This is a genomic window from Vreelandella sp. ssv (assembly GCF_059448525.1).
This window is the reverse complement of sequence record NZ_CM182545.1, coordinates 1,208,539-1,323,881: the sequence shown is the minus strand read 5'-3', so window position 1 is coordinate 1,323,881 and position 115,343 is coordinate 1,208,539. Positions and strand designations below refer to the sequence as shown.

The 115,343-nt window shown below is 52.4% G+C and carries 97 protein-coding genes (2 of these 97 only partly in view); 22 read left to right on the top strand and 75 right to left on the bottom strand.

All coding sequences use genetic code 11. The features are described from left to right. From AC5TBW_RS06100 to AC5TBW_RS05910, 39 genes are all read right to left on the bottom strand, one after another. Positions 1 to 1,263 carry the 5' portion of a hypothetical protein gene (locus tag AC5TBW_RS06100; RefSeq protein ID WP_495511205.1) on the bottom strand. It extends 633 nt beyond the left edge of the window, so the window shows 1,263 of its 1,896 coding nt (coding positions 1-1,263); it begins with the start codon at positions 1,261 to 1,263; its stop codon lies beyond the left edge, outside the window. A gap of 134 nt (positions 1,264 to 1,397) precedes the next feature. Further along, a complete protein-coding gene (gene glmM, locus AC5TBW_RS06095; RefSeq protein ID WP_495511204.1) occupies positions 1,398 to 2,735 on the bottom strand; it encodes a phosphoglucosamine mutase in 1,338 nt (445 codons plus the stop codon). A 235-nt stretch (positions 2,736 to 2,970) separates the two neighbouring features. After that, positions 2,971 to 4,824 (bottom strand): glutamine--fructose-6-phosphate transaminase (isomerizing), encoded by a 1,854-nt coding sequence (glmS, locus tag AC5TBW_RS06090; RefSeq protein WP_495511203.1) that lies wholly within the window; start codon positions 4,822 to 4,824, stop codon positions 2,971 to 2,973. A gap of 107 nt (positions 4,825 to 4,931) precedes the next feature. Further along, on the bottom strand, positions 4,932 to 7,169 hold the full coding sequence (locus AC5TBW_RS06085) for a heparinase II/III family protein (RefSeq protein ID WP_495511202.1): 2,238 nt from the start codon (positions 7,167 to 7,169) through the stop codon (positions 4,932 to 4,934). Positions 7,170 to 7,177: 8 nt separating this feature from the next. Further along, complete coding sequence (locus AC5TBW_RS06080; RefSeq protein ID WP_495511201.1) at positions 7,178 to 9,712, bottom strand: FkbM family methyltransferase; 2,535 nt, start codon at positions 9,710 to 9,712, stop codon at positions 7,178 to 7,180. 67 nt (positions 9,713 to 9,779) lie between these two features. Then, positions 9,780 to 10,442 carry an HAD family hydrolase gene (locus AC5TBW_RS06075; RefSeq protein ID WP_495511200.1) on the bottom strand — a complete coding sequence of 221 codons (663 nt, stop codon included), beginning with the start codon at positions 10,440 to 10,442 and terminating at the stop codon, positions 9,780 to 9,782. Continuing rightward, positions 10,439 to 11,185 carry a 3-deoxy-manno-octulosonate cytidylyltransferase gene (locus AC5TBW_RS06070; protein ID WP_495511199.1) on the bottom strand — a complete coding sequence of 249 codons (747 nt, stop codon included), beginning with the start codon at positions 11,183 to 11,185 and terminating at the stop codon, positions 10,439 to 10,441. The genes AC5TBW_RS06075 and AC5TBW_RS06070 overlap by 4 nt, the downstream gene beginning before the upstream one ends. Positions 11,186 to 11,216: 31 nt before the next feature. Further along, the gene (locus AC5TBW_RS06065; protein ID WP_495511198.1) at positions 11,217 to 12,818 is read right to left on the bottom strand and encodes an aldolase catalytic domain-containing protein; all 1,602 of its coding nucleotides are present in this window, start codon (positions 12,816 to 12,818) and stop codon (positions 11,217 to 11,219) included. 42 nt (positions 12,819 to 12,860) lie between these two features. Continuing rightward, on the bottom strand, positions 12,861 to 14,156 hold the full coding sequence (locus AC5TBW_RS06060; protein ID WP_495511197.1) for a hypothetical protein: 1,296 nt from the start codon (positions 14,154 to 14,156) through the stop codon (positions 12,861 to 12,863). Between the two features lie 142 nt (positions 14,157 to 14,298). Further along, a complete protein-coding gene (locus AC5TBW_RS06055; RefSeq protein WP_495511196.1) occupies positions 14,299 to 15,753 on the bottom strand; it encodes a DUF6270 domain-containing protein in 1,455 nt (484 codons plus the stop codon). A gap of 25 nt (positions 15,754 to 15,778) precedes the next feature. Beyond that, the gene (locus AC5TBW_RS06050) at positions 15,779 to 20,980 is read right to left on the bottom strand and encodes a glycosyltransferase (RefSeq protein ID WP_495511195.1); all 5,202 of its coding nucleotides are present in this window, start codon (positions 20,978 to 20,980) and stop codon (positions 15,779 to 15,781) included. Positions 20,981 to 21,041: 61 nt separating this feature from the next. Then, positions 21,042 to 22,322, bottom strand: coding sequence for a UDP-N-acetyl-D-mannosamine dehydrogenase (gene wecC, locus AC5TBW_RS06045; RefSeq protein ID WP_495511194.1), 1,281 nt, complete (start codon positions 22,320 to 22,322; stop codon positions 21,042 to 21,044). A gap of 65 nt (positions 22,323 to 22,387) precedes the next feature. Next, the gene (wecB, locus tag AC5TBW_RS06040) at positions 22,388 to 23,506 is read right to left on the bottom strand and encodes a non-hydrolyzing UDP-N-acetylglucosamine 2-epimerase (protein WP_495511193.1); all 1,119 of its coding nucleotides are present in this window, start codon (positions 23,504 to 23,506) and stop codon (positions 22,388 to 22,390) included. 21 nt (positions 23,507 to 23,527) lie between these two features. After that, entirely contained in the window at positions 23,528 to 23,953 is a 426-nt protein-coding gene (locus tag AC5TBW_RS06035; protein WP_495511192.1) for a hypothetical protein, read from the bottom strand. Between the two features lie 243 nt (positions 23,954 to 24,196). Further along, positions 24,197 to 25,105 (bottom strand): ABC transporter ATP-binding protein, encoded by a 909-nt coding sequence (locus tag AC5TBW_RS06030; RefSeq protein WP_495511191.1) that lies wholly within the window; start codon positions 25,103 to 25,105, stop codon positions 24,197 to 24,199. Positions 25,106 to 25,200: 95 nt separating this feature from the next. Further along, the gene (locus tag AC5TBW_RS06025; RefSeq protein WP_495511190.1) at positions 25,201 to 25,329 is read right to left on the bottom strand and encodes a hypothetical protein; all 129 of its coding nucleotides are present in this window, start codon (positions 25,327 to 25,329) and stop codon (positions 25,201 to 25,203) included. A gap of 160 nt (positions 25,330 to 25,489) precedes the next feature. Continuing rightward, positions 25,490 to 25,894: a hypothetical protein gene (locus AC5TBW_RS06020; RefSeq protein WP_495511189.1), complete on the bottom strand. Its 405-nt coding sequence runs from the start codon at positions 25,892 to 25,894 to the stop codon at positions 25,490 to 25,492. 72 nt (positions 25,895 to 25,966) lie between these two features. Beyond that, positions 25,967 to 27,064 carry a KpsE/RkpR family capsule polysaccharide export protein gene (locus tag AC5TBW_RS06015; RefSeq protein WP_495511188.1) on the bottom strand — a complete coding sequence of 366 codons (1,098 nt, stop codon included), beginning with the start codon at positions 27,062 to 27,064 and terminating at the stop codon, positions 25,967 to 25,969. Between the two features lie 3 nt (positions 27,065 to 27,067). Further along, positions 27,068 to 27,883 (bottom strand): ABC transporter permease, encoded by an 816-nt coding sequence (locus AC5TBW_RS06010; RefSeq protein ID WP_495511187.1) that lies wholly within the window; start codon positions 27,881 to 27,883, stop codon positions 27,068 to 27,070. A 93-nt stretch (positions 27,884 to 27,976) separates the two neighbouring features. Beyond that, positions 27,977 to 29,719: a polysaccharide biosynthesis/export family protein gene (locus AC5TBW_RS06005; protein ID WP_495511186.1), complete on the bottom strand. Its 1,743-nt coding sequence runs from the start codon at positions 29,717 to 29,719 to the stop codon at positions 27,977 to 27,979. Further along, on the bottom strand, positions 29,719 to 30,126 hold the full coding sequence (locus AC5TBW_RS06000) for an RT0821/Lpp0805 family surface protein (protein ID WP_495511185.1): 408 nt from the start codon (positions 30,124 to 30,126) through the stop codon (positions 29,719 to 29,721). Before AC5TBW_RS06000 ends, AC5TBW_RS06005 begins: the two co-directional genes overlap by 1 nt. Positions 30,127 to 30,485: 359 nt before the next feature. Beyond that, positions 30,486 to 31,034, bottom strand: coding sequence for a dTDP-4-dehydrorhamnose 3,5-epimerase (gene rfbC, locus AC5TBW_RS05995; protein ID WP_495511184.1), 549 nt, complete (start codon positions 31,032 to 31,034; stop codon positions 30,486 to 30,488). After that, the gene (gene rfbA / locus AC5TBW_RS05990; RefSeq protein ID WP_495511183.1) at positions 31,034 to 31,918 is read right to left on the bottom strand and encodes a glucose-1-phosphate thymidylyltransferase RfbA; all 885 of its coding nucleotides are present in this window, start codon (positions 31,916 to 31,918) and stop codon (positions 31,034 to 31,036) included. Before rfbA ends, rfbC begins: the two co-directional genes overlap by 1 nt. Before the next feature lie 30 nt (positions 31,919 to 31,948). Continuing rightward, a complete protein-coding gene (gene rfbD / locus AC5TBW_RS05985; RefSeq protein WP_495511182.1) occupies positions 31,949 to 32,848 on the bottom strand; it encodes a dTDP-4-dehydrorhamnose reductase in 900 nt (299 codons plus the stop codon). A gap of 110 nt (positions 32,849 to 32,958) precedes the next feature. Then, entirely contained in the window at positions 32,959 to 34,017 is a 1,059-nt protein-coding gene (gene rfbB / locus AC5TBW_RS05980) for a dTDP-glucose 4,6-dehydratase (RefSeq protein ID WP_495511181.1), read from the bottom strand. 247 nt (positions 34,018 to 34,264) lie between these two features. Then, a complete protein-coding gene (locus AC5TBW_RS05975) occupies positions 34,265 to 35,527 on the bottom strand; it encodes an O-antigen ligase family protein (RefSeq protein WP_495511180.1) in 1,263 nt (420 codons plus the stop codon). Between the two features lie 120 nt (positions 35,528 to 35,647). Continuing rightward, positions 35,648 to 37,033, bottom strand: coding sequence for an undecaprenyl-phosphate glucose phosphotransferase (locus AC5TBW_RS05970; protein ID WP_495511179.1), 1,386 nt, complete (start codon positions 37,031 to 37,033; stop codon positions 35,648 to 35,650). A gap of 44 nt (positions 37,034 to 37,077) precedes the next feature. After that, positions 37,078 to 38,166, bottom strand: a complete 1,089-nt coding sequence (locus AC5TBW_RS05965) for a glycosyltransferase family 4 protein (protein WP_495511178.1) — start codon at positions 38,164 to 38,166, stop codon at positions 37,078 to 37,080. A 2-nt stretch (positions 38,167 to 38,168) separates the two neighbouring features. After that, a complete protein-coding gene (locus AC5TBW_RS05960; protein WP_495511177.1) occupies positions 38,169 to 38,669 on the bottom strand; it encodes a glycosyltransferase in 501 nt (166 codons plus the stop codon). Further along, on the bottom strand, positions 38,666 to 39,127 hold the full coding sequence (locus AC5TBW_RS05955; protein WP_495511176.1) for an oligosaccharide biosynthesis protein Alg14: 462 nt from the start codon (positions 39,125 to 39,127) through the stop codon (positions 38,666 to 38,668). The genes AC5TBW_RS05960 and AC5TBW_RS05955 overlap by 4 nt, the downstream gene beginning before the upstream one ends. Further along, positions 39,124 to 40,359 (bottom strand): hypothetical protein, encoded by a 1,236-nt coding sequence (locus AC5TBW_RS05950; RefSeq protein ID WP_495511175.1) that lies wholly within the window; start codon positions 40,357 to 40,359, stop codon positions 39,124 to 39,126. Before AC5TBW_RS05950 ends, AC5TBW_RS05955 begins: the two co-directional genes overlap by 4 nt. A gap of 122 nt (positions 40,360 to 40,481) precedes the next feature. Continuing rightward, entirely contained in the window at positions 40,482 to 41,273 is a 792-nt protein-coding gene (locus tag AC5TBW_RS05945) for a lipopolysaccharide biosynthesis protein (RefSeq protein ID WP_495511174.1), read from the bottom strand. 1,079 nt (positions 41,274 to 42,352) lie between these two features. Next, positions 42,353 to 43,426: a porin gene (locus AC5TBW_RS05940; RefSeq protein WP_495511173.1), complete on the bottom strand. Its 1,074-nt coding sequence runs from the start codon at positions 43,424 to 43,426 to the stop codon at positions 42,353 to 42,355. A 263-nt stretch (positions 43,427 to 43,689) separates the two neighbouring features. After that, the gene (locus tag AC5TBW_RS05935) at positions 43,690 to 44,526 is read right to left on the bottom strand and encodes a ProQ/FINO family protein (RefSeq protein WP_495511172.1); all 837 of its coding nucleotides are present in this window, start codon (positions 44,524 to 44,526) and stop codon (positions 43,690 to 43,692) included. A 20-nt stretch (positions 44,527 to 44,546) separates the two neighbouring features. Then, the gene (locus AC5TBW_RS05930) at positions 44,547 to 45,086 is read right to left on the bottom strand and encodes a dihydrofolate reductase (RefSeq protein WP_495511171.1); all 540 of its coding nucleotides are present in this window, start codon (positions 45,084 to 45,086) and stop codon (positions 44,547 to 44,549) included. Beyond that, positions 45,083 to 45,901, bottom strand: coding sequence for a thymidylate synthase (locus AC5TBW_RS05925; protein ID WP_495511170.1), 819 nt, complete (start codon positions 45,899 to 45,901; stop codon positions 45,083 to 45,085). The genes AC5TBW_RS05930 and AC5TBW_RS05925 overlap by 4 nt, the downstream gene beginning before the upstream one ends. 202 nt (positions 45,902 to 46,103) lie before the next feature. Next, entirely contained in the window at positions 46,104 to 46,898 is a 795-nt protein-coding gene (gene lgt / locus AC5TBW_RS05920; protein WP_495511169.1) for a prolipoprotein diacylglyceryl transferase, read from the bottom strand. Positions 46,899 to 46,978: 80 nt separating this feature from the next. Then, a complete protein-coding gene (locus tag AC5TBW_RS05915; protein WP_495511168.1) occupies positions 46,979 to 47,776 on the bottom strand; it encodes a sulfite exporter TauE/SafE family protein in 798 nt (265 codons plus the stop codon). Further along, positions 47,773 to 49,041, bottom strand: coding sequence for a response regulator (locus AC5TBW_RS05910; protein ID WP_495511167.1), 1,269 nt, complete (start codon positions 49,039 to 49,041; stop codon positions 47,773 to 47,775). Before AC5TBW_RS05910 ends, AC5TBW_RS05915 begins: the two co-directional genes overlap by 4 nt. 210 nt (positions 49,042 to 49,251) lie before the next feature. On the opposite strand from AC5TBW_RS05910, the gene AC5TBW_RS05905 reads away from it, so the two are divergent. Further along, positions 49,252 to 50,034, top strand: a complete 783-nt coding sequence (locus AC5TBW_RS05905) for an NRDE family protein (RefSeq protein ID WP_495511166.1) — start codon at positions 49,252 to 49,254, stop codon at positions 50,032 to 50,034. A 13-nt stretch (positions 50,035 to 50,047) separates the two neighbouring features. Here the strand turns inward: AC5TBW_RS05905 and ptsP are convergent, their stop codons facing one another. Next, positions 50,048 to 52,309 carry a phosphoenolpyruvate--protein phosphotransferase gene (gene ptsP / locus AC5TBW_RS05900; RefSeq protein ID WP_495511919.1) on the bottom strand — a complete coding sequence of 754 codons (2,262 nt, stop codon included), beginning with the start codon at positions 52,307 to 52,309 and terminating at the stop codon, positions 50,048 to 50,050. Positions 52,310 to 52,397: 88 nt separating this feature from the next. Next, on the bottom strand, positions 52,398 to 52,889 hold the full coding sequence (gene rppH, locus AC5TBW_RS05895) for an RNA pyrophosphohydrolase (protein ID WP_230805948.1): 492 nt from the start codon (positions 52,887 to 52,889) through the stop codon (positions 52,398 to 52,400). A 225-nt stretch (positions 52,890 to 53,114) separates the two neighbouring features. Here rppH and AC5TBW_RS05890 point away from each other — a divergent pair, with 225 nt between their 5' ends. Beyond that, entirely contained in the window at positions 53,115 to 53,771 is a 657-nt protein-coding gene (locus tag AC5TBW_RS05890; RefSeq protein WP_495511165.1) for a histidinol-phosphatase, read from the top strand. Positions 53,772 to 53,864: 93 nt separating this feature from the next. Here the strand turns inward: AC5TBW_RS05890 and AC5TBW_RS05885 are convergent, their stop codons facing one another. After that, positions 53,865 to 54,839 (bottom strand): malate dehydrogenase, encoded by a 975-nt coding sequence (locus AC5TBW_RS05885; protein ID WP_022519687.1) that lies wholly within the window; start codon positions 54,837 to 54,839, stop codon positions 53,865 to 53,867. A gap of 242 nt (positions 54,840 to 55,081) precedes the next feature. On the opposite strand from AC5TBW_RS05885, the gene AC5TBW_RS05880 reads away from it, so the two are divergent. Together AC5TBW_RS05880 and AC5TBW_RS05875 are read left to right on the top strand one after the other, a co-directional pair. Then, the gene (locus AC5TBW_RS05880; RefSeq protein ID WP_495511164.1) at positions 55,082 to 56,209 is read left to right on the top strand and encodes an efflux RND transporter periplasmic adaptor subunit; all 1,128 of its coding nucleotides are present in this window, start codon (positions 55,082 to 55,084) and stop codon (positions 56,207 to 56,209) included. Beyond that, on the top strand, positions 56,193 to 59,264 hold the full coding sequence (locus AC5TBW_RS05875) for an efflux RND transporter permease subunit (RefSeq protein WP_495511163.1): 3,072 nt from the start codon (positions 56,193 to 56,195) through the stop codon (positions 59,262 to 59,264). The genes AC5TBW_RS05880 and AC5TBW_RS05875 overlap by 17 nt, the downstream gene beginning before the upstream one ends. A gap of 97 nt (positions 59,265 to 59,361) precedes the next feature. Here AC5TBW_RS05875 and rsd read toward each other — a convergent pair whose 3' ends face one another. After that, positions 59,362 to 59,850, bottom strand: coding sequence for a sigma D regulator (gene rsd, locus AC5TBW_RS05870; protein WP_495511162.1), 489 nt, complete (start codon positions 59,848 to 59,850; stop codon positions 59,362 to 59,364). Positions 59,851 to 60,214: 364 nt separating this feature from the next. Here rsd and AC5TBW_RS05865 point away from each other — a divergent pair, with 364 nt between their 5' ends. From AC5TBW_RS05865 to AC5TBW_RS05805, 13 genes are all read left to right on the top strand, one after another. Continuing rightward, positions 60,215 to 62,500 (top strand): bifunctional salicylyl-CoA 5-hydroxylase/oxidoreductase, encoded by a 2,286-nt coding sequence (locus tag AC5TBW_RS05865; protein ID WP_495511161.1) that lies wholly within the window; start codon positions 60,215 to 60,217, stop codon positions 62,498 to 62,500. Next, positions 62,497 to 63,252, top strand: a complete 756-nt coding sequence (locus AC5TBW_RS05860; protein ID WP_495511160.1) for an SDR family NAD(P)-dependent oxidoreductase — start codon at positions 62,497 to 62,499, stop codon at positions 63,250 to 63,252. The genes AC5TBW_RS05865 and AC5TBW_RS05860 overlap by 4 nt, the downstream gene beginning before the upstream one ends. Continuing rightward, positions 63,249 to 63,716, top strand: a complete 468-nt coding sequence (locus tag AC5TBW_RS05855; RefSeq protein WP_495511159.1) for a MarR family winged helix-turn-helix transcriptional regulator — start codon at positions 63,249 to 63,251, stop codon at positions 63,714 to 63,716. The genes AC5TBW_RS05860 and AC5TBW_RS05855 overlap by 4 nt, the downstream gene beginning before the upstream one ends. Positions 63,717 to 63,766: 50 nt before the next feature. Beyond that, the gene (locus tag AC5TBW_RS05850) at positions 63,767 to 64,579 is read left to right on the top strand and encodes an enoyl-CoA hydratase family protein (RefSeq protein ID WP_495511158.1); all 813 of its coding nucleotides are present in this window, start codon (positions 63,767 to 63,769) and stop codon (positions 64,577 to 64,579) included. After that, entirely contained in the window at positions 64,579 to 65,712 is a 1,134-nt protein-coding gene (locus AC5TBW_RS05845; protein ID WP_495511157.1) for an acyl-CoA dehydrogenase family protein, read from the top strand. Before AC5TBW_RS05850 ends, AC5TBW_RS05845 begins: the two co-directional genes overlap by 1 nt. 307 nt (positions 65,713 to 66,019) lie before the next feature. Continuing rightward, positions 66,020 to 67,723 carry an AMP-binding protein gene (locus tag AC5TBW_RS05840; RefSeq protein WP_495511156.1) on the top strand — a complete coding sequence of 568 codons (1,704 nt, stop codon included), beginning with the start codon at positions 66,020 to 66,022 and terminating at the stop codon, positions 67,721 to 67,723. A 40-nt stretch (positions 67,724 to 67,763) separates the two neighbouring features. After that, entirely contained in the window at positions 67,764 to 68,906 is a 1,143-nt protein-coding gene (locus AC5TBW_RS05835) for an ABC transporter substrate-binding protein (RefSeq protein ID WP_495511155.1), read from the top strand. A 63-nt stretch (positions 68,907 to 68,969) separates the two neighbouring features. Beyond that, a complete protein-coding gene (locus AC5TBW_RS05830; RefSeq protein ID WP_495511154.1) occupies positions 68,970 to 69,890 on the top strand; it encodes a branched-chain amino acid ABC transporter permease in 921 nt (306 codons plus the stop codon). Then, entirely contained in the window at positions 69,883 to 70,923 is a 1,041-nt protein-coding gene (locus AC5TBW_RS05825) for a branched-chain amino acid ABC transporter permease (protein WP_495511153.1), read from the top strand. The genes AC5TBW_RS05830 and AC5TBW_RS05825 overlap by 8 nt, the downstream gene beginning before the upstream one ends. Continuing rightward, on the top strand, positions 70,916 to 71,668 hold the full coding sequence (locus AC5TBW_RS05820) for an ABC transporter ATP-binding protein (protein WP_495511152.1): 753 nt from the start codon (positions 70,916 to 70,918) through the stop codon (positions 71,666 to 71,668). The genes AC5TBW_RS05825 and AC5TBW_RS05820 overlap by 8 nt, the downstream gene beginning before the upstream one ends. Then, positions 71,661 to 72,341, top strand: coding sequence for an ABC transporter ATP-binding protein (locus tag AC5TBW_RS05815; protein ID WP_495511151.1), 681 nt, complete (start codon positions 71,661 to 71,663; stop codon positions 72,339 to 72,341). The genes AC5TBW_RS05820 and AC5TBW_RS05815 overlap by 8 nt, the downstream gene beginning before the upstream one ends. A 26-nt stretch (positions 72,342 to 72,367) precedes the next feature. After that, entirely contained in the window at positions 72,368 to 72,775 is a 408-nt protein-coding gene (locus AC5TBW_RS05810; RefSeq protein WP_495511150.1) for an acyl-CoA thioesterase, read from the top strand. Positions 72,776 to 72,786: 11 nt separating this feature from the next. Beyond that, positions 72,787 to 73,200, top strand: coding sequence for a RidA family protein (locus AC5TBW_RS05805; RefSeq protein WP_495511149.1), 414 nt, complete (start codon positions 72,787 to 72,789; stop codon positions 73,198 to 73,200). Positions 73,201 to 73,351: 151 nt separating this feature from the next. On the opposite strand, the gene AC5TBW_RS05800 is transcribed toward AC5TBW_RS05805, so the two are convergent. The 5 genes from AC5TBW_RS05800 to AC5TBW_RS05780 all read right to left on the bottom strand — a co-directional run bounded on the left by AC5TBW_RS05800 (position 73,352) and on the right by AC5TBW_RS05780 (position 79,185). Beyond that, complete coding sequence (locus AC5TBW_RS05800) at positions 73,352 to 74,203, bottom strand: alpha/beta hydrolase (protein ID WP_495511148.1); 852 nt, start codon at positions 74,201 to 74,203, stop codon at positions 73,352 to 73,354. A gap of 27 nt (positions 74,204 to 74,230) precedes the next feature. Continuing rightward, a complete protein-coding gene (locus AC5TBW_RS05795) occupies positions 74,231 to 74,731 on the bottom strand; it encodes a disulfide bond formation protein B (RefSeq protein WP_495511147.1) in 501 nt (166 codons plus the stop codon). After that, positions 74,728 to 76,368, bottom strand: a complete 1,641-nt coding sequence (gene gshA, locus AC5TBW_RS05790; RefSeq protein WP_495511146.1) for a glutamate--cysteine ligase — start codon at positions 76,366 to 76,368, stop codon at positions 74,728 to 74,730. The genes AC5TBW_RS05795 and gshA overlap by 4 nt, the downstream gene beginning before the upstream one ends. A 148-nt stretch (positions 76,369 to 76,516) precedes the next feature. After that, entirely contained in the window at positions 76,517 to 78,874 is a 2,358-nt protein-coding gene (locus AC5TBW_RS05785; RefSeq protein ID WP_495511145.1) for a Tex family protein, read from the bottom strand. Positions 78,875 to 78,954: 80 nt separating this feature from the next. Further along, positions 78,955 to 79,185, bottom strand: a complete 231-nt coding sequence (locus tag AC5TBW_RS05780; protein ID WP_495511144.1) for a DUF1127 domain-containing protein — start codon at positions 79,183 to 79,185, stop codon at positions 78,955 to 78,957. A gap of 121 nt (positions 79,186 to 79,306) precedes the next feature. Between AC5TBW_RS05780 and AC5TBW_RS05775 the strand changes: the two genes are divergently transcribed. Then, entirely contained in the window at positions 79,307 to 80,167 is an 861-nt protein-coding gene (locus AC5TBW_RS05775; protein WP_495511143.1) for a LysR substrate-binding domain-containing protein, read from the top strand. Here AC5TBW_RS05775 and AC5TBW_RS05770 read toward each other — a convergent pair. The 6 genes from AC5TBW_RS05770 to yrfG form a co-directional block, all read right to left on the bottom strand. Beyond that, positions 80,157 to 81,371, bottom strand: a complete 1,215-nt coding sequence (locus AC5TBW_RS05770; RefSeq protein ID WP_495511142.1) for an alpha-hydroxy acid oxidase — start codon at positions 81,369 to 81,371, stop codon at positions 80,157 to 80,159. The genes AC5TBW_RS05775 and AC5TBW_RS05770 overlap by 11 nt on opposite strands. Positions 81,372 to 81,424: 53 nt before the next feature. Next, complete coding sequence (gene msrB, locus AC5TBW_RS05765; RefSeq protein ID WP_495511141.1) at positions 81,425 to 81,922, bottom strand: peptide-methionine (R)-S-oxide reductase MsrB; 498 nt, start codon at positions 81,920 to 81,922, stop codon at positions 81,425 to 81,427. Between the two features lie 197 nt (positions 81,923 to 82,119). Further along, entirely contained in the window at positions 82,120 to 83,673 is a 1,554-nt protein-coding gene (locus tag AC5TBW_RS05760) for a phosphoenolpyruvate carboxykinase (protein ID WP_495511140.1), read from the bottom strand. A 360-nt stretch (positions 83,674 to 84,033) separates the two neighbouring features. Further along, complete coding sequence (gene hslO / locus AC5TBW_RS05755; protein ID WP_495511139.1) at positions 84,034 to 84,909, bottom strand: Hsp33 family molecular chaperone HslO; 876 nt, start codon at positions 84,907 to 84,909, stop codon at positions 84,034 to 84,036. Between the two features lie 59 nt (positions 84,910 to 84,968). Continuing rightward, the gene (locus AC5TBW_RS05750) at positions 84,969 to 85,358 is read right to left on the bottom strand and encodes an RNA-binding S4 domain-containing protein (RefSeq protein ID WP_495511138.1); all 390 of its coding nucleotides are present in this window, start codon (positions 85,356 to 85,358) and stop codon (positions 84,969 to 84,971) included. After that, positions 85,355 to 86,047 (bottom strand): GMP/IMP nucleotidase, encoded by a 693-nt coding sequence (yrfG, locus tag AC5TBW_RS05745; RefSeq protein ID WP_495511137.1) that lies wholly within the window; start codon positions 86,045 to 86,047, stop codon positions 85,355 to 85,357. The genes AC5TBW_RS05750 and yrfG overlap by 4 nt, the downstream gene beginning before the upstream one ends. 77 nt (positions 86,048 to 86,124) lie before the next feature. Between yrfG and nudE the strand changes: the two genes are divergently transcribed. Continuing rightward, positions 86,125 to 86,766 (top strand): ADP compounds hydrolase NudE, encoded by a 642-nt coding sequence (nudE, locus tag AC5TBW_RS05740; protein ID WP_495511136.1) that lies wholly within the window; start codon positions 86,125 to 86,127, stop codon positions 86,764 to 86,766. Positions 86,767 to 86,809: 43 nt separating this feature from the next. Here the strand turns inward: nudE and AC5TBW_RS05735 are convergent, their stop codons facing one another. From AC5TBW_RS05735 to nrdR, 13 genes are all read right to left on the bottom strand, one after another. Next, positions 86,810 to 87,865 carry an oxidoreductase gene (locus AC5TBW_RS05735; RefSeq protein ID WP_495511135.1) on the bottom strand — a complete coding sequence of 352 codons (1,056 nt, stop codon included), beginning with the start codon at positions 87,863 to 87,865 and terminating at the stop codon, positions 86,810 to 86,812. Positions 87,866 to 87,921: 56 nt separating this feature from the next. Then, on the bottom strand, positions 87,922 to 89,766 hold the full coding sequence (ilvD, locus tag AC5TBW_RS05730) for a dihydroxy-acid dehydratase (protein WP_495511134.1): 1,845 nt from the start codon (positions 89,764 to 89,766) through the stop codon (positions 87,922 to 87,924). Positions 89,767 to 90,075: 309 nt separating this feature from the next. Beyond that, entirely contained in the window at positions 90,076 to 92,286 is a 2,211-nt protein-coding gene (locus tag AC5TBW_RS05725) for a methyl-accepting chemotaxis protein (RefSeq protein ID WP_495511133.1), read from the bottom strand. A 130-nt stretch (positions 92,287 to 92,416) separates the two neighbouring features. Beyond that, positions 92,417 to 94,582 (bottom strand): methyl-accepting chemotaxis protein, encoded by a 2,166-nt coding sequence (locus AC5TBW_RS05720; RefSeq protein ID WP_495511132.1) that lies wholly within the window; start codon positions 94,580 to 94,582, stop codon positions 92,417 to 92,419. 178 nt (positions 94,583 to 94,760) lie between these two features. Beyond that, a complete protein-coding gene (lon, locus tag AC5TBW_RS05715; protein WP_495511131.1) occupies positions 94,761 to 97,244 on the bottom strand; it encodes an endopeptidase La in 2,484 nt (827 codons plus the stop codon). A 114-nt stretch (positions 97,245 to 97,358) separates the two neighbouring features. Further along, on the bottom strand, positions 97,359 to 98,615 hold the full coding sequence (locus tag AC5TBW_RS05710; RefSeq protein WP_495511130.1) for a DUF945 family protein: 1,257 nt from the start codon (positions 98,613 to 98,615) through the stop codon (positions 97,359 to 97,361). 174 nt (positions 98,616 to 98,789) lie between these two features. After that, positions 98,790 to 99,263 (bottom strand): phosphatidylglycerophosphatase A family protein, encoded by a 474-nt coding sequence (locus tag AC5TBW_RS05705; protein ID WP_441668684.1) that lies wholly within the window; start codon positions 99,261 to 99,263, stop codon positions 98,790 to 98,792. Beyond that, entirely contained in the window at positions 99,260 to 100,249 is a 990-nt protein-coding gene (thiL, locus tag AC5TBW_RS05700; protein ID WP_495511129.1) for a thiamine-phosphate kinase, read from the bottom strand. Before thiL ends, AC5TBW_RS05705 begins: the two co-directional genes overlap by 4 nt. 36 nt (positions 100,250 to 100,285) lie before the next feature. Continuing rightward, positions 100,286 to 100,780, bottom strand: coding sequence for a transcription antitermination factor NusB (gene nusB, locus AC5TBW_RS05695; protein WP_447044826.1), 495 nt, complete (start codon positions 100,778 to 100,780; stop codon positions 100,286 to 100,288). Then, entirely contained in the window at positions 100,777 to 101,265 is a 489-nt protein-coding gene (gene ribH, locus AC5TBW_RS05690; RefSeq protein ID WP_495511128.1) for a 6,7-dimethyl-8-ribityllumazine synthase, read from the bottom strand. Before ribH ends, nusB begins: the two co-directional genes overlap by 4 nt. Before the next feature lie 45 nt (positions 101,266 to 101,310). Beyond that, positions 101,311 to 102,477: a bifunctional 3,4-dihydroxy-2-butanone-4-phosphate synthase/GTP cyclohydrolase II gene (gene ribBA / locus AC5TBW_RS05685; RefSeq protein WP_495511127.1), complete on the bottom strand. Its 1,167-nt coding sequence runs from the start codon at positions 102,475 to 102,477 to the stop codon at positions 101,311 to 101,313. 108 nt (positions 102,478 to 102,585) lie between these two features. Then, on the bottom strand, positions 102,586 to 103,752 hold the full coding sequence (gene ribD / locus AC5TBW_RS05680; RefSeq protein ID WP_495511126.1) for a bifunctional diaminohydroxyphosphoribosylaminopyrimidine deaminase/5-amino-6-(5-phosphoribosylamino)uracil reductase RibD: 1,167 nt from the start codon (positions 103,750 to 103,752) through the stop codon (positions 102,586 to 102,588). Then, positions 103,749 to 104,240 carry a transcriptional regulator NrdR gene (gene nrdR, locus AC5TBW_RS05675; RefSeq protein WP_495511125.1) on the bottom strand — a complete coding sequence of 164 codons (492 nt, stop codon included), beginning with the start codon at positions 104,238 to 104,240 and terminating at the stop codon, positions 103,749 to 103,751. Before nrdR ends, ribD begins: the two co-directional genes overlap by 4 nt. Before the next feature lie 212 nt (positions 104,241 to 104,452). On the opposite strand from nrdR, the gene AC5TBW_RS05670 reads away from it, so the two are divergent. Then, positions 104,453 to 106,243, top strand: coding sequence for a sugar phosphorylase (locus AC5TBW_RS05670; protein ID WP_495511124.1), 1,791 nt, complete (start codon positions 104,453 to 104,455; stop codon positions 106,241 to 106,243). A gap of 213 nt (positions 106,244 to 106,456) precedes the next feature. Next, positions 106,457 to 107,239, top strand: a complete 783-nt coding sequence (gene dsbG / locus AC5TBW_RS05665; protein WP_495511123.1) for a thiol:disulfide interchange protein DsbG — start codon at positions 106,457 to 106,459, stop codon at positions 107,237 to 107,239. A gap of 57 nt (positions 107,240 to 107,296) precedes the next feature. Here dsbG and AC5TBW_RS05660 read toward each other — a convergent pair whose 3' ends face one another. The 7 genes from AC5TBW_RS05660 to AC5TBW_RS05630 all read right to left on the bottom strand — a co-directional run bounded on the left by AC5TBW_RS05660 (position 107,297) and on the right by AC5TBW_RS05630 (position 112,978). Beyond that, on the bottom strand, positions 107,297 to 108,337 hold the full coding sequence (locus tag AC5TBW_RS05660; protein ID WP_495511122.1) for a c-type cytochrome: 1,041 nt from the start codon (positions 108,335 to 108,337) through the stop codon (positions 107,297 to 107,299). After that, positions 108,334 to 108,999, bottom strand: coding sequence for a c-type cytochrome (locus AC5TBW_RS05655; RefSeq protein ID WP_495511121.1), 666 nt, complete (start codon positions 108,997 to 108,999; stop codon positions 108,334 to 108,336). Before AC5TBW_RS05655 ends, AC5TBW_RS05660 begins: the two co-directional genes overlap by 4 nt. Before the next feature lie 27 nt (positions 109,000 to 109,026). Then, on the bottom strand, positions 109,027 to 110,346 hold the full coding sequence (locus tag AC5TBW_RS05650; protein ID WP_495511120.1) for an ATP-binding protein: 1,320 nt from the start codon (positions 110,344 to 110,346) through the stop codon (positions 109,027 to 109,029). Continuing rightward, positions 110,343 to 111,059 carry a response regulator gene (locus AC5TBW_RS05645; RefSeq protein WP_495511119.1) on the bottom strand — a complete coding sequence of 239 codons (717 nt, stop codon included), beginning with the start codon at positions 111,057 to 111,059 and terminating at the stop codon, positions 110,343 to 110,345. The genes AC5TBW_RS05650 and AC5TBW_RS05645 overlap by 4 nt, the downstream gene beginning before the upstream one ends. A gap of 124 nt (positions 111,060 to 111,183) precedes the next feature. After that, entirely contained in the window at positions 111,184 to 111,618 is a 435-nt protein-coding gene (locus AC5TBW_RS05640; RefSeq protein WP_495511118.1) for a DUF6691 family protein, read from the bottom strand. Continuing rightward, positions 111,615 to 112,082, bottom strand: coding sequence for a YeeE/YedE family protein (locus AC5TBW_RS05635; RefSeq protein WP_495511117.1), 468 nt, complete (start codon positions 112,080 to 112,082; stop codon positions 111,615 to 111,617). The genes AC5TBW_RS05640 and AC5TBW_RS05635 overlap by 4 nt, the downstream gene beginning before the upstream one ends. Positions 112,083 to 112,111: 29 nt before the next feature. After that, positions 112,112 to 112,978, bottom strand: coding sequence for an MBL fold metallo-hydrolase (locus tag AC5TBW_RS05630; RefSeq protein WP_495511116.1), 867 nt, complete (start codon positions 112,976 to 112,978; stop codon positions 112,112 to 112,114). Between the two features lie 226 nt (positions 112,979 to 113,204). Here AC5TBW_RS05630 and AC5TBW_RS05625 point away from each other — a divergent pair, with 226 nt between their 5' ends. After that, positions 113,205 to 114,821, top strand: a complete 1,617-nt coding sequence (locus AC5TBW_RS05625) for a methyl-accepting chemotaxis protein (RefSeq protein WP_495511115.1) — start codon at positions 113,205 to 113,207, stop codon at positions 114,819 to 114,821. Positions 114,822 to 114,888: 67 nt separating this feature from the next. Here AC5TBW_RS05625 and AC5TBW_RS05620 read toward each other — a convergent pair whose 3' ends face one another. Further along, on the bottom strand, positions 114,889 to 115,343 hold the final stretch of the coding sequence (locus AC5TBW_RS05620; RefSeq protein WP_495511114.1) for a glycosyltransferase family protein. 766 nt of this gene lie beyond the right edge of the window; 455 of the gene's 1,221 nt are visible here — the last part of the coding sequence; the start codon falls outside the window, past its right edge; the stop codon is at positions 114,889 to 114,891.

The following is a 115,343-nucleotide window of genomic DNA, read 5'->3' as shown; positions in this document are numbered from 1 at the left end:
TAAGCGCGCAGCCTCCTGGCGCTCAGTTGAAAGGGTCTGCTCGTTGGTTTCCAGCAGTGTGGTTAGCTTAGCTAGTTCTTCAAAGCGTGTAGCGGACTCTTGCTCCAACTCCTTATTCTTCTGCTCTTTCGCCTTTAACTGCTCTTCAATAGTTTTAATCTTCTGATTCATTTCAGCATTGTCAGCCAAGCTAGTCTGCAATGCCTGCTCGGCACTTTTTAAGGCAGTAGCCTGCTCGCGGCGCTCGGCTTCACGCTGCTCGCTTTGGTTACGCTGGTGCATTAACTCCTGTTTGAGTTCTTGATTGAACTCCTCCAGTGAGCTCACCCGTTCAGCCAGGCGACCGCGTTCATGGGCAAAGCGCTCTTCCTGGGTTTCCAGGCGCTTTTTAAGCTTAACGGCATCGTCTTTGCTGGCAGCCAACTGTTCATCAAGCGTGGCTCGCTGCTGCTCAGCATTTTGCAGCTGTTCAGCCTGCCCTTTAATGCGCTCTTCAAGCTGCTGCGCCAATGTGCGCTGCTCTTGGGCGGTGAGTTTGTCGCGGCAACTACGTCCCAACCGGGCAAAAATATCCTGCACCACCCGGCTTGAAGCCGTTGACTCTAGCGAAGCCAATAAATTATGCAGCAGCGTGGTTTGCTGCTGGCCAACCGCGATAACGCCTAGCCCGTTGCCATGGTGAAACGCAAAGTGCGGGTACTGGGCCTGCAAGGCTTCAAAAGCCCGAAACACATGGCAATCAGGCTCGCGACGCGCCACGCCGGGTAACAGCACCACCCCTTGAGCGGAAAGGCGCGAAAGCCAACGATCCAAGAGGTAATCCACACTATCGTCTTGTGGGGAAACATTGAGTATCAACAGGTCAATCGAACCTTCATCAAACTGCTGAATGGCGCGGGTGGGGTTGGTGTTCAACCACTGACTAATGGTGGGGTACTGTTCAGCGGCTAGCTCGTCTAGCAACTCCCCCTCCTGGGGGTTATCGGCACTTTCACCGACGAGATAGCAGTGGGAATCCAGCTTTAACCGCGAAACCGCCTGACACAAGGTAAGGTGCGACATGGCATCAATGCCCAGCCCCACGCACTGGCGTGGGCGCAGTGCCTCTACCAGCCAAAAAATAAACGGTGAATGCTCCAGCCAGGGAGAAGCACGACGAAAATCGGGCTGCCAAAACATTGACCCTTGAGCCAGGGTGTTGAGCGAAGGTTTGATAGCAAGGTCTTGCTGGGCGTTGCCCGCCACTTGGTTTTGTTGGCTCACAGTGTCTTCCTGGTAACTGGCAATAATTGAGGTAAGGATAACAACTTAACGCGGCAAGTTAAGTGCTGGCGAATCAAAAGGACGCTTTTAAGATGAAGATGGGTTACCCGCATGGGTCACCATCAATTCCTGCTTTACACCAAGGCGTCAGCAATTTGCTGAGCGGATGATTCTGCTTGCTCGGCATTGACTGCTTCCACCATCACCCGAATCAGCGGCTCGGTGCCTGATTTACGCAGTAGCACACGACCATCTTGGCCTAACTGCTGCTCTACTTGCGCAACGGCTTGCTGCACTGCCGGGGTTTCTAGCGGGTCGTGGCCTTCCTGGGCGGTATAACGCACGTTAATCAAGGTTTGCGGTAGTTTATGCATTCCCTGCTTGGCATCAAACAGCGATGCTTGTTGCTCTAACAAGCTAGTCAGTACACGTAATGAGGCAATGATGGCATCCCCAGTAGAGGCGTGATCCAAACTCAGCAGGTGGCCTGAACCTTCGCCCCCCAACCGCCAGCCCGTGGCGTTTAATTGTTCAAGCACGTAGCGATCACCCACTTTAGCGCGCTTAAAGGGAATATCTAGGCCGCTAAGGGCCTGCTCAAGGCCGAGGTTACTCATTTGAGTGCCTACCACGCCGCCTTTATAACCCGCGCGTTTGGCATCTTTCGCCAGTAGGAATAGAAGCTCATCGCCATCGACCACAGCACCGGTATGATCCACCATCATTAAGCGGTCAGCATCGCCATCCAAGGCAATTCCCATATCCGCCTTATGAGCAATGACTGCATCGCAAAGGCTTTGCAGATTGGTGGCACCGCAGGACTCATTAATATTGATCCCGTTAGGCGTATCGTGAATGCTGATTAGCTCAGCGCCTAGCTCACGATAAACCGCAGGCCCGACTCTATAACCCGCACCATTAGCGCTATCAACCACAATTTTTAAGCCGTTTAAGCTCATATGACTTGGCAGGTTAGCCTTGCAGTACTCGGTGTAACGGCCAGCGGCATCATCTATGCGACGCGCTTTACCCAGCTTATCAGAGCTAACGCAGGTCATACCGCCTTCAATAGCGACTTCTAACCAACGCTCAATTTCCTGCTCCTGAACATCCGTTAGCTTATGGCCGCCCTGGGCAAAAATCTTAATGCCGTTATCATCAAACGGGTTATGGGAGGCGCTGATAACAACGCCAGCGTCTGCCCGGAAGGTAGACGTTAAATAAGCAACACCAGGTGTGGGCAATGGCCCTACAAGGGCAACATTAACCCCCGCCGCCGAGAAGCCCGCTTCCAAAGCGGACTCCAGCATGTAGCCGCTTGCGCGGGTATCTTTACCAATTAATACTTCTTTAACGCCTTCAGCACCCAACACTTGACCGGCGGCCCAACCAAGTTTCATAGCAAAATCAGGGGTCATCGGGAATGATCCCACGCGACCGCGTACACCGTCCGTGCCGAAATATTTACGCATAACTAAAACAACCTAAAAAGTGAATCATGAATATATAAAAGAAGTGGCCATGTAGCGCATGGTGATGAGTTTCGATAGGTATGAGCAAATGAGGCACCCGCAATAGGTGCCACAATATTTAAACTACATGCACATACCCGTAGCGCGTGGTAACGAATCTCGCGAGGCACGAGCGAATGAGGCACCCGCAGGCGGCGGCGAACAGCCGCCCCGAACTAGCCACCACTAAGCAGCCTTACTCTACCGTCACACTCTTTGCCAAATTACGAGGCTTATCCACATCCGTGCCTTTCACCAGCGCCACGTGATACGAAAGCAACTGCAGCGCTACTACATGCAATACCGGTGACAGCAAACCGTAATGCTCCGGCATCATTAACACATTGACACCTTCGCTAGACTTGACCGCACTGTCACCATCGGCAAACACATACAGTTGGCCACCGCGGGCGCTCACTTCCTGCATATTGGCTTTGAGCTTCTCCAACATCTCATCATTGGGAGCGACCACCACCACCGGCATTTCCGCATCGACCAATGCCAAGGGGCCATGCTTCAACTCACCCGCCGGGTAGGCTTCCGCATGAATGTAAGAGATCTCTTTAAGCTTTAATGCCCCTTCCAACGCGATAGGGTAATGCCGCCCACGGCCCAAGAACAGCGCATGATGCTTATTAGCAAAGTGCTTCGCCCAGGCTTCTATGCTGGGTTCAAGCGCAAGCACTTTATCTACCGCGATGGGCAAGTGACGAAGCTCATCCAAATAGGCTTTTTCATCTGTTTCGCTTAGCCGCTGGTGAGCTTTAGCCAATAGCAAGGTAAGCAGGAACAGAGCGCTTAGCTGAGTGGTAAATGCTTTAGTAGACGCCACACCAATCTCAGGCCCAGCACGGGTGATAAAGCGCAAAGCGGTTTCACGCACAATGGCGGATTCCGGCACGTTACAGATCGCCAAGGTATGGGTATGACCCAGCGCTTTTGCATGGTGAAGGGCCGCCAGCGTATCGGCCGTTTCACCGGACTGGGAGATCACCACGACTAGCTGTTTAGGATTGGCTACGCTTTGGCGATAGCGGTACTCACTGGCAATTTCGACATTACAGGGAATGCCCGCCACTTGCTCAATCCAGTATTTAGCGGTCATACCGGCATAGCTTGACGTACCACATGCAAGAATCAGCACCGCTTCAACCTGATCAAAAATGGCAGCGGCTTGCGCACCAAAAATCCCTGGCTGTAGCTGCCCTGCCCCGCTAATCATTTCCAGCGTATTGCTGAGTGCCAGGGGTTGCTCGAAGATTTCCTTTTGCATGTAGTGACTGTAATCGCCCAGCTCGACGGCATTGGCACTTAGATTAGAAGTGATCACCTTTCGCTGAGCAGGTTGGCCGATGCGATCTACCAAAGTAATGGTTTCACGTGTCAAACGGGCTACGTCCCCATTTTCCAAATACATCATTTTCTTGGTAATAGAGATAAGCGCAGAAGCATCTGACGCGGCGTAGTGACCATCATCCGTAATGCCTAGCATTAAAGGCGAGCCCTCACGGGCAACCACTAAGCAATCCGGCTCTTCCTCACTTATCACTGCCAGAGCAAACGCCCCTTTCAGGTGAGCGACTGCGCACTGCACAGCAGAAAAAAGGTTTTCCGCTGGCTCACCAATTTGACCCTTGAAGCAGGCTTGAATCAGATGGGCAATGGTTTCGGTGTCGGTATCGGAAGTGAACTCATAGCCTAGGCCCTGCAACTGAGTACGCAGCGCTTCGTAATTTTCAATAATGCCGTTGTGCACCACCGCCAAACCACCGGAAATGTGTGGGTGGGCATTGCGCTCGGCGGGCACACCGTGGGTGGCCCAGCGCGTGTGGGCAATACCCACGTTACCGCTTAAACCTTGTTCTTTAACAAGAGTAGATAATTCAGCTACACGCCCTTTCGAGCGGGCACGCTTCAAACCACTGCCCTGCTCACCCGACAACAGCGCCAAACCCGCCGAATCGTAGCCGCGATACTCCAATGTAGATAAGCCTTCCAGAAGAAAAGCCGTGCTGTCCTTTGCGCTTACCGCGCCAACAATTCCGCACATAAATATTCCTATATGTGTTGGTTACCAATTCATGTAATGAACGATAAAAGATAAATAATGAAAAAAATGGTCAATGATATTGAGGTGTGTAACAAACAGATATGAGTTTACTCCATACCTGTGACATAGCTAAGCGAAAGCTTATACTGCTCAGACCAATACTCACAAAGCTCTTTCAAATGCTCAGGTAGGCGAGAACTAACCCATATATGACCAGAGCTTGTCATACGTTCAGCTATCAACGGCAACATATCTAACAATACTCCAGCTAAATGCTCCTCTATGAAACCACGTCCAGTGATTAAAAGCAGCGACACACCTTCTATACCCTGCAACAGCTGCTTATTGAAACTCATAGGTGAAGCATCTACTCCGTCTAGCGAATGGCTGTTTAACCAAGAGGCGAGATAATGTTTACTTATCAGCTTCTGAAGGGCTTTGCACTGCTGAGCATCATTCACGAACGAACTGATATGCCCCAAGCCTTCCGCTCGATGCCACTTAGCCAACTCTAAATTGGCGTTACCGCTACCGAGAACGACTGTATGCAAGCACTGCCCACTTTCTCTCCAACGATTCAACATACCGGCCAAGGGTTGTGAATCATCAATAGCAGGTTCAAGCGATGGAGCTATATTCTCGCTGGTTATCTCAAAGATAAAACGAGTTACAACCGTTAGTGCAGCACGATCTTTAAATACAACACGTAATAACTGGCTAGGTTCAACCTTATTAGCTTGGTAAGAGATACAGCTGAAAACGCGGTCTTCTTTCTGCCCTTTAGCTACAGAAAGGCTGTCAGGATCTTCACCGATAAAATCAATTTTCAGTTGGTTGCCAGTAGGGCTGGTAACCACTACTCGACTCTCATCGATAGCAATTTTTTTATCTTGAGGGAAGTGCCATTGCAGCGTTATGTCGCGAAGCTGCCCATCGTCAGCAGCCACGCTATCTTCAACTTCAACCACCTTGGCTTGGGTATCAAAATCAATTTGTCGTGTATGCACTACCGGTGGGAGTACTTCAAGTTTCATGCTCACGTGTGGGTTACCGGCAGCTTCCCAATAGCCTTCAACCTGCCACGAGCGCAGCCTATGCATGAAATCCTTTGCATAGCTTGCATGGGAGATCATGGGTACATTGTGACCTGCACGGCTACGCATGTATTTCCGTATTGGGTCTTTATTGATGTAGTTATAAAGGCCCGAATCAATCAACCAGTCTTCACCACCACCATAGAGACTGATATGACCTTCATCTTGCTGATTATGATACTGGCTAGAACACCCCACCTTAGCGATAATATGGAAAGCTTTTGAGTAGTGTTCTTGCGCAGGCCACTGGTCACGAAAGATGGCATACCCAGACGCTGGATAGACACGATTTAGCTCGGGCGGCAATACTCCCTGCTTTCCTTGGGAGAGTGCATAAAGAAAATACTGATACTCACGCGTATCGCCAAACATTTCCTGATAAGCATCAGTAGTAGGAAGCTGCTCAGTATCACCAATAGGCGGTAGCAAGCCGTCAGGACGTAAAATATGCGTGATAAAATTCAGCGCCTTGGCTGAAAATTGCTTAAACTCGTCAGCTAGGCCTCCCAGCACATCAGACGGATAATCTTTGATAATGCCTATAAAGACCTTAAACACAAATACATGATAGGCAGGGCTGTTTTCGACATGAACGCCTTCGCTAGTGAATGCAAATTCGAGCTCACTACTGATTCTCTGTAAGGCAGTATTCTGCCATTTACCCGCCTGTGACAGCTCCCCATCAAATAAAGTACCTATAAAAAGCAAAACGCGCGCTTGTTCTAAACCATGGTTGGTGTGCTCGGAATAGAAACTGTCTTTTGCTAACCACTCTCCATGCACAACAATAGCTTGTTCCAAATAATGGAGAAACTCAATGTGTTGTTCGGCCCATTCAGAAGCATATTCGCGGCAATAATAAGAAAACAGTACTAGCTGCTCGGCGCGTAATGCAGTGGCATGATCATGCCATGTAAACTCAAAGGGATAATGTGAATTAGTTTCAAGATAGCAATCTAACCAAGACTCAATTGCAGTGCGTGCAACATCAAGTACCTCTTGATTACATGAAACTCGATGAAAAGCGATAAGATTGGAAACGAAAGAAAGCCAATTAAGCCGCCATTGCCAGCTGCGATTATTGAGAGGATCCTGCTCCCAGTCACTCCTATTAGCATCTTCAAGACTCAACTCTACTGGATCAAAAGATCCCAACTGGAGAAAGCCTTCCTCAAAGTACAGTTGTCCTTTAGCTAAAGCGTCCTTATCCTCAAAAATCTTCGCCAGTTTCGCATTGGTCAACTTAGGCATAATCTACCTTATTTTTGGATTTTATTAAGCTGCTGTATCGTTTTCTTCAATTTTTTATGAAAATGTCGCATCTGATAAAACTCACGACCTTTAGCAAAAAAAAGATTTATCCAGGGTGAGCCTGAAACCTTATCCTGATGAATAAAAAAATGCGTAGGCGTACCATTAAAAGAACTGCAATATACATAGCCATTTCTTTTTATAAATTCTTGCAAAGTATCATAATGTGCAGTATCAACAGATTCGACCACTAGTAAAGGTCTGTCTTTCCGAATCAAAGACTCTGCCCCCTCTAAAACAGCAAGCTCCATTCCCTCTACATCGATCTTTATTGCAGAAACTGGTGATTCAAACACTTGGTCATCCAGACGAACAACATCGATACCAACACTTCCTTCGCTCAACAGCTCCAAAGATTGCGCGCCTAAATTGCTCTCATCAAGCCTTGTTAACCGTGCCTTCGAAGACACTCGCCCAACACCATATGGCGAGACCTGAACCAAGTCTGTTATGCCATTGTGTTTCACACTGCGGATCAATGGTTCATATAGACGAGAGTTTGGTTCATAGGCCCGCACTTGACATCCTAAAACACATGCTAGAAAAAGCGTATGGTTACCAATATTAGCACCTATATCCAATACTAAATCCTTTGGATTTAAACCAATGGACATAGCCTCAAGCATCTCAGCCTCATATGGCCTACCATGGTCGGCAATAAACTTCTGAATATAGTCAGCCTTATAATCCGGTAGTTCTATTTTATAACACGTATCATTTACTTTTACTTGATGAACCGAATGAGAGGGTGTCAAAACGGTCTTACTTTTTGAAACTAAAAATGTGAAGACGCTTTCAACATTCAATGCATATCGGCTTTTAAATACTGCGCGTATAACTTGAGAGTCTTTTAACGCATTTGCCTTGTATGAAATACAGCTATAGACCTTATCATTCTTCCGTCCATTCAATATATGCACTTCATCGGGCTTCTCATTTTGAAACATCAGAATACATTTTGAACCAGATTTGGAAGCAATAATTACTTCATCACCTTCAACAGATATCTTTTTATCGCTAGGCACGTGCCACTGCAACGTTATATCGTGTGACTTTTCGTCAGTAAATTCAAAGCTATCAGAAACACTTAGGCGCTTTTCTTCAGAAAAAAAACAAAATTTTCTCTTCTGCTCAACTGTCGTTAATACTTTTAGGCCCAAAGTAACAGAAGGAGTAACTTCTGAGTTACAGTGATCAATAACCTTCCAATTATCAAGACGATGTTCAAACTCTTTATGATAACTAGTGCCACTGATTAATGGCACATTATGACCAGCACGGCCACGCATGTATTTACGTACGGGGTCAGAATTAACATAGTTATACAGGCCGGAGTCAATAAGCCAGTCTTCACCCCACCCATAAACCGAGACATGCCCCTCATCCTGTTGATGATGGTAACGACTTAGGCACCCCAGTTTCATCACAATATGAAAGGCCTGATGATAGGAATTCGTATCCGGCCAACTGTCCCGAAATACTGCATAGCCTGATTTAGGATAAATCTGATTTAGCATAGCAGGCTTATGGCCTTTTTCCCCTAAAGTCAGCGCGTAAAGAAGCGGCTGATAAATTTCTTTATCAGAGAAGCTTTCAGCGTAAGAGTTGGAGGTTGGCAGTTGCTCGGTGTCACCAATGGGTGGCAAGGTACCATCTGGACGTAAGATATAGGTAATAAAGCTTAAAGCTTTAGCCGAAAACTGGTCAAACTGTTCAGCCAAGTTTCCTAAAGCACTGGCAGGATAATCTTTGATAATACCAAGAAATACTTTAAATACAAATATATGGTATGCAGGGCTATTTTCAACATGAACACCCTCACTTGTAAATGAAAACTCTAACTCGCTTCTTATTCTGCGAAGCGCAATTTCCTGCCATTCAATTGCTTGCTCACCCTCAAACACAGTACTTAAAAGTAGTAGGACTCGAGACTGCTCTAGGCCATGATTAGTGTGCTCTGAGTAAAAACTGTCTTTCGCAAGCCAATTGCCATGCACCACCAGAGCAATTTCCACATATTCAAGAAACTCAATGTGTTTCTGAGACCAACTTGGGGCATGCTCTTGGCAGTAAAAAGTAAATAGCACTAACTGCTCTGCGCGTAATGCAGTGGCGTGATCGTGCCAGATAAATTCGAAAGAATAACTACTATCTGTATCTAGATAGGTATCTAACCATGATTGAATAGCCTCACGGGCAAAACTCAGCACGGCATCATTTTTAGAAGTACGGTGATAGGCCATTAAATAAGAAAGAAAAGAAAGCCAGTTAAGGCGCCATTGCCAGCTACGGTTATTGAGTGGATCCCTCTCCCAGTCATCCCAGCCTTCTAAAGAAATTGTTGTAAAAGGAGCAAGTTCAAGTTGCTTTTTTAAAAACAGCGCTTCGCCGAGCATTTCATTCATTGAAGATAAAGTCACTTGTACAACTCGTTGTTCTACACAATTTTTAAGCTCACTAGCGCCACTCGCCTTTAATGTCATATCAAGAACACTTTTCTCTTTATAAAGCACATATAATTTATATTAATAAATATATTAATAACTAAATCTAAATCAAGCTAGATAGCGCTTCATAATGACTTAGATTATTCTGTCGAACCCAATCAGGCCAATCCGAAACCTCACTCCAGGCACTCATAAAAACGAAATCTAGACCAGCGGCATTAGCTGCTTGATAGTCATATTTACTGTCACCAATAAAGAGAGAAGGCTGCTGAATGTTATTGCTGGCCAACTCACGAATTAGTATTTCATCTTTGGTGTCCGGGCTACCATAGATACCACCGTCAAATAATCCTGTTAAGCCCCGAACTAAAAAAACATCGCGCAGCTCGGTTTGATCACCTCCTGAGACAATTAACCAGCGAGCATGAGGCGTTTTATTTCGTAGCATGCGCAGACTTGGAGCAGAATCACAGTCGAGTAAACCTTGTCGCACTTCCTTAGCATAAGAATGCAGCAGCTCGTCAAAATTCGGCCCATTAGTAAATGGCGCTACAGCAGGTACAATTTGTTGAATAAAATGAGTGAATTTTTTATAGCGTGATATACCCCCATTAGTAACGTGATAGTTAACCAATGCCTCCGCGGCTTCTTTACCATAGGGCAAAACAGCCTTGTAAAAGGCATTTGTTTTAACACGGTTAGAATCCAGCACTACGCCATCACAATCAAAAACTAATGTAGTATATTGAGAAATAGAAGACTTCACGTACTCACCTTTCTCGCTTGGCGTAGCGCATTCTCTACGACAGCTACATCCTCTGGTACATCCACAGCTAAACTACCAGGACGAGTTTCAACCATACGGATTTTTTTGCCCATCTCTAAGAACCGTAAAATCTCTATATCTTCACTATATTCTAGCTCACTTTTACGACCAAAACCGCGGAAAGCACTTAGTTCCTGAAGAGTAAAAGCGTAAATACAAACTTGTTTTTTATAACGTTTCGGCGCATGTTCTTCATTTTTAAAACCAGGCAATGCCATCCTAGACATATATACCAGCTCATCATGCTCGTTGGTAATCACCTTTGGAATATTAACACTATATGGATCTTCAGCATCGCTAATCCAGCTAAAACCATTAATCACATCATTCATATGATTTTTCTTAGCATTACATATCTTGAGAATATCTTCTGGATTAACTAACGACTCATCACCCTGCACATTTATATAAATATCAGCTTTGATCTTTTCTGCAGCTTGAGCTAAGCGGTCAGTCCCTGTTAATGCATCGTCGCTCGTCATTACAGCTTGAAAACCAGCTTTTTCTACCACTTCTGCAATTCTTTGATCTTCTGTAGCGACGAAGACATTTTCAGCACCCACAGCCTTAGCTGAAAGCTCAGCAACCCAAAGAATCATCGGTTTACCCAGGAGTGGAACTAATGGCTTCCCTGGATATCGACTTGAAGCATACCTTGCGGGTATAATTACTACGCTTCGCATTATTACACCTCTTCTTTTAGAGTTAGCAATATTACAGGCCATAAACAGATTCAGAATGTACTGCATACCGTGTTGGTGTAATAGCTGTTAACGGCAATGCATTCTTAGTTGACTGGTACTGCCCAAATAACTGATGCATCTCCTGACTTCGAGGATCATCAGAGCTATAGCCATCAAAGCCAGCCATAAGTACTTTTTTAGCACTGCCACTAGTAGCTACTGCCAACGCATAAGCCACAACGAGAGAGGTCGGCAACGTACAATGAACGGTTCCAAATACAAATTTTCCTGGCGAGATATTTAAACCGAAGTCGAGAATCTCTTTACCGGCTAATGCATTTCGTACGTCATCGGGCAGCATAGAGTATGGGGTAATCAATGGCTGGGGTAATCGAGTGTGCTCCTCACAATCCGCTAATAACCTTACAGGATGGCAAGCGACTCGAAAATTTATAAGGCGTGCATCCAACTCACTTTGCGTGTTCAGAGCTACTACTATTGGATTTGTCTGGTGTATATAAATTTCTAGAGCTTTACGATGGCGTTCTACACCCGGACCTGTGCCCAATAACAAAACATCACGACCATTAAAGATTTCTTGTGGAGACCAGCGACCTTGCGCTTCAGCGCGGTAAAAATGGCGTGCAGCATCTAATGTATCCACACTGAACTTCTTGCCACCTTCGATACGCAAGTGCTCAATCACCGCTAGTAAGTCTTCCTCATCATAACGGGAGTCACTGAGCATTTCCTGGATATATGTTGGGTGAATACCATACTTACCTGCTAAGTAGTAATATGGGTTCGTACCCCAGCCATAATGTTCTTGCATAGGCTTGAAGTGTTTACGCAGCAAAGCCATTAGCGGCACCATGCTTACCTGCTTGTCGCGGCGTGCAGCTAGTTCGATTGCCAGCTCTTCCGTGCGTGCATTGCCAGGGCCACGCCCCATGCCCGTCACAGTTGCATCTACCCAGGTAACACCTTCGTCAATTGCTCGGAGAGTATTGGAAAGCGCTAATCCAAGGTTATCGTGTGTATGAATACCCATGGGCCCATCCCACTCGGTACGCATCCACTGAATAATTTGTGCGGCCTGACCGGGATTCATGCTACCCATACTATCTGCGAAGTATAAAGAATCTAGTGGATAAGCTTTGGCTTCACGTGCAAGTGCTTTTACTTCTTCTTCGGAACGATCTGCCACCTGCATGAGATTAAATCCCACCATAAACCCGCGATCTTTAAGCCACGTTACTGCAGGAAGCGCTTGTGCGAATTCATGTACATGGCAAGCAATACGAACCAATTCGACAGGCGAGTTAGCCGCATCATTCGGAAATAGCCGCTCCAAGGCCTCTAAAATAGGAACTGTCCCGACTAACTCGCTCCCATTCACCATCACACCGACAGTCAGACCAGAAGGGATAGTTAAGCCTTGAATAAACTCGTCAGTGGTGAAGGCACAGGCGCCTTGAAAACCATTATTTTTCAGTGAACGTAAGCCTAACTCTACAATATCCACACCAGCAGCTTGCATTGCCTCTAAATATTCGTGGATTAGTCCCTCGGGAAAATCCCAGGAATTATAATAACCACCATCACGCAAGGTACAGTCTAGGAAATTAATCATACTTATCAGCCTTGGTAGTTTTAATTAACCATTAATTTAGAATTAACATTCATTCAACTCTGTAAAAACAATTTTCGAAAAAATATTGGGATTTATTGAAAAATCCATTTTCGACCAATTACTGTCTTTTTCACCAACATCTTCAATTAAGCTTTGATCAATTATTAGGCTTGATGGATGCCTATGCTGCCGTAGTATTTCAGAATAAGAGGCCGCTGAGCTATAACACACACCTCGCTTTTGACCAAAGCGTGAGCACCAGATGGAGTCAGTTAGTGCATTTGATATGAAAAAGTTAGTTCTAAAAGCCCAAATCAATTTCTCTTCTGAACCAGCTCCTACAAGTGACACAAATTTTATAGGTGCTTCGATAGAAGAGATAAAATCTTGTATAGACTCTATCTCTTCTTGTATGGTAGGTAAATTAATAAAATCGTCTATTTTTGTGTGAACAGGTCGCGTCAAACCATCAAACACAAATATGATATCGTTCACTTCATCCATTAGTCTTAGAATAATTTCTCTATAAGCCTTGTTTCTTTCAAGCCAAACACGTTTTTCAACACACATACCTAACCAAATCACAACAGTGTTGAGATTTAACATAGGTTCATTAGGCAGCATATTAAAATACTTCTCTTTTATTTTTTTATCAAAATCGTCGTTTACTTTAGTTTTATATTTGTAACCTAAGGGATAGCCAACATCGATATAAAATCCATCATTATTTTCATAAGCATCCTTTAAGTTATCGGCTACTATCTCATCATTAGATCCAAAAAAACTAGCTGGCAAAAATGCGCTATCACGTAAAGACAAAACTTTTAAAGTTTCTACATTGACACAATCAATGTTAATTAAATATGGAGCTTTATCATAAAAATAGTGGTAAGGCCTGCCGTATCCATTAATTACACCTAAAAAAACACCATCATTAAACTTATTACGTTTCACTTCTAGTAGTATTTTTTTAATCAAAGGGTCTTGCCTAGCTTTGTTCACTTCACTAGAGAATAAAACATTATCCTCGTGGTCGAATATACTGTATATCAGACAACTTAACTGTGTTATATAAAACGACTTGTCCGTTTCTAGATCTTTAAAGACCAATACATTCTGACCCGCAAAAAAGCCAACATTACAACAAGCTAGTCCATCTGAATATAGAGATGGGATGCTCATCTCATCGTTATAATAAGCCTGTTTTAAAAGATTATTAAAAACATCACTTTCCTTGAAAAACCGCAGTACTTTCATCACCCTAGCTTTTTTTATAGGAGAAAGCTTAGATGCTTTAACCTGTGAAAACTTAATTACCTTTGAATAAATATCATTCATTTAGCACCTTTACCTTAAAGTGGTAATCATAAAAATGACGCTGTATAAAAACCTGATCTCACGAAACGAGTCGCATCAGAAAGGAGCAGATAGAGGTAAATATAAACCATTACTTCATACTCTCTTCATAAACTCTTATACACTAAAAGTAGTTCAACATTTTATCAACCGAATCATTTATAGGCATCATTAAAGAATGCCCTTTCTTGGGAAAAACTTCATAGTGAATATTTACATCAAGCTCAAGACACTTTTTGAAAAAATACAAAGAATGTTCTTCTAAATAATTCTCATAGTCGTACCTGGATTGTCCGATAAAAAATAATGGAAAATCTTTCCTTTTTCCTTTTTCGGATTCAATTTCAAGTAAAGCAGCGAGGTCATTATAAATACTGTACTTATCACTCTCGAAAATTGGAGAGAAAAACTTCTTCATCCCCTTATCTGAATAAGTTGATTTTAGCAATTTAATTTGTGGTATATTAGCATATACCGCATCTGCTTTTAAGAGAATTGAATGTAGAATTGCACCAAACCCACCCATTGACGAGCCCCAAAAGTACAACTTTTTATTCGATTTTTTTTGCTTTTCTTTAATTAAATTATGAAGCATTTTTTTTACGAAAAAATCACCATTTTCACCAAGCCACCATGAGCCACAATTGTTAACACCAAAGTTATCGACAGGTGCCAAAATATTAAGCTTGTTATTTTCATATTTCGATGGCCTAACGCTATATGTATGTCCATGTAAAATAACAAGCAAAGGACTGTTAGCTTCATCTAGAGCGGGTGAATATCTAAAATACATTCTCCTACCTAATTCATCTTCAAAATAGCTCAACTGATCGTTCTGATGCTCCATATCTAAATAAAACTTAGCCAAAGAATTTAACTGTTTTAATTGTACATTTTTACTATAGTGAAATGGCTCCAGCCCCCACTTATGATTTTCGTCTATTTTAATTTCTTTTTCTGCATACTCTAAGAATCTCACGCTAGGGATTTTTTCTTTTATTTTATCATACATAAAATTTAAATTATCATTAACTTTCTTTATGTATTCGTCGCCATATTTTTCCTGAAGTGTGCTTATCAACCCCTCCCCCTGAAAGGTCCAAAAAACTTTATTTACAACTAACTTATTTTCACACCCATTTCTTTTAATAAAATCACAAAATAAATTCAAACCTTTTTCCCAATAGCTTAACTTCAACTCTTCCTGCGACTTTATTATCTTATAACCATTTGGCTTATATAATGCTTTTTTATATTCTGTTGAAAAAGTATGTATTGAACCCTCCTTTACTGCAAGATGAAACCTTTCATCAATTAAATCTATTAATAGCATATCGAAATCTTTTTCTTTCAACTTTGAGAAAACACTTTTTCTCATATCTGACAAAACCATCTGTCGCTGCCACTTAGACTCGATATTCTCCAATATTTTTTCATCTACAAAAGGTGGAGCACTAAGCGAAGCAATGCTAGTTCTAGCAACATAATCAACTATTTCAAAATCTCCATCCTGTGAAAGTTCAAATGGGTCCCTTGATACGCAACTACCTAATATAAAAACTTTTATCGGGGATTTCATGCAATACCTAATTTAAAATTATTGACTATAGAAGCTTATCGAAACTATTTGAAATCACTTTTATATCAAATTTCTCTCTTGCAAAACTCGTTATAAAAGTACGATTGAATGAAACTTTTTTCACTCCTCTTACAGAAGCTTCAACATCAAAATTAATCCATTCTGGTGGATAAATTTCATCAGCCCCTTCCCAAGCCATCACAATAGGGACACACCCAGCTGCTGCACCATCCGCTATAGTAAAATGAAAGCTTTCAGAATCGCTAGTGGATAATACATAATCAATACCTGCATACCATTCGGGCATATCATTTCCATGAGAGTCAAAGAAGACAGCCTCTTTTAATAAAGGGTCTTCCTTAAGGCGGCTATATTGCTCTTCGTACCACAACATTTCATCTGGTCGATTTGACATCCACGGGAATTCTTCTGGCCGCTTCCCTTTTACTCGGAGCGTGTAGCCAACATCGTCTTTACGAAGCTCTTTAAGAATATCTAGTGCACGATCCAACCTTTTACTTTGCGGTACGATGCCGACAATACCAAGTACTTTGCCGTTAGTAAGTTTGCGGGGCACCGCTTGTAGCGCTTCCACATCTACACCGTTATAAATTACCACACCGTTTTTTTCGAGTGTGGTGCAGCGCTCTATAGCTTGGCGGAGCATGTGTGGTCCCACAAAAATAACCGTTTCAAAGGCTTCAAACGGTACTTTATCAAATAGGGCACTGCGCAGTTCTTGGGCGTGCAACCGACCGACTAACTTCTGCCCTTCCCGCTTATGTTTGCCATACCAAATTGCATTACCTAGCATCCACTCACAAAATACCGTATCCGCTTGTCGTGCTAGGCGCTTGCTCGCGATTTCATTATGCTGGTTATGCCCACTCCAAAAATCCAGAAGAATGCGCATCCCTCCTTTCGTGAAATAGGGGTAAAAGGGTTTGATAAACTTGAGATCATGCCCAGCAATTACCACGGTTTTAACAGGCACTACATTAGGAGGCTGGGCATAACGTTGATGAGGTTTGCGAAGGGCTAAAGCCGCTTCATCCTTACCCCATTCAGCCAACCCACTTGCGACACCTTGGCTCTGTGTAAGAATTAACTGAAAGCCCCGATCTATTCGTTCGCTTTCAAATGCCACACCCGGCCATTCATGACTGAGAACTTGCTCATCTCTTATAAAACCGACCCTACTGTAGTTTGAGTATGCCGTTGTCCACGCAAGGTCTTCAATATCTTCGGGTTCAAGCTGTTCTAGCGACTTAAGCTTGGTGTAAAGCCAATATTCGCCAGGGCGGACGCTGACGTTACCTGTAACACACTCAATACCTATACCCTCAAGTAAAGATTGAGCTTCAGCATGCCAAGTTGCGGCTACCACTACAGTGGGGAGCAATGTTTGGCTAGATAGCTTCTCAGCTGCGCTGTTAGTGATAGTTTCACTGTAAAGCTTAATCTTGGGTAATGCAGGTGCTTCTACACTCATGCCCGCAGTTCGCAGCATCTGCGTTAACCGGGTTTGAGTCGTGTGGGCACGCATTACTGCTCGCGCGCCTTTTAATGCAACTCGCCAACGGTATGCATCATGATGCATTAAATTTTCAAGCGCTTGAGCGGCTTCTGATTCCGTTCGCACGATATGCCCAGCTGCTTCCAGATATCGGTTCATTCCTAAAGCGGGGCCAGAAATAATCGTGGCACCACACGCTGCGGCTTCTGTCACTCGCCGTGAGAACATGGTGGGCGAATCCAGAACCGAATTCACGTTGATTTGTACCGGGTGGGCTTTGTAGGCTTCGATCATCTCTTCATAGCTGAGACTACCGGCGACATAGCTGCCCAAGCCACCGGGGTACTTATAGGGAGATTCAGGGTCATTATGCTGACGGTCGTAGATGGTTAGGCCAAGCGGCGCCGCTGCGCTCATGATCTTATCCATGAACTCTGTGCGCTCGGGGTAGCGCTTACCGTAGTAAGTGCCGCCGTACGCTGCCGTCGGCTCCCATGCCCGTTTAGAAGGTAGCAGGTTGTGAATTTTGGGTGATGCGTAGAAAGGACAACTGCTCACACTTTGTGTCAATGAGCCAGGCGTCGAAAGATAAGGAATTATCCGGCGGCTGTCCGTGGTGAACACATGATCACAAAGCGATGCCGCTTTACGGAAACGGTCAAAGTGAACAGGGTCTTCTTTATTCCAAAAAAGTGAAGTAATGCCTTGCTGGCGACAGTGCGTTAGTAAGGCAGTCAGCGGTGCGAACTCTTCATCGCTGTAGTAACCCACTTTTCGATGCCATGCCCAATCATTCCCTTTCCAGGCTGATTCTACAAACAGCGCATCAATGGGCTGTTGTGCCAGTTCTTTTTGCCAATTTTCCGGTGAAAGCTTAACAACATTAACACCGCTTGCCAGGGTGTCGGTGGTGAATTGATCTGCAATTAAACCCAGGGTTATTTGGTCTAACGATTTTGTGGTTTCAGGCTTTGGCTCACTATTCTTATTACTGAGCAAGCGTTGTAGAGCTTTATGGTAGTTGTCGGTAACAAAATTCCAGGTGCGTTCTTGCTCAATCCACTCACGAGCTGCCTGACCAATGCGAATGCGCTCTTCTGGGTGATTTATCAGCTTCGTTAAGACATCCGTCAGGCTATCTGCGCTGTCTTTTGTGAACAGTAGAGCCCGCTGGTTTTCGCCCGCCATTGCTTTGTGAGGAGAAACATCCGAAAGCACGACGGCTTTGCCCATCGCCATCGCTTCAAGTGGCTTTAAAGCTGACACCATTTCAGTAACAGCGGATGAAAGGCGCGGCACCGGCATAATATCCATGCAGGATAGATAACGTGGTACTTCATCAAACGGTACTCGACCCGTGAAGCGACACTGATCCAAAATACCCAGCGCTTTGGCTTTCGCTTTGACGGTATCCATCACCTTTCCGTCACCCACCAGTACAAATATAAAATTCTGCTGGTTCTGCTTAAGCTTTGCCATAGCCTCAAGCAGCAGTTCTAGCCCTTCATACGCAACTGCGCTGCCTGCATAGCCGATCACTGGTACACCGGGCACTAATTTTAATGCTTGCGCAATTTCTGTATCGGCATTTCTGGGCGTAAAGGTTTCTGCATTGACGGCATTCGGTATAACGACAATATTATTTTTATTCACCCCCCAACTTACTAACTCTTCAGAGAGTTCATCTGTCAGCGTAATAACAAGATCGGCTTCCAAGGCAGCCTGCTGTTCTAACTCACGCATTAAATGGAAACGTTCTGAATCAGCCCATTGAGGTTGCGTAGAGGCTTGGGTAACCTCCCAAAGACCACGTACTTCATAAACAAAAGGTAAGCCCAAACGCCGTGCTGCCATCAACGCAGGAAGCGCATTAATGTGATTAGAGGCCGCAATAATGATTTCAGAACCACTTGTTTGTGCTTCCCTAACATAATGGTCAGCGGCTTCTGCTAAGTAGTAGTCTAGAGGTGTTTTATTGAGATTCCAGCCTGCTACAGCAGCGTAGGACACGCCATCTATTTCAGCTTCGTGATAGCCTTTATTTAACCCTTTAACGTCCGCATCCCAAGGGAAACCAGGTCGAGTCGTTGCACGCACTTTCCAGCCGGATTGTTGCAAACCAACGGCGATGCCATGAGAACGAGTCGAGTAGCCGTTGGTAGTATGGGGTATCGATTGGTGTAAGCAATAGAGCGCATGACGACGACGAGTCATTAACCCTGCATTGGGCTGGCGTGGTGGTATTGGCCACCCACCTTTTAAACGAACCAAGCCTTCTACAAAAGCTTTGAAATCCCGTTTTGGTTTGTCGAATTTGACGCCGCGTGCTTGCAGCTTTTCAAGTGATGCAAGTACATCGGTTAGATTCCCTTCTTTGTAAAACCACTGTGACGCAACTGAGAAATTCAGATCACTAACATCGCTTTTTTTAACAACGGGCGTTGTAACCGTTTTCTTAGCTTCAGGCTCATATTTTGGCTTGCCGAAGACTTTGAATGCATGCCGTGCTGTGCTGGAAAATAGTACCGGACTAGCATGCTGTACCAACGTTTGTGATAATGCGCTTTCTAATACTTTTTCAATTGAGTCAACGTTACAATCAAAATAGAACGCACTTGCATTTTTCAACTCTTCGCGAAGAGCTGGCAAATCAGATGCGAGAACAAATTTTCGATAGGCAACTGCTTCTGCCGCTTTAATAGGCGGAACTATATTACAAACGGCACTAGCTTTTCGAGGTATAACAATTGCATCAATAATACTGTAGTAATCACCTACTTTTTGATGCGCAACGCGACCCACTTGTACTAGCCATGGTTTTGATGCAAGTTGAGAGGCAGCATTACTAATATTTTCTACCGGCTGGTCATCACCCACTAGCAAAAGCTTAAACTTCAATCCATTGGCATAAAGCTTGTTGCAAGCTTCAATAAGTACATCAAGCCCTTCATACTCATTAAAACTCCCGACATAGCCAAACACTTTTTCTTCGCCGATATTTAATTCTTTTTTTAGTTCAACGCTAGCTTTTTTTAACTCTGGATGTTCTTCAAAAGCATTCGGCAGAATTGAAATTTTGCTTTCTGCCACCCCCCTTTCGCTTAGCTCACTCTTCATCAAGCTATTTAGTGTAAATATTGTTTCTGCTTTAGTAGCAACAAACGTATCTCTTTGTTTTTCTTTTTCAAACTCACTACTATTTTGGTAGCTCTGCTCTCTAGCCGCTTTGGAAAGCTCCCAGAACCCACGCACTTCATTATAAAAAGGGATGCCTAGACGTTTTGCCGCCACCCATGCAGGTAAACCGACAATCCAATTAGAAGCGGCCATAACCGCACTTGGCCGGTACACTTTGAAAAGCTCGACATATCGGTTGACGCTCAGCTCTAGCTGTACTTTTTCATCACTAGGCGTTTCGTCTTCTGGCCACCTACTATGGATATAGCGAACATCGTCAACTGTGACTACTGGCTTGATTTCATCTCGCTTAACCCCTAGCTCCCAAGGCCTACCTTGCCTAACCATACACAGTGGTTCGTAACCCATGCTTTGGAGTGATTTCGCCACCATTTGACTTCTAATGGCATAGCCGTTATTTGCATAGCTTTTACCATGACTAATAATGTATGCAATTCGTCCTACAATCGAAGTGTATAATGGCAGTGTAGGTTGAGCAGCTAACTTTTCAGCGTAATGAAGCAGTTCGTCCATGGGCATCCAATAAGGTAATGTACATACAAAAAAATGGTTAAACATCCAACTTTTAAAGCGTTTAGCCTAACAGTCCTACCGCATCAATGACGGATTCTTTTGAACGAACATTTTCGGCATTTTTAATAAACGATTTATGTTTAACCAGTACACACATTGCATCAGACTGTGCTAGCGCCTCTTCCAAAGATGCTAGTTCAACGTTGGGTAAATCTAATGATTTGGGTAGGGCTTTAATGTTCGGCTCTACAATTTGAACACGGCAACCTAACGACGCTATATGTTTTGCTATGCCTAGCGCCGGACTTTCACGCAAGTCATCAATATCCGGTTTAAAAGCTAGGCCCAGGCACGCGACGGTTAGTTCACTACGCTTTGCATCAGGGTGTTGTTGGTGGTAATACTCAAGCGCTTCTTTTACACGCTCTAATACCCAAAGTGGTTTGGCATCATTCACTTCACGTGCGGCACGAATGATCTTCGCCTGTTCCGGGCATGAATCAACAATAAACCAAGGGTCTACTGCTATACAGTGGCCGCCTACCCCTGCTCCTGGAGTCAGAATATTGACGCGTGGGTGGCGGTTTGCTAGTGAAATCAATTCCCACACATTGATATCTAGCTCATGGCAAATAGTTGAAAGCTCATTCGCAAACGCAATGTTGACATCACGAAAACTGTTTTCAGTCAGTTTGGCCATTTCCGCTGTTCGTGCGGTGGTCGGTACACATTCGCCTTCCACTACAATTTCATATAACGCGCATGCTGCTTCTGCGCACTTGCCTGTCATGCCGCCAATAACCCGATCATTCTCTACCAGTTCACGGATAACATGGCCCGGGAGTACACGCTCAGGGCAGTGAGCAATACGAATATCGGAAGCTTCACCGTGAGTCTGCGGGAAGGTTAAATCAGGGCGTGCTTCGGCTAACCACGCTGCCATTTTTTCAGTAGCGCCCACTGGGCTAGTCGATTCCAGCACGACTAAATTGCCAGGCTTAAGCACCTTGGCAATTGCTTTGCTAGCAGCTTCGATATAGCTAAGGTCAGCTTTATGGTTTTGTCCGTTTTCATCTGTATTGAAAGGCGTAGGCACTGCCACCATAAAGGCATCTGCAGGCTCTGGGGTGGTCGTAGCACGCAAATAACCTTGTTTGACAGCGGCGTGAACGATGATATCTAGCTCAGGCTCAACAATGTGGATCTCACCATTATTAATGGTATCGACGGCAAACTGGTTAACATCAACACCAATAACTTTTTGTTTACGTGAAGCAAATACAGCCGCCGTCGGGAGACCAATGTAGCCCAGGCCAATCATAGAGATCGTTTCAAATTTCATAATTTTAACCGTAAATAGTGAATAGTTAGGAGTGAGGTGTAACCCCACCTCATAAAGAGAAGCGCTTATTTTTTACTTAAAGCATCACGAATACGCTGGCAGGCTTTGCCGTCACCATAAGGGTTGTGCGCATAACTCATTGAGTTATAAGCCGCTTCATCGGTTAGTAATGTATTCAGCGCTTCCGTTATGGTGGCTACATCAGTACCCACTAGCTTAACCGTACCTGCGTCAACCGCTTCAGGGCGCTCAGTAGTGTCACGCATCACTAGCACCGGCTTGCCTAAAGAGGGCGCCTCCTCTTGAATACCACCCGAGTCAGTCAAAATTATGGCTGCTTGATTCATTAAATATACAAAGGGAAGGTAGTCTTGCGGCTCGATCAGGTAAACGTTTTGTACATCCGCCAATAAACGATTAACGGGTTCACGTACATTCGGGTTTAAGTGAACCGGATAAAGAATCTGCGTTTCGGGGTGTGCTTTAGCCGTATCCACTAATGCTTGACAAATACGTTCAAACCCGCCGCCAAAACTTTCACGGCGGTGGCCGGTTACTAATACAAGGCGTTTGCTGCTATCCAGCATCGGGAAGCGCGCAGCAAGCTCGGTTGTTAATGCGGGGTTATTCTTCAGTTTTTCAACTACTTCTAGTAGGGCATCAATAACGGTATTGCCCGTTACGTGAATCGATGAAGGGTCAATACCTTCATTCAATAAATTCTGCTTGGATGTATCAGTAGGGGCGAAATGAACGGCTGCCAATGCACCTGTCAGTTTACGGTTGCCCTCTTCAGGCCAGGGTGAATATAGATTCCCAGTCCGCAAGCCAGCTTCAACATGACCAACCGGTATTTGCTGGTAATAACAGGCTAGGGTTGTGGCAAACGTTGTGGCGGTATCACCATGCACCAGGACAATATCCGGTTTGAACTCCTCCAAAACGGGTTTTAACCCTTGAAGTATGCCACATGTAACATCGTTAAGGTCTTGCCCAGGCTTCATAATATTCAGATCATATTCTGGCTTAAGCTCAAAAAGATCCAATACTTGATCCAGCATTTCACGGTGCTGAGCCGTCACACATACCTTGGATTCAAAGCGCTCGTCCGTTGCTAACTGTAGTGCCAGCGGGGCCATTTTAATGGCTTCAGGGCGCGTACCAAATACTGTAAGAACCTTCATAACTCTACCTTTATAAAAAATTTAGCGGTCTAGCTTTTCGAACTCAAGCTCTTGGCAGCGCTGAAAATAATATTCAAGTGAAGACTGTGTTTTTTCTAGTTGAATCGAAACATTGTCAGCAACACCATTAACAATGTTATATGTACGGTTAATCGACTTTGAACTATCTACCTTGACTGATGAGGAGTACTTTTTACGCCCTTCTTTCTCACCGATTGTTAGATAGTGCAAAAGAGGATTAATTTTTCTCACATCTTTATTGCTTTCAATGTATCTTTCGCTTGAAAAATTTTGAGAAGGATCTCGCCTCATCAACCATCCATATTTATGGTAATGTAAAGCTGGTGGCATACCGGCCATTTCCACGTCCGGATAACACTCCTTGTACCATTTCTCGTCAAATAATTTTGATGAGGATAGAAGCTTCACTGCTTCAATTTCTTTCACTATTGCCTCCAATAATTAAGCGGTTATGAGCTAGCGTTGGCCGAATTTTTTATTAGGAGTAGTGCAGTTCAAATATTATTTTTACTTATAGCTAAAATACAAATACATAAGAATCACTAATTTCAAGTGACAAATGATACTTAACAAAAGTAAAAATGTCACTCATAAAGCCTTGCGAAAAGTAACAATTACTCACATAGCTAGCTGTAACGGGTCTTTCATTTTTATATAGGGCTATTTTCATCATGCTGATTTGCGCTTTTCCTCTCGCTGCAATTCTTGCAGCGCCTCAAGATGCTCCCGTGCCTCACGGGCAGCCTTGCCCGCTTTTTGAACTTCGTTTTTAGCGGCGGCTATATCCTGAGGTGGTGCATCCTGCTCTTGAAATTCCGTTAAGGCTTCCTGGGCCGCTTTTAGCGTTGCGTGGCAGTCTTGCAGATACCTACGGGCGCTCGGCACATCTGGCGGTAATGCGGTGCCATTTTTCTTGGCATCCGAATCCGCATGGTAAGCTTCAATTGCTTCATTAATATCGTCGTACCAATGGGCCTTACCTTGCTTTAGATAGAGTCCCGCTTGACAAAGATCTTTCAAGATACCTTCACCGTGAGAAACCATGATCAATGAAGCTTGGCCGATCTTTGAATTAAACAGATCTTTAGCTTTGGCCTTAAACGCCCTGTCGCCTACGGCGGTGGCTTCGTCTGAGATGTACACGTCGAAATCGAATGCCAGCGAAAGGCCAAAAGAGATACGCGATTTCATACCCGATGAGTAGGTACGAATCGGTTCATCGAATGAGCTGCCGATTTCGGCGAAGTCTTCTACAAACTTGATAACGCGCTTTACCTCTTCTGGCCCACTACCTTGTACTCGGGCCACGAATTTCACATTTTGCCGCCCGGTCATGTTGCCCTGCATACCGCCTGAGAGCCCTACTGGCCAGGAAACCCGGCTGTGGCGAATCACTTCACCACGCTCTGGCGTATCCATACCGGCGATTAGGCGCAGCAGCGTGGATTTACCCGCACCGTTGGCACCGATCAAGCCCACGCTCACCCCGGTGGGGATCGTTAGGTTGATGTCCTTGAGTACCCAATCGCTGCCGTGGTGATTGTGGTATCGCTTGTAGAGATTACGAATTTCGATCATTGGGGTTTGGAGGCCATTGGTGGTTCAAACTGGCACCTTTGGAAGCCGCTCCGCGTCTTCTTTCGCGGGTGCCTCGCTTCGCTCGTTACCACGCGCTACGGGGAAGTGATTACGTTCACATTCCTGCCCTTACGTGCGTATATCGTTTCTAGCTCATGTTTGAGCGCACTGCGGGCGGTTTGTTCCCCATGCACTAAACGAATGGTGTGGGGCCAGCGGCGCATACGCTTTACGAAGTTGATCAGCTCTTTTGATCAGCGTGTGTGGAGTAGCCGCTGATGGAGGTCACGCCTGCTTTTATATCGATTCGTGCGTCATCGATGCTTATCCAGACGCTCTGAGATGCCTACGCCTTGGTAGCCTACAAACAATACCTGATGGCGTTCATCGCTCAGCATGGCTATCCACCGTGCAGAGGTTGGCAAAGGTGAGCGGATGGCAGCCACTGCGCAGGCGGCTTTGGGCTTCTTTATCCCAGTAAGGTTTTAGCTCTCGGTACACCTTGGTAAAGCGTGCGGCTAGCGGTGAATCCACAATGATTTCCAGCGACTGCCACTGGAGAGAGCGCGCTTGATGAATAATGGTTTCTAGTTCATACAGCAGTTCTAGGGTACGACCAACACTAAACGCTGGCACCATCACCATGCCGTCGTTAGCGAGTGCTTGCTCCACGGCGGCTCGTCGCTGGCGGCAGTCTGGGTGATTTCGATTGCTATAGGTGCTTTCGAGTACCCGTTTGTGGCAGCTGTGGGGTTGAGTTGCACGCCGCTGGGCGTCGTCACACCGCATCCGCGGGTGCCTCGTTGCCCGCTCCTCGCTGACTCGTTACCACGCGCTACGAATCCCTTGACCATTCACACATCAATCCCTGTGATCCTTGATGATCATCATCAGCATGCTGAAGATGAAGGCTAGGAAGATGGTAATGATGGCGAATACGCTGCTGTTGTAGAGCCGGTCGGGTTTTGTGGGATATTCCGGCATTAGCGGGCTTTGCAGTACGCTTACTTGCTTGAGCTGGCGGGCTGCTTCTAAGCGGGTGTTTTCCAGTGCGGCGAGTGCGCTGGAGTAAGTTTCCTGGGCGAACTTCGCCTGTAGCTCTAGCGTTTCATACTCGGCAGAAACGCTGTTGAGCGAATCACCCGATGCCTGGGCGATACGGTCGCGCTGTTCGATGATCTGGTCACGCAGTGCTGCGATATTACGTTCTATATTACGCAACTCAGGAGACTGGGAGCTTTGGTAACTTGCCAAAGCATTTCGCTGTGCTTGATAACGAGCCAAGTCTGCTTCCAGCGTTGCCACCACCTGGTTGATGCTCGCCACGGTATCCGTTGGTGACACTAGCCCGTACTCGTTTTGATACTCCAGTAACGCCTGACGGGTTTCAGTAAAGCGTTCATCAAGGCGCACCATTTGCCGTTCTAGAAAGTGTACCTGCTCGTCTGCTAGGCGGTGGCCCATTTCATTCATGTGGTCTTCGCCCGCTTCCAGCAGCAGCGTGGTCATTTGATGGGCAAACTCAGGTGTGTAAGCCTCCACATGAATATTCAGCACGCCTGCATACTCATCAAGCTCTACCTCAACCCGACGCAGGTAGTATTCGTGCAAGTCTTCGATTGGGGCATCACGGTCTCCCAGCTTGGCGAAAATATCGCCGTGCTCGGTGTAGTGCTCGCGAATATTGAGCTCTTCATCCAGGCGGCGCAGCATATCTACTGAGAGCAAGTGCTCACGTAGCAGCAGCAGATCTTTGGTATTACCGCCACCACCGCCCATTAATGATGACAAACTGATTTCAGGAGCGGCCACTTGCGGGCTTTCCAACACCACCGTGGCCCGTGAAACATAACGATCCTGAGCCCAAACAAACCAATAAAAGGAGACCAAGACAATTGCGACTATCGCCACAGCCCAGTGTGGCGATTTTTTGACAAAACGGCGTAACGAACGTTGCATGGATTATTGTGCCTTTAACCGATCAATAAAGCGCAGGTGCATTAACAGCCCCAGAGCAATAAGCGAAAATGTAAATAGCCAGAAGTAAAGCATGCTAGCGCCGTTGACCACGTGGTAATTTTCAAAAAAACCAAGACGTAGGGTTTCCAGGCCATGGGGGATGGGATTCAACATTAAATATTCCAGCATCCAATGAGGTAGGCTGTTGAGCGGCAGAATTACCCCTGAGATGATCAGTAGCGGTAACGACAGCATCTTTATAATTTTGCCCACCTCCGGCACTAGAGCTGATGCGACTGATGTAACCAAACCAAGCCCAATACCGAGGCACCACAGCGACAACCAAGCGCCCATTGCCCTAATCGCATTGTCAGGGTACATGTCCAACCCAAGCATCAAGCCACCGACAATAAAGATCAGGAATACGAAACTTCTTAGCATGCCTTCCAGGAAGTTGCGCACCAATACAGGGTCTACCGGTTGCACTTGCCGGTAAGCAAACAGGGCTTTGTTACCCTCTACCGCCCCCATGCCACGCATCATGCCTTCACGTACCAGGAAGAAGCCCATCATTCCCGCAATCATCCAGGGAACAAAAGGTGCATTGGATATCAGTTGGTCGCCACTGACAAAACTACGGATGCCGACCATGATGCCTACTAGAGCAACGGGTTCAAACACCATCCAAAACCAGCCCATACGATCAGCCATAGTGCGCGAGATTGCTTCTCGCATGAACATGGCGTACCACACGCTGCGGGTTACCTGCCACGGCGTGCGGGCTCCCCGTGGCTGAGGCTGAGCGTTTAAGTTTTCCATAGTGTTACTTTTTGCTTATGTAAGGTGTCAATTGTGAGGCGTGAGGGGTTAGGGGCTTTTCTTTACCCCTCACGCCTCACGTTTCTCCCGGTATTACAGATCAACCGCTACTTTGGTTGCCACAGCTATCTGGTAAAGGATTTGCGTAAGCGTTGAGGCTAGCTGCAGGTTGTGGGTGGGCGCTGCAGGCATGACCAGAATTTCGTCGCCGGGGCGCAGGTTGACGTTGCGGGCGTTCTCGACCGCGCCGTTCTGGCGCACTATCAGAATGTGGTCGTCATCCGCACGCTCGGTAAAGCCACCCGCGCCTTCGATGTAATCGATCACGCTCATGCCGGGGCGGTAAACCGCTGCCTGGGGCACTAGCACTTCCCCACTGATCAGCATGGAGTCGCTGACTTCAGGAATGGTGACTACATCACCATCCTGCAGGCGAATATCGGAAATCCGACCATCGTAGGCCACAACCAGACGGCCACTGGGCTCCAGTTCGCTGGCGCGTGCGATGAAGTCTTGAATCAACTGGGCTTCCTGAACTCGAATGGCGGCTTCTTCATTGGTACTGGAAGGCGCGCCGAGATAGGTGGTTTCCAGGCGTCGCAAGCTGTCTTCAAGGGATTGCGCTTGCTGTTCTTTAACACTTTCCCGCTTGATTGAAATGCTTTCCACGGCCGTCATGTTTTCCGGCACGGCGATGGCATCCAGCAGTTCGCTCAGGTGGACATCCCTGGGTAGTGCGTAGCGCGAGGGGCCGTAGTAGCTACCCTCTATTTCTACCACGATGGTTTCGCTGCGCTGGTCGGAGCTGAACAGCACTTCATCGCCGCTGCGAATCGTTTGGCCGTAGAACATATCAATGGGGAAATACTGGGCAATGGGGCCACCCTCACGGTCACCACGCAGCAGTACATGGGAAACACCACTCTTCAGGCGTGCCAAGTTGACTAGCTCGGCACCACTTAGCTGGTTGCCGATTAGCTCATAGCGGTGTTCACGGTGCACATCGCCGCCGACGGCAATCGCCGGACCGCGTTCTTCCACCACGATGGTGTCGCCATCCTGGAATTGCGGGCGGGCAATACTGCCATTGAGCAGGAAGTCATAAAGATCGACCGTGGCGACGGTGGTGTCGTTACGCACCACCCGCACTTGGCGATAACTGCCCAGGTCTTGGTCGATGCCGCCAGCTTGATCTAGGAAGTAGAGCAGCGAGTCGTTGGGGGTGCCTGCATAGCGGCCGGGGTTTTCAACATAGCCGGTGACGTACACCGCTACCGGCTGAACGCCTTGCAGGTTGGTGTAGACCTCTACGTTATCCGGGTAGACGGAGGTAATCGCGCTGCGCACGCTGTTATCGACTTGCTGGCTGCTTTGACCTTCTACATTCAGCGGGCCGGAACCGGGAATGAAGATGTTGCCCTGGGCATCCACCGGCAGCACGCGGTCAAACTCGAACGCGCCCCAGGCACGTACGGTGACCTGGTCGCCGGGCTTGATGCGGTAATCCGGATTCAGACCATCGCCCATAGCGCCACGAAAGCCGCCGGTAAACAGGTTGGCACCAAACGGTGGCAGCGCATCTGGGTTCTGCTGGGGCAGTGAGACCGGGCCATAGGTGCCGCTGCGCCAGTCTGCACGGGGCGTGTCGTTAACCTCTTCCTGCTGGGCTTCGGCGCCAGCACCCTGCTGGCCGCTTTGCTGGGGCAAAATGCTGTCGGAAAGGCTGAGTGACTGCGCCCAGGCGGTGGTTACCGTGAAGCTACTGACGAGAGCCAGCGAGGCAACGGCCAGCGTTTGCTTTAGTGAAGCGGGGGTAAATTTGGCGATAACGTTCATTACATGCGCCCTTGTGTTGTTTGCGCCACAACGCGTTGATTAACCCAGCCGTTTGGCGTTTTGCACACCAGGGCCGCGCGGGCGGTGTTTCCTGCCGCTCCGATCACCTGCAGCTTGCGGCATTCGCGACCACTGGCGGCCAAGTAGGCGGCGTCGGTTACAATTTCGACGTTATCACCCCACGGGCTTTGCACCAGGTTGAGCACTGCGCCTGCCGGGGCCTTGCTCAGAAAGTCGTTGAGGGTGGGGTCTTGTAGCAACGTGGCGGGGTCATTGCTGAGTACATATTGTGCTTCTTGCTGGCCCGAGCCGGAGGGGTATGAGGCACAGCCGCTAACCATGACAAGACTGAGCGCCGCCAGCAGCATGCGAGCTGGCGACACCAATGAACGTTGTGATAATGGCATAGTAAATTCCAAATTAAAGGCACGCTACCGCCCAGGGATTGTAACGGGCGTATTCCCTTGCCCTACTCTTTCTGTGCGGGTGAATTAGGTGGGGCGTTGAACGAACTCTCCTTACACCAGGCCGCCATTGTAGGGGAATACCGTTGTCGCCTCTACATCGACAACTCTTGTACAACTCGCTAATTTAACTTACGAGTTGAAAAGGTTAGTTTTCATCAGCTTAACGGCGTGAGCGCAGAGGAATATAAAAAGTACAAACAAAAAGGTATGAATAAACAGGTATAAAAAACGCCACACTGGCAAGCCAGCGTGGCGTGGGCATAATGCGCCTTTCCGCTTGTTAGCGATAGCGATTACGACTAGCTGTATACATCCGCTGACGCGAAGGCACTGCCCGCTTGGTCTTTTTCAGAAAGCGCAAACGGCACCGGCAGTACGGGCCATTCGATACCTAGTTCCGGGTCGTCAAAGCGAATGCAGCGCTCAGATGCCGGGTGGTAGAAATCGGTTGTCTTATAGAGAAAGTCAGCCGTTTCAGACATCACTACAAAGGCGTGCCCAAAGCCTTCGGGTACCCACAGCTGGCGATTATTTTCAGCAGAGAGCTCGACCCCTACCCACTGGCCGAACTGCGCAGAATCGCGGCGTAAATCGACGGCAACATCCCATACGCTGCCGTGCACGACACGCACCAGTTTGCCCTGGGGCTGTTCCAACTGGTAGTGAATGCCGCGCAGCACGCCCTGGCGGGAGCGGGAGTGGTTGTCTTGCACGAAGTTGCGCTTACAGCCAGTGGCGTCTTCGAACGCCTGTTGGTTGAAGCTTTCCATGAAGAAGCCGCGCTCATCGCCGAATACCTTGGGGGTTAAGATCACCACCTCGGCCAGGGAGGTTTTTTCAACGAGCATTAGTGGCCTCCTTTCGCATCTAGACGGTGTAGCAGGTATTGGCCGTAGCCGGTTTTGGCCAGGGCGTTAGCGCTTTCGCGCAGCTCTTTATCAGTTAGCCAGCCTTGCTGCCAGGCGATCTCTTCCAGGCAGGCGACTTTCAGGCCTTGGCGGTGTTCGATGGTTTGCACGTACTGGCTGGCTTCCAGCAGGCTGTCGTGGGTGCCGGTATCCAGCCACGCAAAGCCGCGCCCTAACCGTTCAACGCGCAGGTCGCCGCGCTCTAGATAGGCGTTGTTGACGCTGGTGATTTCCAGCTCGCCGCGCTCGGAGGGTTTCACTTGGCGGGCGATTTCCACTACGTCGTTGTCGTAGAAGTAGAGGCCGGTCACCGCATACGGTGATTTGGGCTTGGCGGGTTTCTCTTCAATGGAGACGGCGGTGCCATCTTCATCAAACTCCACTACGCCAAAGCGTTCCGGGTCTTTGACCAGATAACCAAACACTGTGGCGCCGCTTGCCTGGGCATAAGCACGCTTGAGCTGGTCTGAGAAGTGCTGGCCGTGGAAGATGTTGTCTCCCAATACTAGGCAGACCGGTGCATCGCCAATGAACTCTTCGCCAATGAGGAACGCTTGGGCGAGCCCATCGGGGCTGGGCTGTATAGCGTACTCAAAGCGCACACCGAAGGAGTCACCATTGCCGAGCAGGTTTTCGTATTGGGGCAGGTCTTCCGGCGTGGAGATAATCAGGATTTCGCGAATACCTGCCAGCATCAATACCGAGATGGGATAATAGATCATCGGCTTGTCGTAAATTGGCAGTAGCTGTTTGGAAACGCCGCGCGTGATGGGGTGCAGGCGGGTGCCGCTGCCTCCCGCTAAAATTATGCCTTTACGTTGCATCGTTGTTGCTCCTTGCTCCTTGCTCGACCACTAACGCGAGCTTGCTATTTCTTCCACGGTAAGCGCCAACTGCTGTTGCCAACTGGGCATTTGAATTCCTAATGCTGTTTCTATCTTATCCACGGCTAGCCGAGAATTCAGTGGGCGGGCAGCCGGAGTTGGGTACTCTGCTGTGGGGATGGCCGCGACGCGTTCTGGGATAATCGCCATCGGCAATCCGGCCTGTTTGGCTAACTGGAATATCTCACAGGCAAACCCGTGCCAGCTGGTTTCGCCCGTTGGGGCGAGATGATACACACCACTTGCCAGGTCGTTGGCGGTTTTCGTGTTATTCATCGTTGCTAACGCCTGCTGGGTGACGAGTGCAATCAGGCGTGCAGGAGTGGGCGCACCAATTTGGTCACTCACAATGCTTAATGCTGAGCGCTCAGCCCCTAGCCGTAGCATGGTACCTAAAAAACTTTTGCCAAATGCGCTGTAAACCCAGCTAGTGCGAAAAACCAGGTATTTACAGCCGCTATTGGCCACCGCCTCATCACCGGCTAGCTTGGTCGCGCCGTAAGCATTGCATGGCCCGGTGGCATCGTTTTCCTGCCAGGGAGCGGCGCCTTCGCCGCTGTAGACATAATCCGAGGAGTAATGGATTAGCCAACCGCCCCGCTGCTGGCAGTATTCCGCCAACTGAGCTGGCAGCTCAGCGTTTAGACGCGTTGCCATTGCCTGGTCGGATTCGGCGTTATCGACGGCGGTGTAGGCTGCCGCGTTAACGATTAAGTCTGGCTGGTGTTGGTTTAGGTAAGCACTAACTGCACCGGTGTCAGCCAGATCTAACTTAGCGCGATTGGGCGCTAGAATTTCACCCAGCGTTGCCAATTGACGACGTAATTCAAAGCCCACCTGACCGTTGCCGCCGGTAATTAAGATGTTCATTGGAAATCCTTTTATAGAGCGCGTGGGAGACTCATGCATTTAGCACCGCTCCGCGCTGCACCCGCGGGTGCGCTCCGCTTACCACACGCTACGAATTTGTGCCTTACCTCTTACAAACTGCCTAGTCGTTGGCCCTGGTAGCTGCCGTCTTGAACGCGTTTCCACCAGGATTCATTAGAGAGGTACCACTGAACGGTTTTGCGAAGCCCGGTCTCGAAGGTTTCTTGTGGTTTCCAGCCTAGCTCGCGTTCGATCTTGCTGGCGTCGATGGCGTAGCGTAGGTCGTGGCCTGGGCGGTCTTGTACGAACGTAATTAAATCGCGGTAGTTACTTTCCGCTGGCACCAACTCCTGCAACAGGTCGCATAGCGTTTCGACCACTTCAAGGTTTGCCTTCTCGTTATGCCCACCGATGTTATAGGTTTCGCCGATAACGCCTTCCGTGACGACTTTGACCAGAGCGCGGGCGTGGTCTTCTACATATAGCCAGTCGCGTACCTGCTGGCCATTGCCGTACACCGGCAGTGGCTTGCCCGCCAGGGCGTTCAGGATCATCAGCGGGATGAGTTTTTCAGGGAAGTGGTAAGGGCCGTAGTTGTTAGAGCAGTTGGTGACCAGTATCGGCAGACCGTAAGTACGGTGCCATGCGCGAACCAGATGGTCTGAGCTTGCCTTACTGGCGGAATAAGGCGAGCTGGGGGCGTAGGGGGTTTCTTCGGTAAACAGGTCTTCCGGGCCTTCCAGATCGCCGTACACTTCATCGGTCGAGATATGGTGGAAGCGGAAAGCGCTGGCTTTTCCAGGGGCGCTTGCTTGCAGGCCTTTCCAGTAGTGACGAACCGCCTCCAGCAGCGTGTAGGTGCCGACAATATTGGTTTGAATAAACGCGGCAGGACCATCAATGGAGCGGTCTACGTGGGACTCTGCGGCCAAGTGCATCATGGCATCTGGCTGGTGGCGCTCGAAAATAGCCCCCATGCTGTCGGCATCGCAAATATCGGCCTTTTCAAAGGTGTAGCGTTCGCTGCTCTCCACCGATGTGAGCGACTCTAAATTACCGGCGTAGGTCAATGCATCGACATTCACCACCGCGTGTTCGGTCTCCTCAATCAGGTAGCGGATCACCGCTGAACCGATAAACCCTGCGCCACCTGTTACTAAGATATTCATTGAAACTACCTTGATAGGAAATTCTTAATGTAAATCAACTAATTTTTAAGCAGTCGCTTCGATAAATTGTTATATAGCCTCTGAGTAAAACGGCTACTCCACATCATGAAGAGCTACAGCCTCTCGATAGAGTTGAGCTTTTCTAATTAAACAGCCGACCATTTTTAATGGACGGCTGTTTATATACATTCGCGCAAGCGTAATAGTGCTTTGGAAAACATTCTAAGCATTATCAAGCTCTAGCATTCTAGGTTAACTGCCTGCGGTGCGCGGAGTGAATGCCCCATAAGATTGCCAGCAAAAAGGCATACATCATAACCCCGCTATTGTGGCCTAAAAAGACCTGAGTTAGCCCGAAATCAATAAAGGTGACGGGAAGCAAGGCACCAGCTGCCGCCACCGAGCGTACTTCCAAATTGGCATGCCTCAAATACTCACCAAACAATCTCAACGGCACCAGATAAAGTAGTGAAAGCACAGCAAGCCCAATGAGGCCGCGCTTGGCAAAGGTATCGATGAATTCATTATGTGCGTGGCTATATTCTAATACATTGCTATGGATGACATTATTTTCAGTCAGTTCTGCCATGCCTTGCTGATAACCGTTCTCTCCCCAGCCAAAAAGTGGTTTTTGCTGTATGAGATTTGCAGCCCCCCGCCACATTTCAAAACGCGCCCCTACCGAGGTGCTACTATCCTGTTCTGACACATACAGGCTTATTTCATTGATAGCCTGATGGACTCTGTACTGAACGCCAGATTGAGGTAGTGCGTACACGGTCAATGCACCTGCCACAATGACGCTAACAATGAGTATCTTTAACCACGTGGTGCAGCTGTTTCCATAAGCGCGAAAGAGCACCAATAAGACAATTGGAAATCCTACCCAACCACCTCGGCTGCCAGATAACACCGAGCCTAGAATACCTGCCAACGCGCCGAGTAACAGAATGATTACCCACATGTTCCGCCTATTCTGAACGGCGGCCCATCCAAGCCCGGCCAAGCAGAGCACACCTAGTAACATACTGAGATTGCCAAACTGGATCACTTGGGTGTAGCCGCCCGCCCGCCAGGCACCTTCAACAAATTTTTGCCAGCTGGCCCAGCCGGCTGTCGCTATTGCGCCGAACGCGAAACCACTCCATAGAAAAGCGAACCTAGGCGGGTACCGCATTACCCACAATAGTGCAGGTATGGCTAATATAAACCGGATGGGTTTATCAAGGCCGCGGCTCCCCTGGGCGTCCCACCACACCTCTGCTATTGAGACGGTCGCATAGGCTATAAGTGCCCCTATGACCCAACCATCTTCTTTTGAGAGTGAAGGTAAGCGCCCGCTAACGAGCAAAACTAACCCTGCCAACATGAGTATCGAGGCGCCAAAAGAGTAGCCACTTGGCACCACAAGTGCGATGGCGCCGAACAGGAAAACGGCCAAGCTCGTTAACCAGCTTTTTTTGGCCGTAGCGTCCACTTGGGTAGTCGGAGAAGGAGAGGGAAAAAACATCCAGACAGCATCCTGTTAGCCATTCAGTGCTGAGCAACCGTGCCTAGCGCATAAAGCGGGATATGCTACCACACTAACTTTGTCAGTTTAGGTATCAAAATGCCGTCTGAGATGACGAGCTCAATATGCGTTTTTATTGATAAATCCTTTAAAAATAGTCAAAAAGATAATTTTTAGATCCAACCAAAACGACCAGTTATCAATATACCAAAGATCATGTTCTACCCGGCGCTGCATTTTGTGGAGCGTGTCGGTTTCACCTCGTAACCCATTCACTTGCGCCCACCCCGTAATACCAGGTTTTACCTTGTGTCGGCGCATGTAAGATTCGACCAGTTTTTTGTATTGATCGTTGTGCGCTAACGCATGAGGACGTGGTCCAACAATAGACATACGACCTTGAAGAACGTTGTAGAACTGGGGTAATTCATCTAATGAGGTGCGCCTCAAAAAGGCACCTATTGGAGTGATACGGCTATCATTCTTTTTTGCCTGGGTAACCTGACCACTCTCTTCTCTGTGCACGTGCATAGAACGGAATTTATAGACCTTGAAACAGCGTCCATTTGATCCTTCACGATACTGCTTAAATAACACCGGTCCAGGCGAATTCACCTTTATTGCTATTGCAATAGCGAGACATACCGGCAAAATCAGCAACGATATGAGAGAGCCAATGACAATATCTTCAGAGCGCTTCAAAAATCGCGACATTCCGCTCATAGGGGTAACACTGAGATCAATCGCGTAGTGATCCGCTACTTCACTCATCCTGTGATTAAGGAGATGCATGTCCTGGAAATCCGGGATGAAGCGTACTTCAGCGGTATGATTACGCAGGGCATAAAATAGCAGGCGGACTGTTTCCCCCATTTCTAATGGTACACATATCCAAATCTCACGTGCTTGCGAATGAATAATGCGGCGCACAATTCGCTCAACACTTTCATCACTGGGCTGTCCTTTTAACCGCTCCACCCCTGCAATGGTATGCCCTTCCCACGCTGCTCTACGTATGCCTTTAGCAACATTTAGTACATTTTGCCCGGGGCCTACCAGGAAAACGGGGCGCCTTGCTCCTCCTCGCACCCTGATGTGCTGCAGGCCTAGTTGAACCAGCAACCGTGCACCACCCGCCATCAAAAAAGAGATGACCAGCGTCATTCCTATCCAGAGGCGAGAGTAGCGTCCTGCCGCATGAGCAAAAAAGATCAAAGAGGCCGCAGTGATACCCACCGCTGCCCACACCAACATTAATTTACCCAGCATGTGGTAGACCGGAACAATCCGCCAACGGCGGTAACTACCTGTCATGCTGTTAATTACCAGCACGAGAAGCGCAATGCAGATGATAGCCAGTACGTACCGCTCATGTAGCTCAACAACATCGAAACGGAGCGTGTAGGCCAGCCACCCACCCAGAAAAATAGCGAACACATCAAAAAAGGGAAACACCACCTGAGGTGGGTAACGCTCAGAGAACGTCATTGTCTTTGACTTACCCATTACCACTTACCTCTATTCAGCATCATGCTCATGAATACTCCTTGTTACCCTTCTCTACAGCTTAGGATTTTTTCCACGCCTTGGGTAAATACATGCTGATAATCAAATCGCTCCACCACTTTACGCGCATTGGCAGCGAGCTCGGATTTTTTGGCTTCAGGCAAGGCATAAAATGACTCAATAGCCAGGCAAAGCCCATCAACTCCCCCGCTATAAAAGTAACCGTTATGGTCAACCTCCAGGTACTCCGAGGCTGCTTCCAGGTTGGCATTGGCAATAACCGGGGCACCGCAGGCCAAGGCTTCCAATGCGACCAAACCAAAGCTCTCTGTTTCGTAGATTGAGGGGAAAATAAACACCGAAAAATGCGACATAATATTGGGTAAATCGTCACGTGGGACAGCACCTAAAAACGTTACCGAATCAGATACGTCTAGCTGTTCTGCCAGCGCTTCTAAATGATTACGCTGCGAGCCTCCGCCTGCTACCACGAGTCGAGCATTCGGAATATTTAATTTTGCAAACGCCTCAATGAGTTCATGGCAATTTTTCTTAGGCTCTAACCTTGAAACAAACCCTAATACAAAACTATCGTCGTGATTGGCAGGGTCGTTTAGCGATTTATCGCTGAATTTTTCACCTACACAATCAGGAAATACTTTGATCACCTTATCAATTGGAATGTTTAACTCTTGACTGACTCTTTTCCTATAAAAATCGGAAGGAACGACATATAGATCAACCTGATCCTGTATACGACGAAATAAACTCATAAACAGCTTGGAATTAGTCAGCTGCTTTAAATCATTACCGTGAAAACGCAACACTAAAAACAGCTCACGCTTAAACACTTTAGCCAATAATAATACTGGCAAAAAATAAACTGGATAATGGATTTCAAGAATTGATTTTTTAGGCATCTGAAAAAGTGACATAAAGCACTTGACCAGTAGCTCCGTGTAAAAAAAAACTTTTTTAAAGATACTGGTTGGCTTGTCACGGATAGTGACCAACTTAACGTTTTCAGTACCTAATGCATTTCTCCACGCCTGCTCCGTAGAGCGCACGAAGGTACCGTAATAAGGTGCCGAACGCGTTGGATACATGTTTGACCAAAGCAGTAATTGTGTCACCCTCATCTCCCATTCAAGCCAAAATAGGCCACAATATTCTGGCCAAGCTGATTTTTATGTTGGGGAGCCTCCGATGCTGTTGCAATACTTTCATGAGACATTAATTGATTCATTGCCTCGAAAAAATTATTTTTATCTGTACAGAAAGTGAGCGTTGGATATTTATCTTTAAACGCATTGGCGGTGTCTAGCTGATGATCGTTACGGTGCTCACCCAAAGCGTATTGGCGAGGCAAGAAGACACCTTTTTTAGCGTAGTCCAGGCAGGAAAGAATACTGCCCATGCCTGCGTGAGACACTATTCCGTCCGCTTCGGAAAATAATTGGTAGTATTGCTCGCTGGTTAACGTCTCAACCAGTTCAATTTGTGAATTTACAAACTGGCTTCCTTTTCCTACTTGAGCGACCATTTTTTCAGAATACCCCGTCTGATTTTGCCATTCAGCAAAATACTCTAACAGGCGATCGAAAGGTAACTGAGTGCCTACCGTAATAAAAATCATAGAACCTTTCCCCAATAAGTAACACGCTTATCGTTGTCAGCCAGGTGTTCCCATTGTGTAAGACAAACGTTACAAAAATACTTTGCTATACGTCCTGAGAAAGAGAGTTTTTGATAGTTAGCCATACTGTCTACCCAAATAACTTTTTTGCCTGCCAGCTTTGCTATAAAGCATACAATTAAACCGGGAAGTGCTCCCGTTGATATCACAGCATCCGGCTGTGTGATCTTCAAAAGCTTATAAGCTTTACCGATAACCGAGGCTATGTCCTTCACTCCGCTACCGCGATGAACATTGGGAAAATAGAGAGCTTCATCATTATCGACAGCTACTGCTTTTTCCGTGGTTGCAAATTTAAAGCATGTCTCTTCTTTTTTAGCTTCACTTACAATCTGGCTATGTAGGCGTCTAAGCTGTATAAAATGCCCTCCAAAAGAGGCCACCATTAGAATTTTCATACTTCTACTCCCTGCAATTTTTTCTGCTCTTCTTTGAGCAAATAAAGATAACTTATATAGAATGCTGTCGCGCTGGATGCGATACCTGAATTGACTACATGCCCACCGGTAACGCTGACCCCTACAAACATAAATGTTAAGAACAGAAAGCAGACTCCGCTCCTAGGGCACGCTTTGAGCAATTCGAACGACCAGACAAACCCTAGCAACCATGGAAAATAAAATATCAATGGCCCAGCAATTCCAAACGCCATGAACACGTCAATTATATCGATTTCAACCAATAGGTCTTTCGTTATTACCATGTGGTCTACGCCTACGCCCAGGAGCACGTCATAGAAGCCAAAACCAACTACCAATTCGTTGAATGCCTCTTGTAAAAAGGTTACTCGACCGCTTAGCAAGGCCCCCCACAAACCACCATGTAAGCTATATAAATAGACCACTCTGTCCAGCAAGCCCGTCGCTATCGCGAATTGGTAGCCTAAGATTGCTACAACAACACTACCTATTAAAGAAAGAGTATAGAGGGTAGGAATATATTTTACTTTAAAATAACCACGATGAACTAAAACAAACAGATAGGATAAGCATATTCCTAATATTGCTACTTTTGTGGCCTTCATCAAAAAGAATACCAATAAAGCAATAAAAATGACTGATAAGCCGATAAACCCGAAACGGCCTGCCAAGTGAACTAGCACTATACTTGCAGAAACAAGCATAAGGTAACTCATCTCATTACCTGCAATAATAAAACCCTTACCACCGATACCGCCAGCGTATTGCGATTCACCTACACCAAACACCCCTAAACACACATTAAATGCCATGACCATAAAATAAAACAGCATCAGTTGAGCCAGCCTACTTTTACTCCAAAAATGACTACGTTTATTTTCGTCAATAATATAAAAAATCAGTGTTATTGTTAATAATGCACGCACAAGCCAAGTAATACTTTCTAGAACGCCCCCGTATGCAACATAGTGATAAACAATACAGATTATTGACAAGACTGAAAAAACAAACAACCTGAAAAACAAAGTAACATTGTAAACTAACAAAAGGACGACCAATCCAATAAACCCTAGCGATTTATAAGGCGCTGAAACACTCGGTAAAGAAGCGCTACTATAATACAGATATCCATTAAGTGTATCCACAATAGGCCAAAGAAATAGAAAACATAAAACCATTATATTTAGGCATTTTTTAAGACTAATATCCATTTATGGCCCCGAGCATATTCATTGTTGACTGGTTTAGCCAATACCTAAAAATCATTTAAAACAACCTATTTCAACCAACAGAACATTGATTGAAATAGATCGAGATATGAATATTTAAAATATTAAACCTTATTTTCTCTAAAAATATTAATTACCTTTCTAACAAAAATGCTAATCATAGCGAACATAGGTGCGAGTATAATCGCCAGAATCAATCCTACTGCCAAAATGAAACTATTGCTAATACCTACTGGCTCTAGGCTTCTAACCGCTACCTGTGCAGAGTCACCCTCACTTATAGACTCTAAACGTCGTTCTAATAAAAAGACTCTTTCTAGATAATTTGCAGTGAGTTCACTTGCACTTTCACTCGAGGATTCCTGAGCAACTGACAATGCTTCAGAGTAAGCTTCATGCTGTTGCTCTAGGCTATGCCTCAATGTTTCTACAAGATTCGATTGGTCTTCTTTTAATGCAGCTACTAACCCATTGTGAAAGCGCTCAATCAAAGGCTGATGTTCATCACTGGCAACACTGGTGATTCTTATCAACAGCGTATTATCTGGATTACTAATATTCATTTCAAAAGGTAAGCTAGCTGTATCGCTTTCAGTCAATATTGAGCGACGCTCTTGTTCAAGAAAAATATTTTCTATTTTAGCAATCACTTCCTCTGGCGTTTCAACACCACGCTTTAGACCTTCCGTCGTCTCAAAAGAAGCAACACCATACATTGTCGAATAATCATAAGTTACTGGCTTGGCAAACATGAGTATTGCTGTTATGCCTACTACCACAAAAATAGTAAGCACCATGACTCTCCACTGCTTTAAAAGCAACACAACGAACTCGGCGAGCCCTATATCTTCTGCCCTATTAAAGGCATCCTCACGTTGATTATTTACATCCCTCATTACTCTCTCTCCGTATACTACCTGCCAGTGATATGCCTCGTGTCTTTCTTACTTAGTGCGTATTAGTTATTATTTTCAAATCTCTCCCTAGTGCTTTACTGTGACTTTCTCCATGCTCGACCCCATATCCAGTTCCTCTTAAGTAGTGAGCGAGTCAATTCTACCATGTTTGCTCATATGCATACTTTGGTCTCCGCCCTCTATACCCCATACAGGCTAAATTACACCATTTCGATAACCACTATATGCCGCAAAGTGGCCGTCATCATACCGCTTGGATGTACTTATGTAACGCCACTTATTCATAGCCATGCACCCTAGCCATTACTAGAGAAAGGAGTTGGAGATAATCTGCTAATAGCAGAAAAGTTATTTACCAAAAAACGCCTTCACCTTTTGATGAGGACGTCTTAAATCACGAGCTCGAATTTTTATGCCTTGCGCTCTTCTACACTAATGTGTCTTTAAAAATGATAGCGTACCCCAGTCAGCCAATATATTCTTTCAGCAGTGCTCTCCTGTCGCACATTTGGAGCATCACCATCGGCTAGCTCCTACAATACATCAAATGCGCTGGAGAACTTGTAATACGCCCCCACTGCCCAGGCATTGCTCTCTTCGCTCTCGTCACGCTCTACGTTGTAGTAGTTTGCTGTAAAGGACCACTCTGCCCAATGGCATTGGTACCGCCTAGGCCAAGAGTCTCTAACCCCCCGCGTAGCTTTCACTGTTGACTTGCGCTTCAGCACCTAAGCGCATGGTGAATTGACCATATGCTCCATCAGGCCACAGAGCATTTCGCCGTTACCGCCGCCACGCCCTACGTTTTCCACCGCGCCAAAACCTATCACATACAAGTAATGCCATCGATTCACATACCTATCTTTAGGTTATTAAGTAACATTTAAAATGGAGTGGTTTTTCTTTCAAATGCTCTTAGGCCTTTAATTCATAGGTCAATTAGCTAAGAAATACACGCAATTAAAAACAGCCAATCAAAAAAAACCGGCCTCATTAGAGGCCGGTTCTATTGGTTCTGCTAGGCAGCTTACCCTTTAAGCGTGGTATTTAAACCAAGCTTAGAAGTGGTAACGTGCGCCAGTCAGGTAGTACATGTCGTCGCCGTCAGCAGTGATGTCTGAATCTAGGCCATCAACAGTAACGTTGATTGACTGCTGGTCAGCTTGCTGCAGCTCTAGGAACACGTCAAAGTTGCTGGAGACGTTGTAGTAAGAACCCAGGGCCCAAGAAGTGCGGCTATCGTCATTATCAGGGCTTACGTCGTAAACGTCAGCTGTAAATGCCCAAGGACCAGTGGTGAAAGTACCACCTAGGCCAACGGTGTCAAAGCCACCGCCACGAATGTCGTTGTCGTCACGAGTTTCATAGCCCAGGCGCGCAGAGAACTGGTCAGTGAAGTCGTAAGAACCGATCAGGCCGTACAGCATTTCGCCATTGCCGCCACCGTTGCCGCCGCTGTTTTCATCAACGCGTGCTACGTCTTCAACAAAACCCAGACCAATGGTGATCGGGCCTTGTGCGTAACGAACACCACCTTGCGGTGCAATAACTGAACCTTCTTCACTTTGCTGAGCTTCAGTCAGGCCACGCTCACTGTAGTGCTTTAGTTGCAAGAAGGCAGTGAAACCGCTCAGGTCAGGCGTGTAGTAACCGATAGAGTCGCCACGCGACTGCTTGCGGTGACCAGCGAATTCCAGACCACGGTCGATGTAAACATCGAACGGCAGTGAAACGAACTGGTTGTAGAAGCTATCGAAGTTACCGGCTTGGAACGTACCGAACTGGTCGCTCTGCACACCCAAGTAGCTCTGACGAACTTCGCTGAAGCCACTGTCAGTGTCGTTCTCATCACCGTTGAAACGCCACTCAACACGACCAAAAGCGGTCAGGTCACGAGAGACGTCGTGGCTCATGCGCAGACCAAGACGTGAATAAACGTTTACAAATTCAGCGTCGTTATTGATTTCTTCGTTGGCACCGTTGTACTCAGGGCCGCCGCCAGCGATACCCATTGCGATACGACCATAGACGTCCAGTTTGGTGCCGTCTTGGTCATATACAGTTGCAGCTTGTGCTGCAGCTGAGGCACCCAAGGCGCCAACGATAGCAGTCGCTAAAAGTGTTTTTTTCATGATGTAAGTTCCTTAACTCGTATACTGTTTCGATCGTTGCTGCTCGACTCTTAATAAGTCGGCAGGTGGCTTTTGCGGGCCATGCTCTTTTTCCATCCCCGGTTTTTCCCGGTGGTATGCGGCATGTCCTCAACTAAGCCTTGTTATAGTCCAATGCTCGCAGGACAAACTCTATACTGGGATTCCAGGGAACGCAATAGAAAAAAACAGTGTTTCTTTACTATTTGCACTTTTTTATGGAACCCCTGCGCCCCGTCCCGGTCTCAGCGGCTTTTGAATTTCTGCTGTAGGCCTAACAACTTGTCTTCCAAGCTAAGCGGCTTATGCGATTCGCTTTTTTCCTTCTCAGCCTGCTCTGCCAGCACTTCACGCGGTTTTGGGGTGGCTGTCTTCGGTTTGGTTTGAGCCTTTTTAGGCGATTCGATCTCTTTCTTTTCGCCGCGTTTTTCTGATGCATGCTGAGCGGCTTCTTTATCGACCTTGCCAGCAGGCTTTCCGTCTAAATCTACCCGTTCGGCTCCCACACGCACCGCTTTTATATAGCGCGGAAGGTTTACGTAGTTGGCCAATGCGCGACGAATGAGCTTATTGGACCACTCTTCACGCTCGGCCAAGTCTTGGTGGATACCTACTTTGAGTGGCTTGGTATGGCCTTTAAAAAACGCTTGTGGGTAGCGTTCATACCATTGATTAAGCAGCGCATGCGGCGAAGGTGGCTGGGCAGACTCATCCGTTTGCACTGTATCCGCCAATTCAGCAGGCGCGTTTTGTTCTTTATGCCCTGATTCAGGTGTTAGCTGCGCGGGTGCTTCTGGCGCTGGCTCATGCTTCTCACCTGTCTGTTGCTCTAGCTCTTCTTGAACGGGCACTTCTTTCTCAACCGCATCATCCTTAGGGGCAACTGGATCAGGCGCTGCTTCGCTTTGGGCCTCAGCTGTGGTCGCCCCCTCCTGACTTGTCACGCTTGGCTCTGGGGAACCTTGCGGCGCCAATTGCTGCTTTAGCCGCTGATTTTCTTCGCGCAGGGCTTGCAGCTCAGCTTGTGTACGCTCGAGACGCGCTTCTAAATCATCCAACATGTTCATTAAGCTGGCGGCCATAGCCTTCTCCTTTGACCTTTTCAGTCGGCGATGCGCTCGTAGACCACAAAATCGTAGCTTGGCTGCCCTTCTGCTGGCTGCCCCGCTACGCGCTGTACTTCTTGCCATTCGCTGGCGTCGAAGTCAGGAAACGTAGCGTCGCCTTCTACGTCAATGTCCACTTCCGTTATGTAGAGCCGCTGAGCAAAGGGTAGCGCTTGACGGTAGATTTCTCCGCCTCCCATTACCATGATCTCTTCTGCCGCTTCAATGGTGGCGTGCTGGTCGGCGAGCGCAAGCGCTGCGGGCAGGTCGTGGCATACACGTAGGCCTTCGTGGGAAAACTCGGCGTTACGGGTAACCACTACATTAAGCCGGTTAGGTAGCGGTTTGCCAATGGAGGCGTACGTTTTACGCCCCATCACCAGTGGCTTTGCCTGGGTAATACGCTTAAAAAACTTCAAATCTTCAGGCAAGTACCAGGGTAACTTGCCGTCTACACCAATCACGCGGTTTTTTGCCATGGCAACAATCATTGCCACGGGCACCAGGAAATCGAAGCTATCGTTTTGCTGGCTCATACCGCCACCTCTGCTTTGATATGCGGGTGCGGCTCATAAGCCTCAATTTCAATATCTTCAAAACGGAACGCAAACAGGTCGTCTATTTGTGGGTTAAGTACCAGCTTTGGCGCTGCCTTTGGGGTGCGCCCAAGCTGTTCTTTGGCCTGTTCCAGGTGATTACTGTACAAGTGCGCATCGCCTAGGGTGTGGATAAACTCACCCGGCTGTAGGCCGGTCACCTGTGCGACCATGGTCAGTAGCAAGGCGTAGCTAGCGATGTTAAATGGTACGCCGAGGAAAATGTCGGCGCTGCGCTGATAGAGCTGGCAAGACAGTTTTCCATCGGCAACGTAAAACTGGAACAGGCAGTGACACGGTGGTAGCTGCATTTCATCCACCTGGGCTGGGTTCCAGGCGGAAACAATTAAGCGGCGCGACTGTGGCGAAGTGCGAATTTGCTCGAGCACCTTGGCAATTTGGTCAACGCTGCCGCCATTGGGGTCAGGCCAGCTACGCCACTGGTAGCCGTATACGGGGCCAAGATCGCCGTTGTCATCTGCCCATTCGTCCCATATCCGTACGCCGTTCTCTTTTAGGTAGGCGATGTTGGTGTCGCCCTTCAGGAACCATAGGAGTTCGTGAATGATAGAGCGCAGATGCAGTTTTTTGGTGGTGATGAGCGGAAAACCACGCGATAAATCGAAACGCATTTGATGGCCAAACACGGAGCGCGTGCCCACGCCTGTGCGGTCGTGGCGGTCAACGCCATGTTCCAAAACGGTTTTCATCAAGTCTAAATAGGGTTGCTCAAGCGCGGGCGTTGTAGCAGTCACAGAATTTCCAAATTAACAGGCGGTGTAGCGGTTTATTCTAGGCCCCCATGGCAGCTTGGTCTAGCGGTGCCGCCCGGTTAACGATATTCACCCCAGTCCAGCACGGTTTCGCGGGTGCGCTTCACTTACCACGCGCTACAAACCCACCAATTCAAGTGGATGCACGAACCGGGGCACTAAATTGACCTGATACCTCAATACTTTAGCTTGCGGCTTTTACATCGACTGGCTGTGAACGCGACCAAGCGATAACGAATAGCCCCAGGGCAATCATGGGGAGGCTTAGCAGCATTCCCATGGTGAACCAGCCAAACGCAAGATAGCCAATATGGGCATCGGGCATACGGACAAACTCGACCATGAAACGGAAAACGCCGTAGCAGACTAAAAACAGCCCGGATAGAAAGCCGCGTGATGTGGGCTTGGCGGAGACCCACCAGAGAATGGCGAACAGCACGACACCTTCCAGCAACGCTTCATAGAGTGCAGATGGATGACGAGGCTCGGGGTCCATGCCGGGAAAAGGCATCCCCCAGGGCAGCGATGTGATGCGCCCCGGCAACTCGTGGTTAATGAAGTTGCCAATGCGCCCTGCGCCCAAACCGATGGGAACCAAGGGAGCAATGAAGTCCGTCAGCGTTAAGAAAGCTAACTGTTTACGGCGGGCAAATATCCAGGCTGCAAGCAGAACGCCGAGCAGGCCGCCGTGAAAGCTCATGCCGCCATCCCATACGCGGAAGATCCATAGCGGGTCGGCTGTCCATTGCCCAAGCCCGTAGAACAACGCATACCCTAAGCGACCGCCTGCCACCACACCGATCGCACAATAAAAGAGGAGATCACCGATATCATCATTATTAAGGCCGATACGCGATGCCCGACGACAACCGAGCCACCACGCTGCGACAAAACCTACTACGTACATCAAGCCATACCAATGGACTTGCAGCGGCCCTAGGGAGATAGCCACTGGGTCAATCGTCGGGTAATTAATCATTTACACTCTCTAATCTGACCAAAGGGAAGTTTCATATACGAATCAGTGAAGGCACCCACGCCACAAGCAAAACCGCCGCACTAGGAGAGGAGAAAACGCACTCCTACCACCGTCAGCAGTAGCGCAAAGGAGAGCCGTAGTACATGAGCGGGCAAAACGTGAGCAAGTTTAACGCCTAAGCGGGCAAATGGAACGCTGGTGACAACGATACTGAAAAACGCTGGCCACATGACAAAGCCCGTTGCCCAGGGTGGCAGAAGCGGATTGCCCCAACCGACGGCGATAAACACCAGCGCACCTACGAGCGCGATGGGCAGCCCGACCGCCGCTGCCGTGCCCACTGCTTGGGTCATACTGGCTCCGCAGCGAGAGAGTAACGGTACCGTCATGGCGCCGCCACCAATCCCAAAAAGCGCGGAGATGCCGCCAATCACGCCCCCGGCCAGCGCCATTACCCATTTTCCTGGCGCGACGCTGCCTGGTTTGGGCGTTAAACCGAACACCATCTTTGCGGCAATGAGTAGAACAAAGACGCCAAACATAGTTCCCAGCGAGGTGCCCGACAGATTGTCCGCCACAAACACCCCAGCGATGGCGCCCATCACCAGGCCTGGCAGCAGTGCCTTAAACCACGCACGATGAATGCTGCCTTTTCTAAAATGGCCCAGGGCCGAAGAGGATCCGGTGACGAGGATAGTGGCCAGAGAGGTGCCAATGGCGAGGTGCATGATAATGTCTGGGGAGACGTTTTGTAGTCCAAAAGCGAATACCAGCACGGGAACGATAATGAGCCCGCCCCCAACGCCAAACACCCCCGCCATCGTGCCTGCGACTGCGCCTAAGGTTAAATAAATCGCTAACGCAATGACGATGGTCATGCAGGCGGAGCCGTTTTCAACGTCCCTGGGAACCAGTGGGTAATCATATTGAGGAGCGTTTCAGGCTGATACGGCTTGGCGAGCAGGTCATCCATCCCCGCCGTTAAGCAGGCATCACGCCCGGCATTGTCGGCATTCGCTGTCAGCGCGACCAGCACGCTTTGGCCACTGCCACGGCTGCGCTCATACGCACGCCAGCGCCGGGTGGTTTCAAGCCCATCCAGGGTGGGCATAAAGATGTCCATAAACACCAGATCAAAGAAGGCGCTCTGCTGTCGCTCAAGCGCCTGTTCACCACTACTCACACCCTCTACTTGCAGGCCTTGGGTTTCCAGCATTTGCCGCGCTAGCATTAAATTCACCGGCCCGTCGTCAACGACCAAAACGCGCAACTTGCGTGGGGTGCTGGCAGGCCTATCCCTGCTTGGAATCATACTATCCGCTACGCTACCCACGTTCCCCTCAACGCTGTCTACACTGCTATTTTCAGCGCCATTTCCAGCTCCTTCGGCAACACCATCGGCAGCGCTTTGCTGAACTAGATTCGCTAGCAACGCGCGAATATCTGATAGCCGCTCACGTACATCGGCGATGTTCTGCCGACAACTATCGGACACCTCTTTTTCAGCCAGGCTATCCAGGTGCTCAAACAGACCATTGGTTTCACGCTGGAGCAGCGTTAAGTAGCCGGATTTGAGACGTGACTCTTCTCTGGCTCTTTCACGCCCGGCTATTAAGTGTTTAAGCTGGCGCTGCTGATGCTGAAGGTCGTCTAGCAGCGTTTGTTCGTGCTCCTGTCGATCATTCTTGATCGCGGCGCTGGCGACTTGCGAGCAGTTCATGCAGCGCTCAAGACCTGCGAGCACTTCGTTAACACTGGCTAGCCGTTGTAGCGGGAGATGTGATTCATCGGCGGCACTCGGCGGGTCGCATTTATGCTTGGGCAGTGAGCGCGCGGCAGTGGTACACAGCGCCTGACTGTGCCGTTCAAGCTCAGTGAGCTCATGCATAAAGCGGTTATCTTTACGCCGAGCGCGCGCCTTGACCAGCATAAGAAAGGCGCCGACATTCAAACTACTGCCGATCAGCAGTGCCGCCATTAACCATAGCGTGGTGCTCCAAGAGGCATAGCTGGGCGACATCCCCCACATCATGGCACCGACCACTAGGCACAGCACGGTCAATGCTGCTTGTACAAGCAGCAGAGGCCACAGGAGAGGCCAAACAATGGCGTTCCAAAAGTGCTCCCTTTGATAGCGTTGCATGATCTCGCCTTCCTCTTGGCCAAATGGTCGCTGATAACATGACCGCAGTGAATCCCCAGAAGTAGCTGCCCAGATGCCTGCCATCCCACCTTTTAGGATGATGCTTTATGCTACAAACATGATGCTTATATAAGTGTACGTCTACACTTCGTTACTGTCATGCTGCTCTTCCGTTGAACGTTTTTCATCCTTTTCCCCTAAGAGTTTGCTATGTGTTTGATTACATTTGCTTGGCAACCTGGCACGCCTACGCCTTTGCGGCTGATAGGCAACCGTGATGAGTTCCATGCTCGTCCGACCGCGCCGCTGGCGGAGTGGAAAGATAACCCAGGGATTGTCGGTGGTCGTGATTTAGAGGCCGGAGGATCTTGGCTGGCGGCCAAGCACGGCGGCATTATTGCGGCCTTGACCAACGTACGTGATCTGCAATTAGGCACGCCGCCCGGTGCGCCAAGCCGGGGCGAGCTGGTCGCTGATGCCCTGCAGTGCGACGACATTGACGCTTGGCTTACCACGCTCAGCAAGGGCGAGGCACTCAGTTACGCGGGCTTTAATTTGTTAGTGGCGACCCCACAGCGGCTTTGGCACTTGCACCGCAGCCGTAATCGTCTGGTTCTAAATGATGTGGCTCCCGGTGTGCACGGGCTATCCAATGCCGATATTGATTCCCCCTGGCCAAAACTTTTACACGTTCGCAGTGCCCTTGAGCAGCAGCTGCTACCCAATGGCTTATTACCCGAATGGCCAACCACCGTTCAGCGCGCCATGCAGAATTCGCAGGAAGCGGCTGTGGAGGAGTTACCGGATACTGGCGTAGGGCTTGAATTAGAGCGCCAGCTGTCGGCGGCGTTTATTGTTGGCGAGCGCTATGGCACCCGTGCCACTTCGTGGCTAACATTAGACGCCCAAGGGAACATCGACATTACCGAGCAGCGCTTTGGACCGCTGGGGCGCTTTGAAGGTGAAACCTCCTTAGCGCTACCCAGCCGTTAATGCCAAACACCTATTAGTCGCGGGGTGGCATCAAGTGCGACAACTGCCACTCATCCAAACGCTGATCTAAATGGGCATGCACCTGGGCAGGCGTGTCCAGCTCCATTACTTCTTTGAGCAGTTGTTGGGCATCGCTAAACGGTACTCGACGAATGGCTGCACGCACTTTGGGCAGGCTGGGCGCGTTCATGGATAGGCTGGTAAAGCCCATGGCCATCAGCAACAAAGCCCCGGCCGGATCACCGGCTAACTCACCGCATAGCGAAATGGGCTTATTCAGCCGCGTGGCGTCATTGGCCAGCTCAAGCAGGGCACCGAGCAGCGCGGGGTGAAGGGCATCGTAAAGGCTCGATACCCGCGGGTTGTTGCGATCCACTGCCAGCAAGTACTGGGTCAAATCGTTGCTACCCACGGAGAAGAAGTCGACACGTTTCGCCAGTGCGTCCATTTGGTAGATGGTGGCGGGCACTTCAATCATTACGCCGACTTTTGGCCTGATGACGGGAATACCCTCTTCGCCTAGCTCTAAAATGGCGCGATCCAGCAGGCGCAGCGCTTCATCTACTTCTTCTACGTTGGTGATCATCGGTAACAGCACGTAGAGGTTGTCTAGATCGATTGACGCTTTAAGCATGGCGCGCAGTTGCACCATCAGTACTTCGGGGTGATCCAGCGTTACCCGCATACCGCGCCAGCCAAGGAATGGGTTGGCCTCTTCAATGGGGAAATAGGGCAGATCCTTATCGCCCCCAATATCCAGGGTACGCATCACTACCGGCAGCGGCGCGAAGCCTTCAAGCTGGTCGCGGTAGAGCTTGGTTTGCTCTTTTTCGCCGGGGAAACGTTCGGTAATCATAAACGGCACTTCGGTACGGTAGAGCCCCACCCCACCGATGCGGCTTTTCAGCAGCGCAGTGGCGTCGACTGCCAACCCGGTATTCACCATGAGCGGCATGGTGTGACCATCGGGCGTGGCACTGGGCAGATCCTGTTCGTGCTCAAGCAGTTCGCTGAGCGCCTCTTCTTCGGCGATCAGACTTTCATAGCGCGCGGTAAGTTCAGGCGCTGGGCGTACAAACAGCCGACCACGATGGCCATCCAGCACCACCGGAGCACCCCCCAGGCGTGGCAGCGGCAAATCGACCATGCCCAGCACTGTAGGAATGCCCATGGCGCGGGCGACAATCGCCACGTGGGAGGTGCTGGAACCCCGCACCGAGACCAATCCTTTAAGCTTATCGCGGGGGACTTCACCCAGCATCGCCACACTGATCTCATCGCCAACCAGAATGGCGTTATCCGGGTAGGTTTCCGGCGTAGAGGGGGTATCTTCCTGCAGGTGCGCCAGCACTCGGCGGCCCAGATCGCGAATATCGGCGGCGCGCTCACGCAGGTAGTTATCGTCGACACGCTCTAAGTACTGCACATGGCGGCGCACTACGTCGGCGAGCGCGCCTGGCGCCCACTGCCCTTCACGAATACGCTTTTCGACTTCATCGGCCAGCGCCGCTTCGCCCAGCATCTGCTGATAAACATCAAACAGCGCCAGCTCCTGGGCGGAGATCCGACTTGCCAACCGTTCGGCGGCCGCACGAATTTCACTGCGGGTTTTGCCGATGGCTTCCTTTAGGCGAGCAACCTCGTAATCCTGGTCGCTGGGCACTAAATCGGGAACGCTATTGAGGTCAGCCGGGGGAGTAATCACCACCGCTTCGCCCATGGCCATACCGGGAGATGCGGGCACCCCTTTAAACATTGCCTGGCCACCGGCAAGCGCCGGGCGCATGAGATTGCCCGTCGCCAGTGCGTGGGCCAATACGCCCGCCAGCTGAGCCGCCATGGTGACCAGGAAAGCTTCGTCTTCATCGTCGTAGCGGCGCTTTTCGGCTTGTTGCACCACCAGTACACCCAGCATATGGCGCTGATGAATAATCGGCACGCCTAAAAAGCTGGAGTAACGCTCTTCACCGGTGGCTTCAAAGTAACGGAATTGCGGGTGAGTCTGGGCGTCTTCAAGGTTTAAAGGTTCACTGCGTTTGCCCACTAACCCCACCAAACCTTCCCCAAGCGGCAGTACTACGCGCCCTACTGCTTGGGTGCGCAGACCGATGGTCTCCATGAGTACCAGTGACTCAAGCTCTTTGTCGTAGAGGTAGAAGGAGCACACATCGGTCTGCATCGCTTTACGAATTCGGCGTACCATTGTGGACAGCGCGGCGTCGAGGTTGCGCGCGCCATTCACTTCCTGAATCACCCGGCGCAGCACCTCAAGCATGGACGTTTTACTTTTCACTGTTATTTGCCTCGCTGAGGAATTTCTTGGCAAACTACTGCCGCTCTACCTTGAGCAGCGGCGTGTCGCCCTAATCGTCATCCTGTGCCAGGCGCTGAACGCGGAGAGACAATTCTCTCAGCGCGCGCCGATATACCTCTCGCTTAAAAGGCACTACCTGCCCTAGCGGGTACCAGTAGCTTACCCATCGCCACCCATCAAATTCGGGTGTGGGGGTTGCCGTCATACAGATTTGGCTTTCCTGGCAACGGATTTTAAGTAAAAACCACTTCTGCTTCTGGCCTATACAGACCGGACGCGAATGCGTGCGAATCATACGTCGTGGCAGACGGTAGCGTAGCCAGCCCCGGGTGCAGGCAACAATATCAACATCGTCGGCGGTTAGGCCGATTTCTTCGTAAAGCTCACGAAAAAGTGCTTGTTGTGGCGTCTCGCTTGCATTGATGCCCCCCTGGGGAAATTGCCACGCATTTTGTCCTACCCGACGCGCCCAAAGCAGCTGCCCCTGGCTATTGGCAATGATGATGCCAACATTGGGGCGAAAGCCGTCAGCGTCGATCACGGACATCACCTTATAAATTTTCAGTTGTCCCCATTTTTCCACAAGGGTGACAAGCGTATCAATACAATATAACGCTAAGTAGTGAATGCTTACGTTGTCTAAGCCTTATCGTTGATGGGAATGGCATGGCGACTCTGCGATAATCCGCGTCCGCTACTTGCTTAACTAGCGCCTTTCAGAGCACTACTGACCGTCACTTACCAACGACTAATAAAGGGGAGCGCCGTGAGTCTGGCCATATTCGATTTGGATAATACGCTGCTATCCATCGACAGCGATCATGCCTGGGGCGAGTTTTTACTCGAACAAGGGGCCGTCGACCCGATCGCTTACCGGGAAGCCAATGAGCGCTTCATGGCCGATTACAATGCAGGCACCCTGGATATGGCCGCCTTTTTGGAAATGGCGCTTAAGCCATTGGCTGACAATCCACCTGAACAGCTTTCGGCGTGGCACCAGCAGTTTATGGCCAGCAAAATCGAACCGCATATTCTGCCCAAAGCGGAAGAACTGCTGGCGCGCCACCGCACCAAAGGCGATGTGCTGCTGATCATTACAGCCACGAACCGCTTCATTACCGCACCGATTGCCGAGCGTTTAGGGGTTGATCACCTAATTGCCGTTAACCCGGAAGTACATGCGGGCCGCTACACTGGGCGTGTTTCGGGTATCCCAAGCTATCGCGAAGGCAAAGTCACTCGTTTGAACCAGTGGCTTGAACAGCAGGACATTTCAATGGAGGGCGCTTGGTTTTACAGCGACTCCCACAATGACCTACCCCTGCTTGAGAAAGTCGATCGTCCCGTCGCGGTAGACCCCGACGACACCCTGCGCAAAGTCGCCGAAGAGCGCCAATGGCGGATTATGAGCTTGCGGGATTGAAGTGAGTGGTTGGAGTATAAAAAAAGCCCTGCAAGCATAGCTTGCAGGGCTTTTGCGTTGATGGCGCTCAGTCAAAAGCGCCAGCAGGCGCGTTTAGCCGAGCAGGTGCTCGACGGCTGCACGCTCTTCGCGCAGTTCTTTCTCGGTGGCTTTCATCTTCTCTTGGCTGAATTCGTCAATTTCGAAGCCTTGAACGATTTCATACTTGCCACCCTGGCAACGCACTGGGTAGGAGTAGATGATGCCTTCGTCGATGCCATAGCTGCCATCAGACGGAATCGCCATGCTGACAATGCCTTTGGAACCCAGCGCCCAGTCGTGCATGTGGTCGATGGCGGAAGAGGCAGCAGAGGCGGCAGAAGAGGCGCCACGTGCTTTGATGATCGCCGCGCCGCGCTGCTGCACGGTGGGGATAAAGTCGTTCTCGTACCAGTCGCGCTCAACCAGATCGAACGCTGCTTTGCCGTCGACTTTGCACTGGGCCAGATCCGGATACTGGGTGGCACTGTGGTTGCCCCAGATGATCATGTTTTCAACGTCGGTGACGTGCTTGCCGGTTTTCTGTGCCAGCTGGGTCAGGGCGCGGTTGTGGTCCAGGCGCGTCATCGCGGTGAACTGTCCTGCGTCCAGATCCGGCGCGTTGCAGGAAGCAATCAGCGCGTTGGTGTTGGCCGGGTTACCCACGACCAGCACTTTCACATCACGGCTAGCGTGATCGTTCAGCGCTTTACCTTGCACGGAGAAAATCGCTGCGTTGGCTTCCAGCAGATCTTTACGCTCCATGCCTGGACCACGCGGACGTGCGCCAACCAACAGGGCGAAATCAGCGTCTTTGAACGCTACGTTAGGGTCATCGGTCGCGACGATGTCTTGTACCAGCGGGAAGGCACAGTCGTTAACTTCCATGACCACGCCGTTCAGGGCGTCCATTGCCTGGGGAATTTCCAGCAGCTGGAGAATGACTGGCTGATCCGGCCCTAACATGTCGCCTGCGGCGATGCGGAAAATAAGTGAGTAGCTGATCTGACCGGCGCCGCCGGTAATCGCAATACGTACTGGATCTTTCATCATTGCTCCTTGATAGGTTCGCCTGGGGATGGTTCTCGCCTGAGGAGTGGCTCAACAGAACTCAAGACGCAAAGATGGTATGCCCAGCCGGGGAAAAACTCAATCAGACAAGAGGCTACTACCCCTTTACCATACTTATCATTCGCTCAGCGGCTTGCTACTCGCTGAAAAGGTTGAGTTGCGCTATGGTATCTTCGATTTTATGCCCTCCTTTATTGTTTTGCTAAGGACATGGACGCTCCATGCGAAAAATCCCCTTCTCTTATGCGTTAGCTAGCTTACTGGTGCTGGCGCTGGTGATATGGCTAGCCTTTGGTAATTTTCAGCGTTTCCAAACCAGTGCGCCGGAAGCTTCTCCCCGCAGCGATACGGGGCCACGGGTAGAAATTGCGGTGCAGCAGAGCACGCCGTTTATTCCCCAACAGATCATTCAAGGCCAGTTGACCGCTGAACGCGAAACCACCCTGCGTGCCAACGTCGCGGGCTTTGTAGCCGAAAAGCCAGTCGCGCAAGGCAGCCGTGTGAATGCGGGCGAGACGCTACTGGTGCTGGATAACGATGCCCTGCCTGAACAGATCAAGCAGGCCCGGGACGAGCTAGCGGTCGCTGAGGCGGAGTATGCCGGAGCCCGCAACCTGCGCCAGCGAGAACTGATCTCACAGCCTGAACTACTGCGCCTGCAAAGTGCACTCAGCGCCAGTGCCGCCTCAGTGGCCCAGCTGCAGAAGCAATTGGACGACAGCCGCCCCACGGCCCCTTTTGATGGCGTACTGAACCGCGTTCAGGTGGAACTAGGCGACCTATTACAGCCTGGAGAAGAGTGGGCCCAGTTAGTGGATGACCGCCGTTTGAAAGGTGCCGCCTGGGTGTCTCAGCAGCAGGTAGGCGATTTGGGCGAGGGGCTGCCGGTAACCGCACGGTTACTCAATGGCGACCATCTGGAAGGCGAGCTGACCTTTATTAGCCACCGCGCCGAAGAGGCCACGCGCACTTTTTACATCGAAGCCACCTTCGACAACCCGGCGGGTAAACGTCTAGCGGGCGGTAGCGCGGAACTGACGATTACGCTGCCACCCCGCCAGGTGCACACTCTGTCGCCTGCCCTGCTCAGCTTGAACAGTGAGGGCCAACTGGCCGTCAAGCATCTGGATGAGAACGATCAGGTGCAACAGACGGTCGTCGAGCTGGTGAGCGCCGATATACAGCGCGCCTATGTGACCGGCCTACCCGATCCGCTGCGTCTCATTACGCTAGGTGCCGGCATGGTGGATACCGGCGAAACGGTAACGCCGGTGCCCGTTGAAGACGCCATTATTACGCAACCACAACCGCAAGCCGGGCAGGATAGCGTTCATGCGTCAGTTGATTAATGCGGCGCTAGCCCACACCCGCACGACGCTACTGCTGCTGGTGGGTCTGTTGCTGGCGGGCATTGCTGCTTGGCAGATGATCCCAAAAGAAGCCAACCCCGACGTCACCATCCCGATGATTTATGTATCGCTGTCGTTGGAGGGGGTTAGCCCCGAGGATGGTGAGCGGCTACTGATTCGGCCCATGGAGCAGGAGCTGCGCGGCATTGAGGGATTGCGCAAGTTTACCGCCCAGTCCAGCGAAGGCCATGGCTCGATTACGCTGGAGTTCGACCCTGGCTTCGACCCCGATACTGCGCTGACCGACGTGCGTGATCGCGTGGATATTGCCCGTAGCGAGCTGCCTGACGAGGCCGATGAGCCTCGCGTGATGGAGGTCAATGTCTCAGAGTTTCCGGTCTTGACCATTGGCCTATCAGGGCAGTTGGATACCCGCGAGCGCATGACGATTGCCCGGCGCTTGCAGGAAGAGATCGAAGGCATCGCCGATGTGCTGGAAGTCGACATAGCCGGTGAGCGGGAAGACCTGCTGGAAATCGTCGTTGATCCGCTGGTGCTGGAGAGCTACGGAGTCGATTTTGATGCGCTGTTTAACCAAGTATCGCGCAATAATCGCTTGGTGGCGGCAGGCAGTCTGGATACCGGCGCGGGGCGTCTGGCGCTGAAAGTCCCCGGCATTATCGAATCCCTTGACGATGTCATGAACATGCCGGTCAAGGTGGATGAGGATCGCGTCGTCACCTTTGGCGATGTGGCATGGATCAATCCCACTTATAAAGAGCCGGAAGGCTTTGCCCGCATTGATGACCAACCCGCCGTGGTGCTGGAAATTTCCAAGCGCGCTGGGGCGAATATCATCGCCACCATTGGTGCTGTCCGTGACCGCTTAGCTGAAGCGGATGATTTGTTACCTGAGCAACTGCGGTTCACCACTATTCTGGATGAGTCGACCACCGTTGAGAATATGCTCTCCGAGCTACTCAACAACGTACTGACCGCCGTAGTGCTGGTACTGATTGTGGTGGTGGCGGTGATGGGCTGGCGCATGGCGCTGTTGGTAGGCCTGACCATTCCCGGCGCTTTCTTGACCGGTATCCTGCTGGTGTGGGCATTTGGTTTTACGCTCAATATCGTGGTGCTGTTTGCGCTGATTCTGGTGGCAGGCATGCTGGTCGACGGGGCGATTGTTGTGAGTGAACTTGCCGACCGCCACTTGCGCGATGGGCAAACGCCCCATCAAGCGTGGCTCAACGCCGCTTCGCGTATGAGCTGGCCGGTCATTGCCTCGACGGCCACTACGCTTGCCGTGTTTATTCCCCTGCTGTTTTGGCCCGGCGTGGTGGGACAGTTTATGAAGTACCTGCCCGCCACGGTGATTTTATGTCTGCTGGCATCACTGGCCATGGCGCTGGTGTTCTTGCCTACCCTAGGGCGCTTGTTTACCAGGACCGATGCGAAGCAATCATCGACGAATAATGAAGAGGCCACAACCTCCTTCGGGCGCGGCTATCGACACCTGCTGACCCGGCTGCTTAAGCATCCTGCCTGGGTACTGCTGGTTACTGTGCTATTGATGGTGCTGCTGTATACCGGCTATGCCCGCTTTAACCACGGGGTCGACTTTTTCCCCAGCGTAGAGCCTGATAGTGCCCAAGTACTGGTGCGCGCCCGCGGTGATTTCTCCGCCCTGGAGACCGATGCCATTGTGCAGCGGGTAGAGGCGAAGCTATCCGGCATGAGCGAAGTGAGAGCGCTCTATGCACGCTCGTTTGCGGTACCTAACGAGCAAATGGGCAGTGATGTGGTTGGCATGCTCCAGTTCCAGTTTATCGACTGGCATGAGCGGCGCCCTGCCCAGGCGATTCTGGACGATATGGCCGAGCGTGCCCGTGATATTCCCGGTATTACCCTGGAGTTCCAGGAGCAGGAAATGGGGCCCGGTGGCGGCAAGCCAATCGTGCTTGAGGTGAGCGCCACGAATCCTGACGTCGCTGATGCAGGCGTTAACCAGTTAACCCAGTTAATGCGCGAACTGGGGGGCTTTACCGACATTCAGGACAACCGCAGCCTGCCCGGCGTGGAGTGGCGAGTAAACGTTGACCGTGAAGCTGCGGCGCGCATGGGCACCGATGTCACTACCATTGGCAGCGCAGTACAGCTGCTCACCACCGGCCTGCAGGTGGCGAGTTATCGGCCACCCGAAGTCAGCGATGAAGTGGATATCCGCGTGCGCCTGCCGCAGAACTGGCGTTCGCTGAACCAGCTTGAACGCTTGACGATCAACACCTCGCGGGGACAGGTCCCTATTTCGCACTTTGTAACACTGGAACCGGCGCCCAAGGTGGGCACCCTTAACCGTATCGATGGTCGCCGGGCGATTACCATGGATGCCGATCTCGCTCCTGGCTATCTTGCCGATGAGCGTCTGCGGGCGCTGCTAGAGGCGGGTCGCGATAGCCTGCCTGACGGTTTAATGGTCAATGTGGCGGGCGAACAGGAGGATCAGCAGGAGTCGATGCAGTTCCTGGCCAGTGCGTTCATGATTGCGATTGGCCTGATGGCGCTGATTCTGGTCACTCAGTTCAACAGCTTCTATCAGGCAGGATTGGTGCTTTCGGCGATTGTATTCTCCACCGCAGGGGTGCTGATGGGCCTGCTGATTACCGGCCAGGCTTTCGGCATTGTCATGGTGGGCATGGGGGTAATTGCCCTGGCGGGCATCGTGGTTAATAACAATATCGTGTTGATCGACACCTATAACGAGCTTCGTGGCCAAGGTATGACGCCCGGCGAGGCCGCGCTGGAAGCGGGCTGCTTACGCCTTCGTCCGGTGCTGTTAACGGCGATCACCACGGTTTTAGGTCTGATGCCGATGGTGCTGGGGATCAATGTCGATCTGTTTACCCCTGCCCTTGGCTTTAATGCGCCCTCCGCCCAGTGGTGGACGCAAATGTCGAGCGCCATCGCCGGTGGCCTCACCTTCGGCACAGCGCTTACGCTACTGCTTACGCCTTGTATGTTGGTGATTGGCGGGAAGCTTCGTCGCAGGGGGTGACGCAACGCAAAGCGGTGCCGGGGTGGGTTGAGATTATTGAGGAGCAGAAGCGCCGCGTGGCGGCGCCTGTAGATACGGATGCTTTCAGCTATGAAGGTTACGCAGGTGCTTTGGTGTTCTGGGGGCTGTGGGCGGCGTGTAAACGCGCGATTAACTGGTCTTCCAGCGCGAAACGCTCGGTGAGACCGCGAGCCAAACGGTCAATCCAGGCCGGTAGCCGGGCAATATTTTGCTCGCAGCTAAGGGTGGAGCCAAAATCGGTATCAAACTCCAAAACCATCTCGGTCGACATCTCTAAACGTTCGAGCAACTTCTCTGCGATGACCAGCGCGCCCTCATCGCCGAAGGCCTGCGCCTCTTCCGACAGTTGAGGATAAATTTCAAAGTGACCGGCGCTAATATAGTCCATTAATTGCTCGCTGAACGTATCAATAGGCGCTTTGCTGACCGCTTCCAGTTCAACGTCGCACGCTTCTTTCAGCTCAATAAAGCTAATTAACAGCTGACGTCGCTGATCCAGCCAGCGGTCAATCAATGCATGCACGCCTCCCCAGCGCTCCAGGGCATTTTTGCAATCTTCGAGCATGGGGCTTTCTCCTTAACGTCACCTTAAAACTACAATTAGCCGCTCTGACTAACGAACAGGCTTAGAGTCGCGCCTCCACCTACCCCTGTCAATCCCAGCAGGCACGGTTTCCTTGGTGCGAAGTGTTCAATAATAATAACGCTTTCTTCTATAAATAATGACCAACTTTCTAATTGCATCAATCATGCTTTCAAGCTGTCTCTCTTAATGCTCTCATCTTCCGGCGGGCATTGCGAGGACAGCCGTACTTTGTCACCAGGCGCACACATGAAAAAATACTTTAAGCCTAAAAAGTTTATGCTTGAATTTTATCAACACCTCTCCTATCTTCAGAAAAGAGCCTGCTTTCCTGTGGAGAACAAAAATGAGAATCGCCTGCCTGGGTGGAGGGCCTGCCGGCCTCTATTTCGCTATCAGCATGAAGCTAAAGGATGCTTCCCATGACGTAGTGGTGATAGAACGTAACCGCGCAGACGATACCTTTGGCTGGGGCGTGGTGCTGTCAGACGAAACCCTCGACAACCTGGCAGCCAACGACCCGGTCAGCGCAGAGCGTATTCGTGAGCATTTTGCCTATTGGGATGATATTGCGGTTGTGCACAAGGGCGTTAAGACGGTCTCCACAGGCCACGGTTTTTGCGGCATTGGCCGCCGCCAACTATTAATCCTGCTTCAGGAGCGCGCTCGCGAACTGGGCGTTGAAATGCGCTTTGAAACCGATGCTACGGAAGCCAGCATTGATCAGTTCCGGCGTGAGTATGATCTGGTTTTGGCCGCTGATGGCCTCAACTCCCGCACTCGCCAAACCTATGCTGAGCATTTCAAACCCGACATTGATGTGCGGGCCTGCAAGTTTGTCTGGCTGGGTACGCATCAAACCTTTAACGACGCCTTTACCTTTATTTTTGAGAAGACCGAGCATGGCTGGGTCTGGGCCCACGCTTACCAATTCGATAACGATACGGCGACCTTTATCGTTGAGTGCAGCGAGGCCACCTGGCAGGCGTTCGGCTTTGGTGAGCTTAGCCAGCAGGAATCAATTGCGGTCTGCGAACGGATTTTTGCCAAGCATCTTGACGGTCATTCACTGATGACCAATGCCAACCACATACGCGGCTCGGCGTGGATCAACTTCCCTCGAGTCCTCTGCGAACGCTGGCGCTATGAGAACGTGGTGTTAATGGGCGATGCTGCCGCTACTGCCCACTTCTCGATTGGTTCCGGCTCCAAACTCGCCCTTGAAAGCGCTATTGCGCTGGCTAACTGCTTACATAGTGAAAACAGCATGGAAGCCGCCGTCGCTCGCTACGAGGAGGAGCGTCGCTTCGAGGTACTCCGCCTGCAGTCCGCGGCGCGCAACTCCACCGAGTGGTTCGAGCAGGTAGAGCGCTACCTGGACCTGGACCCGGTGCAGTTCAACTACTCCCTTTTGACCCGCTCCCAGCGCATCAGCCATGAAAACCTGCGGGTGCGCGACCCTCAGTGGTTAGAAAGCGCAGAGCGCTGGTTTCAAACCCAGGCGGGAAATCCAGACAGTGCCCGCGCGCCAATGTTTGCACCTTACCAACTGCGCGATATGACGCTGGTCAATCGTGTAGTGGTTTCCCCCATGGCGCAATATAAAGCCATCAACGGCTGCCCCACCGACTGGCACTTTAGCCATTACGCCGAACGCGCCAAAGGTGGCGCAGGCTTGGTCTATACCGAGATGACTTGCGTCAGCCCCACCGGACGAATTACCCCAGGATGTCCAGGCTTATACGCCCCGGAGCACGAAACAGCCTGGAAGCGTCTGTGTGATTTCGTCCATGCGGAAACCAAAGCCAAACTTTGTGCCCAGATTGGTCACTCCGGTGCGAAAGGCTCTACCCAGCTTGGCTGGCAGGAGATGGACGCCCCGCTTATAGATAGCAATTGGCCGATAATGGCCGCCTCGGCCCAGCCCTGGTCAGAGCGTAACCAAGTACCTAAAGCGATGGATCGTGATGATATGGATCGGGTGCGCGACGAATTTGTCAGCGCTGCCCAGATGGCAGATCGCGCCGGATTCGACATGATCGAGATTCACGCCGCCCACGGCTACCTGCTCTCTTCGTTCATTACTCCTCTGACCAACCATCGGGACGATGATTACGGCGGCCCGCTGGACAATCGACTGCGTTACCCGTTGGAGGTGATCGAAGCCGTGCGCCGCGCCTGGCCCGCTCATAAGCCACTATCGGTGCGTATTTCTGCCAACGACTGGTGCGGTGATGAAGGCATCACCCCAGACGATGCGGTGGAGATCGCCAAACGGCTGCGCGATGCAAAGGTGGATATCGTCGATGTCTCTGCCGGGCAAACATCGACTCAGGCCAAACCCGTCTATGGGCGCATGTTCCAGACGCCCTTCTCTGATCGGATCCGTAACGAGACGCCTATCGCCACCATGGCGGTGGGCAATATCTATCAGGCCGACCATGTGAACTCGATTCTGATGGCGGGACGCGCCGACCTGGTGTGTATCGCCCGCCCGCACCTTGCCGACCCTTACTGGCTGCTGCATGTGGCTGCAGGGTTGGGTGACCACGAGGTTGAATGGCCCGCGCCCTACCGTGCAGGCGCCGATCAGCTGCAGCGTTTGGCTGAACGTGGCGAGGGCTGGGTATGATCCTAGAAAATAAAGATCTGGCAGGTAAACGCGCCGTGATTACCGGTGGTGGCAGTGGCATTGGTGCCGATATGGCCCTGGCCTTTGCCCAGGCGGGCGCCGAGGTCATTATTACCGGCCGCCGGGAGGCTGCCCTTCAAGCGGTCGCCGAACAGCACCACGGCATCCATATCGCCGTGGTAGATGTCACCGACGAAGCTGCCATGGTAGTGCTCTTCGAGCAGTTGGGCAGCGTCGATATCGTAATCGCCAACGCCGGGGCAGCGGAAAGCGCCCCGTTCTCCAAGACCTCTTTCGAGCAGTGGCAGCGCATGCTGAACGTCAACCTCAGTGGGGTATTTCTGACCCTGCGTGAAGGGCTGAAGCAGTTAAATGACGGCGGCCGACTCATTGCTGTGGCTTCCACGGCAGGCCTGAAGGGCTACGCGTATGTTGGCGCTTACTGCGCGGCCAAACACGGCGTGGTGGGACTGGTGCGTTCACTGGCGGCTGAAACCGCCACGCGCAACCTGACCGTCAATGCGCTCTGCCCCGGTTTTACCGATACGCCGCTGCTGGCCGCCAGCGTCGAGAACATTGTGACCAAAACCGGCCAGTCCGCCGAACAGGCTACCGCACATTTTCAATCGACCAACCCCACCGGGCGCTTAGTCACTCCTGCAGAGGTCACCGCGACAGCCCTATGGCTATGCGGGCCCAATAGCGGCGCGATTAACGGCCAAGCGATCTCAATTTCGGGGGGTGAAGTATGACGTCTGAAAGTGTGGAGAAAAACAGCTTAAGCAAGGAGCGCCTGCGCTTATGGCTACGCATGCTGCGGGTTACTCGTCAGGTGGAGTCGGAGCTGCGCGAACGCCTGCGTACTGAGCACGACTCTACACTGCCACGCTTTGATGTGATGGCCGCGCTATATGCCGCTGAAGAGGGCCTGAAAATGAACGAGCTCTCTAAGCGGCTGCGGGTCTCCAACGGTAACGTCACCGGCATTATTGATCGCCTAGTGGAGGATGGCGCCGTAGAGCGCATTGCCATTGAGGGCGACCGGCGCGCCACCCGGGTGTGCCTGACAAAAGCTGGCCGAGAGAACTTTAGCGGTATGGCCATTGAACATGAACGCTGGATCAATGCGCTGTTTGAAGGAGTAACCGAAGAGGATGCTCACCATATAGGCGAGTTGCTGCATCGCTTGCCGGCTTCTGCTAACAACGTCCCTTAGTTACACCCCTTAACGGCCTCGATTAATCACTCACAGGCGAGAACAACAATATGAAGAGCATGGCTGACTTGGCCCCGGAGCACTTTATTTGGGAAATGAGCGGTGATGTCGCCGTTATTCGGCTGAACCGCCCGGAGCGCAAGAACCCACTGACCTTTGAAAGTTACGCCGAACTGCGCGATACCTTTCGTGACCTGGCCTATGCCTCGGATGTGCACGCGGTGGTGTTCACCTCCAACGGCGAAAACTTCTGCTCCGGCGGCGATGTGCATGAAATCATCGGCCCTCTGGTGGGCAAGGACATGAAGGGGCTGCTCGAATTCACCCGCATGACCGGAGATTTGGTCAAGGCCATGCTGAACTGCGGTAAGCCGATTATTGCTGCTGTCGACGGCATTTGCGTCGGTGCGGGGGCCATTATTGCCATGTCCTCGGATATTCGTTTCGCCACGCCCCGCGCCAGCACGGCGTTTCTGTTTACCCGCGTGGGCCTGGCGGGCTGCGATATGGGCGCCTGCGCGATTCTGCCACGTATTATCGGCCAAGGCAGGGCGGCAGACTTGCTCTACAGCGGCCGCAGCATGAGCGCCGAGGAAGGCTTGCAGTGGGGCTTTTACAACCGCGTGGTCGAACCAGAGTCCCTTGAGGAAGACGCCATTGGCTATGCCACCCGTCTGGCCAATGGGCCAACGTTCGGGCACAGCATTACCAAAACCCAGCTCAACCAGGAGTGGTCGATGAGCCTGGAGCAGGCGATCGAATCGGAAGCCCAGGCCCAGGCGATCTGTATGCAAACCAACGATTTCGAACGCGCCTACCACGCCTTTGTAGCCAAGCAAAAACCTGAGTTCAAGGGGGACTGATGAGCGACAAGCGATTTCTGGAATGGCCCTTTTTCGAGGCCAGACACCGCGAACTTTCCGAGCAGCTCGAAGCGTGGTGCCGCACTGAACTTCCCCGCGACCACAGCGATGTAGATGCAACCTGCATTCAACTGGTAAGCGATTTAGGTAAGGCCGGGTTTCTGGAAGGCACTGCGGGGGAGCATATCGATGTGCGCAGCCTGTGTCTGATCCGTGAAACCCTGGCGCGCCATGATGGACTGGCCGATTTTTCGTTTGCCATGCAAGGGCTGGGCACCGGCGCGATCAGTCTTTATGGCAGCGATGAGCAGAAGCAGTGGCTGGACAAAACCCGCCGCGGCGAAGCGCTCTCGGCGTTTGCCCTGAGCGAACCACGCTCCGGCTCTGATGTAGCCCAACTGGATACCACGGCTGAGCGCGACGGTGAAAGCTACCGCTTAAATGGTGAAAAGACCTGGATCTCCAACGGCGGCATTGCCGATATTTACACGGTCTTCGCCCGCACCGGTGAAGGCCCCGGTGCCAAGGGGCTATCCGCCTTTCTGGTACCCGCCGATACGCCGGGGCTGGAAATTCGCGAACGTCTGGAGTCGGTGGCACCTCACCCGCTGGCTCGGCTGGGCTTCAACGATATGGTGCTGCCTGCAAGCGCCTTGATCGGTAAACCAGGGCAAGGCTTTCGGATTGCCATGTCGGTGTTAGACGTTTTCCGTTCCACGGTCGGCGCGGCGGCCCTTGGCTTCGCCCGGCGGGCACTGGAAGAGTCGCTCTCCCGCAGCCGCTCCCGGGAGCTGTTTGGCGCCACGCTATCCGATCTACAAATGGTGCAGGGCCACTTGGCCGATATGGCGCTCAGTGTGGATGCCGCCGCCCTGCTGGTTTACCGCGCGGCCTGGACGAAAGATCAAGGCGCTGAGCGGGTGACCCGTGAAGCGGCAATGGCAAAACTATTTGCCACCGACCAGGCCCAGCAGGTGATTGACCAGGCGGTGCAGCTACACGGCGGTGATGGCGTACGCAAAGGCCATATCATCGAAAGCCTTTACCGGGAAATCCGTGCGCTGCGTATTTATGAAGGCGCTTCGGACGTACAGAAAATCGTTATCGCCCGCAGCATGCTCGCGGAGGAGTAAACAGCAAAGAGCCGAACAGCAGTCACCAAAACAATAAAACACAACGCCAGACACCGTATCCCTGCCCCAGGGCTATCACAGTTGGAAATGACTTCTTTGTAAATCTCCGGTAACGGGGGAAGAGAGCAGGTTGAAGCGAGGGTCTTTCGCCAGGGATGGCGAAAGTAGCGCCCAAGGAAGGGTTCACAGCGCCCTCGCGGAAACCTGCTCTCGATACCAAAGCGGTGCAGATCACCATCTGAGAAAGACCTGATTCCTATATGGCTCGGGCAGGAATAAACAACGACACCAAATACGGAGGTTGGTCATGTATAGCCAGTCGGCTCATGCTGATACTTTTGCGCGGGATAACCTGCCACCCACTGATTGTCAGCCTGAGTACCTGCTTTCAGGCTGTAATTATCCTGAGCGCCTCAACGCGGGCGTTGAACTCTGTGACCGACTGGTCTCGCTTGGCCACGGCCAGCGCATTGCCCTAGCAGGTAATGGTAGACGCCGTACCTACCAGGAACTCACCGAGTGGACCAACCGCCTTGCCCATGTGCTTGTCGAGGATCTGGGTGTGGTTCCCGGCCAGCGGGTGCTGATCCGCTCGGCGAACAACCCGGCCATGGTGGCCTGCTGGCTGGCCGCCACCAAGGCGGGCGCCGTGGTGGTCAATACCATGCCGATGCTGCGTACCAAAGAGCTCTGCCAGGTGATCGATAAAGCGGAAATCAGCCTCGCCCTCTGCGATACCCGTCTGCTCGATGAGCTCATCGCCTGCCAGGAACACAGCCCCGCTCTCAAGCGTATTGTCGGCTTTGATGGCAGCGCTAACCATGACGCCGAGCTGGATCGGCTTGCGCTCGGCAAGTCCGCCAGCTTCGAAGCGGTAGACACCGCCGCCGACGATGTGGCGCTGCTGGGATTTACCTCAGGCACTACCGGCCCGCCCAAGGCCACCATGCATTTTCATCGCGACCTGCTGGTGATTGCCGACGGCTACGCCAAAGAAGTTTTGCAGGTAACGCCGGAGGATGTCTTCGTCGGCTCTCCCCCGCTGGCCTTCACCTTTGGCCTGGGTGGCCTGGCTATCTTCCCGCTGCGCTTCGGTGCCACCGCCGTGCTGCTCGAACACGCCTCCCCGCCCAACATGATGGATATCATCCGCGAGTATCAGGCCACGGTGGTGTTTACCGCGCCGACGGCCTACCGAGCGATGCTTGCCGCGCCCACGCGCCACGAGGATTTGAGCAGCTTGCGCGTTGCCGTCTCCGCTGGCGAAACGCTGCCCGCGCCGATCTATCATGACTGGATCAAGCAAACCGGCACCCCTATCCTCGATGGCATTGGCGCTACCGAAATGCTGCACATCTTTATCACTAATCGTCTGGACGATCACCGGCCCAGCTGTACCGGCAAGCCGGTGGCCGGTTACGAAGCGCGTATTGTTGATAATGACATGCATGAGGTCCCGCCCGGCACCGTCGGCAAACTGGCCGTTCGCGGCCCTACCGGCTGCCGTTATCTGGCCGACAAGCGCCAGCAAAAGTATGTAAAAGATGGGTGGAATATTACCGGCGATGCGTTTTACCAGGACGAGGAAGGTTACTTCCACTTCGCCGCCCGCAACGACGATATGATTGTCTCTGCAGGCTACAACATCGCAGGCCCCGAGGTGGAAGCGGCCTTGCTGGCTCACCCTGCCGTGAAAGAGTGCGCGGTGATTGGCGCCCCCAGCCAGGAGCGAGGCCAAATTGTCGAGGCTTTTGTTGTTCTAAACGATGGTTTTCAGCAAGATGAAGAATGTCAGCAAATGTTGCAGGACTTCGTGAAGCAGACCATCGCGCCGTACAAGTATACTCGCTCCATACGATTTATCGAGGCACTGCCTAAAACATCGACGGGTAAGGTTCAGCGCTTTCGGCTGAGCCAGGAACATTACCCGAGCGCTGGCGCTCCTGGCATCAATATGAATAGTACCGATATAAATAGCACCGGCATCAGTAGCAACGACACTAACGCATGACCCTCTAAGCAATAAACGATTAAAAAATGAGGAATGATCCATGAAAATGATATCCCGCTTTGGCCTTGGCTTACTGCTTTCCTCCAGCCTGGTGACCGCTCACGCCGATGACGTCAAGATCGGCATGATCACCACGCTTTCAGGCGGTGGCTCCCACCTGGGTGTGGACGTTCGCGACGGTTTCATGCTGGCACTCGAGCAGTCAGGCCGCGACGATATTGAAGTGCTGATCCAGGATGACGCCAGACGCCCTGATTTGGCCCGCAGCTTGTCCAATGAGTTCATGCAGCGCGATGAAGTCGATATCCTGACCGGGATTATTTGGTCGAATCTGGCCATGGCCGTCGTTCCCTCGGTGGTACGTCAAGGCACCTTTTATCTCTCCCCCAATGCCGGTCCTTCCGATCTGGCCGGGCGTATGTGCCACGAGAACTACTTCAACGTAGCGTATCAGAACGACAACCTGCACGGCGCGATGGGCGCCTACATGCGCGAACAGGGGTACGAGCGCCCGATCATCATGGCGCCCAACTACCCAGCGGGCACCGATGCGCTGGCGGGCTTCAAGCATCTTTATGAGGGTGACGTCGTCGGTGAACTCTATACCCAGATGGGCCAGACCGACTATGCAGCAGAAATCGCCCAGATTCGCGACAGCGATGCCGACAGCCTGTTCTTCTTCCTGCCTGGCGGCATGGGTATCTCGTTCATGAAGCAGTGGGAGAGCTCCGGCGTTGACATGCCGATCTTTGGTGCGGCGTTCTCGTTTGATGAGATTCTTATCAAGGCCGTCGGTAGTGCAGCGATTGGCGCTCGCAATACATCGCTGTGGGCCTATGACCTCGAAAATGACGCCAACGCGCGCTTTGTAGAGGGTTTCCAGGCCGCCTACGACCGCATGCCGACGCTTTACGCGGCACAGGGTTACGACACCGCCAACCTGATTCTCAGCGCGCTTGAAACCGCTCACCCCGATGACAAGGACGCCTTCCGCGAAGCGCTGCGGGCCGCTGACTTTGACAGCGTGCGCGGTGAGTTCCGCTTTGGCCCCAACCAGCACCCCATCCAGGACATCTACGTGCGTGAAGTCGTGGAAGGTGACGATGGCGAACCCACCAATCGCCTGATCGGTATCGCCATCGAAGATATCCAGGACGTCTATTACGAACAGTGCCAGATGTAAGCACGCTTCGGCCGGGTGCCTGCACCCGGCCATTTCTCTTCACCTTCGTTAAGGTTATCTAACGTGTCCGTTACCCTGCTAATTGAGCAACTGCTTAACGGCGTTCAGCTCGGCACGATGCTGTTTTTGATGGCCAGCGGCCTCACTCTGGTATTCGGGGTGATGGGGCTGATCAATCTTGCCCACGGCTCTTTTTACATGGTGGGTGCCTACGCCACGGCGGCGGTCGCTGCCTCGACGGGCTCTTTTTTGATCGGCCTGGCGGCGGGTATGACGGCGGCGGCTCTGGTCGGCGCGCTGGTCGAGCTACTGGTCATACGCCGTCTCTATCATCGCCCTCACCTTGACCAGGTATTGGCGACCTTTGCACTGATACTGATTTTCTCAGAAGGCACACGCTGGCTCTTCGGCTCGTCGCCGTTATGGCTGAGCCCGCCCTCCTGGCTTACCGGGTTTGTCACCCTGCCGGGGGATACCCGCTTCCCGATCTATCGGCTAATGCTGATCGGGGTGGGGGTCGCTATTGCGATTGCCCTTTACCTGCTGATTTCCCGCACGCGCTTAGGTATGCGCATTCGGGCAGGCGAAAGCGACCGCGAGATGATTGGTGCGCTGGGGGTCAACATTGCCAAGCTGTATACCGTAGTGTTTGCCCTGGGGGCTGCGCTGGCGGGTCTGGCCGGCGCGTTGGTGGGGGCATTGCAGTCCGTGCAGGTCGGTATGGGTGAGCCGGTGCTGATCCTGGCCTTCGTGGTCATCGTGATCGGCGGGATCGGCTCAATCAAAGGCGCGCTGTTCGGTGCGCTGCTTGTGGGGATTGTGGATACGTTGGGGCGAGTCTATCTGCCGCTCTTCTTCCAGACATTCATGCCGCCTTCCGAAGCCACCGGGGTCGGTTCTTCACTGGCTGCGATGCTGATCTATATCCTCATGGCCATCATCCTCGCGTTCAAGCCCAAGGGACTGTTTTCTGCCCATGACTAATACCACTCCCCTTTCCAAGAACGCTGCGTCAGACACCTTTTCGAATAGCCACTTCGACCGCAAAGGGCTGGTACAGATGACCCTACTCGGCCTGCTATTAGTGCTACCGGTAGTGGCTTATTTCTTAGGCCAAGTTTATTACGTCAACTTGGCCTCGCGGGTCACCATCATTGCCATGGCGGCCGTCGGGCTCAATCTGGCGATTGGCTATGGCGGCATGGTGAGCTTCGGTCATGCGGCCTATTTTGGCCTGGGTGGCTATGTGGCGGGCATCAGCGCCTACCACGCCTTTGATCTGACGCCGTTCATGAGCTGGCCCTTCAGCGTGCCGGGCAGCGATAGTCTACTGGTGGTGTGGCTGTCAGCTGTCGTGTTGTGCGCGCTATTGGCACTGGCGATCGGCGCCATTTCGCTACGCACCACCGGCGTCTACTTCATAATGATCACCCTCGCCTTTGCGCAGATGATCTACTACTTTGCCAACTCCTGGCCCACCTACGGCGGTCAGGATGGGCTGCCTATTTACATACGCAATACCCTGCCACTTGTCGACAGCAGTGATGCGTTGACCTATTTCCTGATCTGCTTCACAGGGCTAGTGCTGGCCATGGCGCTGACTTCGCGGCTGATGAAATCCCGCTTTGGCGCAGCGCTGACCATGGCCCGGCTGAATGACGTACGTCTGGCAACGGCCGGAGTCAGCCCTTACCCCATTCGTCTGGTGGCATTCGTCATCTCGGCGGCCATCACCGGGCTTGCCGGTGCCCTCTATGCAGACCTGAACGGCTTTGTCAGCCCTTCGATGCTTAGTTGGCACTTCTCCGGCGAACTGATGGTCATCGTCATTCTGGGCGGCGTAGGGCGTCTTTATGGCCCGCTGGCCGGGGCGGTGCTGTTTGTGATGATGGAAACCTTCCTGGGTGGCATCACCGAGTATTGGCAGCTCTTTCTGGGATTGGTATTGCTTGGCGTCGTGCTGTTTGCCAAGCACGGCGTGATGGGCTGGCTGGCAGGGAGTGAGCGCAATGAGTGAGGTCGTCCTTTCACTGCAAAAGCTGCATAAACGCTTTGGGGCGCTGCAGGCCACCAGCGATGTGTCGCTGGATCTCAGGCAGGGGGAAATCCACGCCCTGATTGGCCCCAATGGCGCGGGTAAATCAACCCTGATCGGGCAGATTGCCGGTAGCCTGCGCCCCGACGAGGGCCGCGTCTATCTGGCTGACACCGACATCACCGACATGAGCATTGCCCAGCGCGCACGTCTCGGGCTGGGACGGAGTTTTCAGGTGTCATCGCTGGCCGAACCGTTGTCGGTAATGCGCAATGTGATGATGGGCGTTCAAGCGCTGGAGAGTCATAGCTTTCGTTTCTGGAAGCCCGTCGCCCGCGACCGTGACCTGCTAAACCCCGCCTATGCGGCACTGGAACGCATGCAGCTTAGCCACCGAGCCTGGACACCGGTATTCGAGCTTTCCCACGGCGAGCGTCGCCAGGTGGAAGTGGCCTGCGCGCTAGCCCTCAAGCCCCGCGCCCTGCTGCTGGACGAACCCATGGCCGGCTTGGGGCCGGAAGGGTCGGCAAAACTGACCGAGCTGCTTGAGGCGCTAAAGCTGGAAGTGCCCATTCTGCTAATTGAGCACGATATGGAAGCGGTCTTTCGCTTGGCAGATCGCATCTCAGTACTGGTCTCTGGGAGCGTCATCGCCCATGGCGATAGTCACGCGATCAGGCAGGACCCGCGCGTCCGTGAAGCCTACCTGGGAGATTCTGATGCTTAAGGTTGCTGATATCGAGACCTTCTATGGTCCGTCCCAAGCGCTGTTCGGCGTAAGCCTTGACGTTAATGCCGGTGAAATGGTGGCTTTAATGGGGCGCAATGGCATGGGCAAAACCACCACCATTCGGTCTATATTCGGCCTCACCCCGGCCAGCCGCGGCACTATTGAGTTTGAAACTCACAACATACGCCGCTTGCCCTCTTACCGCATCGCCAAGGCAGGGCTTGGCTTGGTGCCAGAGGGTCGTCGCTGCTTTCCCAACTTGTCGGTACGCGAAAACCTGCTGGTCACGGCCCGCCCTGGCGAGTGGACACTAGAGAAGGTGGAAACGCTATTTCCGCGCTTGGAAGAACGCCGCGCGCAAATGGCCAAAACGCTCTCGGGCGGTGAACAGCAAATGCTGGCCATTGGCCGTGCGCTAATGACCAACCCGCGCCTGCTGGTGCTGGATGAAGCGACCGAAGGGCTGGCCCCGGTGATTCGCCAGGAGATCTGGCGGGCGATTCGGCTGCTAAAGGAACAAGGTCAAGCCACGCTGCTGGTGGATAAATCCCTGAGTGAAATCCTGCCTATCGCCGACCGCTGTACCATCTTAGAAAAAGGCTGCACGGTGTGGGATGGAAAACCCGCCATGCTGGATAGCACCATTCGCGACCGATACTTGGGCGTGTAGTTGAGAATAAGAATAGAGGGAAAGCAATGGCGTTTACCACCCAGCGAAAAGTTCGCTTTCAGCACTGCGACCCAGCGGGAATCGTTTTTTATCCGCGCTACTTCGAGATGATTAACTCCGTGGTAGAGGACTGGTTTGATGAGGTTTTGCATCATGACTTTAATCAGTTGCATGTAGAGAGCGGCACCGGGGTACCCACGGCCGCTATCGACACCCAGTTTCATGCGCCTAGCCGGTTGGGCGAGCTGCTAACGTTCGAGTTATGGGTGCAGGCGCTGGGGCGTAGCAGCCTGACCCTGCAGATCACTGCTTATTGCGGTGAACAGAAACGCTTAACGAGTTGTTCCACCTTAGTGTTTATGGATTTAAGTAGCGGTAAGTCTATGCCATGGACCGATGCAATACGCCAGCACATTACCGTCGATAACTTATAAGGATAGCCATCATGAGTGACGCCACCTTTCATCAGCTTCTTCACCCTTCCCATTGGAAACCTGCCATCGGCTACGCCAACGGTGTGCTGGCTTCCGGCCAGACGGTTTTTGTGGGCGGCCAGATCGGCTGGAATGCCGACCAAGTGTTCGAAAGCGACGACTTTGTCGTACAGGTAAACCAGGCGCTGCAGAATATCGTGGCGATATTGAAAGAGGCCAACGCAGGCCCGGAGCATATCGTGCGGCTAACCTGGTATGTGACGGATAAGAAGGAATATTTGGCACGACTTAAAGAGGTGGGCGCTGCCTATCGCGAAGTGCTGGGCAAGCATTTTCCGGCCATGACGATGGTTCAAGTAGCGGGACTTGTGGAAGATCAAGCTAAGGTAGAAATCGAAGCAACGGCGGTTATTCCGGCTGTATAAAATTGCTTACTAAAAGATAACACTGAGCACAAGAACGGAATAGCCTGCAGCGGGGGTCTTTCGCCATGGATGGCGAAAGTAGCGCCCAGGGATGGGTTCACAGCGCCCCCGCGGAAGGCTATTGCGTTCCACTCAGAGCTAAGGCGTGTTCTTATAACCCGTGAAACCCTTTGATCCATTCAACAAAACAACCATTGTTGAGATAGTGCTCAAGAATCGAGAAGTGGTCTACATCGGGAAGTAGCTGCTGAGTCACTGTTTGACCTTGCTGGCTCAAATGCTCGGCATAAGCACTCATCTGCCGTTCGAACTCTTCTGACTCCCCTGCCCCAGCCACCAGCTTGATCGGCGCGTGCACCCGGCACGGCAGCCATAACGGGCTGAACTCCTGCACATCGCGCCCGCTTAGCTGAAGCTTGGGCTGCAGCCACGACCAAGGGAAGGGTCGCAGGTCGTATAAGCCGCTGATACAGAGCGCACCGCGAATCAGTCGGTTAGGTAGCCCGAAAGCACCTTCCCAATCCGTCGACATCAGCATGGCGCATAAATGCCCACCCGCCGAATGGCCCGAAATACTCAGCTGTTCCGGATCAACACCTAACTCATCGGCATGCTTGTAGAGGTAGGCAATCGCGGCCTGACTCTGCCGTACCAGTTCGTTAAAACGTACCTGTGGGCAAAGCGCGTAGTTGACCACTGCCACCGTGATTCCGGCTTTTACCAAGTCATCGACGATAAAACTGAATTCACGATGACTCAGTGAGCGCCAGTAGCCGCCGTGGAAAAACACATGCACGGGAGCCTGAGGATTATCGGCATGAAAAATATCCATGCGCTCATTAATCGTTGGTCCATAAGGCAGTTCGAGCGTTGTGCGGTGGTTAGCTCTTGATGCTTCGCTGCGCTCACGCCACGCCTTTACCAACACCAACGGGTCTCGACCTATCATAGGATCGTAGGCGCGGTCGATCTCTTCTTGAGTCGTGAAGTGTTGATAAAGCATGCCGATCTCCTTATCTCTGCCCCACGGCTAACCCCGGCTTTTAACCAACAGCATCCGTAACGGGGCGATGGCCAGAATGGCAAAACCGATCAGGGTCCAGGCGGGTAGCGAAAGGCCCAGCAGGGAGAAATCGATATTGGCGCACTCACCTGAGCTGGTTAACACCATGGCGATAACATCCCGCATGGGCAGGATATCCATCATGTAATCGAGCCCAGGGCCGCAGGAAGGCACTTCATCGGCAGGCAAGCCTTGTAGCCATACATGACGACCGGCGATAAAGGCACCGGTGCCTACCGCCGCCAGCGCCAGCAGCCCGTAAATAACCTTGCCGACCCGCCCGGCCGGGCTGTGGATGGCGGCAATGGCAAACACAATGCCCGCAGTGATTACTGCAACACGCTGAAAGATGCAAAGCGGGCAGGGCTCAAAGCCACCGATGTGCTCAAGTCCCAGGGCTACCGCCATCATTAAAACGCAGAAGGCTAGCCCAGCCAGGGCAACTGAACGAAAGGAGTACAGGATCATTTTTCAACCTCAGATGGCAGCGCCGATAGCGCGCGGGACTCACGCGCTTTAGTGAAGTAAGCCTGCAAGAACTCTTCAAAAGTCTCTTTATCAGCGGCTTCGATATCGTGCTGCTGCTGGTGTGAGGTTTCAATCAGTTGGGCAAGCAACGCTTCACGACTGCGCTGCATCGGTGCGGCTTTTAACTTTTCGGCCTGCTCTTTGGCTAGGCTGAGCATTAAATCACTCAGTGAACCGCCGTTCGCTTGAAGCCGTTCGAGCACCTGTGCAGACGGCGTTAGCGAAGGGTCCGCAAGGCGTGGTTCTAAATTTGCCAGTGCATCAGCATGAGGGCTCCCCTCCTCGACCGCATCCAGCAAGCGGGCAACTTCGTACATTTCTGCAAAAATCTGCTCGCCCCACTCACGTACCGAGGTAGTTTCACCATGGTTGATTAACGTGAGTTCAGGGTCACGGCCGCGCTCGACTACCCAGCGGCGGTTGTCGTCTAAGCGGTCACACTCTTCGTCGGAGATCCACGGGCTATCGCTAAGCAGGCACCACATCAAAAAGGTATCCACAAAGCGCATTTGGTCTTCAGTGACACCAAGGGGGTCGAAGGGATTTAAATCCAAACAGCGTACTTCGATGTATTCCACGCCGCGGGCTTCGAGGGCCTGGCTGGGGGTTTCGTTGTGCTTGGCGACTCGTTTGGGACGGATATCGCTGTAGTATTCATTTTCAATCTGCAGAATGTTGGCGTTTAGCTGCCGCCATTCGCCATCGACATTAACGCCCATTTTTTCGTAGTCAGGCCACGGCGAAGAAATCGCGTGACGCAGGGTATTAACGTAGTTAGAGAGCGAGTTAAAACAAATTTTAAGCTGCGACTGTACTTTATTTTGATACCCCAAATCGGACATCCGCAGGGTCGTCGCGTAAGGGGCGAAGTAAGTGTCGTCGCTCAGCGACTGAAGCTTTTCGGGCACCTTACCTTCAGGCAAAAAGCTTTTATCAATCGCCGGAGATGCGCCGAAAAGATACAGAAGCAACCAGCTATGCCGGCGGAAGTGACGAATCATGCCGAAATAGCGGGTGGAGCGGTAATCGTTGAACGGGATATTGGTGGCTTTTTCCATTTCGCGCAGGGCGTGCCACATATCATCCGGCAGCGATACGTTGTAGTGAACGCCAGCAATCGCTTGCATGATGCGGCCGTAGCGCATGTCTAGTCCTTTGCGGTAAACATGCTTCATAGTGCCTACATTGGAGCTGCCGTAGTCGGCAATCGGCACGCTGTCATTACCTGATAGCCGTGAAGGCATGCTGCCGGGCCAGATCCACTCGTTTTCCAAGTGATGGTAGGTAAAGGTATGCAGGTCAGATAAAAAACACAGCGCTTCACCCGGCTGAGAGTAAACCGGCGTGATGTACTCAAGCAGTGACTCAGAGTAATCAGTGGTGATATGCGGGTGGGTTAACTTGGAGCCCAGCGCGTACGGGTGCGGCGTTTGTGCAATGTGACCATGGGTATCAACCCGTAGCCCCTCTTTTTCAAGCCCACGACGCAGGCGGCCCAACCGACCAAGGCGCGCACTGGGAATCAGGCGCTCGACTTGCGCGGTCAGCGCGGATGGCACAGTGAGTGGTTCAGGCAAGGTGAACACTCCTTGTCAGTAAAGCCCGCTGTGAGCGGGCCTTGGTGTAGTCAGGTGGCATCGCCATCATCGCTGTTTCAAAAATAGAAAACAGGATATGGCGGCAACCATGCTTATTTCAAGACACGTTCGCTTTCAAAGCGCGCGACTATTTGCCGCCACGCGCTTTTAACAACGCGGCGCCCAACGCGCCCATGGGCTCTGGCGCATCAGTTGGCTTAGCGCTGTTACGCTGGCCACGAGACGGCTTGCGGGTCGTATTATGCTGATTGGTAGGCGAGCCACTGCTCTTATCAGCACCGCTCTCTGCCTCCGGCTGGTCATCCAGCCGCATCGATAGCCCTACCCGCTTGCGGGGAATATCGATGCTCATCACTTTAACTGTCACAATATCCCCCGCCTTGACCACGCTGCGCGGGTCGTCGATAAAGCGGTCAGACAGTGCTGAGATATGCACCAGGCCATCCTGATGGACACCAATATCCACGAAAGCACCAAAGTGTGTCACGTTGGTGACCGTGCCTTCGAGCACCATCGAGGGTTTAAGATCGTTAAGGGTTTCGACCCCTTCGCGGAACTCGGCGGCTTTAAACTCCGGGCGCGGATCGCGGCCCGGCTTATCCAGCTCTTTCAAGATATCGTTCACCGTGGGCACACCAAAGCGCTCATCGGCAAAGTCGGCAGGCTTTAACGCTTTTAGCGCAGCGCTGTCACCGATTAAACCGCGAACTTCACGGCCGCTCTGCTTGGCGATCCGTTCTACCAATGGGTAGGCCTCAGGGTGAACGGCGCTGGCATCCAGGGGGTTGTCGGCATTGTGAATACGCAGGAAACCCGCACACTGCTCGAAGGTTTTGGCGCCTAAACGGCTGACTTCTAAAAGCTCTTTACGGCTTTTGAAGGCACCTTTGGCATTACGCTGAGCAACGATATTTTCGGCCAGCGCAGCACTTAACCCAGCCACACGTGAAAGCAGTGCGCTCGAAGCAGTGTTCAAATCGACGCCTACAGCGTTAACACAGTCTTCAATCACGACTTCCAGGCTACGTGATAACTGTACCTGGGAAACATCATGCTGATACTGACCCACACCGATGGATTTGGGTTCGATTTTAACCAGCTCGGCCAGCGGGTCTTGGAGACGACGGCCGATGGAGACAGCGCCACGAACGGTAACATCGAGATCTGGCATTTCTCGGGAAGCATACTCAGAAGCTGAGTAAACCGATGCCCCCGCCTCGGAGACCATCACTTTACTTAAGCGATATTCAGGCGCCAGTGCTTTAAGCAACTCGCCTGCCAGCTTATCGGTTTCACGGCTGGCGGTGCCATTACCCACTGCAATGAGTTGAACGCTGTGCTGTTTCGCTAACTTAGCTAGCACGCTGAGAGACTCGTCCCAACGATTTTGCGGCGCGTGCGGGTAGATGGTGGTGTGATCGACAAACTGCCCAGTGGCATCGATCACCGCGACCTTGCAGCCGGTGCGCTGACCTGGGTCGATAGCAAGAGTGACTTTTTGCCCCGCAGGTGCTGCCAGCAACAGGTCTTTCAGGTTGGCCGCAAACACTTCAATCGCCGTCAGTTCAGCCTGTTCGCGTAGGCGGCCCAGCAGTTCGGTCTCCAGGGCGGTGTAGAGTTTCACGCGCCAAGTCCAGCGCACCACTTCGGCTAACCATTTATCCGCCGCACGGCCCTGGTCGCTAATACCAAACTGCTTGGCAATCGCTAACTGGGCAGGATGAATAGGGGCGTCGTCTTCACCGGGTAAACGGATCGACAGGCTCAATACGCCTTCGTTGCGCGCACGGAACATTGCCAAAGCGCGGTGAGAAGGCGCTTTGGCCAATTTTTCATCGTGCTCGAAGTAGTCGGAGAACTTAGCGCCCTCCTGCTGTTTACCCTCCAGCACACGAGCGCTGAGTTCGCCCTCTTGCCACAGTCGTTCACGCAGTTGGCCGATCAGTTCAGGGTCTTCGGCGAAGCGCTCCATCAGAATCTGCTTGGCGCCATCCAGGGCGGCCTTGGCATCTTCAATGGCGGGGATATCGCCCTCGGCAGGGCGTAGATATTTTTCCGCTTCGCTGTCAGGGCTAAGCGTTGGGTCGGCAAGCAGCGCATCGGCTAGGGGCTCAAGTCCGGCTTCCCGAGCAATCTGAGCTTTGGTGCGGCGCTTTTTCTTAAACGGTAGGTACAAATCTTCCAGTCGCTGCTTTGTTTCAGCAGCTTCAATGCTCGCTTTTAGCGGGCCGTCCAACTTGCCTTGCTCATCAATGGCGGCAAGCACCGCGGCACGACGCTCTTCCAACTCGCGCAGGTAGCGCAGGCGTTCATCTAACTGGCGCAGTTGAATATCGTCCAGCGCGCCGGTGACTTCTTTACGGTAGCGGGCGATGAATGGCACGGTGGCACCGCCATCCAGCAGTTCCACCGTGGCGGATACTTGCTCGGGACGAACGCCTAGCTCAGTCGCTAGGCGGGAAATAATACGCTGATTGACATCCATAAATTGCAACTAACTCATGCAGCATTTTTAAGTGCCAACAAGGTATCACAAACGCGCCACGGCTGGCATGGCTTGAGGCATTAACGCCGCCAGCCATGGTCATCCCAAAACGGGCGGCGTGCTTCCCGCTGAACAGCGTCACGGCTGATGCCAATGTCTTTTAGCATGTCATCGCTAAGTTGGCTCAGGGCATGGCGTTCGCGACGCAATTGACGCCAGCGATAAACCCTTTCCCGCCAGGTGACGCTTGTTTGCTGCCCCTCGATTACTGGGCACTGTGGGTTTTGCGAGTAGTGTAACGAGCGCTCCATTTCAACCTCCCTTCGCCGTCAGCAACGGCGTGGTGAATAAGTGTTGAAGGAAGTATTGAACAGCGCCTAAAATCAATCCAACGAATACTCCTTATTACCAACATCAAAAATATTGATACCTATGGCCACGCTACCCACCATCGATCATGAGCTGCTGCGCACCTTTGTTGCCATCGTTGACCAGGGTGGGTTCACCCGCGCCGCGCAAACAGTCAACCGCACTCAGTCGGCCGTCAGCATGCAAATCAAGCGGCTGGAAGAGGATGTTATCCAGCGCCCGCTGTTCGTGCGTCAGAATCGCCAACTGCTGTTAACCAGCGAAGGGCATACACTGTTGGGCTATGCGCGCAAAATTCTTTCGCTGCAGGGCGAGGCGCTGACGCTGCTGCGCCAACCCGACATGGTAGGCCGCGTACGCCTGGGCGTGCCGGATGACTATGTGATGCGATTCCTGCCCGGCATTCTAAAAACCTTTTCCCAGGCGTGGCCACTGGTGGATGTGGATGTTCACTGTGCGCCCTCGTCAGTGCTCTCCCAGCAGCCGCAAGGGAGCCTGGATCTGATCATCATGACCCGGGAGATAGGCGATGAGGTTGGCACTATATTAAGGCGGGAAGACACCGTATGGGTCACTGCCGAGAGCCATAGCATCCATTTACAGACGCCTGTACCGCTTGCCTTATTTGAAGCACCCTGCTTCTGTCGCCGCCATGCCTGTAATGCCTTAGACCGAGCAGGCCGCGCCTATCGAGTGGCTTATAGCAGCCCTAGTCTGGCAACGCTACAGGCGGTGGTCGGGGCGGGGCTGGCCGTTTCTGCCTGGATGCGCAGCCTAGTCACCGCCGATATGCAGATTCTGGATGAAAAGGAGGGGTTTCCCGCTTTGCCCGAGGCCTCAATCATCTTGCTGCGCACCTCTTCTACCCAGTCACCCATCATTGACAGCCTGGCCGAACATATTGTTGAAGGGTTCAGGCTTTGATTGGCGCAGGCATTTCTCCGGTTATTGGCTGGTAAAGGCAGGATTGGTCCAGCTGTGAAAGGCTGGTCAGCCCCAGCAGTGCCATGTTGCGCTCGATTTCACGCTGCAAGAGATCGGCGACATGCTCTACACCCTCCTGCCCCGCGCAGGCGGCGGCGTAATTGAAAGGTCGCCCGACAAAAACAAAGTCGGCGCCCAGCGCCAAGGCCTTAATGACATCGGTGCCGCGGCGAAAGCCACTATCGATCATGATGGGGATATCGCTGACACGGCGCTTGACCTCGGGCAGCACCTGGAGCGGTGAGATAGTGCAATCCAACTGCCGGGCACCGTGATTGGAAAGAATAATGCCATCGACCCCTGCCTGACGGGCACGTACTGCGTCTTCCGGGTTGAGTACTCCTTTGACGATCAATGTGTCGGGCCATAAACGTCGCACCAGATCGAGATACCCCCAGTCAAAATGGCGACGGCCTGAAAAGTCCCGTGCGGCTTGGCGGGAGATCACGGGTGCTCCCCGCTCGGCATGGTTGTTTTCGAAGTGCGGCATGCCGTGCTTCCAGAGCGTGCGCAGGAAGGTGTTGCATAGCCAACCAGGACGCATCAAACCATCAAAGGCTAGACGTAGGCTGGGCTCCAAAGGAGAGGAAAACCCGGAGCGGCGAAAATTATCGGGATTGGGAGGCACTGGATAATCAAGCGTTACCACCAGTTTTTTAAAGCCAGCACGCTGGATACGCGCAAGTAAGGCTTCGATACCTTCAGGCGTGCCCGGTAGGTACGCCTGGAACCAGTCAGCGCCCTCAATCTTTGCCACCTCTTCCATGGGTACCAGAGACGAGCCACTCATGATCATCGGCAGATGACGCTTCGCCGCTGCGCGCGCCAACACCAAGTCGCCCTGATAAGTCGACAGCGCGCTAATGCCCATGGGGGCAATACCGAAAGGAACGGCGTAGCGTTTGCCAAATAGTTCTGTGGACAGGTCAATCTGCGAGACGTTAACAAATGCTTTGGGCAAAAAGCAGTACTGATCAAAGGCGGTGAGATTGGCTCGCTGGGTTCGCCCATCTTCCGCGACATGATCGATATAGCCAAAAACAGGTCTGGGCAACGTCCGACGCGCTAGTCGCTCAACATCATGTAGATTATGGATACTTGAGAGCTTTTTCTGAGTACCCATTCGTTGAAACCATCCTTTCACGCAGCACTCCTAGTCATTGTTTTTAAATCGCCCCAGCCATGACGCTCGCTTATTCAAGCAGGCACAAACCTTAACGCAACACCATTATTGCACCAGCGTAGGCCGGTAGGGTCAGGGCCATCTTCAAAGACATGGCCTTGATGGCCACCACAGCGGGCACAGTGATATTCGGTGCGGGGCCAAACCAGTTTGAAATCAAGCTCGGTGAGCATATGCCCTTCTACGTGCTCGAAAAAGCTTGGCCAGCCCGTGCCAGAATCATATTTCATTTCACTGGTAAACAGTAATAGATCGCAGCCAGCACAACGATACCCTCCCTCTCCCCACTCTTTGTCTAAAGGGCTTGAGAAGGCTGGTTCTGTGCCATGGTCGCGGAGAACGTTATAGGCTTCATCTGAAAGCCGTTCGCGCCACTCTTCTTTGCTCAGCTCCAGCTTTTCCAAGCCCGGAGCGGCTTCCAGGTCAAGGCGTGGAAAGCCAAACGAGATACCCGGCAATGCTCCCACAACCCCGGTAAGTCCGGTTAGACCTAAAAACTGACGTCTCTTCATGAGTGCATCTCCCGTGACGTTTGGTGAGGTAAGTAGCCAACAAAAATGGGACAGTGCCAACGCACTGTCCCATTTTGATCTTCTTTGAGTGCAATCGTTGCTAATGTCGATCGACTCTTAGTACTTAGTCGCCTCTGAGTTCGACTACTTACACCGGCGCACTGCTTTATTTAGACCGGTAAACGGTCAACTAGCCGTTAGGTTAGCTGAGGGCCTGCCTTGATGATCGCTTCATTGACGCCTTCGAATTTCTTGAAGTTATCAACGAATTTGGTCGCCAGTTCTTTAAGGTGACGGTCGTAGGCGTCACGATCTTGCCATGTTTCACGCGGGTCGAGCAGGCTCGAATCAACGCCGGGCACCGCAACCGGCACTTGTAGATTGAGGCCGTCGATATGCTTGGTGTCGACATCGCGCAGTACACCCGACTGAATCGCACTAATGATGGCGCGCGTGGTCGGGATAGAGAAGCGCGAACCACCTTCGCCGTAAGCACCGCCGGTCCAGCCAGTGTTGACCAGATACACCTGGGCATCTTGCTTATCGACACGCTTGATCAGCAGATCAGCGTACTCACGTGCTGGGCGCGGGAAGAACGGTGCACCAAAGCAAGTGGAGAACGTGGCAGCCAACCCTTCAGTAGAGCCCATTTCTGTAGAGCCCACTTTGGCGGTGTAGCCTGACAGGAAGTGATAGGCCGCTGCTTCTTTGGAGAGAATCGACACGGGGGGCAGTACGCCAGACATATCGCAAGTCAGGAATACGATGGCATTCGGCTCGCCTGCCAGGTTTTCCGGTACGCGCTTCTCGACGTGCTCTAGCGGATAAGCGGCGCGAGAGTTCTGGGTCAGGCTATCGTCGGCGTAATCAGGCTCGCGACGGTCATCCAGCACGACGTTTTCCAGCACGGTACCAAACTTGATAGCATTCCAGATAACCGGCTCATTCTTCTCCGAAAGGTCGATGCACTTAGCGTAGCAGCCCCCTTCCATATTGAAGACGATACCATCGCCCCAAGCGTGCTCGTCGTCGCCGATCAAGAAGCGTGCCTGATCCGCGGAAAGCGTGGTTTTACCGGTGCCCGAAAGTCCGAAGAAGAGGCAGGTTTCGCCATCTTCACCGACGTTCGCGGAGCAGTGCATAGGCAGCACGTCAGCGGCCGGCAGCAGGAAGTTCTGCACTGAGAACATGGCTTTCTTCATTTCACCGGCATAACGCATTCCTGCGATAAGCACTTTTTTCTCGGCGAAGTTGATGATCACACAGCCATCAGAGTTAGTGCCGTCGCGAGAAGGATCACACTCAAAGCCTGCGGCATTAAGAATGGTCCACTCGTCTTTAGCAGCTGGGTTATAGGCCAGAGGACGTACAAACATGGTACGACCAAACAGGTTCTGCCAAGCAGTTTCGGTAGTGACGCGAACGGGCAGGTAGTGAGCTGAGTCACTGCCCACGTGCAACTCAGACACGAAATTTTCTTGGTTGACCAGGTGATCATTGACCCGATCCCACAAGGCGTTGAACTTGTCGGCATCGAAGGGGCGGTTCACGCTCCCCCAATCAATTTGACTGCGCGTAGAAGGCTCATCAACGATAAAGCGATCTTTCGGCGAGCGGCCGGTACGCAGGCCGGTATTAACTACCAGAGCACCGTTAGCCGAGAGGCGGCCTTCGCCACGTGCCACGGCGCGCTCGATAAGTTCGGCGCTGCTGAGATTGACGTGGGCTTGGGGAGCTTGAGTCGTGGTCATGTCGATTCCTGGGCCTTGAGGCCGTTATATCTCGTTACCGGGCGCTAGAAGCCGTTTACAAAAGCACTGCTCGCCTGCTTTGTAACCACCTTCTGACCGACGCCTTAAAGTTCATCCCAGCCTGTGTTCATTCGGCTGGGTACGCTGAAGTCCGGCGCATTATGGCAAAAAGAAAGCCCCCAGGAAACGGGGGCGAAGATCAAATATCTTGTAGTTAAACTACTACAAAGACACTATATTTTGTGTTGCAGCGCAGTAAAAATTAAAACAGTCGTTTGCAAGAGCCATCAAATTCATTGAATCCACTGGCGCTCCCCGGATTGCCTTACCCCCTACTGCTGAACGCTCTCGACTACACGTTTAGTGAATCGTTGGCGATGGTGCTTCAGGGTCGTCCAACAAAGTTTCAATATCCGCTGCCGTGTAGTGATATTTCGTGTGGCAAAAGTGGCATTGAGTGTCGATTGCGCCCTGTTCGTGGAGAATATCGCGCAGCTCTTCCTTGCCTAGCGAGTGCAATGCATAACTCATTCGCTCGCGGGAGCAGGTGCAGCCAAAGCGCAGTGCTTTTGGTTCAAAAACGCGCACCGTTTCTTCGTGGTATAGACGGTGAAGCACCTCACGCTGTTCAAGGCCGAGTAGCTCTTCTGTTTTGATCGTGTCGGCTAGCTGCACGCTGCGGTCCCAGGCATCGACATCCTGGTTTTGTGACTCTTCCGGCAGGCGTTGCAGCAGTAGCCCGCCTGCACGCTTCTCATCCGCTGCTAACCATAGGCGAGTGGGCAACTGCTCAGATTGGCTAAAGTATGCTTCCAGACAGCCACCCAGCGTCTCTTGATCCAGCGCTACAATCCCTTGATAGCGATGCCCTTCGCGGGGGTCAAGGGTAATCACGATTTGACCTTCGCCGACCAGCTCACGGAAGGTGGCATGCTCACTAGGGAGCGCGGCATCTTCCGCTATGCGCGCAATGGCACGCAGTTCGCCACCGGGATTGGATTCGGCCATTAGCAGCGAAAGCACGCCTCCTCCACGCACCTCGATGCTCAGCGTGCCATCCAGTTTTACGGTATCGGTGAGCAGCGCCACAGCGGCTAACAGTTCACCCAGCAACTCGTTGACTGCGGGGGGATAGGCGTGGCGATCCAACACTTCGTGATAGGCCGCCGCCAGGGTGACGATCTCGCCGCGTACATTGGTGTGATCGAACATAAAGCGTTGAATTTGATCGGACATAATTTGGCAACCTAAGGTTTAACTGGATTATTAAAGGGCTCTATTTTAAAAGCTGGGGGCTAATCACCCTGGTGGCGCTGGAAGCGTTGTATATCACGGCGCTGCTTTTTATCAGGGCGTTTGAGCGGATGCTGCATCGCCTCGTTAGTGAGGCGCCTTGCTTCAGCCTCTTTGGCCCGACGTTGAATGCTTGCTTCAGTTTCCGCATAGAGCGTGCGCGCTTCTGGTGCGCCACGCCGCTGATCAGAAAGCGAGACCACTTCTACTTCCAATACTTCCCAGCCCTGGGGGACGCGAATAAGCGCACCGATTTCCACCTGTTTGCTGGTTTTCGCGCGGCCGCCGTCGTAACTTACTTTGCCGCCTTCGATCGCTTTTTTGGCAAGCGCGCGGGTCTTAAAAAAGCGCGCGGCCCAGAGCCATTTATCCAAGCGTACACTTTCGCTCATTCACGCTCTCCTTGCGTGTCTGGCAACTGATTCGGCAGTTGTTCGGGTAGCAGATGGGCAAAGCGATCAAGCGCGATGAATTCCTGGAGTTCTTTTTCAGGGCGCTGGCTGTCAGGTTGCTTAATCCCTAGCAAATGCTTAATACCAAACTCACGCGCGCTCTCAAGCACACGAGGATTATCGTCAATAAATAGCGTGCGCGCGGGATCGAAGGCTTCTATCTCTTGTAGCGCAAACCAGAACGCCTGCTCCTCTTTGGCCGCGCCAACATCTTCTGACGAAACAATGGCGTCTAAGTAGCTTTCCAAACCGGTGAGCGGCAGCTTCAGTGCAAGGCTTGCACGATCCGCGTTGGTAGCAAGTACCACCCTGGGATGTGCTTGTTTAAGCCATTTGAGAAAATCCAGTGCGTCACTGCGCAGGCCTATCAGGTGCTGAACTTCCTGTTTCAGGGCAACAATGTCCACCCCCAGCTCGCGGCTCCAGTACGCCAGGCTGTACCAATTCAAGGTGCCCTGCTCGCCGATGATGCGCGCAATCAGTGCCTCTTGAGAGGCTTCATCAAGTTGGTGCAGTTCACGGTAGCGTCGTGGTAAGTGCTCCAGCCAGAAATGGCTGTCGAAATGTAAATCCAGCAGCGTACCGTCCATATCAAGTAGGACAGTGTCTATCTCGCGCCAATCAATCATTGCCGCTCCAGTCGCATAAGGAGTAAGCGTGCTATTGTAGCTTAACCGCCTTTTTCCAGCCATGGAGGCACACGTTTATGTCTACTTATCCGCCTGCGCACCCACCCGTGAACCGCACCGAAGATGGTCGCGACATTCGCTCAGGTTACCAGCGCAAGCCACAAATCCTGGCCCGCACGCGCGTTGCCCAAAGCCGTTTATTTCAGATCGAGTCACTTGATTTGCGCTTTTCTAACGGTGAAGAGCGTCAGTTTGAACGCTTAACCGGCGCCGACCGGGGCGCGGTGATGATGGTGGCAATGCCCGACCCAGACCATGTGCTGCTGATTCGGGAATACGCGGCAGGCTTTGAAGATTATGTCCTCACGCTGCCAAAAGGCTTGGTCGACCCAGGTGAAGATATCATCTCGGCGGCTAACCGTGAGTTGATGGAAGAGTGCGGGGTGGGGGCGCGTCGTATTGAACCGCTGGTTGAGCTTTCGCTGGCGCCTAACTATATGCGCCATCGGATGCAGGTGCTTCTCGCCACCGACCTTTACCCCAAGCGCCTGCCAGGGGATGAGCCAGAACCACTCATCGTTGAAACCCACGCCATCGAAGACCTTGCCGCGCTTCTGCTGCGCGAGGATTTTCACGAAGCCCGCGCCATCGCCGCGCTTTATATCGCCCGAGACAGGATGCGCGAAGAGAAGCGTAATAACGCGACAGATTTGCTTTAAAAGGTTAGTGAATAGTGAGAGGACTCACTATTCACCACTCACATCAATGATTTTTCATTGAGATCCAGCGCCGTTGGCGGTGGCTGTCCAGCCCTGCTTCCAGTAAGGCCATTGAGCGCAGGGCATCGTCGACGCTGACCGGCAGCGGTGCTTTATCGCGGATAGCGGCAACGATGCCTTGGTAATAAGCAAAGTAATTCCCTGGCAGGGTCGGAAGCTCTCGGCGCGTTAGTGACGCGTTTTCACCCTCACCTTCGCGTAACGTTAGGGTGCCGTGCTGACGGTCTTCTCCCCACTGCTGGGTCGGCACCTCACCTGCTTTCAAGCGATCCTCTTGGGGATCCAGTCCGTACTTCACAAAGCTGCCTTGGGTGCCATGAATCCTGAAGCGTGGCGTTGGGTCGGCTACCAGCGTGCTCGCTGCCAACGTAACGCGAAAGCTTTCATAGTCGAGTAACGCCAGGAAGTCATCATCGGCCTTGGCGCCATCACGCCGTGCGCCCAGTTCGAGCAGAATAGCCTGGGGCATGCCAAACAGTTCACAGGCCTGATCCAATAGATGCGGCCCTAGATCAAACCAGATACCACCACCGGGCGTGGCCTTTTCGCGCCAACGATCACGTACTTCCGGACGAAAGCGATCAAAATGGGATTCAAAGTTTACCAGTCGCCCTAACGTCCCTTCTTTTAACAACGCTTTGACGGTCAAAAAATCGCTATCCCAGCGACGGTTGTGAAACACCGACAAAAGGCGCTCTTTGTCATCCGCCAGCTTTCTGAGCAGCTTTCCTTCTGACAGGGTGACCGTAAACGGTTTATCGACCACCACATGCTTACCCGCCGTCAGCGCCGCTTTAGCAATAGAGAAGTGCGTATCGTTAGGCGTCGGGATAACTATCAGGTCGATATCACTACGCTTGCAGAGCGCTAACGCCTGCGCTTCAACCTCTACATTGGGAAGTGACGCCTGAACCTTGGCAGCATCGCTTGAAGAGACAGCCACCAAATCCAGCCCCTCCGTGGCCTGGATAAGCGGTGCGTGGAAGGTTTGGCTAGCGAAACCGTAGCCGGCTAATCCTACGTTTATAATCGCCTTCATTTGATTCCTTACTCGGGCTGATTGTGTGTTTCAACTGCGTGTTTCAATGATGCGTATCAGTCAAGTTTGCTGAGATCTCGAACGGCCCCTTTATCGGCAGACGTCGCCAGCAGCGCATAGGCTTTCAACGCCGGCGTGACCTTACGGGGACGTTGTTCGGCAGGTTTCCAGGCCGTCGCGCCTTTGGCTACCATTGCCTCGCGGCGAGCTGCCAGCTCAGCATCCGTCAGTTTGACGTTGATCGCCCGGTTGGGGATATCGATGCAGATCAGGTCGCCCTGCTCGATCAAACCAATCGCGCCTCCCGCCGCGGCCTCTGGCGAAACATGGCCAATGGAAAGTCCGGAGGTGCCGCCTGAGAAACGTCCGTCGGTAAGTAGCGCACAGGCCTTACCCAACCCTTTGGACTTGAGGTAAGAGGTTGGGTAGAGCATTTCCTGCATGCCGGGGCCACCCTTTGGGCCTTCGTAGCGAATCACTACCACATCGCCCGCTTTAACGTTATCGGCGAGCACATCGGCGACCGCTTGATCCTGAGACTCGACCACATGGGCAGGGCCTTCAAAGACCAGAATCGACTCATCGACGCCCGCCGTTTTCACCACGCAGCCATCCTGCGCGATATTACCGTAGAGTACGGCTAAGCCGCCCTGCTGGGAGAACGCGTGCTCAAGGTCGCGAATACAACCCGTGGCGCGGTCGCCATCCAGACTCGGCCAACGAGCGCTTTGGGAAAATGCCGTTTGGGTAGGTACACCGCCTGGACCCGCTTTGAAAAACTCAACCACCTCGACGCTTGGCGAGCGCATGATATCCCACTCATCCAACGCCTCTTTCAGGCTATCGCCATACACGGTAGGTACCGAGGTATCCAACACACCGGCACGATCCAACTCACCCAGAATCGCCATGATTCCGCCCGCACGGTGAACGTCTTCGATGTGGTATTTCTGGGTATTGGGCGCGACTTTACATAGCTGGGGGACTTCCCTAGAGAGCCGGTCAATATCCGACATCGTAAAGTCCACCTCGGCCTCCTGAGCCGCCGCAAGGAAGTGCAAAATGGTGTTAGTAGAGCCACCCATCGCGATATCCAGCGTCATGGCGTTCTTAAACGCCGCCTTGGAAGCAATCGCACGGGGCAATAGATGGGCTTCTTCGCCTTCATAGTAGCGCTTGGCCAGTTCAACAATGCGGTGACCGGCAGTTTCAAATAGGCGTCGGCGATCCGAGTGGGTGGCCAGCACGGTGCCGTTACCGGGCAAAGCCAAGCCCAGCGCCTCGGTCAGGCAGTTCATCGAATTGGCGGTAAACATACCGGAGCAGCTACCACAGGTGGGGCAAGCGCTACGCTCGACGTCAGCAAGGGTTTCATCGTCTACGCTGTCGTCGGCGGCCATTACCATCGCATCAACGAGATCCAACCCGTGGTTAAGCAGCTTGGTTTTACCCGCTTCCATCGGGCCACCGGAAACGAAGATAACCGGGATATTGAGGCGCAGAGCCGCCATCAGCATCCCAGGAGTAATTTTGTCGCAGTTGGAAATACATACCAACGCATCGGCACAGTGAGCGTTACACATATACTCGACGCTGTCGGCGATCAGGTCACGGCTAGGCAATGAATAGAGCATGCCGTCATGCCCCATGGCGATGCCATCGTCCACTGCAATGGTATTGAACTCTTTCGCAACGCCACCGGCTTTTTCAATTTCCCGCGCGACCAATTGCCCCATGTCTTTTAAATGCACATGGCCTGGCACGAACTGGGTGAAGGAGTTGGCGACCGCAATAATCGGCTTTTGAAAGTCACCATCCTGCATTCCAGTAGCGCGCCACAGCGCGCGGGCACCGGCCATATTACGGCCAGCGGTGGTGGTACGTGAACGATACTCTGGCATGGCGTCCTCTACTCTCTCTTAATATCTATCTTTTAATAACTGTTTTTTTGATAACACGTTTTTAATAGCTAGTTTTAATAACCAGTTTTAATAACTATCTCAAAAGCTTTCTCGGATACAAGCTTAAAGTCAGGGTTCTATTTTTATTCGCCCACAGCATGAAAGGCCACAGGCTAGGGTCTCTGAAAAATCAGTACCTTTCGATTGTGGCATGAGCAATGCGCCGAGACTAGATGTAGAGATTGGATAGGCAGAACAGACGTAGAGTTTAAATATAAAGGCAAAAGCGCCTTCCATGGCGCTGATTCATTAAAAGGTTTCCCACGCCTCTTCGGCGGGCTGAGCAGAGGCGGTGCCTTGACGTAAATGCCCGTTGGGCGAAGCTAACGCTTGCGGCGCAGTGACTGCTAATGAAGGTGTAGACTGAAAGTCTGCTTGCTTAAGCATGCTTTCGCGGGCAGCCTCGCTGCTCTCTTCTGCCGCGCCCTCTAAGCGGAAGGCGGAGATCACGTTAGCCAGACTCAGCGCTTCTCGGGTAAGGTCTTGAGCGGCGCTGGAAATGGATTGCACCTTAGAGGCGTTCTGCTGAGTGACGTGATCCATTTCTGAAACAGCGGTGTTGATTTGAGCGATACCGCTACTCTGCTCATCAGACGCCGTGCTGATCTCCTCCATAATATCGCTGACCCTCATCACCTGAGTGACGACTTGATCAATGGCGGCTTCCGCCTCTTTAACCGCCTGGGCGCCGCCACTGATCTCCTGGGAGGAGGTGTCGATCAAGCGGCGGATTTCACCCGCAGCATCGGCGCTGCGACCGGCCAAGTTGCGTACCTCATTAGCCACCACGGCAAAACCACGCCCCTGCTCCCCGGCACGGGCAGCTTCCACCGAGGCATTCAACGCCAAAATATTGGTCTGGAAGGCGATGCCATCGATCACGCTGATGATATCGGTCATTTTATTGGCACCAGCGGCAATGCGTTCCATACGTTCAACAAGCGCCTGCATGCGCTCGCCGGTTTCGCGGCTGGTGGTCGCGTTTTGCATGGCCAACTGATTGGCCTGGCGGGCATTTTCAGTGTTTTGCTGCACGGTCGCTGTCATTTGATCCATGCTGGAGGCCGTTTGCTGCAGCGAGGAGGCTTGCTGTTCGGTGCGTGAGGCTAACTCTTCATTCTGTTGTTTGATGTGTTCAGCCGCTGGCGTTACTACATCCACCTTATTGCCTACCTCGGTGATCAGGCCTGACAGGCTTGCACGCATGGTTTCCAGCGAACTTAGCAACTCGCCCAGCTCATCGTTGCGCTTTAAGGTCACTCGATTGGCTAAATTCCCAGCCGCAATTTGGAACGTTACTCGACGCGCTTCATTGAGTGATTTAATCAGCGATTTGAGTACTGCCATGCTTAGTCCGATCATCAGTACAATACCGAGCAGTAGTACACCTAACTGGCCATAGAGGAGAACCTGTTGTTGTTGCTCAGCATTTTCCATCATCGCTTGAGCCGCAGCCCTTTCCTGATCAACCAATACGTTAATAGTGGCGCTAATACTTTCAGAGGTAGGCTGCACGGTGTCATTAAAGGCTTCAAAGGCGGCAAACCCATTGCCATCACGGATAGCGGTCAGGGTGAGATCAGACCCATCAATAAAGGTGGTGAGGTGTGCGGTCAGTCCTTCCTGCACACTGCCCGTTTCGCGCTGCTCAATGTAGCCCTGCCATGATTGTTCGATCTCCGCGCTCATGGTGGTTAGCTGTGCTTCTAACGCGTCTAGATCCGCACGACGAGGATTACGGACAGCAGGCTCTAATGCCTGAATCGCCTGGCTAACCCGCTGGTCAATTTGCTGAAGGCCGGTAATCCCTTCAAGGCCCGTTTGATTAAGCGTGCGCAGTCGCTCTGCAGAACTGGTTAAACCATAAACACCCGCAGCTCCTGCGATCACCAACAAAATAATTGAGGCCAGCACCATTCCCATTAACTTGGCCTGCATACTGCTGAAACTAAACCGCTTGACCCATCCGCGCACGCCCGTAGGGCGTATTGCACCATTATGAAGCTTAAAGCCACGCGTTTTACCCGCTTGCATGGCAGCGTAAACGCGCTCTGCCTGGGCGATGGCCTTCGCTGCGGCTTTACGCCGGATAGAGGTATAGCCCACTACGCGCTCACCATCGAGAAGGGGCGCAATAGTGGTATGCATCCAGTAAGCCTCGCCATTTTGGCGACGGTTCTTGATCAAGCCCTGCCAAGCTCTACCTGCCTCAATGGTGTCCCATAAGTTCTTAAAAACAGCATTGGGCATATTGGGGTGGCGGAACAGGCTATGGGGTTCACCCATGATCTCGTTCAGCGTAAAGCCGCTCACCTCCACAAACGTTTGGTTGGCGTAAGTGATTCTACCCTGCAGATCCGAGCGTGAGATCAGCACTTCGTCATCGGCTAACTCGTATAAGCCGGATACTGTTTGACTAGATACCGCCTGCGTCGATGTTGCCTGTTTAGCAATGCGCATTTAGAACCCCTACTTTTTATTGACGGCTTGCGCCATCATTAGAATTAGTTAGAGGCAATGCATAAAGCATGCCACCGCAAAGGGTGGCATGCTGTTAAATGAAGTGAGGGTAATCAACCACCTATAAGCGTTAGAACGCTTCCCATTGATCGCTCCGGGAGGCCGTTGAGGCTGACTTAACCCCTTGGTCAGAAGGGGCTGGCAAGCCACGGGTTGCTTTGCTCAACGCATGCGTTGCACGCTGCAGCTTCGCCCGCGCCTCTTTGATATTCTCATCCTGGGCACCTTCCAATCGGAACGCATCAACAACGTTGGCTAACTCATAGGCTTCAAGGGAGAGATTATCGGCTGATGCTGCAATCGTCTGTACTTTGGAGGCGTTCTGCTGGGTGACATGATCCATTTCGGCAATTGCCGAGTTGATTTGGCCAATTCCACTGCTCTGTTCGCTGGAGGCAGTACTGATCGCGGCCATCAGCTCGCTGACCCGACTCACCTGCTGAGACACTTCCTCAATCGCTCGCTCCGCCTGCTCGACCGCGCTGCGGCCACCGCTTACCTCTTGCGTGGTGCTATCGATCATCTTACGAATTTCTTGGGCAGCATCCGCACTACGCCCAGCCAGGTTACGTACTTCGCTGGCAACGACCGCAAACCCACGGCCATGCTCTCCCGCACGAGCGGCCTCAACCGATGCGTTAAGGGCCAGAATATTGGTTTGAAAAGCAATGCCGTCGATCACACTGATCATCTCGGTCATTTTTTCAGCACTCTGAGCGATACGTTGCATACGCTCCACCAGTTGCTGCATTTGCTGGCCGGTATCTTTGGTGCTGGCAGCGTTCTGCACCGCCAGATCGGTCGCCTGGCGGGCATTCTCGGTGTTCTGCTGAACCGTGGAGGTCATCTCCTCCATGCTCGACGCCGTTTGCTGAAGCGACGATGCCTGCTGCTCCGTACGCGAAGAGAGCTCTTCATTTTCAGCAGCTATCTGTTGAATCGCCGGCGTCACGACCGATACACGACTTTCAACATCTCCCACGATACTGGATAGGCTAAAGCGCATGGTATCCAACGAGTAAAGCAGCTCGCCCAATTCGTCGTTCGTTTGGCGACGCTCACGGGCAGCCAGATTGCCTGCCGCAATTTGGAAAGTGATAGCGCGTGCGCCTGACAAGCTACGAAACACGGATTTCAAAATCATCACGCTTAGGCCAATCATGACTAAAAAGCCAACGGCCAATAATACCAACTGAGCTATCAACATCTGCTGGCGAGCATCTTGCGCCTGGGTGACCAATGTCTGGGCTTCGGCGCGAACTTGCTCGACCAGAGCGCTATTCATCTCACGCAGCGATTCAGTGGTAGGCACCACGACATCATTAAAGGCTTCAAAAGCCGCGAAACCATTGCCCTCTTGAATGGACACGAGTGCGGTTTGCACCGCAGCGGCCCAAATGTTCAGCGTACTATCAAAAGCTTGGACGGCTTCAACAGAGGCGGCTTCATCTGCATAGTAGTTTGCCCACAGCGTCTGCATGGATTCGCTATATTGGCTAATATCGGCACTAACGGCATCCATATCAGCCCTGCGTGGGCTTCGCACCGCAGGCTCTAATGTCTCAACCGTTTGGCCAATATAACGCTCTATGTGCTGCAGCGAGGAGACATCGCCCAGCCCTGAACGATTGAGTGTTTCCAAGCGCTCGCCAGAGACCATCAGCGCATATACCCCCAGCCCCCCCGCAAGACCCAGCAGTAGTAGCGATGCCACCACCATACTGGTAAGTTTGGCTTTTAAGCTGGTCAGTTGGAATCGCGATAGCATGCCGGTCAAGCCTTTACGCCGCAGGGTACCTTGGGCAAGCTTATAGTGGCGTGATTTACCTTTTTCCTGGATCTCAGCGTAGACCTTCTCTGCCTTGGCAACCGCTTTTGCTGAGGCTTTGCGGCGAACAGAGGTATAGCCAACGATGCGCTCGCCGTCCCGTAGCGGCGCCACGGTGGCATGCACCCAGTAGTGATCGCCATTTTTACGTCTATTTTTGACCACGCCTTGCCAAGTTGCCCCGGCCTGGATAGTTTTCCAGAAGTCTGCATAAGCGACCTCTGGCATATCAGGGTGACGAAGCAGATTATGCGGGGCGCCGATTAACTCTTCACGACTGTAGCCACTGACCTCAACGAAAGTAGGGTTTGCGTAAGTGACATTTCCTTTGAGATCCGAACGGGAAATGAGTACCGCCTCTTCGCTCAAAACATATTCGCGTTGAGTCACGGGCTGGTTATTGCGCATAGATGCGATGCTCCCTGGGGTAGTTATTCTTAATTTTTAGACCATACGCTATTATCGTCGCTCAGCAGATATTTAAACCAGTAAACAGATGTAAAAAAGCGCCGTACTTATGCACGGCGCTTTGAAAATAGACGTATCCATCGCCTAAGCAATGAATACGTAGGATTAACGTCTGTGCTTAACCACGACCAAAGACAACGTCCGCCACATCGCGGTAGCGCTTGGCAAAGTGCACTGTCATTCCCTGCTTAAGGTAATCCGGCAGCTCTTCATAATCGCGTTTGTTGGCATCGGGCAGAATCAATTCAAAAATATCGCTACGCCGCGCGGCAATGACCTTCTCACGAATACCGCCAACGGGCAGCACTTGGCCGGTTAAAGTCAGCTCACCCGTCATGGCCAATGGCCGATCAATGGCATGGTGCTTAGCAAGCGACATTAAAGCGGTGGTCATTGTCACGCCTGCTGAGGGGCCATCTTTTGGCGTGGCGCCTTCTGGCACGTGTAAATGCACAAATGCCGAGTCAAAGAAGTCGGCATCGGCGCCATACTCCTGCAGATGCCCAAGGGTGTAGCTGTAAGCGATATTGGCGGACTCCTGCATCACTTCACCCAACTTACCGGTCAGTTTAAAACCACGGTCCAGTGAGTGGACTTTGCCTGCTTCAATGGGCAGCGTAGCGCCTCCCATCGAGGTCCAGGCCAGGCCAGTGACCACACCTTCCCCAGTGAGTACTTTTTCCTTACGGAAAAGTGGCGCGCCCAAAAATTCTTCCAGATTTTTGACCGATATTTTCACCGTTTCTTGATCCTCTTCGAGCAGCTTAACGGCGGACTTACGGACAATACGGTGCAACTGTTTCTCTAACTGCCGTACACCGGCTTCCCGAGCATATCCTTCAATCACTTGCTTCAAAGCAGCATCGGATAAGTTGATACGTTTTTTCGTCAGGTTGTCGCGTTTAAGCAACTTCGGCCACAGGTGATGCTTGGCAATCGCCAGTTTCTCTTCCGCAATGTAGCCAGAGAGTCGAATTTGCTCCATGCGGTCGAGCAACGGCCCAGGAATCGAATCCAGCGTATTAGCCGTGCATATAAACAGCACTTTGGAGAGATCCATGCGCACATCAAGATAGTGATCGAGGAAGTCGACGTTCTGCTCAGGATCAAGTACTTCCAACAGCGCTGAGGCCGGGTCGCCCTGGAAGGACTGCCCCAGTTTATCGATCTCATCAAGCATGATGACCGGATTTTCGACCTCAACCTCTTTGAAGGCTTGCACCAATTTGCCAGGCATCGCTCCTACGTAGGTACGTCGATGGCCTTTGATCTCAGCTTCATCGCGCATACCACCTACTGAAAAACGATAAAATTCGCGCCCTAACGCTTCGGCAATTGAGCGCCCGATGGAGGTTTTGCCCACCCCCGGCGGGCCGACGAGCAGTACGATCGAGCCACCGACATCGCCTTTAAAGGTACCCTCGGCAAGAAATTCGATAATGCGCTCTTTAACGTCTTTCAGACCGTCATGGTCACGATCCAATACCTGGCGGGCACGGGGCAGATCGAGTTGATCTTGACTGGTCACGCCCCAGGGCAGCGAGGTGAGCCAATCGAGATAGTTGCGCGTGGTCCCATACTCGGGTGAGCCCGTTTCCAACACGCTGAGCTTGTTTAGCTCATCGTCAATACGTGTTTGTACGCGTTCGGGCACGACCAGGGATTCCAGCCTCGCTCGGAAGGTATCCACATCGTTTTCACGATCATCTTTGGAAATACCCAGCTCGCGCTGAATGACCTTGAGCTGCTCACGTAAGAAGAACTCGCGCTGGCGATCCTGCATTTGCGCGTTGACCTGCTCGCTGATTTCCCCCTGGAGCAGGGCGACATCGATCTCTTTACGCAGCAGCGGCAATACTTTCTGCATCCGCGCTTCCACTGACAGCGTTGCCAGCACATCCTGAAGTTCAGGGCCTTTAGCAGAGGTAATGGCGGCGGCAAAATCGGTCAGCGGCCCCGGCTGATGGGGGCTGAAGCGATTGAGGTAGTGCTTGAGTTCCTCGCCATAGAGCGGATTGATCGGCAGTAGCTCTTTAATGCCGTTGATGATCGCCATGGCATAGGCGCGGGTCTCTTCGTTCTCCGCGTCCACCGGCTCTTTAGGATAGGTGACTTCAACTAGATAAGGCGGTTCTTTAGAGAGCCAGCGGGTAATTTTGAAGCGCTGAAGGCCCTGAGCGATAAATTGGATCTGCTCATCTTCGCCTTTCAATTTATGCACTTTGACAGCGGTACCGATCTCAGGAAAACCTTCGTGATCGAGAGAAGTAACGCCCTGCTCACCCACGTAAGCCACGCCCAGGGTGTGATGCGGAGTATTACCCACGCGGCGCATGGTCTCTTCCCAGCGCTCACGATTAACCACCAAAGGCTGAACCTGGGCGGGGAAGAAGGGGCGATTATGAATGGGTAATAGATAGATGCGCTCGGGCAGCATTTCACTGGCGGGCACCAGAGAGTTTACCCGCTCGCCGTCAGAGCGATACTCTTCACTGCTTTTAGCGTCATCGTTGCGAGATTTATCGGTATTTGAGGATGACTCTTCATCGTCAATTTGCCAATCGAGGTGTTCGTGATCGCGTTCGTAATCCTGGTCGCTCATGCGTCCTCCAATGAACCGATACCGGCGGTGTCCACCGCCTAGCTTTGTTCATGGAATGCGGGCACTTTGCAGAAACTTCAACCCTTCGCGATTAGAACTATCGGTTTAAAGCGTTCATTCAGGCCACAGTTCGGGCATGGGGCGACCATTAACCCGCCATACGCCGCGCACGACATCAAACTGTAGCTCACGGGTGCCTAGCGGAAGCCCTAGCCATAACGCGGCGACGGCGGGTGCATCGTGCCATGTAAAGTCACCATCAATACGTTCCAGCCACTTCGCCTGCTCTTTCTTATTGGCCAGATTAACTACACTAAGCTCTTCCAACTGACGGGCATCAAAAAATAGTGCCCCGTCTGCATCCAGGCGAATACCTAGCAGCGGACTATCGATGGCCACGCTCATCACATCTAAACGCGGCGAATCACTGAGCATTTTACGAATATCTGGCTCCAGCCGGACAAGCAATCCTTCAGCCATAGGCAGACTGGCGTCTCCCCAGGCGGCTTCCTGGCGTAAACGGCGAATGGCGTGGCGAACCGCGTCCGCGTTTAAGCGTGAAAGCTCCATCTCTATTCGGCCACTCAGCAAAGGCGTCTCTGGCGCTTCAGAAGGCACCATCACCTCACCTATTTCCAAATCGCCTTTGATACGCAGCTCGCTTTCATCCAGCACCATATGACTGTTCAGGTCGAGCGGCGCCAACTGGATGTCGTAAGAGGGATAGCTTAACGTCAGCATTTCAATATGCAGATGGTCACGCTGGGCAAAGTGGTAAGCCCCCTCGGTATAGGTATAACGGCTTTCGAGCACCGTAGCCCCTAGCTCAAGCTGGGCCATACCATCCGTTAGCGTTAGTCGATCGAGCAGCGCGCGAAGGCGCCAATCACCAAACACACCTTCCAGCCGAAGCCGTCCACCGCGCACGGCTAACTCACGACCGTTTTGTTGAATCACAAAGGGAGCCAAAGCAAGACGCAGCTCACTGTGCCCACTCAGGGTGTGATAGCGACCTTGCCAGCGAGGCACCGAGGGGGCGGTGACTTCACCTACTGCTTGCTGTAACACAGTATCCAGGCGTGGTAACACGGTACCTTCGACATCGGTACTTAAAATACCGTGACGCGCACGATAGGTCAGTTCTAGCCGCCAGGGACGACCCAGCAGCGGCGAAAGTATCAGGCGACCTTGGGAACTTAGCCAGCCCTGACGACTCTCAGTACGGTTGACACGCCACTCACCCCGCGCCTCTAAATCCTCCAGCGCCTGGCGCAGGCTGCGTTCAAATAGAACGCTTGATAGCAATTGCGCTGCCACCCATATCACGGCGATTATCGCCAATGTGGGGACAATCAGACGTTCCTTGCGCATGCTACCTCCTTGAAGCTAACGCCTTGCAGCCGACGCACCCGAAAAAGCTATTAACCGCTACTAGTTACTACTGACTACTGTCTTATTAATACTCGCTTATTACTACTTTCTTTTTCCTCGTTACTATTCGCTACTGACTAACCTCTTTTTTCCTCTACTTGCCACTCACGCTTTTTAATGCAGCCAGAACCATAGGTGCATAGTACTCCAGGCGTAAACCCCTGCCATCACATCATCGATCATAATGCCAAAACCACCCGCTACACGGCGATCAGCCCAACGTATCGGCCAGGGCTTAAAGACATCGAAGATGCGGAACACCACGAACCCCCAAAGTGCTGCCTCCCATGAAAAGGGCACCGCTGCCATGGTCAACCAGTAACCGACAAATTCATCCCATACGATTCCGGAGTGATCATGCACACCTAAATCGTGTGAGGTTTTATCGCATAGCCAAACCCCAACAATAAAGGCAACAAAACAAATACTTAGATACCACCCCAAAGGCAAATCTGCCATCATCCAGTAGAACGGAATGGCCGCCAGAGTGCCAAAGGTGCCGGGTGCCCAAGGCACCGTGCCGCTACCTAAGCCAAACGCAAAAAAATGTGTTGGGCGACGCCAGACACTTTTCGGTGCACGATTCATGGCGCTTCCCCACTAAAATGCTGCCAACCGGCATAGCCACTGACATCACTATGATCGGAGGCACTTACACCCAATGCCTCGCAGCAATGGCCAATGACCGTGAGCGTCAAACCTAATGACGCCAGACGTTGCTGAGCCTTGACGACATCATCAGCGCGTAACGTGACGAGCAATTCATAATCATCACCACCGGAAAGCGAGGCCTTCAAGGCGGCTTCCCGGCCCAGTATGCTCACCAAGCCATCCGCAAACGGCAGCGCCTCCAGCGTAAGTTCGGCGCCTACCTTTGAAGCCTCGCGCAGATGCGTCAGATCGGCCATTAAGCCATCAGAAATATCCATCGCCGCGGTGGCTAAACCACGCAGTGCCACGCCCGCTGCCAACCGCGGTTCAGGCAGCAGATAGCGCTTCAACAGCGGATGCGTCAGATCACGTTCACCCTTTTTCCAGAGCGCCAACCCGCCTGCCCCACCGCCCAATGCACCGGTTACAGCAATCAGGTCACCGGGCTGAGCCCCGCTACGGGTGAGCGCTTCGCCAACGGGCACCTCGCCCATGACGGTAACGCCAATAGATAGCGCGCCGGAGGTGACATCCCCCCCCACCAGCGTGGTGGCGTGCTGCTGGCTGAGCGCATGAAAACCACGCGCATAGTCGGCCAGCCAGTCCTGGGTGGCCTGATCATCGGCAAATTGGCGCTGATCAAAGGTTAGCGCCATTAAACACCAGCGTGACGTTGCCCCCATGGCGGCCAAATCGCTCAGCGCGACAGCCAACGCACGGTGACCTACCGCGAACGCTGGTGCTTCGCGGGGAAAGTGTATATCCACGACTGAGGTATCAACGCTCACGGCCAGCTGTTGACCCGCCTGCGGTACCAGCAGCGTGGCGTCATCTCCACATCCCAGTGTGACGCCATTTGACGCGGTCGACGCCTCCTGCGACGACATGAAGTAGCGTCGGATCAAATCAAATTCGGCAAGCACAAAGGCCCCTTAAACGCATTGTCATCACGCTCGCGTTCAGAGACGACGAGCGCTGACCTCGGCACTACGCAGGCGAATCGCCAGCTTGTCTAGAATGCCGTTCACGTATTTATGGCCATCGGTGGCGCCAAATGACTTAGCCAGTTCAACGCCTTCGTTTATCACTACACGATAGGGCACTTCCATTCGCCGGGACAGCTCGTAAGCGCCTAAGCGAAGAATCGCAAGCTCGACGGCATCGAGATCTTCCAGGCGGCGATCAAGTAATGGCGAAATCTCACGATCCAGCTCCGTTTTAAAGCGCACGGTATTGTGAAGCAGCTCGTGAAACAGCGCTTTATCGGCGATTTCCATCACCTTTACCCAGTTTTCGTGGTCTTCCAGGTCATCATCAGCTACCTGACTACGAAACTCGGCTTCAATGGTAGTGATGGATTTACCCGTCATATGCCATTGATAAAGCCCCTGCACGGTTAACTCACGCGCCGCATGGCGGCCCTGCTGAGCGGCAGAGGGTTTACGCTCGCTCATTGGTTATCTCCTAATGGCAGCGCGCGTAGCAGTGAGACCATTTCCATGGCGGCCATGGCAGCTTCGGTGCCTTTGTTGCCAGCCTTGGTGCCCGCACGCTCAATCGCTTGCTCGATCGTCTCAACGGTCAACACGCCGTTAGCGACCGGGGTATCAAATTCAAGCTGCAGGTGATTAATCGCCGTGTTGCAGCCGCCCGCCACGTACTCGAAGTGAGGCGTTCCGCCGCGGATAACCGCACCCAGAGCGATGACGGCATCCGGTTTCATGACTTTTAAAACGCGCTTAACCGCTAGCGGTAGTTCCCAGGCACCCGGCACGTGAACAATGTGGATATGCTCGGCGTCTACGCCGTGACGCGTCAAACTGTCCACCGCGCCTTCCACCAGACTATCCACCACGTGATGGTTAAAACGGCCTACCACGATGACGTAATGGCCATCGACATCAACAAACGTACCTTCAACTTGAGTGAGGGAGTGCATCAATTTATTCCTGCTGATTAGTCCGGCTGGATTAGTCCTTCTGGATTAGTCCTGCTGAAAGGTTGGCTCATCCACCGTGTCATTCGGTCCTAAACGCTCAACGACTTCGAGATCAAAGCCGGAGAGCGCGGAGAATTTCCACGGTGAACTAAGTAGTCGCATTTTCCCCACGCCTAAATAGCGCAGAATTTGCGAGCCGGTGCCGATCGTTAAATAGTTGCCCGCGCCGTCAGAATCACTGGTACGCGGCTGACGAACACGATCCAAAAAGATATCTAGCTGATCTTTTAAATCTTGGTGCGGCCGACCATCATCGATCAACACAAACACCCCTGACTCAGAGCTGGCGATCTCTTCAAGGGCCCGGTGGGCATCCCAGCGGCATTGCTCACCTTTCATCAAACCCATCACATCGCGCAACGTATCGGTGAGATGCACGCGAACGGTGGTAGAGGCCTCTGGCGTCGGCTGGCCATGCACTAACGCCAAATGGTGAGCGCCCTGAATACGATCACGGAACACATGGAGTGTCAGCTCACCGTGGGAGGTCATCACCGTTGAAGCTTCCAGGTGATCAATCGTCTGCTCGTTGACGATGCGGTAGTGAATCAAATCCGCAATGGTACCCATTTTAATGCCGTGCTCTTGAGCAAACACTTCAAGCTCTGGGCGGCGCGCCATACTGCCATCATCATTCATGATCTCGCAGATCACACCGCTGGGGTCACACCCAGCCAGCGCTGCCAAATCACACGCCGCTTCGGTATGTCCCGCGCGGCGCAGCACGCCACCTGGCTCTGCCATCAAGGGAAAAATATGCCCTGGCTGAACGATATCAGAGGGCTTGGCATGGGGCGCCACCGCCGCTTGAACGGTGCGTGCGCGGTCTGCCGCTGAAATACCGGTGGTCACACCTTCGGTAGCTTCAATCGAGAGGGTAAATTTGGTGCCAAAACCGGAACCATTATCGCGCACCATTAGCGGCAAATTAAGCTGCTCGCAGCGGGCGCGGGTCATCGGCATACAGATAAGACCACGGGCGAAACGGGCCATGAAGTTGATATGTTCGGCCTGCACTTTTTCGGCGGCCATGATGATATCACCTTCGTTTTCGCGATCCTCATCGTCCATGAGAATCACCATTTTACCCTGCCGGATATCTTCCACCAGCTCGGCGATAGGGGCTAAGCCTCTAGAGGAGGAGTGCGCCATGGAATCTCCAAAAGTTGTCGCATAACGTTGTCGCAAAGAAGCTGTTGCGCCAGCTTGTAACGTAAAGTCGTCACGGAAAAGTTGTCACGTTAGCTGCGATTTCGCGCGTCAGGGTACCTTGCTCTCGCCTGTTGCGCTAGTCACCTGAGGGGAGGCGATAATGCGCCAATCACGCCCCACCGCCCGCATATCATGAATCGTTAAACGACGCTGATCCGCCATACGCGAGAGCCCTGGCAGTGCAAACAGGGGCCGCGCTTCTCCCCCTAGCAATGTAGGAGCGACAAACAGCTGCAGCTCGTCGACTAGCTCTGCATCGAGCATAGCCCCCGCCAGGGTCGCGCCGGTCTCTACCAGCAACTCATTAACGTGTTCGTTTTCGGCTAACCACTTCAACATCACGGCTAAATCAATTCGGCCATCACGCCCGGCGGGTAGCACCTGCACTTCTGCACCGGCCTGCGTTAATCGAGCACGCTTTTCAGCTGCGTGGGCTGGCGTCGTAATGATCAGGGTACGCCCCGGCTCACGTAAACAGGCCGCTGCCAGCGGTAAACGTAGCCGGGTATCTAAAATCACCCGCAGAGGCTGGCGGTGTAAGACCTCATCGACATTACCAAGCTGTAGCTGTTCTGCTCGCAAGGTCAGTCGTGAATCATCCATTATAATCGATTCGACGCCGCTCAATATGGCGCTGGAGCGCGCTCGCAGCCGCTGCACTTGAGTACGTGCTTCTGGGCCGGTAATCCATTGCGATTCACCTGACCCCATGGCAGTACGGCCGTCTAAACTCATCGCCATTTTCAAACGCACAAAGGGGCGCTGCAGGGTCATACGGGCAATAAACCCCAGGTTCAACGCACGCGCTTCACTCTCAAGCAACCCCACTGCGACCTCGATACCGGCTTCTTCAAGTAATTTTATACCGCTGCCGCTAACACAAGGATTAGGATCCACCATGGCGACAACCACGCGCGCGACCTTGGCAAGCGTTAGCGCCTGCGCACAAGGACCGGTACGCCCCGTGTGCGAGCAAGGTTCCAGGGTGACATAAGCGGTCGCGCCGTGGGCCTGATCACCGGCGGCGTTCAAGGCGTGGACTTCCGCATGGGGTTCACCGGCACGCAGGTGATAGCCTTCACCCACAATTTGCTCATCACGCACAATCACACAGCCAACCCGAGGGTTAGGATCAGTGGTGTAGAGTCCTTTTTGCGCCAGCTTTAGCGCCCGCGCCATATAACGGTGATCGGCTTGGCTAAACAGACCACTCATTTTAGCGGCTCGCTGCCGTGACCAGGCCTAGAAGTGGGCTCTTGAGAAAGCCGGTCAATCTCAGCACGAAACTCGTCCAAATCCTGAAACTTGCGATACACCGAGGCAAAGCGGATGTAAGCCACATGATCCAGGGTTTTAAGCGCCTGCATGACCGACTCACCGATATCACGGGCATTGATCTCACGGTCACCCCGCGCCCTCAACGTTTGACGGATACGCTCAACCGCGGCTTCAATGGCCTCAGCGCTGACCGGCCGCTTTTCCAGCGCGCGCAGCATGCCTGCCCTTAATTTGGCTTCATGAAAGCTCTCGCGGGAGCCGTCAGACTTCACCACACGAGGCATCACTAATTCAGCGGTTTCATAGGTGGTGAAGCGCTCCTGGCAGCTCGCACACTGGCGACGACGGCGCACTTGGTCACCATCGGCTACCAACCGTGAATCGGTCACTCTAGTATCGTTCGCACCACAAAATGGGCAATGCATGGCGGTCAACCTGTTGTCAGCTCGTGTCGGCGTACTGCACGAGTAAGCTTGTTATAACCTGTCAATGTGTATGCTATTAATGGCGTTTAAAGCGCTAGCAGCTGTCGCAAGCTAATGACGCTTAGCACTTAAACGCGGTATCAACCACGTATTGTAACGATTTGGCACACAAGCTGCAGTGTTTGTGGCAGATTGTTTATTTGGAGCCAACCATGCCCCCCTTTGAACAGACCGTTCACGACACATTTTCAAATACCGTTCATGACTATCTCAGCCACCTTTATGGGCCCCGGGCGGGGGAAGTGCAGCGCCGCTTAAACCAACGCCTAGAGTACTTTCAATCGCTCGCACCATTTTCACCCACCCTCAACGCTGCTAATTCAAAAAACGCACCTTCATGGAGCGAAAAAGATCAGTGGGTGATCAGCTATGGCGATTCCATTATAGAGGAAGGCGTGCCCCCACTGGCAGTCCTTAGCGATTTCCTCCAATCACGGCTGGGCGAACGCATCAGTGGCATCCATGTGCTGCCCTTCTTCCCGTGGAGCAGCGATGACGGTTTCTCGGTAATCCACTACCGGGAAGTCAACAGCGATCTCGGCGACTGGTCACATATTCGCGAACTCGCCAGCCATTACGATTTGATGGCCGATTTAGTGCTTAACCACGTTTCCAGGGAATCGCTCTGGTTTGTGGATTACCTGAGCGGCAGCCTGCCTGGGCGCGACTACTTTATTGAAGTCGATCCAGATACCGATGTCTCTCAGGTGGTGCGCCCACGCAGTAGCCCACTGCTGGTTCCCGTTTCCACCCGCCGCGGCACCCGCTACCTATGGGCAACTTTCTCCGAAGACCAGCTAGACCTGAACTTTGAAAACCCAGATGTACTGCTGGAGTTTGTGGGTATTTTGTTGTTCTACCTGGAGCAAGGCACGCGGATTGTGCGCTTGGATGCGGTGGCCTTTTTGTGGAAGCGGTTAGGCACCTCCTGCATTCATCTACCGGAAACCCATACCGTGGTGCGGCTGCTGCGGGCGATTGTGGATCATGTGGCCCCGGGCACCCTGTTAATCACTGAAACCAATGTACCTCATCAGGAAAACATCAGTTATTTCGGTTTAAACCGGCTACCCGCGGGAACGCCCGACGAAGCCCATATGGTGTATCAATTTGCCCTACCCCCACTGCTCTTGCACACCCTTACCCGTGGCGAAGCGAGCACTCTGCAAACTTGGCTTGCCAGTCTTCCTGTGCTGCCCGAGCAGTGTACTTACCTGAACTTTACTGCCAGTCACGACGGCATTGGCGTGCGCCCTTTGGAAGGTTTATTGCCTGATCACGAGCGGGATGCCCTGCTGGAGCTGATGCACAAATTCGGCGGTTTTGTCAGCATGCGTAGCAACCCCGATGCCAGCGATACACCCTATGAGATCAATATCACCTGGTTTGAAGCCATGCGCGGCACCCGACGAGGGCCCGACCCATGGCAAATTGCACGCTTTTTATGCAGCCAGGCGATCATGCTGAGCTTGCAAGGCATACCCGCTCTCTATATCCACACGCTAACGGGCACGCTCAATGACGTAGAAGGTGTTGAGCGCAGCGGGCGGCTACGCTCGATCAACCGTCGGCGCTGGCAGCGTAGTGAGCTAGACCTGCTGTTAGACAGCCCGTCAACGCCCACCCACGATGTTTTCCATGCGTTAAACCGACTATTAGACCAGCGCCGTCAGGAACCCTGCTTCCACCCCAATGCCGCCCAGCGGGTGCTGGTCTCTGAACCAGAACTGCTGGCAGTCGAGCGCGGCCCACTGCACGATGGTCGCCGTTTATTGGCGCTGTATAACGTCACTGATCTGCCGCTCCCCTTAGAAAGCGTGGGTGACGCAGTTACCCAGGCACTTGAAAAACACGCTTGGCAAGCGCTGGATCCTGGCAATCCCTGGAGCGCCGACGGCGCGCTACCGCCTTATGCAGTGCGCTGGTTGGTAGCTGACCGCTAATACCATTTCGCTAATACCATTTCGCTAATACCATTGAGAAAACTAAAGTTTCAAAAAGCCGTAAGTTTCAAAAACCGTATGCTTCAAAAAAGGCAAGTTGCGACATATCGCCCTAGGTATAAAGCGCTTAACCCCTAAATAATGTCGTGCTGCGATAATGCCAGCACGACATTATTCCAAGGTTTCTTACTCTTATTCAAACAAGGCGCTGCCATGCACTTAACACACCCTCCTGTTATCAGCGGTTTTCTCTTGCTGACAGGATTGTTCGGCCTCTCTGCGAGCTATGCTGATGAGTTGCCCGCCCCTATCCAGGCACTTGCCAATCAAGGATTGGAAATTCACGGCCAATTCGATGCACCCGGCAGGTTGCGCGGCTACGGCGCCAGTGTTCAGGGCCAGGACATGGCGATTTACCTAACACCCGATGGTGAGCACGCCGTGGTGGGCACACTAATGGATAGTGAAGGTAACGACCTTACCGAAGCGCAGCTGGATGAGCATGTACGTGCACCGCTAGAGGCACAAACATGGCAGCTGCTAAGTGAAAGCCACTGGGTTCAAGATGGCGACGTTGATGCTCCCCAGGTGATTTACACCTTCACGGATGCCAACTGCCCCTACTGCCGCCAGCTTTGGCAAGACGTACGCCCCTGGGTAGAAGCAGGTGAAGTACAGTTACGCCATATCATGGTAGGTATCTTAGCACCTGACAGCCCTGGAAAAGCAGCCGCTATTCTCGGCGCCGACGATCCAGCGGCAGCACTACATGCCCATGAAAGTGGTCAGGAAGGCATCGAAGCCAGCGCACAACCCCGCGAAATTGAAGAGCAGGTGTACGCAAATAACCAGCTGTTCGAAGAGTTAGGACTGTATGCCACTCCCACCAGTGTCTTTCAGCGGGAAGCAGAGAACGGCAACATCCGCATCGATCGTATCCAGGGGCTACCCAGCGATGAGCGACTGATTGACATGATGGGCAGCGAAGCACCATAGGTGATGTGGGAGGTCGCAAAAAAAACGACCTCCCACCCTATACCGTCCGTTAACTGCTTACTCTTCGGACAGGTTTTCAAACCGCGGCATGCCGACATTCCAGGGCTTGATATCGCCTTTATCCCCAAAGTTGTCGTGGTCACCGAGCACATGACCGTCGTGTTCGCGCGTTTGGCCATACAGTGAGCGGTTATGGAAGGTCGGGCCAAAGCGCTCAGCAGTCTCGGCGACATCACCCGTGTAGCGGGGGTCTTGGGGGCGCTCTTGGCTGTTTATGTAGTAAGCAATATCCCAGGCGTCTTGATCACTCAGTGAACGCGGCTGGCCAAGCGGCATATTTTGGTAAATAAAACCCGCCATGGTTTCTACCCGCACGATGCCTGCTCCCCAATTATTAGAGCCATCGCCCCAGGGGGCAGGAAATACGTATTCGCCGTTTTCATAGTGGCCCGCGCCATCGGACTGATGGCATATCGAACAGTTTTCCTGATAGGCCGCTTCGCCCCTAGCGTAGTCAGGCTCTTCATCAGGCTCATCCGGCGCGGGGAAGCCGCGCCCATAAATAGGTTTATCGGGATACATCGGTGCACCGGTGGCCAGCCACTGGTGATAGGCGCTCAGCGCCAGCATTTCATCACTACCATACTCCGGGGGTACGCCGTTCATTGAGTAAGCAAAGCAGCCGGCGATACGCTCTTCTAGGTTATTCACATGCTGGTTCTTACCGCGAAAATCCGGCAGTGTGATAGCCGCAGCCCACACCGGCGCGCTGAACGGCACCCGCCCTTCCCCCAAGTGGCAGCTTGAGCAATTCATGTCGTTGAACACGTTCTCACCGCGCAACTGCTGCGTATTGGTGAATAGCTCGTGCCCATAACGGATAACCTTCTTCAGCTCCGGATGAAGATCGGAGTTCTCAAGGTCTTCCATCGTAGGAGGCTCGTGCACCAGCATATTCAGCGCAGCGTCTGGCCGCTCTTCTGGTTGGGCAGAAACATCTTTGGCAAAAACATCGGCGGCATAAACGCTGACTCCGGCACCGAGGGCAAGCGAGCAGCCGGTCAGCGCGATGACGAGGGGGCGACGGCAGGTGGTCATTGCGCTGTCTCCTGTTGTTTAGAACCGGACTGGGTGGCGTACCAAGCAGACACGGCCTGGATATCGTTGTCGCTCATGCGTTTGGCAATGGCGCCCATCAGATTCTGGGGGTCGTTACTGCGCGTTCCATTCTTCCATGCCATTAACTGAGTGCTGATATAGCCAGCATGCTGGCTGGCAATGCCCGGAAAGGTGCTGCCAACGCCAGTGCCACCGGGGCCGTGGCAGCTTTGGCAGGAAACAATATAGGCATTCCAATCGCCACGTTCGGCAAGCTGCTGACCACGGGCCAACAGCGTTTCGTCGGCCTCATCGCCCCCTTGACCCGGCGTGACCGCCATTTGCTCAAAATACTCGGCCACATCCAGAATTTGCTGGTCGTCGAGCATATTGGCAAACGTTACCATGGTGGCGTTTTCACGCCGCCCTTCTTTAAAATCGTGTAGCTGCTTAATAATATACTCGGCATCAAGCCCCGCTAAACGGGGCCAAGACTCCCCATTCGGCACATTCATACCGCTACCATCGGCCTGATGGCAGGCACTACAGGTTGCGGCAGCAGTTTGGCCTCGTTCGACATCCCCTTCCTGTGCCAGTGCACCTGCAGCGGTTAGGCTGACGCCCACCGCCAGGCCAAACCTATGTAAGTATTTCTTATTCATGTCGGTTTCTCCCATGCGTTATCATTTTTAGGCATGCGCCACGGGCACTATTAGCCGGGCGGTAAAGCCACCCCCAGCAGGACTGGCGAAGGTTACCTCTCCACCGAAGCGTTCAGTAATCGCTGCCACAATAGCCAATCCCAGCCCGCTACCCTGCTGCTTGCTGGCCCGCCAGAAACGTTGGGTTAACTGCTTAAGCATTGCAGCATCGACACCCGGCCCCTCGTCACTGATGCTGAAGATAAGAAAGCGATCCCCTGGCTCCCACTGCGCATCGAAGATGATAGGGGTTTCTGCTGGCCCATGACGAAGAGCGTTATCGAGCAAATTGCGTAGAGCAGTAATGGCTAATTCCCGAGGCATGGCCAGGGTTGTTTCAGGCCATCGAGAAGGCAACACAAAGCGTCCGGGTCTAGTGTGGTGGCTATCGGCAAGGGCACACTCAGCGACATTGGCAACACGGCTCGCCTCACCATCATCAAAGCGCACACGTCCCTCGACGCGAGCCAGCGTGAGCAGTTGGTCAAGGGTTGAGTTCAACCGCACCACACCCTCTTCGGCATGGCTGAGCGATGCGATTGCGGCCTCTCCTTCGACCCGGCGAGCGACTTGAAGGTGGGTTTTAATCGCGGTCAGTGGCGTGCGCAGTTCGTGGGCGGCATCGTTGGTAAAACGCTGCTCTCGCAGAATGGTTTGCTGTACGCGTGCCAGAAGAGCATTAAGGGTTTCAATTAGCGGACGAATCTCTTTAGGCAGGCCGTAGGTGGCGACAGGGGCTAACGCATCAGGATGGCGTTGCGCGAGGGACGCACGCAGCCGTGTAAGCGGTGCTAAACCGCGCCAGATACCCAGCCAGAGTGCGACCATACTGCCCATGAGCGCTACAATAAAAGGCACAACGGCTACCCGTATAACGCCACTGAGTAGCATGTTGCGCTCGTCCATCCGGTCAGCGGTGGTGACCACAATGCCATTGCGCTCGTAGGTGAATACTCGCCAAGTCACATCGCCAGCCTGACGATAAGCGTGGCCACTTTCACCCGGCGCCAGTACAGCGTCCATATCGGTATGAGTACGCGCCATGATTTCGCCTTTAGGCGAATGCACCTGACAAGCCAACCCTTCAATGGGCGGAATTGACAGCACCGGATGTTCAGCGTCCGCCCATACGTCAACCGGAAGCTGCAGAACTAACCCCGCCACCATCCGCGCCGACTGCGCCAAGCGCTGGTCTAAGGTTTCTACAAACTTATCTTCCAGATCGCGCATCAGCCATGCCGCCGCCACGCCCCATAGCAGCGCCAACGTTAATCCCAGCGTCAGCAGTAATCGGGCGCGCAAACTCATAGCGGGTCCTCATATATCTGACCCTTATAAGGCATGCACGCTAAATGAACCGCCTCGGGTTTACCCAGTCGATAGCCAAGTCCTCGCACCGTTTCAATCACGCCGTTTCCCAGCTTGCGGCGCAGGTGGTGGATATGCACATTCAGCGCATTGCTCTCGACGTCATCGTTCATGCCATAAAGGCTATCTTTGAGCTGGTCGTTAGAAAGCACGCTACGCGGTGACTGCAGAAAGGTTTCAAGCAACACTAGTTCTCGGCGCGCCAACATGACCCGTTGCCCATCCACATATACCTCTCTAGCGGTGGGGTCTAACGCGAGTGTTCCATGGGAAATCATGCCACTGCTGCGACCTGCGGCTCGGCGTAACAAGGCATGCAAACGCGCTACCAACTCGTCTAAATCGAAGGGTTTTACCAAATAGTCGTCAGCGCCGCCCTGCAGGCCATCCACTCGGTCACACACCGCGTCTCTTGCCGTCAATATCAGCACGGGTACATCAACCCCCTGTTCGCGCCACTCAGCCAACAGCTGCAACCCATCCCCATCGGGTAAGCCTCGATCAAGAACGATGACATCACTCGTCACTGTTTTCAGCGCCTGACGTGCCGCGCTTAGCGTAGAGACATGGTCAACGACCAAGTCAAAGCTCATTAATCCAGCGCGAATCCCGGAGGCTACAAGTGGGTCATCTTCAATCAGCAAGACGTGCATAACGGTTTCCTTTTTATTACCTGTCAGTATGGCTGCCGCGCATTAACCCAGCGTTAAGCCAACAAAAAAACGCCCCCACCATGACGGCAAGGGCGCTAGCAGTAACGGCCATTTTAAAAAGTGCTTACGGAGCGAGCCGTTTAGCGGCAAACCAACCCAGCACCATCGCCACCAGCATGGCGGCTAGTGGTAGCGATAAACCACCGATCGAGGCAATCGCAGGCCCTGGGCAGTAGCCGGAAAGCCCCCATCCAATGCCAAACAGCGCAGCCCCTCCCAGCAACTTGCCATCCAGCTCTCGTTTAGTCGGTAGTTGAAAGACACCACCCAACAGTGGAGCAGTACGCTTGAATACCAATCGGTAACCAATAAAGGTGGTGACGACGGCCCCACCCAATACGAACATCAGCGTTGGATCCCAGGCACCCGCTACGTCTAAAAACCCCACGACTCGTGCGGGGTCGGTCATGCCTGAAACAGCTAAGCCGATGCCGAAAAGTAGTCCCGCCGCATAGCCTGCCGCCGTTTTCACCCAATTGCTTTTGTTTAACTGACTCATACCCCACCGCCTAGGCCTAGCAAGTGGTGCGAGATGTAAACGGTCACGAGCGCCGTCACTAAAAACATACCGGTAGCCGCCATGGAGCGTGGCGCCAAGCGCGCCAGACCACATACGCCATGACCGCTGGTACAGCCACTGCCCAGCCCCGTGCCTACGCCCACCAACAGCCCAGCCACTAGCATTAACCCTACGCCTCCCACCGGCGCGCCAATCACCTCGCCAGGGCTTCCGGCCACGTTGCCCAAACCACCGCCTAACGCCATAAGCAGAAGCGGGCCGCTAATCAGCCCTAGCAGAAAAGCCACTCGCCAAGCGCTATCACCTTTGGGCCGTAGGGTTATCAAGTTGCCCACGATGCCACTGATACCGGCGATACGCCCCAGCGTTGCCATCAGCCAAGTAGCGGAAAGCCCGATCAATACACCTCCAACCAGCCCTTGTAATCCTGCTGTCCATTCCACTGGTGTCTCCCCAAATAGCACTTAAACCGTTAGAAAAAATTAATCGGCACTTTGAGATAGACAGTGCCATTCTCTTCCGCCGGAGGCAGCTCTCCTGCACGCATATTGACCTGCACCGAAGGAATAATGAGCCGTGGCATGCCTAAAGTGGCGTCGCGCTCGGTGCGCATCTTCACGAACTCGTCTTCGCTGATACCTTCGTGAACATGAACATTCTCACTGCGCTGTTCCGCCACGCTGGTTTCATGCTGAAAAGTATCGCGGCCAGGGGCTTTATAGTCGTGGCATAAAAACAGCCGTGTCTGCTCGGGCAGCGCCAACACTTTTTGGATAGAGCGATACAGGGTGCGCGCGTCGCCGCCGGGAAAGTCGCACCGCGCAGTGCCATAATCCGGCATGAATAGCGTATCGCCTACAAAGGCAGCATCCCCTACTACGTAGGTTAAACAGGCGGGCGTATGGCCAGGGGTATGCAACACACGGCCCTGTAATTGGCCAACAGCGAAGGTATCCCCTTCTTCGAACAGCGCATCAAATTGGCTACCATCCCGAGCAAACTCGCTGCCCGCATTGAACGCCTTACCGAATATCTCCTGCACCTTCACTATGTTGGCGCCAATGCCGGTTTTACCACCTAACTGCTCATGCAGGTATGGCGCTGCCGAGAGGTGATCGGCATGTACATGGGTCTCTAAAATCCAGACAACATCAAGATCGTGTTCGCGAATAAAGGCGATGATATTGTCAGCGGATCGCACGTCCGTGCGCCCAGCGGCATAATCAAAGTCGAGCACTGAATCCATGATCGCGCAGGCGCGGCTGTCGGGGTCTTGAACGACATAGCTAAAGGTGTTCGTGGGCTCATCAAAAAAGTGCGTAACGATTGGACGTTGCATCGCTGCCTCCCATGGTGGAAATGTAATTCTCGTCCTATAGAGACAGCATAGTGCATTTTGAGTTCTATATTTAGACTATTTTAGAATATACCAGCAGCTACTATTCAAAAAATAAGTTTGATGCACCCAATAGCGTTTATGAAACATTTTGCTAATCTCTTTCTGGTTTAGGCCGATAGTAAGGAAATAGTGAAAGAGCTACTCGATTACAAAGAAAAGGAAAAACATGACTCGTTTAACAACAACACAAAAACTGTGGGGAACACTGGGTATCATCTGGGTAGCTATGCTGCTCTTGGTGGGTTGGCTAGCCCTGGAGAACCGTCAAACGATTGTAAGCGAACGCCGCGACAGCATTCAGTACGTGGTAGAAAGCGTCCAAAACCAAATTGAAGCCTTGCAAGAAAGGGTTGCCGCCGGTGAACTCAGCCTTGAAGAAGCACAGCAACGCGCCATCGACAATATGTCTAGTGTTAGCTTTGGGGCAGGCGAATATATTTTCTCTTTCAATAATGACTTACTCGTCATTTCCCACCCCAGCCGCGAGGCCGGCACTGATATGTCCGACTATCTGGACGCCAGCGGTATGGCGCTATACCCAGAGCTGCTGCGTGTTGCCCAGACAGGCGGTGGCCACGTCAATTACTACTCAACTCGCGCGGGTGGCGAAGAGCAGTTGCCAAAAACCAGTTACGTAGCGCATCTTCCAGAATGGGAGTGGTCGCTAGCAACGGGCGTTTATGTCGATGACATCAATGAAGCGTTTATTGCCGGTTTGATTCACTCAATTGGGATACTGCTGATCATTGGCCTACCGGTAACGCTGCTGATGGGCTGGGTTATACGCGATGTTTCCCGGCGTTTAGGCGGCGACCCCCGCTACGCCGCCAGCGTTGTGCGTCATATCGCCGACGGTGACCTCACGCAGGTCACGCAACTTTCAGCGAAAGACCAGCAAAGCTTACTGTTTGATATTAACCGTATGCGGGAAACGTTGGCTGTCACCATCGGCGACATTCACCAGGGCGCAACTCAGGTCAATAAAGGTGTCGAGCAAATCGTGGGCGTCAATGAAGAACTGTCGACACGTACCGAAGAGCAGGCTGCATCACTTGCCGAAACCGCTTCCAGCATGGAACAGCTCACTGCCACCGTTAAGCAAAACGCAGAACATGCAGACCATGCGCGCCAGCTTGCAACGAGGGCGGCCGACAGCGCTCAGCGCGGCAGTGACTCGATGTCATCCGTCACGTCCACGATGGCGACGATTAACGAAAGTGCCACGCAAATGAGCAGCATCGTCAACACGATTGACGGTATTGCTTTCCAAACCAATATCTTGGCGCTGAACGCGTCAGTTGAAGCTGCCCGAGCAGGTGATCAAGGGCGCGGCTTTGCGGTGGTGGCCAATGAGGTTCGCCAACTTGCCAGCCGCTCCGCCTCTGCCGCACAAGAGATTAAAACCCTGATCGAAGCGTCGGACAGCAAAGTAGTGGAAGGCAGCCGCCAAGTACGCGATACCGGTGATGTGATAAACAGCATGGTCGATGACATCAAACAGCTCAGCACGCTGGTTCAAGAGATTTCTGCGGCCACCATTGAGCAGAGCAGCGGTATCGAGCAGGTTAATCAAGCCGTCACGCAAATGGATCAAATGACTCAGCAGAATGCCAGCCTCGTGCAAGAGAGCACCCATGCCACCCAAGCCCTGGCCCACCTAAGCAACCAGCTGCGTCAGTTGGTGGCTCACTTCCGTATTAATCAGAACATGGAACATTCGCAGGCAAGTTTACCAGCTTCCTCTCGCTCCCCTCAGGTCGCCTATCAGGACAACGATTTTTAATATCGGCTAAAAACAAGACCGGCTACCCACGGGTAGCCGGTCTTTCTCCACACAGTATCCAGTGCCGTTAAACCTTACCTTGATTATCCAGTTCGACCGCCTCGTGCATACGCGTGAGGAGGTCTGGCGCGGCTGCCTGCACTCGGTTCCAACTCGGAATAAAGGGGCGCTCTCTGGGGTTATCCAGGAAAAGGTTGCCTGCTTCGAGCAGATTGCTGGCAAATAGCTCAACCGCCTGCTCCTCGCTATGACGATCAAGGCTCAGGCCATTCATTGTGGCATCGTGGTCGTAGGCCTCGATCAAATCCAACGCGAAGCGGTAGTAAGTCGCTTTGAGCGTGCGGAAGTCTTCACTGCTAAAGGTAATGCCCTGGGTCGCTAGCTTGCGATAGAGTGCTTTTGAGATATCCAAACTCATGCGGTTTAAGCCGCCATTGGGATCATCTTCGCTAACCGGCTGATGCTTGTGGTCGTATGCATCGGCAATATCCACCTGGCAGAGCTGACGCAGTGAGTAATTGC

Coding starts and splice junctions, on each gene's coding strand:
- AC5TBW_RS05625 (WP_495511115.1), top strand. CDS start 113,205: ATGACTCGTTTAACAACAACACAAAAACTGTGGGGAACACTGGGTATC.
- AC5TBW_RS05710 (WP_495511130.1), bottom strand. CDS start 98,615: ATGCGCAAGGAACGTCTGATTGTCCCCACATTGGCGATAATCGCCGTG.
- AC5TBW_RS06010 (WP_495511187.1), bottom strand. CDS start 27,883: ATGGAAAACTTAAACGCTCAGCCTCAGCCACGGGGAGCCCGCACGCCG.
- AC5TBW_RS05735 (WP_495511135.1), bottom strand. CDS start 87,865: ATGAAGGCGATTATAAACGTAGGATTAGCCGGCTACGGTTTCGCTAGC.
- ribH (WP_495511128.1), bottom strand. CDS start 101,265: ATGCACTCCCTCACTCAAGTTGAAGGTACGTTTGTTGATGTCGATGGC.
- AC5TBW_RS06065 (WP_495511198.1), bottom strand. CDS start 12,818: ATGATTAATTTCCTAGACTGTACCTTGCGTGATGGTGGTTATTATAAT.
- AC5TBW_RS05905 (WP_495511166.1), top strand. CDS start 49,252: ATGTGTTTGATTACATTTGCTTGGCAACCTGGCACGCCTACGCCTTTG.
- AC5TBW_RS05640 (WP_495511118.1), bottom strand. CDS start 111,618: ATGAGTCAGTTAAACAAAAGCAATTGGGTGAAAACGGCGGCAGGCTAT.
- ribBA (WP_495511127.1), bottom strand. CDS start 102,477: ATGGCGCACTCCTCCTCTAGAGGCTTAGCCCCTATCGCCGAGCTGGTG.
- wecC (WP_495511194.1), bottom strand. CDS start 22,322: ATGAAATTTGAAACGATCTCTATGATTGGCCTGGGCTACATTGGTCTC.
- AC5TBW_RS05910 (WP_495511167.1), bottom strand. CDS start 49,041: ATGCAACGCTATCAAAGGGAGCACTTTTGGAACGCCATTGTTTGGCCT.
- AC5TBW_RS05940 (WP_495511173.1), bottom strand. CDS start 43,426: ATGAAAAAAACACTTTTAGCGACTGCTATCGTTGGCGCCTTGGGTGCC.
- AC5TBW_RS05860 (WP_495511160.1), top strand. CDS start 62,497: ATGATCCTAGAAAATAAAGATCTGGCAGGTAAACGCGCCGTGATTACC.
- AC5TBW_RS05785 (WP_495511145.1), bottom strand. CDS start 78,874: ATGGATGTCAATCAGCGTATTATTTCCCGCCTAGCGACTGAGCTAGGC.
- ptsP (WP_495511919.1), bottom strand. CDS start 52,309: ATGCTTGAGGTGCTGCGCCGGGTGATTCAGGAAGTGAATGGCGCGCGC.
- yrfG (WP_495511137.1), bottom strand. CDS start 86,047: ATGATTGATTGGCGCGAGATAGACACTGTCCTACTTGATATGGACGGT.
- AC5TBW_RS05750 (WP_495511138.1), bottom strand. CDS start 85,358: ATGAGCGAAAGTGTACGCTTGGATAAATGGCTCTGGGCCGCGCGCTTT.
- rfbA (WP_495511183.1), bottom strand. CDS start 31,918: ATGCAACGTAAAGGCATAATTTTAGCGGGAGGCAGCGGCACCCGCCTG.
- AC5TBW_RS05970 (WP_495511179.1), bottom strand. CDS start 37,033: ATGGGTAAGTCAAAGACAATGACGTTCTCTGAGCGTTACCCACCTCAG.
- AC5TBW_RS05945 (WP_495511174.1), bottom strand. CDS start 41,273: ATGAGGGATGTAAATAATCAACGTGAGGATGCCTTTAATAGGGCAGAA.
- AC5TBW_RS05840 (WP_495511156.1), top strand. CDS start 66,020: ATGTATAGCCAGTCGGCTCATGCTGATACTTTTGCGCGGGATAACCTG.
- AC5TBW_RS05850 (WP_495511158.1), top strand. CDS start 63,767: ATGAAGAGCATGGCTGACTTGGCCCCGGAGCACTTTATTTGGGAAATG.
- AC5TBW_RS05950 (WP_495511175.1), bottom strand. CDS start 40,359: ATGGATATTAGTCTTAAAAAATGCCTAAATATAATGGTTTTATGTTTT.
- rsd (WP_495511162.1), bottom strand. CDS start 59,850: ATGCTCGAAGATTGCAAAAATGCCCTGGAGCGCTGGGGAGGCGTGCAT.
- rfbC (WP_495511184.1), bottom strand. CDS start 31,034: ATGCTCGTTGAAAAAACCTCCCTGGCCGAGGTGGTGATCTTAACCCCC.
- AC5TBW_RS05865 (WP_495511161.1), top strand. CDS start 60,215: ATGAGAATCGCCTGCCTGGGTGGAGGGCCTGCCGGCCTCTATTTCGCT.
- lon (WP_495511131.1), bottom strand. CDS start 97,244: ATGAGCGACCAGGATTACGAACGCGATCACGAACACCTCGATTGGCAA.
- AC5TBW_RS05780 (WP_495511144.1), bottom strand. CDS start 79,185: ATGGAGCGCTCGTTACACTACTCGCAAAACCCACAGTGCCCAGTAATC.
- AC5TBW_RS06070 (WP_495511199.1), bottom strand. CDS start 11,185: ATGCGAAGCGTAGTAATTATACCCGCAAGGTATGCTTCAAGTCGATAT.
- dsbG (WP_495511123.1), top strand. CDS start 106,457: ATGCACTTAACACACCCTCCTGTTATCAGCGGTTTTCTCTTGCTGACA.
- AC5TBW_RS05705 (WP_441668684.1), bottom strand. CDS start 99,263: ATGAATCGTGCACCGAAAAGTGTCTGGCGTCGCCCAACACATTTTTTT.
- AC5TBW_RS05880 (WP_495511164.1), top strand. CDS start 55,082: ATGCGAAAAATCCCCTTCTCTTATGCGTTAGCTAGCTTACTGGTGCTG.
- AC5TBW_RS05815 (WP_495511151.1), top strand. CDS start 71,661: ATGCTTAAGGTTGCTGATATCGAGACCTTCTATGGTCCGTCCCAAGCG.
- AC5TBW_RS05975 (WP_495511180.1), bottom strand. CDS start 35,527: ATGTTTTTTCCCTCTCCTTCTCCGACTACCCAAGTGGACGCTACGGCC.
- AC5TBW_RS05725 (WP_495511133.1), bottom strand. CDS start 92,286: ATGCGCATTGCTAAACAGGCAACATCGACGCAGGCGGTATCTAGTCAA.
- msrB (WP_495511141.1), bottom strand. CDS start 81,922: ATGAAGAGACGTCAGTTTTTAGGTCTAACCGGACTTACCGGGGTTGTG.
- AC5TBW_RS05915 (WP_495511168.1), bottom strand. CDS start 47,776: ATGACCATCGTCATTGCGTTAGCGATTTATTTAACCTTAGGCGCAGTC.
- rfbD (WP_495511182.1), bottom strand. CDS start 32,848: ATGAACATCTTAATTACCGGCGGCAACGGTCAGGTGGGCTTTGAATTA.
- lgt (WP_495511169.1), bottom strand. CDS start 46,898: ATGATTAATTACCCGACGATTGACCCAGTGGCTATCTCCCTAGGGCCG.
- hslO (WP_495511139.1), bottom strand. CDS start 84,909: ATGTCCGATCAAATTCAACGCTTTATGTTCGATCACACCAATGTACGC.
- glmS (WP_495511203.1), bottom strand. CDS start 4,824: ATGTGCGGAATTGTTGGCGCGGTAAGCGCAAAGGACAGCACGGCTTTT.
- AC5TBW_RS05820 (WP_495511152.1), top strand. CDS start 70,916: ATGAGTGAGGTCGTCCTTTCACTGCAAAAGCTGCATAAACGCTTTGGG.
- AC5TBW_RS05930 (WP_495511171.1), bottom strand. CDS start 45,086: ATGAGCCAGCAAAACGATAGCTTCGATTTCCTGGTGCCCGTGGCAATG.
- AC5TBW_RS05775 (WP_495511143.1), top strand. CDS start 79,307: ATGGCCACGCTACCCACCATCGATCATGAGCTGCTGCGCACCTTTGTT.
- AC5TBW_RS06015 (WP_495511188.1), bottom strand. CDS start 27,064: ATGCAACGTTCGTTACGCCGTTTTGTCAAAAAATCGCCACACTGGGCT.
- AC5TBW_RS05885 (WP_022519687.1), bottom strand. CDS start 54,839: ATGAAAGATCCAGTACGTATTGCGATTACCGGCGGCGCCGGTCAGATC.
- nudE (WP_495511136.1), top strand. CDS start 86,125: ATGTCTACTTATCCGCCTGCGCACCCACCCGTGAACCGCACCGAAGAT.
- AC5TBW_RS06055 (WP_495511196.1), bottom strand. CDS start 15,753: ATGAAATCCCCGATAAAAGTTTTTATATTAGGTAGTTGCGTATCAAGG.
- AC5TBW_RS05875 (WP_495511163.1), top strand. CDS start 56,193: ATGCGTCAGTTGATTAATGCGGCGCTAGCCCACACCCGCACGACGCTA.
- nusB (WP_447044826.1), bottom strand. CDS start 100,780: ATGAGCGAGCGTAAACCCTCTGCCGCTCAGCAGGGCCGCCATGCGGCG.
- AC5TBW_RS06080 (WP_495511201.1), bottom strand. CDS start 9,712: ATGACATTAAAGGCGAGTGGCGCTAGTGAGCTTAAAAATTGTGTAGAA.
- AC5TBW_RS05855 (WP_495511159.1), top strand. CDS start 63,249: ATGACGTCTGAAAGTGTGGAGAAAAACAGCTTAAGCAAGGAGCGCCTG.
- AC5TBW_RS05845 (WP_495511157.1), top strand. CDS start 64,579: ATGAGCGACAAGCGATTTCTGGAATGGCCCTTTTTCGAGGCCAGACAC.
- AC5TBW_RS06060 (WP_495511197.1), bottom strand. CDS start 14,156: ATGAATGATATTTATTCAAAGGTAATTAAGTTTTCACAGGTTAAAGCA.
- AC5TBW_RS05825 (WP_495511153.1), top strand. CDS start 69,883: ATGACTAATACCACTCCCCTTTCCAAGAACGCTGCGTCAGACACCTTT.
- wecB (WP_495511193.1), bottom strand. CDS start 23,506: ATGAAGGTTCTTACAGTATTTGGTACGCGCCCTGAAGCCATTAAAATG.
- AC5TBW_RS06000 (WP_495511185.1), bottom strand. CDS start 30,126: ATGCCATTATCACAACGTTCATTGGTGTCGCCAGCTCGCATGCTGCTG.
- AC5TBW_RS06025 (WP_495511190.1), bottom strand. CDS start 25,329: ATGCGCCGCTGGCCCCACACCATTCGTTTAGTGCATGGGGAACAAACC.
- AC5TBW_RS05660 (WP_495511122.1), bottom strand. CDS start 108,337: ATGACCACCTGCCGTCGCCCCCTCGTCATCGCGCTGACCGGCTGCTCG.
- AC5TBW_RS05655 (WP_495511121.1), bottom strand. CDS start 108,999: ATGAATAAGAAATACTTACATAGGTTTGGCCTGGCGGTGGGCGTCAGC.
- AC5TBW_RS05760 (WP_495511140.1), bottom strand. CDS start 83,673: ATGACCACGACTCAAGCTCCCCAAGCCCACGTCAATCTCAGCAGCGCC.
- AC5TBW_RS05795 (WP_495511147.1), bottom strand. CDS start 74,731: ATGATCCTGTACTCCTTTCGTTCAGTTGCCCTGGCTGGGCTAGCCTTC.
- rfbB (WP_495511181.1), bottom strand. CDS start 34,017: ATGAATATCTTAGTAACAGGTGGCGCAGGGTTTATCGGTTCAGCGGTG.
- AC5TBW_RS06020 (WP_495511189.1), bottom strand. CDS start 25,894: ATGCGGTGTGACGACGCCCAGCGGCGTGCAACTCAACCCCACAGCTGC.
- AC5TBW_RS06005 (WP_495511186.1), bottom strand. CDS start 29,719: ATGAACGTTATCGCCAAATTTACCCCCGCTTCACTAAAGCAAACGCTG.
- AC5TBW_RS05805 (WP_495511149.1), top strand. CDS start 72,787: ATGAGTGACGCCACCTTTCATCAGCTTCTTCACCCTTCCCATTGGAAA.
- AC5TBW_RS05835 (WP_495511155.1), top strand. CDS start 67,764: ATGAAAATGATATCCCGCTTTGGCCTTGGCTTACTGCTTTCCTCCAGC.
- AC5TBW_RS05810 (WP_495511150.1), top strand. CDS start 72,368: ATGGCGTTTACCACCCAGCGAAAAGTTCGCTTTCAGCACTGCGACCCA.
- AC5TBW_RS05960 (WP_495511177.1), bottom strand. CDS start 38,669: ATGATTTTTATTACGGTAGGCACTCAGTTACCTTTCGATCGCCTGTTA.
- AC5TBW_RS05630 (WP_495511116.1), bottom strand. CDS start 112,978: ATGCAACGTCCAATCGTTACGCACTTTTTTGATGAGCCCACGAACACC.
- AC5TBW_RS05645 (WP_495511119.1), bottom strand. CDS start 111,059: ATGCACGTCTTGCTGATTGAAGATGACCCACTTGTAGCCTCCGGGATT.
- AC5TBW_RS05670 (WP_495511124.1), top strand. CDS start 104,453: ATGCCCCCCTTTGAACAGACCGTTCACGACACATTTTCAAATACCGTT.
- AC5TBW_RS05935 (WP_495511172.1), bottom strand. CDS start 44,526: ATGGCCGCCAGCTTAATGAACATGTTGGATGATTTAGAAGCGCGTCTC.
- nrdR (WP_495511125.1), bottom strand. CDS start 104,240: ATGCATTGCCCATTTTGTGGTGCGAACGATACTAGAGTGACCGATTCA.
- AC5TBW_RS05800 (WP_495511148.1), bottom strand. CDS start 74,203: ATGCTTTATCAACACTTCACGACTCAAGAAGAGATCGACCGCGCCTAC.
- ribD (WP_495511126.1), bottom strand. CDS start 103,752: ATGAGTGGTCTGTTTAGCCAAGCCGATCACCGTTATATGGCGCGGGCG.
- ilvD (WP_495511134.1), bottom strand. CDS start 89,766: ATGCCAGAGTATCGTTCACGTACCACCACCGCTGGCCGTAATATGGCC.
- AC5TBW_RS05720 (WP_495511132.1), bottom strand. CDS start 94,582: ATGCGCAATAACCAGCCCGTGACTCAACGCGAATATGTTTTGAGCGAA.
- AC5TBW_RS05955 (WP_495511176.1), bottom strand. CDS start 39,127: ATGAAAATTCTAATGGTGGCCTCTTTTGGAGGGCATTTTATACAGCTT.
- AC5TBW_RS06050 (WP_495511195.1), bottom strand. CDS start 20,980: ATGGACGAACTGCTTCATTACGCTGAAAAGTTAGCTGCTCAACCTACA.
- AC5TBW_RS05650 (WP_495511120.1), bottom strand. CDS start 110,346: ATGAGTTTGCGCGCCCGATTACTGCTGACGCTGGGATTAACGTTGGCG.
- glmM (WP_495511204.1), bottom strand. CDS start 2,735: ATGCGTAAATATTTCGGCACGGACGGTGTACGCGGTCGCGTGGGATCA.
- AC5TBW_RS06030 (WP_495511191.1), bottom strand. CDS start 25,105: ATGATCGAAATTCGTAATCTCTACAAGCGATACCACAATCACCACGGC.
- AC5TBW_RS06085 (WP_495511202.1), bottom strand. CDS start 7,169: ATGCCTAAGTTGACCAATGCGAAACTGGCGAAGATTTTTGAGGATAAG.